This is a genomic window from Cellulomonas cellasea (assembly GCF_006538745.1).
Classification (GTDB): domain Bacteria; phylum Actinomycetota; class Actinomycetes; order Actinomycetales; family Cellulomonadaceae; genus Cellulomonas_A; species Cellulomonas_A cellasea.
This window is the reverse complement of sequence record NZ_BJLR01000030.1, coordinates 55,090-169,227: the sequence shown is the minus strand read 5'-3', so window position 1 is coordinate 169,227 and position 114,138 is coordinate 55,090. Positions and strand designations below refer to the sequence as shown.

100 protein-coding genes, 3 tRNA genes, 1 other RNA gene and 4 riboswitches (2 of these 108 cut by a window edge) are annotated in these 114,138 nt (G+C 74.9%); of the genes, 61 read left to right on the top strand and 43 right to left on the bottom strand.

Annotation, left to right across the window (positions count from 1 at the left end):
• From CCE01nite_RS16070 to CCE01nite_RS16035, 8 genes are all read left to right on the top strand, one after another.
• On the top strand, positions 1–639 hold the 3' portion of the coding sequence (locus tag CCE01nite_RS16070) for an outer membrane protein assembly factor BamB family protein (protein WP_141372668.1). The gene continues 897 nt to the left of window position 1, outside the view; only the last 639 of its 1,536 coding nucleotides appear in the window; its start codon lies off the left edge, out of view; its stop codon occupies positions 637–639.
• A 30-nt stretch (positions 640–669) separates the two neighbouring features.
• Complete coding sequence (locus CCE01nite_RS16065) at positions 670–2,334, top strand: outer membrane protein assembly factor BamB family protein (RefSeq protein WP_141372667.1); 1,665 nt, start codon at positions 670–672, stop codon at positions 2,332–2,334.
• Positions 2,335–2,343: 9 nt separating this feature from the next.
• Positions 2,344–3,816: an outer membrane protein assembly factor BamB family protein gene (locus CCE01nite_RS16060; protein ID WP_034631335.1), complete on the top strand. Its 1,473-nt coding sequence runs from the start codon at positions 2,344–2,346 to the stop codon at positions 3,814–3,816.
• A 160-nt stretch (positions 3,817–3,976) separates the two neighbouring features.
• Positions 3,977–5,719, top strand: a complete 1,743-nt coding sequence (gene leuA, locus CCE01nite_RS16055) for a 2-isopropylmalate synthase (protein WP_034631338.1) — start codon at positions 3,977–3,979, stop codon at positions 5,717–5,719.
• 228 nt (positions 5,720–5,947) lie between these two features.
• Positions 5,948–6,679 carry a DNA repair protein RecO gene (gene recO, locus CCE01nite_RS16050; protein WP_034631342.1) on the top strand — a complete coding sequence of 244 codons (732 nt, stop codon included), beginning with the start codon at positions 5,948–5,950 and terminating at the stop codon, positions 6,677–6,679.
• The gene (locus CCE01nite_RS16045) at positions 6,679–7,470 is read left to right on the top strand and encodes an isoprenyl transferase (protein ID WP_034631345.1); all 792 of its coding nucleotides are present in this window, start codon (positions 6,679–6,681) and stop codon (positions 7,468–7,470) included. Before recO ends, CCE01nite_RS16045 begins: the two co-directional genes overlap by 1 nt.
• A 134-nt stretch (positions 7,471–7,604) precedes the next feature.
• A complete protein-coding gene (locus CCE01nite_RS16040) occupies positions 7,605–7,961 on the top strand; it encodes a VOC family protein (RefSeq protein ID WP_034631349.1) in 357 nt (118 codons plus the stop codon).
• Positions 7,962–8,210: 249 nt separating this feature from the next.
• Entirely contained in the window at positions 8,211–8,912 is a 702-nt protein-coding gene (locus tag CCE01nite_RS16035; protein WP_034631353.1) for a DUF4241 domain-containing protein, read from the top strand.
• Positions 8,913–8,927: 15 nt separating this feature from the next.
• On the opposite strand, the gene CCE01nite_RS16030 is transcribed toward CCE01nite_RS16035, so the two are convergent.
• Genes CCE01nite_RS16030 through CCE01nite_RS16015 form a run of 4 tightly spaced genes read right to left on the bottom strand, consistent with a single transcriptional unit; the run spans position 8,928 to position 12,298 of the window.
• Complete coding sequence (locus tag CCE01nite_RS16030) at positions 8,928–9,539, bottom strand: DedA family protein (protein WP_034631357.1); 612 nt, start codon at positions 9,537–9,539, stop codon at positions 8,928–8,930.
• Between the two features lie 46 nt (positions 9,540–9,585).
• Positions 9,586–10,503 carry a metal ABC transporter permease gene (locus CCE01nite_RS16025; protein WP_052104220.1) on the bottom strand — a complete coding sequence of 306 codons (918 nt, stop codon included), beginning with the start codon at positions 10,501–10,503 and terminating at the stop codon, positions 9,586–9,588.
• 23 nt (positions 10,504–10,526) lie between these two features.
• Positions 10,527–11,303, bottom strand: a complete 777-nt coding sequence (locus CCE01nite_RS16020) for a metal ABC transporter ATP-binding protein (protein WP_052104217.1) — start codon at positions 11,301–11,303, stop codon at positions 10,527–10,529.
• The gene (locus tag CCE01nite_RS16015) at positions 11,300–12,298 is read right to left on the bottom strand and encodes a metal ABC transporter substrate-binding protein (RefSeq protein WP_052104218.1); all 999 of its coding nucleotides are present in this window, start codon (positions 12,296–12,298) and stop codon (positions 11,300–11,302) included. The genes CCE01nite_RS16020 and CCE01nite_RS16015 overlap by 4 nt, the downstream gene beginning before the upstream one ends.
• 147 nt (positions 12,299–12,445) lie before the next feature.
• Between CCE01nite_RS16015 and CCE01nite_RS16010 the strand changes: the two genes are divergently transcribed.
• Positions 12,446–13,831, top strand: coding sequence for a glycine--tRNA ligase (locus CCE01nite_RS16010; RefSeq protein WP_034631364.1), 1,386 nt, complete (start codon positions 12,446–12,448; stop codon positions 13,829–13,831).
• Positions 13,832–13,860: 29 nt separating this feature from the next.
• A complete protein-coding gene (locus CCE01nite_RS16005) occupies positions 13,861–15,207 on the top strand; it encodes a YibE/F family protein (protein ID WP_084142763.1) in 1,347 nt (448 codons plus the stop codon).
• Here CCE01nite_RS16005 and CCE01nite_RS16000 read toward each other — a convergent pair.
• The 3 genes from CCE01nite_RS16000 to CCE01nite_RS15990 all read right to left on the bottom strand — a co-directional run bounded on the left by CCE01nite_RS16000 (position 15,137) and on the right by CCE01nite_RS15990 (position 18,656).
• A complete protein-coding gene (locus tag CCE01nite_RS16000; RefSeq protein ID WP_246056611.1) occupies positions 15,137–16,453 on the bottom strand; it encodes a YibE/F family protein in 1,317 nt (438 codons plus the stop codon). The genes CCE01nite_RS16005 and CCE01nite_RS16000 overlap by 71 nt on opposite strands.
• Before the next feature lie 62 nt (positions 16,454–16,515).
• Complete coding sequence (locus tag CCE01nite_RS15995) at positions 16,516–17,985, bottom strand: hypothetical protein (protein ID WP_034631369.1); 1,470 nt, start codon at positions 17,983–17,985, stop codon at positions 16,516–16,518.
• Complete coding sequence (locus CCE01nite_RS15990; protein WP_084142762.1) at positions 17,982–18,656, bottom strand: SigE family RNA polymerase sigma factor; 675 nt, start codon at positions 18,654–18,656, stop codon at positions 17,982–17,984. Before CCE01nite_RS15990 ends, CCE01nite_RS15995 begins: the two co-directional genes overlap by 4 nt.
• A 193-nt stretch (positions 18,657–18,849) precedes the next feature.
• Here CCE01nite_RS15990 and dusB point away from each other — a divergent pair, with 193 nt between their 5' ends.
• Positions 18,850–20,064, top strand: a complete 1,215-nt coding sequence (gene dusB / locus CCE01nite_RS15985) for a tRNA dihydrouridine synthase DusB (RefSeq protein WP_371861051.1) — start codon at positions 18,850–18,852, stop codon at positions 20,062–20,064.
• A gap of 112 nt (positions 20,065–20,176) precedes the next feature.
• On the top strand, positions 20,177–21,703 hold the full coding sequence (locus tag CCE01nite_RS15980) for an alpha-amylase (RefSeq protein WP_246056609.1): 1,527 nt from the start codon (positions 20,177–20,179) through the stop codon (positions 21,701–21,703).
• 70 nt (positions 21,704–21,773) lie between these two features.
• On the opposite strand, the gene CCE01nite_RS15975 is transcribed toward CCE01nite_RS15980, so the two are convergent.
• On the bottom strand, positions 21,774–23,516 hold the full coding sequence (locus tag CCE01nite_RS15975) for a glycoside hydrolase family 13 protein (RefSeq protein ID WP_034634440.1): 1,743 nt from the start codon (positions 23,514–23,516) through the stop codon (positions 21,774–21,776).
• A 124-nt stretch (positions 23,517–23,640) separates the two neighbouring features.
• On the bottom strand, positions 23,641–24,642 hold the full coding sequence (locus CCE01nite_RS15970) for a LacI family DNA-binding transcriptional regulator (RefSeq protein ID WP_052104431.1): 1,002 nt from the start codon (positions 24,640–24,642) through the stop codon (positions 23,641–23,643).
• A gap of 241 nt (positions 24,643–24,883) precedes the next feature.
• On the opposite strand from CCE01nite_RS15970, the gene CCE01nite_RS15965 reads away from it, so the two are divergent.
• From CCE01nite_RS15965 to dnaG, 6 genes are all read left to right on the top strand, one after another.
• Positions 24,884–26,116 (top strand): sugar ABC transporter substrate-binding protein, encoded by a 1,233-nt coding sequence (locus tag CCE01nite_RS15965; RefSeq protein WP_034634435.1) that lies wholly within the window; start codon positions 24,884–24,886, stop codon positions 26,114–26,116.
• A 141-nt stretch (positions 26,117–26,257) separates the two neighbouring features.
• Positions 26,258–27,877: an ABC transporter permease subunit gene (locus tag CCE01nite_RS15960; RefSeq protein ID WP_034634433.1), complete on the top strand. Its 1,620-nt coding sequence runs from the start codon at positions 26,258–26,260 to the stop codon at positions 27,875–27,877.
• The gene (locus CCE01nite_RS15955) at positions 27,877–28,758 is read left to right on the top strand and encodes a sugar ABC transporter permease (RefSeq protein ID WP_034634431.1); all 882 of its coding nucleotides are present in this window, start codon (positions 27,877–27,879) and stop codon (positions 28,756–28,758) included. Before CCE01nite_RS15960 ends, CCE01nite_RS15955 begins: the two co-directional genes overlap by 1 nt.
• The gene (locus CCE01nite_RS15950) at positions 28,755–30,632 is read left to right on the top strand and encodes a glycoside hydrolase family 13 protein (protein WP_246056608.1); all 1,878 of its coding nucleotides are present in this window, start codon (positions 28,755–28,757) and stop codon (positions 30,630–30,632) included. The genes CCE01nite_RS15955 and CCE01nite_RS15950 overlap by 4 nt, the downstream gene beginning before the upstream one ends.
• A 32-nt stretch (positions 30,633–30,664) precedes the next feature.
• Positions 30,665–31,939: a deoxyguanosinetriphosphate triphosphohydrolase gene (locus tag CCE01nite_RS15945; RefSeq protein ID WP_034634443.1), complete on the top strand. Its 1,275-nt coding sequence runs from the start codon at positions 30,665–30,667 to the stop codon at positions 31,937–31,939.
• 140 nt (positions 31,940–32,079) lie between these two features.
• Positions 32,080–34,419 (top strand): DNA primase, encoded by a 2,340-nt coding sequence (gene dnaG, locus CCE01nite_RS22205; protein ID WP_141372666.1) that lies wholly within the window; start codon positions 32,080–32,082, stop codon positions 34,417–34,419.
• Positions 34,420–34,482: 63 nt separating this feature from the next.
• Here dnaG and CCE01nite_RS15935 read toward each other — a convergent pair whose 3' ends face one another.
• On the bottom strand, positions 34,483–35,280 hold the full coding sequence (locus CCE01nite_RS15935) for a transglutaminase-like domain-containing protein (RefSeq protein ID WP_034633905.1): 798 nt from the start codon (positions 35,278–35,280) through the stop codon (positions 34,483–34,485).
• 148 nt (positions 35,281–35,428) lie between these two features.
• Between CCE01nite_RS15935 and CCE01nite_RS15930 the strand changes: the two genes are divergently transcribed.
• From CCE01nite_RS15930 to CCE01nite_RS15865, 14 genes are all read left to right on the top strand, one after another.
• Positions 35,429–36,439 (top strand): LLM class flavin-dependent oxidoreductase, encoded by a 1,011-nt coding sequence (locus CCE01nite_RS15930; RefSeq protein WP_246056606.1) that lies wholly within the window; start codon positions 35,429–35,431, stop codon positions 36,437–36,439.
• A gap of 286 nt (positions 36,440–36,725) precedes the next feature.
• Entirely contained in the window at positions 36,726–37,604 is an 879-nt protein-coding gene (locus CCE01nite_RS15925) for a hypothetical protein (RefSeq protein ID WP_141372665.1), read from the top strand.
• A 155-nt stretch (positions 37,605–37,759) separates the two neighbouring features.
• Positions 37,760–37,966, top strand: coding sequence for an SOS response-associated peptidase family protein (locus CCE01nite_RS15920; RefSeq protein ID WP_084142897.1), 207 nt, complete (start codon positions 37,760–37,762; stop codon positions 37,964–37,966).
• A gap of 699 nt (positions 37,967–38,665) precedes the next feature.
• Positions 38,666–38,776: riboswitch (SAM riboswitch) on the top strand.
• Between the two features lie 346 nt (positions 38,777–39,122).
• Positions 39,123–40,286, top strand: a complete 1,164-nt coding sequence (locus tag CCE01nite_RS15915; protein ID WP_034633912.1) for an LLM class flavin-dependent oxidoreductase — start codon at positions 39,123–39,125, stop codon at positions 40,284–40,286.
• 5 nt (positions 40,287–40,291) lie between these two features.
• On the top strand, positions 40,292–41,689 hold the full coding sequence (locus CCE01nite_RS15910; RefSeq protein WP_034633914.1) for an NtaA/DmoA family FMN-dependent monooxygenase: 1,398 nt from the start codon (positions 40,292–40,294) through the stop codon (positions 41,687–41,689).
• Positions 41,690–41,717: 28 nt separating this feature from the next.
• Positions 41,718–42,656, top strand: coding sequence for a DUF1684 domain-containing protein (locus CCE01nite_RS15905; protein ID WP_052104387.1), 939 nt, complete (start codon positions 41,718–41,720; stop codon positions 42,654–42,656).
• Positions 42,653–43,297, top strand: coding sequence for a GNAT family N-acetyltransferase (locus CCE01nite_RS15900; RefSeq protein ID WP_084142895.1), 645 nt, complete (start codon positions 42,653–42,655; stop codon positions 43,295–43,297). The genes CCE01nite_RS15905 and CCE01nite_RS15900 overlap by 4 nt, the downstream gene beginning before the upstream one ends.
• Positions 43,294–44,451, top strand: a complete 1,158-nt coding sequence (locus CCE01nite_RS15895) for an amino acid ABC transporter permease (RefSeq protein ID WP_034633917.1) — start codon at positions 43,294–43,296, stop codon at positions 44,449–44,451. The genes CCE01nite_RS15900 and CCE01nite_RS15895 overlap by 4 nt, the downstream gene beginning before the upstream one ends.
• Positions 44,448–45,245 carry an amino acid ABC transporter ATP-binding protein gene (locus CCE01nite_RS15890; protein ID WP_052104388.1) on the top strand — a complete coding sequence of 266 codons (798 nt, stop codon included), beginning with the start codon at positions 44,448–44,450 and terminating at the stop codon, positions 45,243–45,245. The genes CCE01nite_RS15895 and CCE01nite_RS15890 overlap by 4 nt, the downstream gene beginning before the upstream one ends.
• Positions 45,246–45,322: 77 nt before the next feature.
• Positions 45,323–46,327, top strand: a complete 1,005-nt coding sequence (locus tag CCE01nite_RS15885) for an ABC transporter substrate-binding protein (protein ID WP_034633920.1) — start codon at positions 45,323–45,325, stop codon at positions 46,325–46,327.
• An 88-nt stretch (positions 46,328–46,415) separates the two neighbouring features.
• The gene (locus CCE01nite_RS15880) at positions 46,416–47,600 is read left to right on the top strand and encodes an FAD-dependent oxidoreductase (RefSeq protein ID WP_141372664.1); all 1,185 of its coding nucleotides are present in this window, start codon (positions 46,416–46,418) and stop codon (positions 47,598–47,600) included.
• A 94-nt stretch (positions 47,601–47,694) separates the two neighbouring features.
• On the top strand, positions 47,695–48,966 hold the full coding sequence (locus CCE01nite_RS15875; protein WP_084142460.1) for an LLM class flavin-dependent oxidoreductase: 1,272 nt from the start codon (positions 47,695–47,697) through the stop codon (positions 48,964–48,966).
• A gap of 86 nt (positions 48,967–49,052) precedes the next feature.
• Positions 49,053–50,264: an LLM class flavin-dependent oxidoreductase gene (locus CCE01nite_RS15870; RefSeq protein ID WP_084142459.1), complete on the top strand. Its 1,212-nt coding sequence runs from the start codon at positions 49,053–49,055 to the stop codon at positions 50,262–50,264.
• A 25-nt stretch (positions 50,265–50,289) separates the two neighbouring features.
• Complete coding sequence (locus CCE01nite_RS15865; RefSeq protein ID WP_034625164.1) at positions 50,290–51,411, top strand: LLM class flavin-dependent oxidoreductase; 1,122 nt, start codon at positions 50,290–50,292, stop codon at positions 51,409–51,411.
• Between the two features lie 161 nt (positions 51,412–51,572).
• On the opposite strand, the gene CCE01nite_RS15860 is transcribed toward CCE01nite_RS15865, so the two are convergent.
• A complete protein-coding gene (locus CCE01nite_RS15860; RefSeq protein ID WP_034625161.1) occupies positions 51,573–52,115 on the bottom strand; it encodes a flavin reductase family protein in 543 nt (180 codons plus the stop codon).
• 75 nt (positions 52,116–52,190) lie between these two features.
• Positions 52,191–52,301: riboswitch (SAM riboswitch) on the bottom strand.
• Positions 52,302–52,483: 182 nt separating this feature from the next.
• Positions 52,484–52,593: riboswitch (SAM riboswitch) on the top strand.
• Positions 52,594–52,844: 251 nt separating this feature from the next.
• On the opposite strand from CCE01nite_RS15860, the gene CCE01nite_RS15855 reads away from it, so the two are divergent.
• The 5 genes from CCE01nite_RS15855 (at position 52,845) to CCE01nite_RS15835 (ending at position 59,262) form a co-directional block, all read left to right on the top strand.
• Positions 52,845–53,846: an ABC transporter permease gene (locus CCE01nite_RS15855; RefSeq protein ID WP_034625158.1), complete on the top strand. Its 1,002-nt coding sequence runs from the start codon at positions 52,845–52,847 to the stop codon at positions 53,844–53,846.
• 5 nt (positions 53,847–53,851) lie between these two features.
• On the top strand, positions 53,852–54,901 hold the full coding sequence (locus CCE01nite_RS15850) for an ABC transporter permease (RefSeq protein ID WP_084142462.1): 1,050 nt from the start codon (positions 53,852–53,854) through the stop codon (positions 54,899–54,901).
• Positions 54,898–56,694 carry a dipeptide ABC transporter ATP-binding protein gene (locus tag CCE01nite_RS15845; protein ID WP_084142458.1) on the top strand — a complete coding sequence of 599 codons (1,797 nt, stop codon included), beginning with the start codon at positions 54,898–54,900 and terminating at the stop codon, positions 56,692–56,694. The genes CCE01nite_RS15850 and CCE01nite_RS15845 overlap by 4 nt, the downstream gene beginning before the upstream one ends.
• A gap of 130 nt (positions 56,695–56,824) precedes the next feature.
• On the top strand, positions 56,825–58,429 hold the full coding sequence (locus tag CCE01nite_RS15840; protein WP_034625154.1) for an ABC transporter substrate-binding protein: 1,605 nt from the start codon (positions 56,825–56,827) through the stop codon (positions 58,427–58,429).
• A gap of 113 nt (positions 58,430–58,542) precedes the next feature.
• Positions 58,543–59,262, top strand: a complete 720-nt coding sequence (locus tag CCE01nite_RS15835; RefSeq protein WP_034625197.1) for an SOS response-associated peptidase — start codon at positions 58,543–58,545, stop codon at positions 59,260–59,262.
• A gap of 77 nt (positions 59,263–59,339) precedes the next feature.
• Here CCE01nite_RS15835 and CCE01nite_RS15830 read toward each other — a convergent pair whose 3' ends face one another.
• Positions 59,340–60,008, bottom strand: a complete 669-nt coding sequence (locus tag CCE01nite_RS15830; protein WP_034625150.1) for a class I SAM-dependent methyltransferase — start codon at positions 60,006–60,008, stop codon at positions 59,340–59,342.
• A 132-nt stretch (positions 60,009–60,140) separates the two neighbouring features.
• On the opposite strand from CCE01nite_RS15830, the gene CCE01nite_RS15825 reads away from it, so the two are divergent.
• Positions 60,141–61,121, top strand: coding sequence for an AraC family transcriptional regulator (locus CCE01nite_RS15825; protein WP_084142456.1), 981 nt, complete (start codon positions 60,141–60,143; stop codon positions 61,119–61,121).
• A 16-nt stretch (positions 61,122–61,137) separates the two neighbouring features.
• On the opposite strand, the gene CCE01nite_RS15820 is transcribed toward CCE01nite_RS15825, so the two are convergent.
• The 4 genes from CCE01nite_RS15820 to CCE01nite_RS15805 are packed head-to-tail and all read right to left on the bottom strand — an operon-like array spanning position 61,138 to position 63,362.
• Entirely contained in the window at positions 61,138–61,677 is a 540-nt protein-coding gene (locus CCE01nite_RS15820) for a DUF1990 domain-containing protein (protein ID WP_052103475.1), read from the bottom strand.
• A 1-nt stretch (position 61,678) separates the two neighbouring features.
• Positions 61,679–62,302, bottom strand: a complete 624-nt coding sequence (locus tag CCE01nite_RS15815) for an AAA family ATPase (RefSeq protein ID WP_084142455.1) — start codon at positions 62,300–62,302, stop codon at positions 61,679–61,681.
• A 40-nt stretch (positions 62,303–62,342) separates the two neighbouring features.
• Positions 62,343–62,750: a YcxB family protein gene (locus CCE01nite_RS15810; protein ID WP_141372663.1), complete on the bottom strand. Its 408-nt coding sequence runs from the start codon at positions 62,748–62,750 to the stop codon at positions 62,343–62,345.
• A 36-nt stretch (positions 62,751–62,786) separates the two neighbouring features.
• Complete coding sequence (locus CCE01nite_RS15805; RefSeq protein ID WP_052103472.1) at positions 62,787–63,362, bottom strand: AAA family ATPase; 576 nt, start codon at positions 63,360–63,362, stop codon at positions 62,787–62,789.
• A gap of 129 nt (positions 63,363–63,491) precedes the next feature.
• Here CCE01nite_RS15805 and CCE01nite_RS15800 point away from each other — a divergent pair, with 129 nt between their 5' ends.
• Entirely contained in the window at positions 63,492–64,952 is a 1,461-nt protein-coding gene (locus tag CCE01nite_RS15800; protein ID WP_141372662.1) for a glycoside-pentoside-hexuronide (GPH):cation symporter, read from the top strand.
• A 31-nt stretch (positions 64,953–64,983) separates the two neighbouring features.
• Positions 64,984–65,811 carry a sugar phosphate isomerase/epimerase family protein gene (locus CCE01nite_RS15795; RefSeq protein WP_034625144.1) on the top strand — a complete coding sequence of 276 codons (828 nt, stop codon included), beginning with the start codon at positions 64,984–64,986 and terminating at the stop codon, positions 65,809–65,811.
• 65 nt (positions 65,812–65,876) lie between these two features.
• Here the strand turns inward: CCE01nite_RS15795 and CCE01nite_RS15790 are convergent.
• The 3 genes from CCE01nite_RS15790 to CCE01nite_RS15780 all read right to left on the bottom strand — a co-directional run bounded on the left by CCE01nite_RS15790 (position 65,877) and on the right by CCE01nite_RS15780 (position 67,585).
• A tRNA-Asn gene (locus CCE01nite_RS15790) sits at positions 65,877–65,949 on the bottom strand.
• A gap of 69 nt (positions 65,950–66,018) precedes the next feature.
• A complete protein-coding gene (locus tag CCE01nite_RS15785) occupies positions 66,019–66,525 on the bottom strand; it encodes a hypothetical protein (RefSeq protein ID WP_034625141.1) in 507 nt (168 codons plus the stop codon).
• Between the two features lie 163 nt (positions 66,526–66,688).
• A complete protein-coding gene (locus CCE01nite_RS15780; protein WP_034625139.1) occupies positions 66,689–67,585 on the bottom strand; it encodes a carbohydrate kinase family protein in 897 nt (298 codons plus the stop codon).
• A gap of 186 nt (positions 67,586–67,771) precedes the next feature.
• Between CCE01nite_RS15780 and CCE01nite_RS15775 the strand changes: the two genes are divergently transcribed.
• Both CCE01nite_RS15775 and CCE01nite_RS15770 read left to right on the top strand, forming a co-directional pair.
• Positions 67,772–69,664 (top strand): pectate lyase-like domain-containing protein, encoded by a 1,893-nt coding sequence (locus tag CCE01nite_RS15775; protein ID WP_052103468.1) that lies wholly within the window; start codon positions 67,772–67,774, stop codon positions 69,662–69,664.
• A 69-nt stretch (positions 69,665–69,733) separates the two neighbouring features.
• A tRNA-Ile gene (locus tag CCE01nite_RS15770) sits at positions 69,734–69,807 on the top strand.
• A 152-nt stretch (positions 69,808–69,959) separates the two neighbouring features.
• On the opposite strand, the gene CCE01nite_RS15765 is transcribed toward CCE01nite_RS15770, so the two are convergent.
• From CCE01nite_RS15765 to CCE01nite_RS15750, 4 genes are all read right to left on the bottom strand, one after another.
• A complete protein-coding gene (locus tag CCE01nite_RS15765) occupies positions 69,960–70,988 on the bottom strand; it encodes a lytic polysaccharide monooxygenase (protein ID WP_034625137.1) in 1,029 nt (342 codons plus the stop codon).
• Between the two features lie 252 nt (positions 70,989–71,240).
• Complete coding sequence (locus CCE01nite_RS15760; RefSeq protein WP_034625135.1) at positions 71,241–71,762, bottom strand: DUF2231 domain-containing protein; 522 nt, start codon at positions 71,760–71,762, stop codon at positions 71,241–71,243.
• An 89-nt stretch (positions 71,763–71,851) separates the two neighbouring features.
• Complete coding sequence (locus CCE01nite_RS15755) at positions 71,852–72,256, bottom strand: DUF5655 domain-containing protein (RefSeq protein ID WP_034625132.1); 405 nt, start codon at positions 72,254–72,256, stop codon at positions 71,852–71,854.
• A gap of 61 nt (positions 72,257–72,317) precedes the next feature.
• Positions 72,318–75,716 (bottom strand): EAL domain-containing protein, encoded by a 3,399-nt coding sequence (locus CCE01nite_RS15750; RefSeq protein ID WP_052103465.1) that lies wholly within the window; start codon positions 75,714–75,716, stop codon positions 72,318–72,320.
• Positions 75,717–76,259: 543 nt separating this feature from the next.
• Positions 76,260–76,334: riboswitch (cyclic di-GMP riboswitch) on the top strand.
• A 58-nt stretch (positions 76,335–76,392) separates the two neighbouring features.
• Between CCE01nite_RS15750 and CCE01nite_RS15745 the strand changes: the two genes are divergently transcribed.
• From CCE01nite_RS15745 to CCE01nite_RS15735, 3 genes are all read left to right on the top strand, one after another.
• Positions 76,393–76,581: a BldC family transcriptional regulator gene (locus CCE01nite_RS15745; protein ID WP_034625178.1), complete on the top strand. Its 189-nt coding sequence runs from the start codon at positions 76,393–76,395 to the stop codon at positions 76,579–76,581.
• A gap of 319 nt (positions 76,582–76,900) precedes the next feature.
• Complete coding sequence (gene def, locus CCE01nite_RS15740) at positions 76,901–77,386, top strand: peptide deformylase (RefSeq protein ID WP_034625130.1); 486 nt, start codon at positions 76,901–76,903, stop codon at positions 77,384–77,386.
• A 234-nt stretch (positions 77,387–77,620) separates the two neighbouring features.
• A complete protein-coding gene (locus CCE01nite_RS15735; RefSeq protein WP_034625127.1) occupies positions 77,621–78,121 on the top strand; it encodes a DUF3145 domain-containing protein in 501 nt (166 codons plus the stop codon).
• Between the two features lie 148 nt (positions 78,122–78,269).
• On the opposite strand, the gene CCE01nite_RS15730 is transcribed toward CCE01nite_RS15735, so the two are convergent.
• From CCE01nite_RS15730 to CCE01nite_RS15710, 5 genes are all read right to left on the bottom strand, one after another.
• Positions 78,270–79,517: a beta-ketoacyl-[acyl-carrier-protein] synthase family protein gene (locus tag CCE01nite_RS15730; RefSeq protein ID WP_034625125.1), complete on the bottom strand. Its 1,248-nt coding sequence runs from the start codon at positions 79,515–79,517 to the stop codon at positions 78,270–78,272.
• A gap of 249 nt (positions 79,518–79,766) precedes the next feature.
• A complete protein-coding gene (locus CCE01nite_RS15725) occupies positions 79,767–80,015 on the bottom strand; it encodes an acyl carrier protein (protein WP_034625123.1) in 249 nt (82 codons plus the stop codon).
• 123 nt (positions 80,016–80,138) lie between these two features.
• Positions 80,139–81,137 (bottom strand): beta-ketoacyl-ACP synthase III, encoded by a 999-nt coding sequence (locus CCE01nite_RS15720; RefSeq protein WP_034625121.1) that lies wholly within the window; start codon positions 81,135–81,137, stop codon positions 80,139–80,141.
• Positions 81,134–82,150 (bottom strand): ACP S-malonyltransferase, encoded by a 1,017-nt coding sequence (locus tag CCE01nite_RS15715; RefSeq protein WP_034625117.1) that lies wholly within the window; start codon positions 82,148–82,150, stop codon positions 81,134–81,136. Before CCE01nite_RS15715 ends, CCE01nite_RS15720 begins: the two co-directional genes overlap by 4 nt.
• A gap of 88 nt (positions 82,151–82,238) precedes the next feature.
• On the bottom strand, positions 82,239–83,525 hold the full coding sequence (locus CCE01nite_RS15710) for a PucR family transcriptional regulator (protein WP_084142452.1): 1,287 nt from the start codon (positions 83,523–83,525) through the stop codon (positions 82,239–82,241).
• 114 nt (positions 83,526–83,639) lie between these two features.
• Here CCE01nite_RS15710 and CCE01nite_RS15705 point away from each other — a divergent pair, with 114 nt between their 5' ends.
• Positions 83,640–84,326, top strand: coding sequence for a hypothetical protein (locus tag CCE01nite_RS15705; protein ID WP_034625115.1), 687 nt, complete (start codon positions 83,640–83,642; stop codon positions 84,324–84,326).
• A 127-nt stretch (positions 84,327–84,453) separates the two neighbouring features.
• On the opposite strand, the gene aceE is transcribed toward CCE01nite_RS15705, so the two are convergent.
• Positions 84,454–87,198, bottom strand: a complete 2,745-nt coding sequence (gene aceE / locus CCE01nite_RS15700; RefSeq protein WP_034625113.1) for a pyruvate dehydrogenase (acetyl-transferring), homodimeric type — start codon at positions 87,196–87,198, stop codon at positions 84,454–84,456.
• 305 nt (positions 87,199–87,503) lie between these two features.
• Here aceE and CCE01nite_RS15695 point away from each other — a divergent pair, with 305 nt between their 5' ends.
• From CCE01nite_RS15695 to CCE01nite_RS15665, 7 genes are all read left to right on the top strand, one after another.
• Positions 87,504–87,926, top strand: a complete 423-nt coding sequence (locus tag CCE01nite_RS15695; protein ID WP_034625111.1) for a DUF3052 domain-containing protein — start codon at positions 87,504–87,506, stop codon at positions 87,924–87,926.
• On the top strand, positions 87,923–88,414 hold the full coding sequence (locus CCE01nite_RS15690) for a peroxiredoxin (RefSeq protein WP_034625109.1): 492 nt from the start codon (positions 87,923–87,925) through the stop codon (positions 88,412–88,414). The genes CCE01nite_RS15695 and CCE01nite_RS15690 overlap by 4 nt, the downstream gene beginning before the upstream one ends.
• A 35-nt stretch (positions 88,415–88,449) precedes the next feature.
• Positions 88,450–88,523: transfer RNA gene (locus CCE01nite_RS15685), tRNA-Val, on the top strand.
• Between the two features lie 78 nt (positions 88,524–88,601).
• Positions 88,602–89,510: an MOSC domain-containing protein gene (locus CCE01nite_RS15680; protein ID WP_034625104.1), complete on the top strand. Its 909-nt coding sequence runs from the start codon at positions 88,602–88,604 to the stop codon at positions 89,508–89,510.
• A 10-nt stretch (positions 89,511–89,520) separates the two neighbouring features.
• Positions 89,521–90,735: a Nif3-like dinuclear metal center hexameric protein gene (locus CCE01nite_RS15675; RefSeq protein ID WP_052103477.1), complete on the top strand. Its 1,215-nt coding sequence runs from the start codon at positions 89,521–89,523 to the stop codon at positions 90,733–90,735.
• Positions 90,732–91,472, top strand: coding sequence for a zinc ribbon domain-containing protein (locus CCE01nite_RS15670; RefSeq protein WP_034625171.1), 741 nt, complete (start codon positions 90,732–90,734; stop codon positions 91,470–91,472). Before CCE01nite_RS15675 ends, CCE01nite_RS15670 begins: the two co-directional genes overlap by 4 nt.
• On the top strand, positions 91,472–92,695 hold the full coding sequence (locus tag CCE01nite_RS15665) for a bifunctional RNase H/acid phosphatase (protein ID WP_034625101.1): 1,224 nt from the start codon (positions 91,472–91,474) through the stop codon (positions 92,693–92,695). The genes CCE01nite_RS15670 and CCE01nite_RS15665 overlap by 1 nt, the downstream gene beginning before the upstream one ends.
• Before the next feature lie 49 nt (positions 92,696–92,744).
• Here CCE01nite_RS15665 and CCE01nite_RS15660 read toward each other — a convergent pair whose 3' ends face one another.
• The gene (locus CCE01nite_RS15660; RefSeq protein WP_034625097.1) at positions 92,745–93,527 is read right to left on the bottom strand and encodes a YaaA family protein; all 783 of its coding nucleotides are present in this window, start codon (positions 93,525–93,527) and stop codon (positions 92,745–92,747) included.
• Positions 93,528–93,590: 63 nt separating this feature from the next.
• Between CCE01nite_RS15660 and CCE01nite_RS15655 the strand changes: the two genes are divergently transcribed.
• Together CCE01nite_RS15655 and rnpB are read left to right on the top strand one after the other, a co-directional pair.
• On the top strand, positions 93,591–93,974 hold the full coding sequence (locus CCE01nite_RS15655; protein WP_034625093.1) for a tautomerase family protein: 384 nt from the start codon (positions 93,591–93,593) through the stop codon (positions 93,972–93,974).
• A gap of 133 nt (positions 93,975–94,107) precedes the next feature.
• Positions 94,108–94,492: RNase P RNA component class A (rnpB, locus tag CCE01nite_RS15650), an RNA gene on the top strand.
• Between the two features lie 11 nt (positions 94,493–94,503).
• On the opposite strand, the gene CCE01nite_RS15645 is transcribed toward rnpB, so the two are convergent.
• From CCE01nite_RS15645 to map, 4 genes are all read right to left on the bottom strand, one after another.
• Entirely contained in the window at positions 94,504–94,914 is a 411-nt protein-coding gene (locus CCE01nite_RS15645) for a VOC family protein (RefSeq protein ID WP_034625089.1), read from the bottom strand.
• A gap of 123 nt (positions 94,915–95,037) precedes the next feature.
• Positions 95,038–95,835 carry an MBL fold metallo-hydrolase gene (locus CCE01nite_RS15640; RefSeq protein ID WP_034625085.1) on the bottom strand — a complete coding sequence of 266 codons (798 nt, stop codon included), beginning with the start codon at positions 95,833–95,835 and terminating at the stop codon, positions 95,038–95,040.
• Positions 95,836–95,843: 8 nt separating this feature from the next.
• The gene (gene ppgK / locus CCE01nite_RS15635) at positions 95,844–96,683 is read right to left on the bottom strand and encodes a polyphosphate--glucose phosphotransferase (protein WP_084142450.1); all 840 of its coding nucleotides are present in this window, start codon (positions 96,681–96,683) and stop codon (positions 95,844–95,846) included.
• Positions 96,680–97,552, bottom strand: a complete 873-nt coding sequence (gene map, locus CCE01nite_RS15630) for a type I methionyl aminopeptidase (RefSeq protein WP_034625083.1) — start codon at positions 97,550–97,552, stop codon at positions 96,680–96,682. Before map ends, ppgK begins: the two co-directional genes overlap by 4 nt.
• 88 nt (positions 97,553–97,640) lie before the next feature.
• Here map and CCE01nite_RS15625 point away from each other — a divergent pair, with 88 nt between their 5' ends.
• A complete protein-coding gene (locus tag CCE01nite_RS15625; RefSeq protein ID WP_034625081.1) occupies positions 97,641–97,823 on the top strand; it encodes a hypothetical protein in 183 nt (60 codons plus the stop codon).
• Between the two features lie 96 nt (positions 97,824–97,919).
• Here CCE01nite_RS15625 and CCE01nite_RS15620 read toward each other — a convergent pair whose 3' ends face one another.
• The 3 genes from CCE01nite_RS15620 to CCE01nite_RS15610 all read right to left on the bottom strand — a co-directional run bounded on the left by CCE01nite_RS15620 (position 97,920) and on the right by CCE01nite_RS15610 (position 101,547).
• Positions 97,920–98,879 (bottom strand): endonuclease/exonuclease/phosphatase family protein, encoded by a 960-nt coding sequence (locus CCE01nite_RS15620; protein ID WP_141372660.1) that lies wholly within the window; start codon positions 98,877–98,879, stop codon positions 97,920–97,922.
• Between the two features lie 116 nt (positions 98,880–98,995).
• Positions 98,996–99,808 (bottom strand): 3-methyl-2-oxobutanoate hydroxymethyltransferase, encoded by an 813-nt coding sequence (gene panB / locus CCE01nite_RS15615; RefSeq protein WP_034631132.1) that lies wholly within the window; start codon positions 99,806–99,808, stop codon positions 98,996–98,998.
• Positions 99,809–99,888: 80 nt separating this feature from the next.
• Entirely contained in the window at positions 99,889–101,547 is a 1,659-nt protein-coding gene (locus CCE01nite_RS15610; RefSeq protein WP_034631126.1) for an NAD+ synthase, read from the bottom strand.
• A 129-nt stretch (positions 101,548–101,676) separates the two neighbouring features.
• On the opposite strand from CCE01nite_RS15610, the gene glnA (CCE01nite_RS15605) reads away from it, so the two are divergent.
• A complete protein-coding gene (glnA, locus tag CCE01nite_RS15605) occupies positions 101,677–103,014 on the top strand; it encodes a type I glutamate--ammonia ligase (RefSeq protein WP_034631121.1) in 1,338 nt (445 codons plus the stop codon).
• Positions 103,015–103,119: 105 nt separating this feature from the next.
• Positions 103,120–106,170: a bifunctional [glutamine synthetase] adenylyltransferase/[glutamine synthetase]-adenylyl-L-tyrosine phosphorylase gene (locus CCE01nite_RS15600; protein WP_034631120.1), complete on the top strand. Its 3,051-nt coding sequence runs from the start codon at positions 103,120–103,122 to the stop codon at positions 106,168–106,170.
• Here the strand turns inward: CCE01nite_RS15600 and CCE01nite_RS15595 are convergent.
• Positions 106,161–107,441, bottom strand: coding sequence for an AI-2E family transporter (locus CCE01nite_RS15595; protein ID WP_052104207.1), 1,281 nt, complete (start codon positions 107,439–107,441; stop codon positions 106,161–106,163). The genes CCE01nite_RS15600 and CCE01nite_RS15595 overlap by 10 nt on opposite strands.
• 222 nt (positions 107,442–107,663) lie before the next feature.
• Between CCE01nite_RS15595 and CCE01nite_RS15590 the strand changes: the two genes are divergently transcribed.
• Positions 107,664–108,677, top strand: a complete 1,014-nt coding sequence (locus CCE01nite_RS15590; RefSeq protein WP_211254564.1) for a LacI family DNA-binding transcriptional regulator — start codon at positions 107,664–107,666, stop codon at positions 108,675–108,677.
• Positions 108,678–108,782: 105 nt separating this feature from the next.
• Here CCE01nite_RS15590 and glnA (CCE01nite_RS15585) read toward each other — a convergent pair whose 3' ends face one another.
• Entirely contained in the window at positions 108,783–110,207 is a 1,425-nt protein-coding gene (gene glnA, locus CCE01nite_RS15585; protein WP_034631119.1) for a type I glutamate--ammonia ligase, read from the bottom strand.
• Between the two features lie 175 nt (positions 110,208–110,382).
• Here glnA (CCE01nite_RS15585) and CCE01nite_RS15580 point away from each other — a divergent pair, with 175 nt between their 5' ends.
• On the top strand, positions 110,383–110,820 hold the full coding sequence (locus tag CCE01nite_RS15580) for an RDD family protein (protein ID WP_034631117.1): 438 nt from the start codon (positions 110,383–110,385) through the stop codon (positions 110,818–110,820).
• Positions 110,821–110,898: 78 nt separating this feature from the next.
• Here CCE01nite_RS15580 and CCE01nite_RS15575 read toward each other — a convergent pair whose 3' ends face one another.
• The 3 genes from CCE01nite_RS15575 to lipA all read right to left on the bottom strand — a co-directional run bounded on the left by CCE01nite_RS15575 (position 110,899) and on the right by lipA (position 113,406).
• A complete protein-coding gene (locus CCE01nite_RS15575; RefSeq protein ID WP_034631115.1) occupies positions 110,899–111,495 on the bottom strand; it encodes a class I SAM-dependent methyltransferase in 597 nt (198 codons plus the stop codon).
• Between the two features lie 116 nt (positions 111,496–111,611).
• On the bottom strand, positions 111,612–112,319 hold the full coding sequence (locus CCE01nite_RS15570) for a DUF4191 domain-containing protein (protein ID WP_034631114.1): 708 nt from the start codon (positions 112,317–112,319) through the stop codon (positions 111,612–111,614).
• 85 nt (positions 112,320–112,404) lie between these two features.
• Positions 112,405–113,406: a lipoyl synthase gene (lipA, locus tag CCE01nite_RS15565; RefSeq protein ID WP_034631112.1), complete on the bottom strand. Its 1,002-nt coding sequence runs from the start codon at positions 113,404–113,406 to the stop codon at positions 112,405–112,407.
• A 175-nt stretch (positions 113,407–113,581) separates the two neighbouring features.
• Here lipA and CCE01nite_RS15560 point away from each other — a divergent pair, with 175 nt between their 5' ends.
• On the top strand, positions 113,582–114,085 hold the full coding sequence (locus tag CCE01nite_RS15560; RefSeq protein WP_052104206.1) for a flavodoxin domain-containing protein: 504 nt from the start codon (positions 113,582–113,584) through the stop codon (positions 114,083–114,085).
• A gap of 40 nt (positions 114,086–114,125) precedes the next feature.
• Here the strand turns inward: CCE01nite_RS15560 and lipB are convergent, their stop codons facing one another.
• A protein-coding gene (gene lipB, locus CCE01nite_RS15555; protein WP_052104205.1) for a lipoyl(octanoyl) transferase LipB crosses the window boundary here: on the bottom strand, positions 114,126–114,138 show its 3' portion. 707 nt of this gene lie beyond the right edge of the window; only the last 13 of its 720 coding nucleotides appear in the window; the start codon falls outside the window, past its right edge; its stop codon occupies positions 114,126–114,128.

The following is a 114,138-nucleotide window of genomic DNA, read 5'->3' as shown; positions in this document are numbered from 1 at the left end:
GTGACGCGCGACCTCGTCGTCGTGGCGGGGTCCGCGACGCGCGTGCTCGCCGTCGCCGACGGCGCCGAGCTGACGACCGCGCCGGACTTCAGCTTCCTGCGCGTCGAGCCCCTGCGCGCGGGCTTCGGCACCTGGTCCCCGGCGCAGGGCGGCGCGGTGCACGACGCGACGGGGGCCGTCACGGCGACCGTGCCCGGGCTCCCGGCGCCGCTCGCCGTGGACGACGGCTCCGAGCCGCGCCTCGTCGTCCTCGACGCGGGCAACGCCGTCGTCGCGCACGACACCGCGACGGGCGAGGAGCGGTGGCGGGCGACCACGGCGCTCAACCCCGCGCTCGTCGTCGACCACCGCCTCGTGGTCGTCGGCGCGAGCCGCTACGGCGTCGTCGACGCGCGCACCGGTGCCGAGGTGTGGGACGAGGAGCTCGGCGCGCCGCTGCCGTGGCAGCCCGTGACGGACGGCGCGCTCGTGCTCGGCCCCGGGCTCGCCCCGGACGGCGCGACGCACCTCGTCGGGCGCGGCGTGCCCGACGGCGTGCGGTACTGGTCCGTCCCCGTCCCGCCGGACACGCGCCGGGTGCGTGCGGTCGCGGGCCACCTCGTCCTGACGACCGCGGAAGAGCACCGTGCGCTCGGCTGAGCGTCGGGCGCCCGCGTGGTGAGCCGCCGGGTGGGAGGCGCGCGCCGGTCGATGCACGAGGTCGAGCTCGTCGAGCGGTCCGACGCCGACCGGGGCGACGCGCTCGCGGGTGACGCCGCGGGGCCCGGACCCGGCGGGAGCGCGGACCGTGCGCCGGGCGGGACGCGGGCCGGCGCGCGTGCGGGCGGGGCGTTCGTGCGGCGCCACCGCGTGCGGCGCCACCGCGTGCGGCTCGTCGCCGCCGGGCTCGTCGTCGTCGCGGCGCTCGCGGTCGGCACCGTCCGGGACGCCCGGGCGGACCGTGCCCGGGCCGCAGCGCTCGCCCTCGCGCCGGCGGTGCTCGACGCGGTCGACCCGGCCGGCGGTTCCGGGCTCGAGCGGTGGCGGCGCCCGCTGCTCGACGGGCTCGTCACGGGCGACGGGCTCGTCGTCACCTTCGGCGTCACCGCCGCGGGCCGGGGCGGCGTCGCCGCCTACGACGCCGCGACCGGCGAGCCGCGGTGGGACGCCGACGTGGACGCCGTCGGTCCGCAGGGCGAGCTGACGTGCGTGCTCACGTCGGGGGGCGCGGGCGCGCGGCTGGGCGACGGCGGGCCGGGCGCCGCGGCGGCGGACCCGGTGGGTCGTGCCGGCGGGGACGCTGGTGCTGGTGCTGGTGCTGGTGCTGGTGGTCGTGCGGTGGGCGGCGACGCGACCGTGGCGTGCGTCGCGGTGCCCGCGGTCGGCAAGGAGGCGTGGGGCGGGCTCGGCCGGCGCGGCGACGTGCGGGTCGTCGTGCTCGACGCCGCCACGGGGACGCTCGTGCGCGACGACCCGGCGGACCGCAGCGACGTCCACCTGACGGCGCTCGGCCCGGACCTCGTGGTCACGCGCACCGTGCCCGGCGGCGCCGTGCGCGTCACGCGCGAGGACGCCCGGAGCGGCGCCGAGGCGTGGACGTCCGACGTCGACGCCCGCGCCGCCGACGCGCGCGGGCCGCAGCAGGCCGTGGCGCGGGTCGAGCGCGGGCTGCTCGTGGTCGACGCGGGAGCGGTCCGCGTGCTCGACGCCGACGGCGACGCGGTCGACGCGTGGCCTGCCGGTGTGGCGCGACCCGACGTGCCGGTCGTGCTCGCCGCGGACGACGGCTCGGAGCCGGACCTCACGCTGACGGCGCGGCCCGAGGGCGTCGGGGGCGACCCGGCGGAGGGGGACGACGGGTCGAGCATGACGCTGCGCGCGGGCGACGCGGGCGACGCGGGCGACGCGGGCGCGGAGGCGGCGGACGCGCGGGCGGCCGACGCGGGGCCCGAGCAAGCCGACGCAGGCGCGGAACCGGTGGGGGAGCGGTGGACCGCCCGGACCCCGGCCGACTCGGTGCTGGTCGTCGGCGGCCGCGTCGTCACGGCCTCCGCGACGGGCGCGCTGACCGCCCGGGACGCCGAGTCCGGCGACGTCCTGTGGGCGTCCGACGCGACGACGTGGTCCGGGAGCCGCGCGTCCGCTGGCCTCGGTGCGGTGCAGACCGACGGCGTGCACGTCCTGGTGCCGCTCGTGCTCGCCGACGGGTCGCCCGTGCTCGTCGCCGTCGACCCGGTCGACGGTCGCGCGGCGTGGACCGCGGTGCTGCCGCCCGACGTCCGCTCGGTCGAGCGCGCGGGCCGGCGGCTGCTCGGGCGCACCGCAACGGAGGTCGTGGCGCTCGGTCAGGACTAGCGTGCAGGGATGGCCCCGCACGCGGAGCGGCCGTCGATGCAGGACGTCGTCCTCGACGAGGACGACGCCGGGACGCCCGCGCCCGCGCCGGACCTGCGCGCCACCGGAGCCGCGCTCGTCGGCTGGGGCCGCGGGCACGTCCTGCGGGCCCTCGCGGCGACGACCGTCCTCGTCGCGCTCGTGCTCACGGTGCTCGTCGGGCTCCCGCGCTGGTCGCTCGCGCACGAGCGGCGGGTCCTGACCGCGCCCACGGAGCTCCCGGGCGCGATCCGCCCGCTCGAGGGGCCGCCGGCCGTCGCGTGGACGACGCGGGGGCCGTGGTCGCCCCGCGCGGTGCTCGCGGGGGACACGGTCGTGGTCTACGCGTCGGACGTGGAGGACGGCGCGGCCGCCGGTCTCGACCTCGTGACCGGCGCGGTGCGCTGGCGCGCCACGCTCCCGGGGGGTCCCCTCGGCACGCTGCGCCGCTGCCTCGCGGTCGACCCCGCGCCGGCGGAGGCGGCGGCCGTCGTCTGCCTGACCGAGCCCGATCGCTCGGCGGTCCGCACCGAGCCGGTCGCCGGGCCGGTCGTCGTGCTCGACGCGGTCGACGGCCGCGTGCTCGACCAGCGCGACGCGCGCGGCACGGTCGCCGGGGCCGTCGTCGTCGGGCGGGACCTCGTGCTGCCGCTCGCGGACGAGTCCGGGGTCGTCGTCGAGCGCGCCGACGCGCGGACCGGCGCGCCGGTGTGGCGCACCCAGGTGCTCGACCCGCCGGTGACCGTGCCGCCCCAGCGCGTCGTCCTGCGCGAGGCCGACGGCGCCCTGCTCGTCGCGACCGGGGGCACGTCGCTGGTCCTCGCGGAGGCGACGGGCCGGGCGGTGCAGGTCGTGGACCGCGGCAACCGTCCGCGCGACCACGTGGGGCTCCTGCACGACGGGTCGGTGCTCGTGGGTGCGTACGGCACTGCCGGGTCCGCGCTCATGATCCGCACGACCGTGTATGAGCCCGACGGCCGCGAGCGGTTCACGACGCGCGGGACGCTGTCCGAGCCGCGCGTCTCGGACCGGCCCGAGGAGCGGCTCTACGCGTGGAGCTCGCTGCCCGGCAGCCCGTTCGGCGGGCGGGTCCGCGCGGTGTCGCGCCTCACCGGCGAGGAGCAGTGGCAGTCGCCCGGCCCGTCCGCGGGGGTCCTGCTCGAGCTCGACGGGGTCGCGGTCCTGCACGGCGCGGGCTTCGAGGTGGGCGTCGACGTGGACGACGGCGAGCAGCTGTGGCGCCGGCAGGTGACGCTCACGTCGTCGGACCAGCCGTTCACGGACGGCTCGCACGTGATCGTCGCGCGCGTCGAGCCGGGGCGCGGGACGGTGCTCGAGGCGCTCGGCGTCCGGGACGGCCGGACCGCGTGGGAGGTGCTGCTCACGCCCGGTGTGACGCGCGTCGAGCAGCTCGGGACGCACCTCGTCGGCATCGGGCCGCGGCTCGTCGTCGCGCTCCGGTGACACCCGGCTGACCGCGCCACGCACCCCGGGGTAGCATGGCGGCATGCTCTCGCGTGCGCTCCTCCTCCTTCGTCGCCGCGGCGAGGCCTTCTAGGCCGGAACCTCGCCGCGGTGTTCGGTGTGCCGGCTGCTTCCCACCGACCCGAACGAAGGACCCCCGATGAGCTTCCTGAACGCCCCCCAGCAGCCCTCCGGCATGCCGGTGCACCGCTACCGCCCGTTCCACGAGCAGATCCGTGTCGACCTCCCAGACCGCACGTGGCCGGACCGTCGGATCGAGAAGGCCCCCCGCTGGTGCGCGGTCGACCTGCGTGACGGCAACCAGGCCCTGATCGAGCCGATGAACCCGCAGCGCAAGCTGCAGATGTTCGAGCTGCTCGTGCAGATGGGCTTCAAGGAGATCGAGGTCGGCTTCCCGTCGGCGTCGCAGACCGACTTCGACTTCGTGCGGATGCTCATCGAGGAGAACCGCATCCCCGACGACGTCGTCATCCAGGTGCTGACGCAGGCGCGCGAGCACCTGATCGAGCGGACGTACGAGGCGATCGCGGGCGCCAAGCAGGCGATCGTGCACCTGTACAACTCGACGTCGGTGCTGCAGCGCGACGTCGTGTTCCGCTCCGACGAGGACGGCATCGTCGACATCGCGGTCTCCGGTGCGCGGCTGTGCAAGAAGTACGAGGAGCTCGTCCCGGACACCGAGGTGTTCTACGAGTACAGCCCCGAGTCCTACACCGGGACCGAGCTCGAGTTCGCGGTGCGGATCTGCAACGCGGTGCTGGACGTCTTCGAGCCGACGCCCGAGCGCAAGGTCATCATCAACCTGCCCGCGACCGTCGAGATGGCGACCCCGAACGTCTACGCCGACTCGATCGAGTGGATGGGCCGGCACCTGCGCCACCGCGAGAACGTGGTCCTGTCGCTGCACCCGCACAACGACCGCGGCACGGGCGTCGCGGCCGCCGAGCTCGGCTACCTGGCCGGCGCCGACCGCATCGAGGGCTGCCTCTTCGGCAACGGCGAGCGCACCGGCAACGTCTGCCTGGTCACGCTGGGCCTGAACCTGTTCAGCCAGGGCGTCGACCCCGAGATCGACCTGTCCGACATCGACCACGTGCGCCGCACCGTCGAGCACTGCAACCAGCTGCCCGTCGCCGAGCGGCACCCGTACGGCGGCGACCTCGTCTTCACCGCGTTCTCCGGCTCGCACCAGGACGCGATCAAGAAGGGCCTGGACGCCATGGCGGTCACGGCCGAGCGGGAGGGCCGCGGCGTCGACGACCTCGTGTGGGCCGTGCCGTACCTGCCGATCGACCCCAAGGACGTGGGCCGCTCCTACGACGCGATCATCCGCGTCAACTCCCAGTCCGGGAAGGGCGGCATCTCCTATTTGATGAAGTCCGAGCGGGACCTGGACCTGCCGCGCCGGCTGCAGATCGAGTTCTCGCACGTCGTGCAGGCGTACACCGACGAGCACGGCTCCGAGGTCACGGCCGACGAGCTGTGGCGCATCTTCAACGACGAGTACCTGCCGGTCGAGCCCGGCGGCGAGCTCGCGCCGTGGGGCCGGTTCGCGCTGCGCGGGATCCGCACGGTCGGCGGCGGCGACGGGCCCGACACGCTGTCGGTCGACCTCGCGGACCGCGGCGAGGTCCGCACGCTCGAGGGCTCGGGCAACGGGCCGATCGCGGCGTTCGTCGCGGCGCTGCGCTCGATCGACGTCGACGTCGCGGTGCTCGACTACGCGGAGCACGCGCTCTCGGGCGGCGGCGACGCGACGGCCGCGGCGTACGTCGAGTGCGCGGTCGACGGGCAGACGCTGTGGGGCGTCGGGATCGACCCGTCGATCACGACGGCGTCGCTCAAGGCGATCGTCTCCGCGGTCAACCGCCGGCAGCGCTGAGCACCGGGCGACCGCGGTGCCGGCGCCCTCGCACGCGTGCGGGGGCGCCGGCCCGTCCGGGGCCCGCCCGCCCCGGACCGGGACCGGGACGCGGGACGCGGCACCAGCAGCCCCGGTGCGGCGCCTGTGGTCCGCACCGGTGCCGGACGCGTGGCGGGTGCGTGCCGATCGCGTGACCGTGGCCCGTCGCGTGCGCGGGGCGTGGGTGGCGCGGGGGAGGATGGGGGCGTGAGCCTCTACCGCGACGAGGGCATCGTCCTGCGCACCCACAAGCTGGGCGAGGCCGACCGCATCGTGACCCTGCTGACCCGCCAGCACGGCAAGGTCCGCGCGGTCGGCAAGGGCGTGCGCCGCACGACGTCGCGCTTCGGCTCGCGCCTCGAGCCGTTCATGCACGTCGACCTGCAGCTCAGCACGGGCCGCAACCTCGACATCGTCACGCAGGTCGAGACCCTCGGTGCGTACGGCCGGCCGGTGTGCGAGGACTACGCGCTGTACACCGCGGGGACCGTCATGCTCGAGACCGCCGAGCGCCTCGTCGAGGCCGAGCACGAGCCCGCGCTGCAGCAGTACTGGCTGCTCGTCGGCGCGGTCCGCTCGCTCGCGTCGCGCGAGCACGCCCCCGGCCTGGTGCTCGACTCCTACCTCCTGCGCGCGCTCGCGATCGCGGGCTGGGCGCCGAGCTTCACCGACTGCGCCCGCTGCGGCGCGCCCGGCCCGCACACGTCCTTCGCCGTCGCGCAGGGCGGTGCCGTCTGCCGTGCGTGCCGCCCGCCCGGCGCCACCGCGCCCGCCCCGGAGACGTTCGAGCTGCTCGCGTCGCTGCTCGCGGGCGACTGGCCGACCGTCGAGGCCAGCGCCGAGCGGCACCGGCGCGAGGGCAACGGCGTCGTCGCCGCGTACTGCCAGTTCCACCTCGAGCGCACGCTGCGCTCGCTCCCCATGGTCGAGAGGATCTGATGCCCGTCCCGCCGCCGCCGCACCCGAGCGGTGCCCGCCCGCCCGCGATCCCGCTCGAGTTCGTGCCGAAGCACGTGGCCGTCGTCATGGACGGCAACGGCCGCTGGGCCAACGCGCGCGGGCTGCCCCGGACCGCCGGGCACGCCGCGGGGGAGGCGTCGCTGCTCGACGTCGTGGCCGGGGCCATCGAGATCGGCGTGAAGCACGTCTCGGCGTACGCGTTCTCGACCGAGAACTGGTCGCGCTCGCCCGAGGAGGTCCGCTTCCTCATGGGCTTCAACCGCGACGTGCTGCGGCGCCGGCGGGACCTCATGAACTCGTGGGGCGTGCGCGTGCGCTGGGCGGGCCGCCGGCCGCGGCTGTGGCGCTCGGTCATCAAGGAGCTCGAGATCGCCGAGGAGCTCACGCGGGGCAACGACACCGTGACGCTGACGATGTGCGTGAACTACGGCGGCCGGGCGGAGGTCGCGGACGCGGCGAAGGCCATCGCGCACGAGGTCGCCGCGGGCCGGATCAAGCCGGACAAGGTCGACGAGAAGATGATCGCGCGGTTCCTCGACGAGCCGGACCTGCCCGACGTCGACCTGTTCGTGCGCTCGAGCGGCGAGCAGCGCACCTCGAACTTCATGATCTGGCAGGCCGCGTACGCCGAGCTCGTGTTCCTCGACGAGCCGTGGCCCGACGTCGACCGCCGGCACCTGTGGCGCGCGGTCGAGACGTACGCGCGGCGCGACCGCCGGTACGGCGGGGCGGTCGACCGTCCGCAGGCTGGACCCTCGGGCGCGGCCTGACGCGTCGGGCGGCGGCGCCGACGCGCACGGTGCGCCCAGCCGGTGCGGTCGGGAGCGGCCCGGGACCCGGCCGGGGTGGGCCGACGGCGTCGCGGGGCGTCCGGCGTGTGGGTGGTCGCCCCTAGCGTCGGGGCATGACGCTCACACCGGCGATGGTCACGTTCGACACCCTCGACGCCCGGGCGCTGAGCGCCTGGTGGGCCGAGCAGACCGGCGGGCAGGTGCGGGACATCGCCGACGGCTGGTTCGTCATGGTGACGCCCGGCCCCATGGGTGGCCCGGTCCTCGGCTTCCAGAAGGTCGAGGCGCCGACGCCCGGCAAGAACCGCGTGCACATCGACTTCGGCGCGTCCGTGGGCCGCGAGGCGGAGGCCGAGCGCCTGCTCGCGTCGGGCGCGACGCTCGTCGGGCGGCACGAGCACGACGGCTACGCCTGGGTCGTGCTCGCCGACCCGGACGGCAACCAGTTCTGCGTGGGGGACAGCGCCTGACGGCGAACGGGTGACCTGCGGGCGTCCGAGTGTGGCGCCGGCGGGGCCGGCGGGCACGATGGGTGCGTGTGCCGCTCCCGCTGGCTCTCCGCCTCGTGCGTCGTCCTCGTCCTCGCGGGCTGTGCAGCTGTCTCGGCTCCCGCGACCTCACCGTCGCCGACGGGTGAGGCGCGCGGCTCGTCGACGGGTCCCTCCGGAGAGGCGAGCGTCGGACCCGTCGCGCCCCCGGTAGAGCCCGGCCCGGCCCCGGTGGAGGAGCGCGACATCGTCTTCAGCGCGTGCCCGCGGGACCGCGCTCTGCCCGGGGAGTCGTTCCTCCGTCCCGCCGGCCCGGAGGCGGCCGGCTGGCCCGACGAGCTCGCCGACGGGCGGCTCGTCGTCGAGCACGTCGCCGACCTCACGTTGGTGGACGGCTGGCTGGCCTCGGGCAGCGGCTTCGACGCGGCCTACGGCGGCATCGCATCGGTGCGGGTCGCGGACTCGACGGTGGAGGCAGCGATCGCCCTCGGGGTCATGGACTCGCCCAGCAGCGGCAGGCGCGTCGCGTTCGCGGAGCTCCGGCTCGGGGAGGACCCGCCGGTCGCGTGGGACGAGGAGGTCCACCTCGGGTTCGGGACGGACGGGGGCGACGGCGGCTTCGTGGCGTCGGGCACCCCGGTGGTCCCGGCGGTCGCCTGGGACGACGCCGACCCGGCGAGCGTGCCCGCCGACTACCTCGAGGCGTTCTATCCGGAAGGCCGCGACGACTTCTCGACCGTCTGCGTCCTGCGCGGACCGGCCGGGGGCCCTGCCGACGGGTTCCTGTTCTCGTCGGGCTGGGGCGACGGCGGATATCCCACGTTCCTCGGCCGGTCCGCTGACGGGGACGTCGTGAGCGTGGTCTCGTACGGCTATGTGCTCCCGTGGGAGCTCTCGGGGCTTCCCGGGCACCCGCCACGACCGCAGGGGTGAGCCGGGCCGCTCGGGTCAGAGGTGCTCGTCCGCGCCCATCGGTGCGGCTTCGGGGCGGTCCAGCGCGGCGTCCGCCATGTCCGCCGGGTGTCGTCGGGTGCGCCTCCGGCGCGTGACGGCGACCGCCAGGACGAGCAGCGCGACCGCCACCGTCACCAGCAGCCACGGCGAGCGTGCGGCGAGCGCCACCGCACCCCACAGCGCACCGAGCCCCACGGTGGCCCAGACGAACGCCCACGCGAGGCAGCCCGGGACGGACGCGAGGACGAAGCGCGGGTAGCTCATGCGCGCGAGCCCCGCGGCGGCGAAGACCGCGGTCTGCGCACCGACCGTGAGGTAGGCGAGCGTCACCGCGACGGGGCCCACCCGGCGCAGCGCCTCCCCGGCCCGGCGGCCCGACGGGCTCGCACCCCAGGCCAGCAGCCGCGCCCCTGCCGCGCCGAGCCGCGAGGGCCGGTCGGACGCGCGCCGGGCGCCGAGGCCGCTCGCCCCGTGCGCGACGCCCCGCGCGAGCCAGTACGTGCCGTGCGACCGGGCCGCGACGATGACGACGAGCAGGACGACGACGAGCCAGAAGGGCTTGCCGCCGAGCCCGTAGGCCTCCGCGACGTCCGTCTGCTCGAGCACCTCCCGAGTCTATCGGCGAGGTGAGGGCATCCTTACCGACGGGTTGTCAGCACGAGTCGGCGCCGCGTCCCGTCGCGCCCTCGGCGCCGTTGAGCTCGAGGTCGTCGAGCACGTCCGGGTGCGGGTCGTGCACCGGGGTGCCGCGCCGGAGCAGCGGGCGGGTCACGGACGCCGCCGCGTACACCAGCACCGCGAGGACGACGATCGTCGCGCCCGGCGGGTAGTCGTACCAGTAGGTGAACGAGAGCCCGACGACGCTCACGGCGATCCCCGTCGCGGACGCGACGGCCATCGTGCGGCCGAACGACCGCGCGAACAGCTGCGCGATCGCGACCGGGACGATCATGAGCGCGCTCACGAGCAGCAGCCCGACGACGCGCATCGCGACGGTCACGGTCAGCGCGGCGATCGTCGCGACGAGGATGTTGAGCACCCGGACCGGCAGCCCGCTCGCGCGCGCGAACTCCTCGTCGTGGCTCACCGAGAACAGCGCGGCGCGCAGGCCGAGCCCGACCGCGAGCACCACCACGGCGAGCCCCACGGTCCACGCGAGGTCGGCGTTCGAGACGGTCGAGATCGACCCGAACAGGTAGCTGATCAGGTTGGCGTTGGTGCCGCCGGCAACCTTGATGAGCAGCACGCCGCCCGCGATGCCGCCGTAGAACATGAGGGCGAGCGCGAGGTCGCCGCTCGTGCGGCCGCGCTCGCGCACGAGCTCGATCGCGATCGACCCGGCGATGGCCGTGACGACCGCACCGGGCAGCGCGAGGGAGTCCTGCGGCACGACCGACGCCGCGTTGCCGACGAGCCAGCCGAGCGCGACACCGGTCAGGGCGACGTGCCCGATCCCGTCGCCCATGAGCGCGAGCCGGCGCTGGACGAGGAACGTGCCGACGACGGGCGCGGCGGCGCCGACGACGACCGCGGCGATCAGCGCCCGCAGCATGAGGGGCGACGACACCATCGCGACGAGCTGGTCCACGAGGCTCACGGGGTCACCTCCACGGACAGCGACGGTCCCGTGCCGGGCGGCTCCGGGTCGGGATGGGCGTGCAGGTGGTCGTGGTGCGCGCCGGCGTGCTCGTCGCGGGGCCGGGGCGGCGCGCCGTCGTGCACGACGCGACCGTGCCGCAGGACGACCGCCCGGCCGATGAGCGGGGCGAACGCACCGAGCTCGTGCAGGATCACCACGACGGTCGCCCCGCCGGTGCGCAGGCGCTCGACGGTGTCGACGAACGTCTGCTGCGTCGGCAGGTCGATGCCCGAGGTGGGCTCGTCGAGCACGAGCAGGTCCGGGTCGCGCACGAGCGCGCGGGCGATGAGGACGCGCTGCTGCTGCCCGCCCGACAGCTCGTGCACCGGGCGGCGGGCGCGGTCGGCGAGCCCGACCTCGTCGAGCGCCGCGAGCGCGCGGGCGTGCGCACCGCGCGGCAGGCGCAGGCGGCGGCCGTGCAGCAGGCCCGCCAGGACGACCTCGAGGGCGCTGGCGGGCACGCCGGCGCCCGCGGGCAGCCGCTGCGGGACGTAGCCGACGCGGTCGTGCGCACCGCGCGAGCCGAGCGGCGCACCGAACAGGCGCACGTCGCCGGCGCTCACGGGGACGATGCCGAGCAGCGCGCGCACGAGGGTCGACTTCCCGGAGCCGTTGGCGCCGAGCAGCGCCACGACCTCGCCGGGGTGCACCCGCAGGTCGACGCCGCGCAGGATCGGGTGCCCACCGAGGGTCACGTCGACGCCGCGGGCGTCGATCACGGGGGAGCTCACGAGCAGGACAATGCCACCTTCAGCGCCTCGAGGTTGGACTCGGCGATGCTGAAGTAGTCCTGCGAGTCGTCGGCGAGGCCCTCGAGCGGGTCGAGCACGGCCGTCGTCGCGCCGACGTCGGCGGCGAGCGCCTCGGCCACCTTCGGGCTGACGAGGGTCTCGAAGAACACGGTGGTCACGCCCTCGCTGCGGATGACCTCCCCGATCTCCGCGAGGCGCGCCGGCGACGGCTCGCCCTCGGGGTCGATGCCGGCGACCGCGACCTGCTCGAGGTCGTAGCGGTCCGCGAGGTAGCCGAACGCCGCGTGGGAGGTCACGAGCACGCGGCTGCTGCACGTGGCCAGACCGGTCTCGTAGGCCGCGTCGAGCTCGGTGAAGCGCTCGCTGAGCGCGGCGGCGTTCGCGGCGTACTCGTCGGCGCCCTCGGGGTCGAGGTCGCTGAGCTCGTCCGCGACCGCCTCGACGAGCGCGGGCATGCGGCTCGGGTCGAGCCAGAAGTGCGGGTCGTGCTCGCCGTGCTCGGCGTGCTCCTCGGCGGTCTCGCCCTCGTGGGTCTCGTCCGCGTGCGCCTCGCCCTCGTGGGCGCCCTCCTCGGCGGCTGCGTCGAGCAGCTCCACCACGTCGGCGGCGTCGAGCGCGCGCTCCGGCGGGCTGGCCTGCACGGCGTCGTCGACGGCGGCCTGGAACTCGCCGAGGTAGACCACGAGGTCCGCGGCGCCGAGGCGGGCGACCTGGGCGGGGGAGAGCTCGAGGTCGTGCGGCTCGGCTCCCGGCGGGGTGAGCGAGTCGACGCTCACGCGGTCGCCGCCGACGCCCGCCGCCACGACCTGCAGCGGGTAGAAGGAGGCGAGCACGCTGAGCCTGCCGTCGTCCGCGGGGGTGCTCGCGCACCCGCCGAGCACGAGCGCCGCCGCAGCGGTCAGCGCGAGGCCCGTCCGGGCGCGGCGGACCGCGCGTCCGTGGTCGGGGCGCGCCGGGGTGCGGGGGAGATCCATGCGGACGATTCTCACGAGGATGAAAACCGTTGTCAAAACGCGCGACCCGTCCGGAGCACCTCCGCGCACCGCAGCGCCACCCCGGTAGCCTGTGCTGTCATCCCCGCGCCACCCAGTCGCGGGCCCTCGTCCCCTGGAGTGATCGCAGTGGCTGCACCGTCCCGGCTCGACAACGTCGTCTCCCTCGCCAAGCGCCGGGGCTTCGTGTTCCCGAGCGGGGAGATCTACGGAGGCACGCGCTCGGCCTGGGACTACGGCCCGCTCGGGGTCGAGCTCAAGGAGAACATCAAGAAGCAGTGGTGGCGGACCATGGTCACCGCGCGCGAGGACATCGTCGGGCTCGACTCGTCGGTCATCCTGCCGCGCCAGGTCTGGGTCGCCTCGGGCCACGTCGGCGTCTTCACCGACCCGCTCACCGAGTGCCTCAGCTGCCACAAGCGGTTCCGCGAGGACCACATGCTCGAGGAGTTCGAGGAGAAGAAGGGCCGCGTGCCCGAGCACGGCCTCGCCGACATCGCGTGCCCCAACTGCGGCACGCGCGGCCAGTGGACCGAGCCCCGCGACTTCAACATGATGCTCAAGACGTACGTGGGCCCGATCGAGGACGAGTCCGGGCTGCACTACCTGCGCCCCGAGACGGCGCAGGGCATCTTCGTGAACTTCGCGAACGTCGTGACGACGAGCCGCAAGAAGCCGCCGTTCGGCATCGGCCAGATCGGCAAGTCCTTCCGCAACGAGATCACGCCGGGCAACTTCATCTTCCGCACGCGCGAGTTCGAGCAGATGGAGATGGAGTTCTTCGTCGAGCCCGGGACGGACGAGGACTGGCACCAGTACTGGATCGACACGCGCACCGACTGGTACACCGACCTCGGCATCAGCCGCGACAACCTGCGCCACTACGAGCACCCGAAGGAGAAGCTGTCGCACTACTCGAAGCGCACCGTCGACATCGAGTACCGCTTCGGCTTCCAGGGCTCCGAGTGGGGCGAGCTCGAGGGCATCGCGAACCGCACCGACTTCGACCTGTCGACGCACAGCGAGCACTCCGGCCAGGACCTGTCGTACTTCGACCAGGCGAAGAACGAGCGCTTCGTGCCGTACGTCATCGAGCCGGCCGCAGGCCTCACACGCTCGCTCATGGCGTTCCTCGTCGAGTCCTACGTCGAGGACGAGGCGCCCAACACCAAGGGCGGCGTCGACAAGCGCACGGTGCTCCGGCTCGACCCGCGCCTCGCGCCCGTCAAGGCCGCGGTGCTGCCGCTGAGCCGCAACGAGCAGCTCTCGCCCAAGGCGCGGGACCTCGCCGCCGAGCTGCGCCGGTCGTGGAACGTCGAGTTCGACGACGCCGGGGCGATCGGCCGCCGCTACCGCCGCCAGGACGAGATCGGTACGCCGTTCTGCATCACGGTCGACTTCGACACGCTCGACGACCAGGCGGTCACGATCCGGCACCGCGACGACATGTCGCAGGAGCGGGTCGCGCTCGACCAGGTCACCGCGTACCTCGCGACGCGGCTCGTCGGCGCCTGACCGGGCGTGACGCCGTCGTGGGCGCGTCCGTGACCGGGCACGTCCACGGCGGCGGCCCCGAGCCGCGCGCGAGCCGGCGCGTGCGCGTCGTGCTCGCCGCGCTCGTCGTCCCCGCGCTCCTCGTGACCGTGCTCGGCGCGTGGTGGCTGTGGCCCGACCGCGACGCGCTCCCGGTGCTGAAGACCACGGCTCCCGGCACGACGTTCGAGCGCGTGCTCGTGATGTCGATCGACCTGGCCCCGGACGCGCCGCCGGAGACGCAGGTCGTCGGCGAGCTCGCCGACGGCAGCAGCACGCCCGTGCTCGTCCCGCCCGAGTACGTCCCCGAGGTCGAGCCCGGGGACGTCCTGACGGTGCTCTACCTCGCGGAGGCGGTCGGGGAGGGCAGCCCGTACGTGTTCGTCGACTTCGTGCGCGACGCCCCGATCGGGATGCTCGCGGCGGTGTTCGCGGTGCTCGTGCTCGCCGTCGCGCGCTGGCGCGGGCTCGCGGCGCTCGTCGGCCTCGTCGTGTCGTTCGCCGGCATCGCGTGGTTCACGCTGCCCGCGCTGCTCGAGGGGCGGCCCGCGGTGCCGGTCGCGCTCGTGACCGCGTCGGCGCTCATGTTCGTGCTGCTGTACCTCGCGCACGGCGTCACGGCGCGCACCACGACCGCGCTGCTCGGCACGTTCGGGGGCCTCGCGGCGACGGCCCTGCTCGCGGGGTGGGCGAGCGGCGCGGCGCACCTCACCGGTCTCGTCGACGAGAACGCGCTCGACCTGCGCCAGTACGCCCCGGACGTGAGCCTGAGCGGGGTCCTGCTGTGCGGGATCGTCGTCGCGGGGCTCGGAGTGCTCAACGACGTGACGATCACGCAGGCGTCGGCTGTCTGGGAGCTGCGGGCGAGCGCCCCGCACGCGAGCCGGCGGGAGCTGTACGCGCGTGGGATGCGCATCGGGCGCGACCACATCGCCTCGACCGTGTACACCGTGGCCTTCGCGTACGTCGGCGCCGCGCTGCCGCTCGTGCTGCTCGTGAGCCTGTCCGACCGCGCGCTGCTCGGGACGCTCACGAGCGGCGAGATCGCCGAGGAGGTGGTCCGCACGCTCGTCGGCTCGATCGGCCTCGTGCTCGCCATCCCCGTGACGACGGCGGTCGCGGCGCTCGTCGTCGGCGGCCCGGCGCGGGCGGCACGCGACGCGACGGGCGGCGCGGACGAGCAGGACGGCGCGGACGAGCCGGGCGGTGACGACGCGCAGGACGGCGCCGTCGGGCCGGGCGGTGGCGACGGGCAGGGCAGCGGCGACGCGCCGGAGCCCGACGCCGTCAGTGCGCGTGCACGTGCGGGTGCGCCCGATGACCCTGCTGCGCGTGACGCGGCGGCGGGGACGCCGTGACGACGAGCACGGCCAGCGCGGTCGTGAGCGGGATCGCGAGCACGAGCGCGATCGACCCGACGAGCGTGCGCACGATCTCCTCGGCGAACGCCCCGCTCGTGAGCGTCTGCCCGAGCGGCAGCCCGTAGATCTCCAGCAGCAGCAGGACGGGGAGCGCCGCACCGGTGTACGCGAACGCGATCGTGTAGACCGTCGAGGCGATGTGGTCGCGCCCGATGCGCATCGCGTGGCTGAACAGCTCAGCGCGGTCCGCGTCGGGCGACGTCGCGCGCAGCTCCCACACGGCCGACGCCTGCGTGATCGTCACGTCGTTGAGCACGCCGAGGCCCGCGAGCACGACCCCGCACAGGAACAGCCCCCGCAGCGCGGTCGCGCCCTGGTCGCCGAGCAGCCCCGCGAGCCGGTAGGAGTCCTCGGACGTCACGCCCGACAGGTGCGCGGCGCGCGCCCCGAGCACGCCGAGCCCCGCGGTGAGCCCGAGCCCCGCGAGCGTGCCGAGGAGCGCCGTCGACGTGCGCTCGGAGAACCCGTGGGCGAGGTACAGGACGGCGATCATGATGACGGTCGAGCCGCACAGGCCGATCAGCAGCGCGTCCTCTCCGGCCACGAGCCCGGGCAGGATGTAGGTCCCGATCACGGCGAACGCGAGGACGAGCCCGATCAGCGCGCGCAGCCCGCGCATGCCCGCGACGAGCACGGTGACGACCGCGAACACGAGCGCGAGGGTCCCGAGCGGGACGGTCCGCTCGAAGTCGTGCCACGCCCACAGCTCGCCGTCCGTCGCGGTCGCCGGGTAGCGCTGGACGACGATCGCCGCGCCGTCGCGGACGTCCTCGGGCTGGAGCGTCGCGGTCGCCCAGAGGTCGATGTCGCGGCCCTCCTCGGACCCGCTCGTGACCGTCGCGAAGACCCGGAGGCACTGGACCTGCTCGGGGACGGTGCCGTCGGCGAGCCGGTCCTCGCTCGTCCCCTCGCACGACTCGACCGACGTGCCCGTGACGCGGGCGGTCGGGTACTGCACCTCGACGTCGACGAGCTCGCCGGTCGTCGGCTGCGGCTCGCCGGGCCACGTGAGCGCCATGCCGAGCAGCGCGGCGAGGCCGAGCGGGACGAGGACGGCCGTGAGGAGCAGCCGCGTGCGGGTCGCGGCGGTGCGCCGCGGGTGGTCGACGTGCCCGGCGGGCGGCGCGGCGGCGGGCGCGGGCGCCTCGGGGGCCCGTTCCGGGGCGGCAGGGGAGTCGGGCACGGTGCGATTGTGCAGCACCGTGCCCGACGACGCCCTCGCGGGCCACGGGACGCGCGGGTGCGTCAGAGGCGATCCGGGACGAACGTGGTCGGGACGGGCGCGAGCGGCGACTCCCCGCTCGCGGGATCGGGCAGGCCGGCGTCCGGACCGACGACGACGACGTAGGTCCGCCGCCCGTCGCCCGACAGCGGGTCGAACGTGGGCACGTCGATCGTCGTCCCGCGGGTGCCGTCGGCGCGGACGACCGGGGCCGCGAGCTCGATGCGGGCCAGCGCGCCCGGGTCGACCGAGCCGGGCACCGTCCCCGTGAGGACCCACGCGCCGTCGAGCGCGGCGTACGCGGTGGTGGTGCTGACCAGGTCGGTCGTCGCCTCCTCGCGCGAGCCGCCGAGGGCCGTCCGCCAGGCGGAGTCGGGCAGCGGTCCCGCGTCCGCGATCCCGATCGACGCGGGGACGGTCGTCGTCGCGGGCGGCGCGTCCGGGCCGTGCACGATCGCGAGCCGACCGGGCGCGGCGCCGGCGGGCAGGTCGAGACCGAGGTCGAGCCGGGGGGTCGTGACCGGTGAGCCCCCGACCTGTCCCAGGTCGACGCCGAGCCGCGCGGTCGCGGTGATCCCGTCGGCGACCTCGACGGTCGCGGCGTCGACCTCCTCGAGGAGCCCCTGGACGGTGTCGAGCACGCAGGCGGGCTCCTCGCCGCGGCACTCCCCGCCGAGCACCTGCGCGCCGCCGGCCCCCGTGACGACGGGCACGAGCCGCAGGTCGTCGATGCGCAGCCAGCCCCGCGACGCGGCCGAGTCCGCCGAGAGCACCGCGGCGTAGACCCGGCCGGTGCCGTCGCCCGGGGCGTCGAACGTCGGCACCTGCACGCGGTCGACCGCGTCCCCGCCGCCGGTCGGCACGAACCCGGGCTCCTCCTCGCCGACGAGCTCGACGACCGGGTCGTCGACCCACTGCGGCACGGTCCCCACGACGAGCATCTCGCGGCCGTCGGTGCTCGCGACCGTGCGGAACGTCGTCGCGGTCGCCTCCTCGTCGACCCACGGGTCGAGCCGCACGGTGTGCACGCTCGCGCCCGTCGCGGTCGACCCCGGGTCGAGCGGCAGGTCGACGTACAGGGTCCCGGCGTCCTCGCTGAGCGTGATCGCGCGGCTGACGGGCACATCGGGGAAGCGCAGGCCGAGGTCCACGGCGTTCGCCTCGCCGCGCACGCGAGCCGGGAAGGACGCGGCCGTCACGCCCTCGGCGACGGTCACGACCCGCACGTCCCCGGCGACGGCGGGGGTGTCGTCGGGGACGTGGTCGAGGCCCGCGAGGTAGGTGCCGCCGAGCGCGAGGGCGGCGACGGTCAGGGTGCTCACGGCGGCGCCGCGCGCGCGCCGGGCGGTCGTGCGGCGGTGCGCGGCGCGGATCACGTCGTCCGCGGCGAGCTGCATGGGCGGTGCGCCGGCGGTCGCGTAGCGGTGCAGGCGGGCCACGACCTCGTCCTCGCGGGGGTCGAGGAGCCGGGTCGGGGGCGGGGTGCGGGTCATCGGGGGCTCCTCGCACGGGCGATGGGGGCGGAGGGGTCGGCGGCGAGCACACCGCGCAGCGTGGCGAGCGCGCGGGACGCCGTGGACTTCACGGTGCCCACGCTCACGCCGAGGTCGGCGGCGACCTCGGCCTCCGGCATCCCGACGAGGTGGCGCAGGACGACGATGCGGCGCTGGCGGGGGGACAGGGTCGCCAGGGCGCGCACGAGCAGGTCGCGGTCGGCGGCGGCGACCTGGTGGTCGCGGCCCGCCGCCGGGGTCGAGCCGGCGCGGGAGGACGTGCCGTCGGGCAGGTCCTCGGGCGCGGTCAGCACCTCGCGGCGCCGACGCCGCCAGGAGTCGACGCGGAGGTTCGCCAGCACGCGGCGGGTGTACGCCAGCGGGTCGCCGGTGCGGACGCGGGACCACGCGGCGTACGTGCGCACGAGCGCCTGCTGGGTCAGCTCCTCGGCACGGTGGGCGTCGCTGCACAGCAGCCACGCGGTGCGCAGGAGGTCGTCGCCGTGCTCGGACATGAAGGCGGCGAACTCCGCGTCGCGGCCCGCGGCGTCGACCTCGCGGGTCTGGGCGCGCTGCGCGGCCCCGCGCCGGGCGACGCGCTCGACCAGGACGACCTCCTCGGAGGGCAGGTCCGGGGGGTCACCGGGGAACGCGAGGGTGCCGCTCGTCATGGTGGTCACACCGTAGAAGACGCACGACGTGCCCCGAAGGTTGAGTCGCGACGTCACCCGGGTGCTCCTGTCCCGGTCGCCGCCGGGCACGCCCCCACGTGCCCGGCGCCGCCGGCGTCACCCGGGTGCTCCGCGACCCGCCCCGGGGGCCCGCCGGCGCGTGGGGGACAATCGAGGGGTGACGCCTGCGACCGTGACCCCCACCGTGCCCGCCCCCACGCCGGGCGGCGCCCCGGCCGACGCCGCGCCGGGGACCGGCACGCGCGTGCTCCCGCCCCTGCGCATCGGGCCCCTGACGATCGACACGCCCGTCGTGCTCGCCCCGATGGCGGGCGTGACCAACGCGGCCTTCCGCCGGCTGTGCCGCGAGTCGGGCGCCGGGCTCTACGTCGCCGAGATGGTGACGTCGCGCGCGCTCGTCGAGCGGGGCGAGGAGTCGATGCGGATCATCTCGCACGAGCCCGACGAGAAGCCGCGCTCCGTGCAGGTCTACGGCGTCGACCCGGCGACGGTCGCCGCCGCGGTGCGCCTCATCGCGTCCGAGGACCGCGCCGACCACGTCGACCTCAACTTCGGGTGCCCGGTCCCCAAGGTCACGCGGCGCGGCGGGGGAGCGGTGCTGCCCTGGAAGCGGGACCTGTTCCGCTCGATCATCAGCGCCGCGGTCGACGCCGCGAGCCCCTACGGCGTCCCGGTGACGGTCAAGATGCGCAAGGGCATCGACGACGACCACCTGACCTACCTGGAGGCGGGGCTCGTCGCACAGGAGGTCGGCGTCGCGGCGGTCGCGCTGCACGCCCGGACCGCGGCCGACTACTACTCCGGCACGGCCGACTGGGAGTCGATCGCCCGCCTCAAGGAGGCCGTGACCGACATCCCGGTGCTCGGCAACGGCGACATCTGGTCAGCCGAGGACGCGCTCGCCATGGTCGCGCAGACCGGGTGCGACGGCGTCGTCGTCGGGCGTGGCTGCCAGGGCCGGCCCTGGCTCTTCGCGGACCTCGCGGCGGCGTTCGCCGGGTCGGACGAGCGACGCAGGCCCGGGCTCGGCGAGGTCACTGCGGTGGTGCGCCGGCACGCGGAGCTGATGATCGAGCACTTCGGCGAGGAGTCGAAGGCGCTGCGCGAGATGCGCAAGCACATGGCCTGGTACCTCAAGGGCTACGTCGTGGGCGGCGAGCTGCGCGCGAAGCTCGGGCTGGTGTCGACGCTGACCGAGCTCGACGAGCGGCTCGGGGCGCTCGACCTGGACCAGCCGTACCCCGGCGAGGCGGCCGAGGGGCAGCGGGGACGCGCGGGCTCGCCCAAGCGCCCGACGCTGCCCGAGGGGTGGCTCGCGTCGCGCGAGCTGAGCGAGGACTTCCGGCGCGCGCTGCACGAGGCCGAGCTGAGCGTCTCGGGCGGCTGAGTGGCGCCGGCGCTCGCGGTCCCCGGAGCGCCCGACGGGCAGGTCGGTTCCCGCCCGGGTCGGCTGCAAGTTTCTGTACGCTTGCAGCCGTCCCGACGACGGCAGGAGCCCCGTGCAGCGCAGCACACCTCGACCCACCCCACGGCTGCGCCGGCGCGCGTCCGCCGTGCTCGTCGCCCTCGGGCTCGCCGTCGGCGCCGCCGCGTGCGCGCCCGCCGAGGACGACACCCCCGAGCCGGCCGCGTCCCGCGACGTCGGCGTCCAGCTCTTCCAGTGGACGTGGGACGCGATCGGGCGGGAGTGCACCGACCGCCTCGGCCCCGCCGGCTACGGCTGGGTGCTGACGTCGCCGCCGCAGGAGCACGTCCGGGGTGAGGAGTGGTGGACCGCCTACCAGCCGGTCTCCTACCGGCTCGAGTCCCGGCTCGGGACGCGCGCGGAGCTCGCCGCGATGGTCGGGACGTGCCACGACGCGGGCGTCGACGTCGTGGTCGACGCGGTGATCAACCACATGACCGGTCAGGACGAGCCCGGGACCGGGTGGGCCGGGTCGCCGTACTCGCACTACGACTACCCGGGCACCTGGTCCGACGCCGCCGGGGACTTCCACCACTGCGGCGTGCCGCCGGCCGACGACATCGCCGACTACCGCGACGCCTACGAGGTCCAGCACTGCGAGCTCGTCAACCTCGCGGACCTCGCGACCGGGCGCCCCGCGGTGCAGGACCGGCTCGTCGCCTACCTCGAGGACGTGCTGAGCCTCGGCGTCGACGGCTTCCGCCTCGACGCCGCGAAGCACATGCCCGCCGAGGACGTCGCCGCCGTCGTCGAGCGGCTCCCCGCGGGCACGCGGATCGTCTCCGAGGTCATCCGGGGCGGCGGCGAGCCCGTGGTGCCCGAGCAGTACACCCCGTTCGGCGACGTGTTCGAGTTCGCCTGGGGCCGCGAGGCGACGGGGATGATCCGCGGCGGGTCGCTGCGCCTGGTCACCGAGCTCGGCGCTGGGTCGTCGTACCTGCCGTCCGAGAAGGCGTGGATCTTCGTCGAGAACCACGACACCGAGCGGGGCGGCAGCACGCTCGCGTACCCGGACGGCGCGCCGTACGTGCTGGCCAACGTGCTGATGCTCGCCACGGGCTACGGCCGCCCGGTCGTGTACTCGGGCTACGCGTTCAGCGACCGCGACGCCGGGCCCGAGCAGGACGGCGACGGCGCGGTGCTCGACGCCGCGTGCCCCGACGACGCGGGCCCCGAGCGGGCCTACGCCGACGGTGAGTGGGTGTGCCAGCACCGGTGGCGCGCGGTCGAGGGCATGGTCGGCTGGCGCTCGGCGGTCGGCGACGACCCGGTCGGGGCGCGGTGGGAGGACGGCGACGCGCTCGCGCTCAGCCGCGGCGAGCGGGGGACCGTCGTCGTCAACGGCGGCGACGCGACGCTCGAGGCGCGCGTGCCGACGACGCTGCGGGACGGGGCGTACTGCGACGTGCTCGCGGGGCCGACGGCGGCGGCCGGCCCGGCCGGCCCGGACGGTCCGCGGTGCGCGGGCGAGGCGCTGCGGGTCGAGGACGGCGAGGTCGCCGTGCGCGTGCCCGCCGGGAGCGCGGTGGCGCTGCACGTCGGGGCGCTCGCGGAGGGCTGAGCCGCGCGCACGAGAACGGCGCCGGCCCCGGGGTCGTCCCGGGACCGGCGCCGTCGTCGTGCAGCGGCGGTCAGGCCAGGCGGGCCCACACGGTCGTGTCGGCCGGGACGACGACGCGCCCGTCCTCGACCGCGACGTCGCCGCTCGCGAGCAGCACCTCGGCGCCCTCGGGCAGCGCGACCGGCGCGCCGCCGAAGACCGTCAGCACGAGCACGTCGCGGTTGAGGAACGCGAGCACCTCGCCGCCCAGGAGGTCCGGTGCGTCGACCCACGCGAGCGAGCCCGAGCCGAGGTCGTTCTCCCGGCGCACGCGCAGCGCAGCCCGGTAGGTCTCGTACGTCGAGCCCTCGACGCCCTGCTGCGCGTCGAGCGCGAAGCGGCTCCACGACGCGGGCTGCGGGAGCCAGGTCGCGCCGGTCGGCGAGAAGCCGAGCCCGGGCGCGTCGGCCGACCAGGGGAGCGGCACGCGGCAGCCGTCGCGGCCGCGCTCGGTGTGGCCCGAGCGCCACCAGGCCGGGTCCTGGCGCAGGTCGTCGTCGAGGGACGTGTGCTCGGGCAGCCCGAGCTCCTCGCCCTGGTACAGGTACGCCGAGCCGGGCAGGCCCAGCATGAGCAGCGACGCGGCGCGGGCGCGGCGCAGACCGAGCTCCTCGTCGGGCTGCTCGTCGCCCACGCCGATGCCGTTGGGCCGGGCGCCGGGCGTGCTCAGGCCGAGGCGCGACGCGTGCCGCACGACGTCGTGGTTCGAGAGCACCCAGGTCGTCGGCGCACCGACGCCGTCGCTCGCGACCAGCGAGGCCGTGACCACCGAGCGGAGCGCGGCGGCGTCCCAGGGGGTCGTGAGGAACGAGAAGTTGAACGCCTGGTGCATCTCGTCCGGGCGGACGTAGCGCGCGAGGCGGGTCAGCGGCTCGACCCACGCCTCGGCGACGAGCGCACGGTCGCCGTCGTACTCGGCGAGGATGCGGTGCCACGCGCGGTAGATGTCGTGGACGCCCTCCTGGTCGAACATCGGGCCCTGGTTGCCGGCGCCCGTCGAGCCGTCGTCGGCCGGGCTCGCGCCGTCGACCATCGTGACCTCGCCGTCCCAGTCGGGCAGGCCCGGGGCCTTGACCATGCCGTGCGCGACGTCGATGCGGAACCCGTCGACGCCCTTGTCCAGCCAGAAGCGCAGCACGTCCTCGAACTCGCTGCGGACCTCAGGGTGCTCCCAGTTCAGGTCGGGCTGGCGGGTGTCGAACATGTGCAGGTACCACTGGCCGGGCGTGCCGTCAGGGTTCGTCGTCCGGGTCCACGCGGGGCCGCCGAAGATCGAGTGCCAGTTGTTCGGCGGCTCGGCGCCGTCGACGCCGCGGCCCTCGCGGAACAGGTAGCGCTCGCGCTCGGCGCTGCCCGGTCCGGCGGCCAGGGCGGCCTGGAACCAGACGTGCTCGTCCGAGGTGTGGTTCGGGACGAGGTCGACGATCACGCGCATGCCGAGCCCGTGCGCGCGCTCGAGCAGCACGTCGAAGTCGGCGAGCGTGCCGAACAGCGGGTCGACGTCGCGGTAGTCGGCGACGTCGTAGCCCGCGTCGGCCTGGGGCGAGCGGTAGAACGGCGAGAGCCACACGGCGTCGACCCCGAGGGTCGCGAGGTGGTCGAGCCGGGAGGTGATGCCGGGCAGGTCGCCGATGCCGTCGCCGGAGCCGTCCGCGAACGAGCGCGGGTAGACCTGGTAGATGACGGCGTGGCGCCACCACTCCTCGGCGGGGGAGCCCTCGGCGTGCACGAGGGTCGTGTCGAGCGTGCGGGTCTGGGGGTCGGTGGTCGTCACAGAGCGGTGCCTCGTTTCGGGGTGGGGATGGGCTGCTGCGCCCGGTGCAGGTGCGCGGGGTCGCGCCCGTGGGGACGCGCCGACGCCGGTCGCTACCGGCTGCGCGGGGTCGTGCTGCTGGGATTCAGCGTACGGCGGGCGCTGCGCCCGTCGATGCCCGCACGATGAGCTCCGGGTGGAACAGGAGCTCGCTGCGGGGGGCCTTGGTGCCGCTGATCTCGGCGACCAGCGCGCTGACCGCCGCGTGGCCCATGGCCTGCACGGGCTGGCGCACGGTCGTGAGCGGCGGGTCGGTGAACGCGATCAGCGGGGAGTCGTCGTAGCCGACGACGGACAGGTCGGTGGGGACGTCGAGGCCGCGCTGGCGGGCGGCCCGGATCGCGCCGAGGGCCATGAGGTCGGAGCCGCAGATGATCGCGGTGTGGCCCGACTCGATGAGCTCGCCGGCGGCGGCCTGGCCGCCCTCGACCGTGAACAGGGTGGTGACGACGTGCGCGGCGGCGTCCTCCTCGCCGAGCTGGCGGCGGAGCTGCTCGGCGAACGAGACGACCTTGCGCTGCGCGGGCACGAAGCGGTCGGGGCCGATCGCGAGCCCGATCCGCCGGTGCCCGAGCGAGACGAGGTGACGCACGGACAGCTCCATCGACGACGGGTCGTCGTTGGAGATCGAGGGGGCGTCGACGCCCTCGGCGTGGCCGTTGACCAGCACGATCGGGATGCCCCGGCTGCGCAGGCGGTGGTACCGCTCCTTGCTGGCCGTCGTGTCGGCGTGCAGGCCCGAGACGAACAGGATCCCGTCGACCTCGTGCTCGAGGAGCATCTCGACGTACTGGTCCTCGGTCGTGCCGCCGGGGGACTGCGTGCACAGCAGCGGGGTGTACCCGCGCTCCGAGAGCATCGACTCGATGACCTGGGCGAACGCCGGGAAGACCGGGTTGGACAGCTCGGGGACGACGAGCCCGACGAGCCCCGCCGAGCGCGTGCGCAGCTTCTCGGGGCGCTCGTAGCCGAGCACGTCGAGCGCGGCGAGCACGGCCTGGCGGGTCTGCGCCGAGACGCCCTGCTTGCCGTTGAGCACGCGCGAGACCGTGGCCGTGCTGACGCCTGCCTGCTCGGCCAGGTCCATCAGTCGCGTGCGCACGTGGGGCAGCGTAAGGGACACGGGACCTCCTCGTCCGGGATGTGGGGCGTAGCGGGACGCAGTCCGGTTCTGAGGCCCTGGAGGACACGCCGTGAAAGCGTTGCCTGAAAGTTACCGTAACGAGTTGCAACAACCAAGACAAGCGGGTTAGCGTCCGTCACACCAGGCCGGCGTCGGTGGGACACCCCCGACGGAGGCAGTCCCACAGATCCTTGGAGACACGAAGATGCGACGGAGCATCCCCCTCGTTGCGGCGGCCCTCGGCGTGACCCTCACGCTCGCGGCCTGCAGCGGCTCGTCGGACGAGCCCACCGGCGACGCGAGCTCGGCGGCCCCCGAGCTCACCGGAACCCTCACGGTCTGGGTCGACGAGACCCGCATCGACTCGTTCAAGCCGGTCGCCGAGTCCTACCAGGAGGAGACGGGCGTCCAGCTCGACCTCGTGCAGAAGGCCTCGGGCGACATCCGCACCGACTTCGTGACCCAGGTCCCCACCGGCGAGGGCCCCGACGTCGTCATCGGCGCGCACGACTGGACCGGCGAGTTCGTCAACAACGGCGTCGTCGCCCCCGTCGAGCTCGGCGACAAGGCCGGCGACTTCGCCGAGTCCGCGATCACCGCGTTCGCCTACGACGGCAAGCAGTACGGCGTGCCGTACGCGATCGAGAACATCGCGCTCGTGCGCAACGACGCGCTCCTCACCGAGACGCCCGCGACCTTCGACGAGCTCGTCGCGCAGGGCAAGACGGCCGGCACGCCGTTCCCCGTGGTCATCCAGCAGGGCGACCAGGGCGACGCGTACCACCTGTACCCGCTGCAGACGTCCTTCGGCGCCCCCGTCTTCGCGCAGGCGGCCGACGGCTCCTACACCCCCGAGCTCGCGCTCGGCGGCGAGGCCGGCACCGCGTTCGCCGCGTACCTCGCCAAGCTCGGCGCCGAGAAGGTCCTCGACCCCGCGATCGACGGCGACAAGGCCAAGCAGGCGTTCCTCGACGGCCAGACCCCGTACATCGTCACGGGCCCCTGGTACGCCGAGGCGTTCGTCGAGGCCGGCATGGACATCACCGTGCTCCCCGTCCCCAGCGCGGGCGGCGAGGAGGCCCAGCCGTTCGTCGGCGTCCAGGGCGCGTTCATCAGCGCCAAGACCGAGAACTCGGTGCTCGCGAACGACTTCGTCACGAACTACCTCACGACCGAGGAGATCCAGGACGAGCTGTACGCGACCGGCGGCCGCGTCCCGGCGCTGACCGCGTCGGCCGACAAGATCGACGACGAGGTCCTCGCGGGCTTCAACGAGGCCGGCGCGACCGGCGCCCCGATGCCGTCGCTGCCCGAGATGGGCTCCGTCTGGAGCTTCTGGGGCACGACCGAGGTCCAGCTCATCGGCGGTCAGGCGACCGACCCCGCCGGTGCGTGGACCGCGATGGTCACCAACATCCAGGGCGCGATCGACGGCTGACCTCGCGGGCGCACAAACCCGAGGTCAGCACACCCGAGGGGGTTCCGGCGGCGCACGCCGGGACCCCCTCGGCCCAGGCCCACCCCCGCACCCCACCGCTCGCTCGGTCCGGGGGCAGCAGGATCGCGCGTTGGAGGACGCATGAGCACCCAGCAGACGGAGCCGGCGAAGGCCGGCCCCGAGCCGAGGACCCCGGCCCCCGAGCCCCGCCGCAGGTCGGTCACCTCGCACGCCCGGGACGTCAAGCCCGGCTTCGTCGTCAAGCTCGTGCTCGTCGCCCTCGTCGACGCGCTCGGCCTCTACGGCATCCTCGCGGCGGCCGCCGTCCAGTCGTGGGGCATCGTCGTGTTCCTGGTGCTCGCGCTCGTCGCGGTCAACTGGGTCTACTTCTCCCGCCGCATGCTCCCCGGCAAGTACCTCGTGCCGGGCCTGCTGTTCCTGCTCGTGTACCAGCTCTTCGTGATGGCCTACACCGGCTACGTCTCCTTCACGAACTACGGCGACGGCCACAACTCGACCAAGGCCGACGCGATCCAGGCCATCCAGGTCCAGACCGAGCGCCGGGTCGAGGGCTCCCCGACGTACCCCGTCACGGTGCTCGCGCGCGGCGACGAGCTCGCGCTCGGGATCGTCGACGAGGACGGCCACGTGCGCGTCGGGACCTCCGCCGAGCCGCTCGAGACCCTCGACGGCGCGCAGGCCGACGGCGACCGCATCACGGGCGCCGACGGCTTCGAGGTCCTCGGGCTCGCGCAGATCGCGCAGCGGCAGGGCGAGATCACCGAGCTGCGCGTGCCGGTGTCCGACGACGCGTCGGAGGGCAGCCTGCGCACGCAGGACGGCTCGACGGGCTACGTCTACACGCCGAGCGTCGCGTACGACGAGGCGGCCGACACGTTCACGGACCTCGAGTCCGGGACGGTGTACACCCCGTCCCGCTACGGCACGTTCACCGCGGAGGACGGCTCGCGCCTGACGCCGGGCTGGCGCGTGGGCGTCGGGCTCGAGAACTACACCGCGATGTTCAGCGACTCGCGTCTGTCCGGGCCGTTCTTCACGATCCTCGCGTGGACGTTCGCCTTCGCGATCCTCTCGGTCGTCACGACCTTCGGGCTCGGGCTGTTCCTCGCGATCGTGTTCAACGACCCGCGGGTGCGCGGCCGCCGGTTCTACCGCTCGCTGCTGATCCTCCCGTACGCCTTCCCGGGCTTCCTCGCGGCGCTCGTGTGGCGCGGCATGCTCAACCCGCGGTTCGGGTTCGTCAACGAGGTGCTGCTCGGCGGCGCCGACGTCCCGTGGCTCACGGACCCGTGGCTCGCGAAGCTCTCGATCCTGCTGGTCAACCTCTGGCTCGGCTTCCCGTACATGTTCCTGGTCTGCACGGGTGCGCTGCAGGCGATCCCGTCCGACGTGATCGAGTCGGCGCGCATGGACGGCGCGGGCGCGTTCCGGGTGTTCCGCTCGATGACGCTGCCGCTCCTGATGATCTCGGTCGCACCCCTGCTGATCTCGAGCTTCGCCTTCAACTTCAACAACTTCACGCTGATCTACATGCTCACGGGCGGCGGGCCGAACTTCGAGAGCTCGCCGGTCCTGGTCGGGCACACGGACATCCTCATCTCGATGGTCTACGCCGTGGCCTTCGAGAGCGGCGTCAAGCAGTACGGCCTCGCCAGCGCGGTGTCGATCCTGATCTTCGTCATCGTCGGCGCGATCTCCTACGCCGCCTTCCGGCGCACCAAGACCCTCGAGGAGCTGTGATGGCCCGCGCGTCTCTCGAACTGCACGCGCCCGTGACGGGCGTCCGGTGGTGGCGCGAGGTCGGCTGGCGCCACGTCGTCGGCGTCGTGATGGTCGTCGTGTGCGTGACCCCGCTGCTCTACGTGGTGTCCGCCTCGCTCAACGCCGGCGGCACGCTCACGGGCTCGAACAAGCTCTTCAGCCAGGTCAGCGGGGCGAACTACGCCGAGCTCGCGCGCACCGACTTCCCGCTGTGGGCCGTCAACTCGCTCGTCGTGTGCACGGCCACGGCGCTCGGCACGGTGCTCATGGGCGCGGCTGCCGCGTATGCGTTCTCCCGCTTCCGGTTCCAGGGGCGGCGCGCGTCGCTCACCGCGCTGCTGCTGGTCCAGATGTTCCCGCAGATGCTCGCGTTCGTCGCGATCTTCCTGCTGCTGCTCACGCTCGGCGACGTGTTCCCCGCGCTCGGCCTCAACAGCCGGCTCGCGCTCATCGCCGTGTACCTCGGCGGCGCGCTCGGCGTGAACGCGTTCCTCATGTACGGGTTCTTCAACACGATCCCGCGCGAGCTCGACGAGGCCGCGAAGATCGACGGCGCGAGCCACGCGCAGATCTTCTTCACGATCATCCTGCGCCTCGTCTCGCCGATCCTCGCGGTCGTCGGCCTGCTGTCGTTCGTCTCGGCGTTCGGCGAGTTCATCCTCGCGAAGATCGTGCTGAGCCGCGTCGAGAACTACACGCTCGCCGTCGGGCTGTACGTGTGGGCCTCCGACGAGCGCAACGCGCCGTGGGGCCTGTTCGCGGCGGCGGCCGTGCTCGCGGCGATCCCGGTGCTCCTGCTGTTCCAGTTCCTGCAGCGCTACATCGTCTCGGGCCTGACCGCCGGTTCGGTGAAGGGGTGACGGCGCTCGACGCCACCACCCGCGTGCGCCACCTGCTCGACGAGCCGCACCACGACGGCTCGGAGGTCTACGTCCCGGCCGGCACCCCGGCGCTGGGCGACGTCGTCCCGGTCCGGTTCCGCGTCCCGGCGTCGGGCGCCGAGCGGGCGGTCTGGGTGCGCACGGTCCGCGACGGCGAGCCGCGCATCGAGCCCGCGCGCCTGGACCGGTCCGACGAGCACGAGCGCTGGTACGTCGCGGACGTCCCGGTGCACAACCCGGTCACGGGCTACCGGGCGCTGCTCGACGAGCCGGGCGGCTACCGCTGGCTCAACGGCCGCGGCGTGCACGCGCGCGAGGTGCCGGACGTCGCGGACTTCCGGCTCACGGTGCACGCGCCCGCGCCGGCGTGGCTCTCGTCGGCCGTCGTCTACCAGGTGTTCCCCGACCGTTTCGCGCGCGCCGGCTCGCACGACGGTCTCCCCGGGGGCGAGCTGCCCGACTGGGCGGTGCCGGCGCGCTGGGACGACGAGCCGATCCCGGCCGGACCGGGCGTCTCGCAGCAGCTCTTCGGCGGGCACCTCGCGGGCGTCGAGGCCCACCTCGACCACCTCGAGCGCCTCGGCGTCGACACCCTGTACCTCACGCCGATCTTCCCGAGCCGCTCCAACCACCGGTACGACGCGCGCTCGTTCGACCACGTCGACCCCCTGCTCGGCGGCGACGCGGCGTTCGCGTCGCTGTCCGCCGCGGTGCACGCGCGCGGGCTGCGGCTCGTCGGGGACCTCACGACGAACCACACGGGCGCCGGCCACGAGTGGTTCGAGCGCGCCCGCGCGGACCGCACGAGCGAGGAGGCGTCGTTCTACTACTGGACGGACGCCGACCCCGGCTACGTCGGCTGGCTCGAGCACGCGTCGCTGCCCAAGCTCAACTACGCGGCGGGCGCGCTCGCGCAGCGCATGATCGACGGCCCCGACTCCGTCATCGCCCGCTGGCTGCGCCCGCCGTACGCGCTCGACGGCTGGCGGATCGACGTGGCCAACATGACGGGGCGCTACGCGAGCGAGGACCGCACGCACGAGGTCGCCCGGACGATCCGGCGCACGATGCAGGCCGTCAACCCCGACTCGGTGCTCGTCAGCGAGCACTTCCACGACGCCGGCCCCGACCTCGCGGGCGACGGCTGGCACGCGAACATGAATTACTCGGCGTTCACCCGCCCGGTGTGGACATGGCTGGCGGAGCCCGGCTCGGGGCTCGGCTTCCTCGGGATGCCCGTGCCCGTGCCGAGCCGCGACGGCCACGCGATGGTCGGCTCGATGCGCGAGTTCGACGCCGCCGTCCCGTGGGCCGTGACGCGGCACCAGTGGAACATGCTCGGCTCGCACGACACGGCACGCCTGCGGACGGTCGTGGGCTCCCGCGAGCGCGTCGAGGTCGCCGCCGGGCTGCTGTTCACCTACCCCGGGACGCCCGCGATGTTCGCGGGCGACGAGGGCGGGCTGCGCGGGACCAACGGCGAGCATGCGCGCGTGCCGATGCCGTGGGACGCGATCGCCGGGGGCGACGGCGCGCGGTGGGACGCCGCGACATTCGAGGTCTACCGCACGCTGATCGCGGTCCGGCGGGGGAGCCGTGCGCTGCGCGAGGGCGGCCTGCGCTGGGCCGTCGTCGGGCCCGACGCGGTCGCGTTCCTGCGCGAGACGGCCGACGAGCGCGTGCTCGTGCTCGCCGCCCGCGCGCCGTGGTCCGGGGCGGACCTCCCGCGGCACCTGCTCGCGCCCGGTCACGACGCCGAGAACCTCTACGGCGGCGCGGCCCTCGACGTGACGCCCGAGGCCCTGCGCCTGCCCGGCGACGGCCCGGGCGTCCAGGTGTGGAGGCTCGCCTGACCCGCCCGCGAGCAGCGAACTAGGGTGTGCGCGTGAGCGCGCAGACCCTGACCGACGGCTACACCGAGGTCGACCGCGCCCGCTGGGTCACGGAGGCACCGAAGTCCCGCGCCCGGACCCCGTTCGAGCGGGACCGGGCCCGGCTCGTGCACTCCTCGGCGCTGCGCCGGCTCGGCGCCAAGACCCAGGTGCTCGGCCCGGCGTCCGACGACTTCGTCCGCACCCGCCTGACGCACACCCTCGAGGTCGCGCAGGTCGGCCGGGAGATCGGCAAGGCGCTCGGCTGCGACCCCGACGTCGTCGACACCGCGTGCCTCGCGCACGACCTGGGGCACCCGCCGTTCGGGCACAACGGCGAGCGCGCGCTCGCGGAGCTCGCCCGGAACATCGGCGGCTTCGAGGGCAACGCGCAGACCCTGCGCCTGCTGACCCGGCTCGAGCCGAAGGTCGTCGGGCCGGACGGCACCGCGGTCGGCCTCAACCTCACGCGCGCGAGCCTCGACGCGTCGGTCAAGTACCCGTGGGCGTTCGGCGAGGGGCCGCTGCTGAGCGACGGCCGCCCGACGCACAAGTTCGGGGTCTACCAGGACGACCTGCCGGTGTTCGCCTGGCTGCGCGCCGACGCCCCCGGCGCCCGCAAGTGCCTCGAGGCGCAGGTCATGGACCTCGCGGACGACATCTCCTACTCGGTGCACGACGTCGAGGACGCCGTCGTGGGCGGCCGCCTCGACCTCCGGGTGCTGACGGACGACGACGAGCGGGCCCGCGTCCTGCAGGCCGTCGACGCCTGGTACGGCGACGCGATCGGGCCCGACGAGCTCGCCGACGCGATGGACCGGCTCAACGAGGCGGACCTGTGGGCGCAGGGCTTCGACGGGTCCCGCGGCGCGCTCGCGCACCTCAAGGACGCCACGAGCCAGCTCATCGGGCGGTTCGCCGGCGCCGCGCACGCCGCGACGCGCGCCCAGTACGGCCCCGGGCCGCTGACCCGCTACGCCGCCGACCTCGTCGTCCCCGTCGAGACGCAGGCCGAGATCCTCGTGCTCAAGGGCCTCGCGGTCGCCTACGTGATGGCCCCGCGCGAGCTCGAGCCGCTCTACCACCGCCAGCGCGAGATCCTCGTCGACCTCGTGCGCGTGCTCTCCGACCGCGCGCCGCTCGCGCTCGAGCCGCCCTTCGCCGCCGACTGGGCCGCGGCCGCCGACGACGCCGCCCGGCTGCGGGTCGTGATCGACCAGGTCGCCTCGCTGACCGACGTCTCGGCCGCCGAGGTGCACGCGCGCCTGGTCCACCCGCCGCGGCACTGAGCGCGCGCCGGGGTCCCGGCCGCCGTCGCCACCGGGCGCCGGCCACGGGCGTGCTGCGGCTCGGTGGGGGCTCTCGCGGAGGCCGGGTGACGTCCCGCGCGCGGGCCGGCTGCGCCCTGCGCCGGACCTAGGATTGCCCCGTGGCGGGACGCATCAAGCGGGAGGACGTGCAGGCCGTCCGCGAGCGTGCCCGGATCGAGGACGTCGTCGGCGAGCACGTCACGCTCAAGTCCGCGGGCGTCGGCTCGATGAAGGGCCTGTGCCCGTTCCACGACGAGCGCTCGCCGTCCTTCCACGTGCGCCCCCAGGTCGGCCTGTGGCACTGCTTCGGGTGCTCCGAGGGCGGCGACGTCATCTCGTTCGTGCAGAAGATCGACGGGCTGCCGTTCGCCGAGGCCGTCGAGTACCTCGCGGGGCGCGTCGGGATCCAGCTGCGCTACGAGGACGGTGGCGCGCCGCGACCCGGCGAGGAGCCCGGCCGCCGCCAGCGGCTGCTCGAGGCCCACCGGGTCGCCGCGACCTACTTCTCCGAGCAGCTCGCGACGCCCGGCGCCGCGGCCGCGCGCACGTTCCTCGCCGAGCGCGGGTTCGACCGCGCCGCCGCCGAGCAGTTCGGCGTCGGGTACGCCCCGCAGGGCTGGGACGCGCTGCTGCGCCACCTGCGCGGACGCGGGTTCACCGAGGCCGAGCTCAAGGCCACCGGCCTGATGAGCGAGGGCAACCGCGGGCTGTACGACCGGTTCCGCGGGCGGCTCGTGTGGCCCATCCGCGAGGTCACCGGCGACACCGTGGGCTTCGGGGCGCGCAAGCTCTACGAGGACGACCAGGGGCCCAAGTACCTCAACACCCCCGAGACCGCGCTCTACAAGAAGTCGCAGGTCCTCTACGGCATCGACCTCGCCAAGCGCGAGATCGCCAAGACCAAGCGCGTCGTGGTCGTCGAGGGCTACACCGACGTCATGGCGATGCACCTGTCCGGCGAGGGGACCGCCGTCGCCACGTGCGGCACGGCGTTCGGCAGCGACCACGCGCGCGTCGTCCGGCGGCTCGTCGGCGACACCGGGGCCGGCGGCGGCGTGCAGCTCGCGTCCGGGGCCTCGGTCGGCGGCGAGATCATCTTCACGTTCGACGGCGACGCGGCGGGGCAGAAGGCCGCGATGCGCGCGTTCGGGGAGGACCAGACGTTCTCCGCGCAGACGTTCGTGGCGGTCGAGCCGAGCGGCATGGACCCGTGCGAGCTGCGTCAGGCGCAGGGACCCGACGCGGTGCGGGGGCTCGTCGAGGCGCGCCAGCCGCTGTTCGAGTTCGTCATCCGCACGACTCTGCGCTCGTTCGACCTCGAGCGCGCCGAGGGGCGGGTCAACGCGCTGCGCGCCGCCGTCCCCGTCGTCGCCGGGATCCGCGACCGCGGGCTGCGCCTGGAGTACGCGCGCCTGCTCGCCGGCTGGCTCGGGATGGACGAGGACACGGTGCGCCACGCGGTCGGCTCGGCCGTCCGGTCGGGGCCCGCCGCGCGCCCGGGCAGCGGCGGCGCACCCCGGCGCGAGGGGGACGGGCGCGCGCCCGGCGGTGACGACCGTGGCTCGGCGCGCGACGGCGGGCGGCCCGGTGGCGCGGGCGGCCCCGGTGGACCGCGCTGGGCCGGCAACGGTGACGGACCCCGCTGGCAGGGCGGGGCGGGCGGTCAGGGTGGGGGAGCACGACGGGACGGCGCACGGCCCGGTGGGGGCGGGCGCGACGACCGCGGCGGCTGGTCGGGGCGGTCCGACGGCCCGCGCCGGCCCGGGCAGGACCGCGGCGGGCGCCCGGGCGGACGGTCCGACCGGTTCGGGGACGACCGGTACAAGAACGACCGGTACAGCAACGACCGGTACGGCGACGACCCCTACCGCGACGACCCGGGACCGGCCGAGCCGTGGGACGACGGCGGCGCGGGCGGCGACGCCGGAGCGCCGCAGGCCACCGGTGCGCGGCTCTCGCGCCCGGACCCGCGCGACCCCGTGGTCCGCACCGAGCGCACCGCGCTCGAGGTCGTGCTGCAGTACCCGCACCTCGTCCCGCCGGACTTCGACGACCTCGGCGCCGACGCGTTCAGCGTGCCCGCGTACCGGGCGGTGCACGAGGCGGTCCGCGCGGCGGGCGGGATGGTGTCCGCGCGCGAGCTCGTCGCGGCGAGCGCGAGCGGCTCGTCGAGCTCGTGGGTCGAGGCGGTGAGCGAGCAGGCGTCGTCGATGGTCGTCCCGCTCGTCACCGAGCTCGCCGTCGCGCCGCTGCCCGAGGACCGGCCCGACGCGCTCGCGTCCTACGTCCGCGACGTCGTCGGCAAGGTCGTCGAGCTCGGGGTGACGCGCGCGATCGCCGACCTCAAGGGCCGGCTCCAGCGGATGGACTCCGCGAGCGACCCCGAGGGCTACCAGCGGGTCTTCGCCGAGCTCATCGCGCTCGAGAGCCGGCGGCGGATGCTGCGCGAGAGCGCCTGACGCCGGTCCGGCGATGGGTGCCGGGCGGTCGGTGCCGCGGCGGCCCGAGCCCCCGCGCCCGGGTCAGCGCAGGACGGTCAGGGTGTGCCCGTCGTCCGTCGGCAGGTCGCCCTGCGACGTCGCGGTGACGGTCAGCGCCCGCAGGTTCACCGCCCCGTGGTAGTTCGACAGGAACGCGGTGTCCGTCGCGTCGCGTCCCGTCGCGATCCGGAGCATCGTCGACCGCGGTGCCAGCCCGGTCGCGTCGACGAGCAGCCACGCGCCGTCCACGTACGCCTCGACGACCGCGTGGAAGTCCATCGGCCGCAGGCCCGGGGCGTACACCGACGCGAGACGCGCCGGGACGTCCTTGGCGCGCAGCAGCGCCGCCGTCACGTGGGCGAAGTCGCGGCAGACCCCGCGCCGCTTGAGCAGCGTGTCCGTCGCGCCGTCGGTCGGTGAGCTCGACCCCGAGACGTACGACAGGTTGCCGCGCACCCAGGTGACCACCGCGTCGAGCAGGTCCACGCCCGCCAGCCCGCGGAACTGGTCGCGGGAGAACGCGAGCAGGCGGTCCGACTCGGCGTACCGGCTCGGCCGCACGTACTCGACGAGGTCCGCGTCGACGACCGTGGGCGGCTCGGCGTGGCCCGCGACGGTCGCCCGGTAGTCGATCGCGACGCGGCCCACGGGGGCGTGCACGCGGTGCAGGCGCGCGCCCTGGTGCGACTTGATCTCGAGCGCGTCGAGCGGCCCGTCGTCGTGCGTCACCGTGAGGTGCTCGGTGCGGTCGTAGGCGCCGTCCGCGACGGCGACGGCGAGGTAGAGCTCGGCGGGTCCGCGCACGTCGAGGGACAGGTGCGAGGTGACGGTGCGCAGCACGGACGTGGGTCCTCTCGGGGGGTCTCGGGGGGTGTGCCGAGCGGAGATCGGGGGCGGTGCACGTGAAGTGTGAGGCCGCGCGGACGTTTGCGCCAGTGCCCTCCCCGGGGTCGCCGGACGGGCCCGCCGGCGTGCCAGGATCACCCCTGTGACCTCCTCCGACGAGACCGCCCGCGACGCCGCGGCGAGCACCCCGGCGCGTGCGCGGGACGACGCCCGCGCGGTCGGCGTGATGCTGCCCCGCGACCTTCCCGCCGAGGGCTTCGTGCGCTTTGCCCGGCGCGCCGAGGAGCTCGGCTTCGACGAGCTCTGGGTCGTCGAGGACCTCGAGTTCCGCGGTGGGATCGCCCAGGCCGGGGTCGCGCTCGCGGTCACGGAGAGCATCCGCGTCGGCATCGGGATCCTGCCGGCCGCGGCCCGCAACGTCGCGTTCGCCGCGATGGAGGTCGGCACGCTCGCCGAGCTCTTCCCCGGGCGCCTCGACGTGGGGGTCGGGCACGGGATGCCCGGGTGGATGCGCCAGGTGGGGGCGTGGCCCGCGAGCCCGCTCACGCTGCTCGACGAGCACCTCGTCGCGCTGCGCGCGCTCCTGCGCGGTGAGCGGCTCGACGCCCACGGGCGCCACGTCGACGTCGCGGGCGTGCGGCTGTCCTCGCCGCCGCCCGTCGTCCCGCGGCTGCTCGCCGGCGTGCGCGGACCGCGCTCGCTCGCCCTCGCGGGCCGGGTCGCCGACGGCACCGTGCTGGCCGAGCCGGTGACGCCCGAGTATGTCGCCGAGGCCCGGGCGCACATCGGGCCCACGGGGGAGCACCGGATCGTCGGCTACGCGGTCGCGGCCGTCGACGCCGACGGGGGTGCGGCACGGGCGGCCGTGCGTCCTGGGCTCGCGGCGATCGGCGGGGCGGACTGGGTGCCGCACCTCGCGCCGCTGCCGTTCGCGGCCGACTTCGCTGCGCTGCGGGACGCCTGCGCGTCCGGTGCGGAGCTCGCGCAGCGGATGCCCGACGCGTGGGTCGACCAGCTCGCGGTGACCGGGACCCCGGAGCAGGCGCGGGCCCGGGTCGCCGCGCTGCACGACGCGGGCGTGGCGTCGATGGTGCTGATCCCCGTGGGCGAGGACCCGTTCGCGGCGCTCGACTCGCTCGCGCGGGTGCTGTGACGGGTGGGCGCGGGCGGCGACGGCCTGCGTCGTGCGGGTCGGGCGCACCACCCCGAGGTCGCCTGCTCCCCTGAAGCTCGAGCGCGTCGGGCGCTCGCGACGATCGTCCGCGACGTCGACCCCGAGAGGTCCGCGCGAAGATCTCAAGTCTCACCCTGACGCACCGATGGACGGGTGACAAGCGTGACGGCGACGCCGACCACGTGCGACCCGTCGGCCCCGTCGAGGACGTGTGTGGCGCACCGGGGGTGCGACGGTGGTCACGGCACCGAGAGACGGGGACGCCATGAGCACTGACGACACCACCACGCAGGACGTGAGCCGCCGCAGGCTGCTCCGGATGGGTGGCTTCGCGGTCGCAGGGGCAGCCGCGGCGACGGCACTGGGATCGGCGCCCGCCTCCGCGGCGGCCGGTGACCCGGTTCTCGCCGGACGCGCGACCGACGCCGGCACCGCCGGGACGCGGCTCACGACGGCGAGCACCGAGCCGACCCTCTCGCTCGCGAACTCCGCGGGCGCCCACCTGCGCCTCGAGCCGTCGGACCCCGCCGGGTGGACCCCCCAGGTCGGTGAGATCAAGAACACCGCCGCGGGGCCGCTCATCGGCCTGGACCGCGACGGCACGGGGGTCGAGCAGGGCTACCTCGTGACGAACCTCGACCTCCAGGACCTCGTCTCGTACCTGCCGATGATCTACGCGCCTGCGCCCAAGCGTGTGCTCGACACCCGGCATGCTGTGCGGCGGGTGTCGATCGTCGCGCAGACGCCGGGGGCGGTCGACTCGCTCGGTCGACTCGTCGCCGGCGGAGTCATCGACGTCGCACTCGACTCAGCGACGGGTGACCTCGACGTGGCGAGCGTCTTCCTCAACGTGACGGTGACCGGGCCCGTCGGCGCGGGCCACATCACCCTGTTCCCCTACGGGGTCGCGCGGCCCACGACCTCGACGCTCAACTACGTCACCAACCAGACCGTCGCGAACTCCGCCGTCACGGCCGTCGGGCTCTTCGAGGGCCGGCCGACGCTCCGGGTCTTCTCGCCCACCACGACGCACGTCATCATCGACGTGACCGCCGTCTACGGTTCGTTCCCGGTGACGTCGGCCGACGGCTCGACGACCGCGCAAAGCCCCCTGCTGCCGGACCTGCGCACCAGCGGGACCTGACGCCTCGACGGCTCACAGCTGCGCTGCGGGGACCACGACGACATCTGCGTCGCGATGCTGGGCCCGTCGGTCACCCCGTGCTCGCCGCCGGCGGTCGCGCGGAACGCCGGCGTGCGCGACGCGCGGAGCGCCGCCCCGTGCGCGAGGGTGGTCGCATGTGTGGCAGGTACGCGAGCGCGCGCCGGGACGCCGACATCGCGGGCGCCCTGGCCGTGCAGGAGATCGTCGACGAGGAGACCGCGCCGTCGTGGAACGTCGCGCCGCAGCAGGACATCTGTGTCGTGCTCGAGCGCACCCCGCGTGGTGCGCCCGAGGACGCCGAGCCGGTCCGCCAGCTGCGGCGCGTGCGCTGGGGGTGTTGACCGGACTGAGCAGCGACACGCGGCCGCAGCAGCGCCGACGCGAACTCCCTGGCACTAGACCGTTCTCGACAGGTCAGGCTGCTCGAGGAGGACTCCGGTGCACGGTTCGGCTGCACGAGACCTTCGAACGCTGACGCTCCCGTGTTGGGGCGCAGTCATCAACGTGGCCGGCCCGTCGCCGTGGCTCGTCGTTGATGCTGTAGGCCGTCCCGTAGAACCCGTTGAGCATTTCCTCATCGAGTTCACTTCCCGAGGGAACCGCCCCGGGAGCGTGCGCAGCTGCGCCTACGACCTCCTGCGGTGGTGGCGCTGGCTCAGCGCCGTACGTGTCGAGTGGGACAAGGCGACTCCCGACGACGGGCGCGAGTACTCGCTGTGGCTCCGGTCGGCCGTCAAGCCCGGTGCGGACGGACGCACGTCGTCCGTCGCCACGGCTGGAACGGTCAACCCCGTCACCCCGAAGCAGTACCTGGACGACCGGTACCAACCGCGGACCGTGCGGCACGCGAACGCCGTGCTCCGAGCCTTCTACGAGCACTGGGACGACCCCGCGACCCCGGACGCCACGACGCGCCCGGGGTCGCGTCGCCGTGCCCGCGGCCGTGGACACGACGTCCAGCATCTGAGCATTTCCGCGAAACAGTTGACCGCTCACGTGACGGTGCTAGTTTCCCCGCACCGCAGTCCCCGGACCGCGGTGGTCATGAGCTCCAGCGCGTAGCCCCGGCTGGCTGGACGGCAACCCTCCGCACGGCGGGGTGCCCCGGGTGAGGACCTGGTCGTGAGCGGCGACGCCCACGGCAACGATGCGCGACCGGACCGGCACGGTGCCGGTCGGATGAAGGAGACGACGAGATGAGCGGGCGACCCACCGCCGCCGGACCGGACGTGCGACCGCGCACGTCCTGTTGTCCGCCGGGTGGCAGCCGCGCGCTCACCTGCTGTCGCAGCGCGCTCGTCTGAGCACGGCTCTCCTCGTGACCGGGCGGCACTGACCGCCCGCACCCCTCCCGCTGACACGTCACGGGCACCTCGCTGCCCGTCGCGACGTGCCACCGCGCGCCCTCGCGTGCTCAGCGGTCGACCCGTACGCCCCTCGGTCCGCGCCCCACCGGCGTGCCCGCCGGCGTGCCCGCACCCGCAGAACGGAACGCCCATGCCTCGCCCCGACCCCACCGCGAACCCGCCCGTGCACCTGGGGCTCGACCTGTCCGACGCCGGCGCGCACCCCGCCGCGTGGCGCACGGTCGGCTCCGAGGCCCGCCGGCTGTTCGACCCCGAGCGGCTCGTCGAGCTCGTCGAGACCGCCCAGCGTGGTGCGCTCGACTTCGTCCTGCTCGACGACGCGTTCGCGCTCCAGCCGAGCCGCGACACGACGCTGCGCGGACGCCTCGACGCGGTGCTCGTGGCCGCGCGACTCGCACCGCGCTCGCGCGGCATCGGGCTCGTCGCGACCGTCGACACGACGCACACCGAGCCGTTCCACGTCTCGAAGGCGATCCAGACGGTCGACCACGCGAGCGGCGGCCGGGCGGCGTGGCAGGTCGGCTGGTCCACGACCGACGAGGTCGCGGCGGCGTTCGGACGCAAGCCCGCGCAGAGCGAGGCCGACGCGGTCGCGGAGGCAGACGAGGCGGTCGAGATCGTGCGCCGGCTCTGGGACAGCTGGGAGGACGACGCCGAGATCCGCGACGTCGCGACGCACCGGTTCGTGGACCGCTCCAAGCTGCACTACGTCGACCACGACGGCATCCACTTCGCCGTGAAGGGCCCGTCGATCACGCCGCGCTCGCCGCAGGGGCAGCCGCCGGTCGTCGTGCGCGCGCAGTCGCCCGCCTCCCTCGCGCTGGCCGCCCGGCACGCCGACGTCGTGCGCATCCGGGCCACGAGCCAGTCCGACGCGGCCGCCCGGCGCGCCGAGGTCCGCGCGGCCGCCGCCGAGGCCGGGCGCGACCCCGGGTCCCTGCGCGTGCTCGTCGACGCGCTCGTGGTCCTCGGCCCCGACGAGGCGAGCGCCCAGGCGCGCCTCGACCTGCTCCAGTCGCTCGAGGGCACGCGCTGGGAGACCGGCTCGTTCGCGCACGTCGGCACGGCCCGCGGGCTCGCCCAGCTCGTGCAGGACTGGACCGAGACCGGGGCGGCCGACGGCTTCACGCTGCGCCCCGCGTCGCTGCACACCGACGTCGCCCAGATCGTCGACGAGGTCGTCCCGCGGCTGCGCGCCGGCGGGCTCTTCCGCTCCGCGTACCCCGGCACGACGTTCCGCGACACGCTGAACCTGCGCCGGCCCGCGAACCGCTTCTCCGCTGCGATCGCGTGACCGCGATGACGAAGGGGCCCCGCAAGCAGATCCACCTCGGCATCCACTTCCCGGGCGTCAACAGCACGACCGTCTGGACCGACCCCCGCTCGGGCAGCCAGATCGACTTCGCGTCGTTCGAGCACCTCGCGCGGCGGGCCGAGGCGGCGAAGCTCGACTTCTTCTTCCTCGCGGAGGGCCTGCGGCTGCGCGAGCACAAGGGGCTCATCCACGACCTCGACGTCGTCGGGCGACCCGACACGCTGCCGGTGCTGGCCGCGCTCGCGGCGGTGACCGAGCGGCTCGGGCTCGCGGGGACGATCAGCACGACCTTCAACGAGCCGTGGGAGCTCGCGCGGCAGTTCGCCACGCTCGACATCCTCTCGGGCGGCCGTGCGGCGTGGAACCTCGTGACGTCGCCGGACGCGTTCACGGGCGCCAACTTCCGGCGCGGCGGGTTCCTGCCCTACGCCGAGCGCTACGAGCGTGCCGCGGAGCTCGTCGAGGTCGCGCGGGCCCTGTGGGACTCGTGGGACGACGACGCGGTGGTCGCGGACACCGAGGCCGGCGTGTTCCTGCGCCCGGGCGCGGTGCACCCCGTCGAGCACCACGGGCGCCACTTCGACGTGCGCGGAGAGTTCACGACGCCGCGCGGGCCGCAGGGCCACCCGGTGCTGTTCCAGGCGGGCGACTCGCCCGAGGGCCGGGACTTCGCGGCCCGGACCGCCGACGTCATCTTCTCGATGCACTCGACGTTCGAGGCGGGACAGGCGTTCTACCGGGACGTCGCCACGCGCCTCGAGGCCGCGGGACGCCCCGCGGGTTCCCTCAAGATCCTGCCCGCGACGACCGTCGTGCTCGGGGACACCGACGCCGAGGCCCGCGAGCGCGCGCGGGAGATCCGGCTCCAGCAGGTGCCGGGGCCGACCGCGATCGCCTTCCTCGAGCAGGTCTGGGGCACGGACCTCACCGCGTACGACCCCGAGGGCCCGCTGCCGGACGTCGAGCCGGACCCGCAGGCCGACGGCATCACGCGGGGGCGGGTCCGGCACGTCAAGGACCCCCGCCCCGTCGTGGCCGAGTGGCGCGCGCGGGCGGCGGCGAACGGCTGGTCCATCCGCGAGCTCGTCATCGAGGTCACGTCGCGCGGGTCGTTCGTCGGGACCGCGCAGCACGTGGCGGACGAGCTCGACCGCTTCGTGCAGGCCGACGCGAGCGACGGCTTCATCCTCGTGCCGCACCTGACGCCCGGCGGGCTCGACGACGTGCTCGACCGGGTCGTCCCGCTGCTGCAGGAGCGCGGCTCGTTCCGCACCGAGTACGCCGGCCCGACGCTGCGCGACCACCTCGGCCTCGCCCGCCCGGCCACGACCCGCCCGCGCGCGACCGACCCGGAGCGCGCCGCCGCGGCGCTCGTCGGCTGACCACCACCGCACCCCGAGAGGACCTCCCATGACGAGCACCACGACGCGACCCGGCACGACGACGGGCACGCCCCCCGACCCCGACGACCCGCGCCCCGGCGCCCCGCTCGCGTGGACCCGGTGGCGTGCTGAGCGCGAGCGGGCGCTCGCGGAGCCGCACGGCTGGCTGACCCCGGTCGCCCTGCGCTGGCTCGCGTCGCGGCCGTCGGCCGTCGAGGGGGTCCCCGGCACGTGGTGGACCGACCCGGCCGGCCACGTGCACCTGCTCGCGCAGCGCGCGGACGGGCTGGTCCTGACGGGCGCCGCCGACGCGCTCGACGGGACCGCCGACTTCGCGGTCCAGGAGGGGGGCTCGCAGGTCGTCGCGCGCTTCCGCCCGGCCGGCCGCGCGGCCGACGACCCGCGGGGCGAGCCCGCCGAGGTCGCGGTCGAGCTCGTGCGCCGGACGGGGCGCGACGCGCTGCGGCTGCGGGACGCCTGGGCGCCCGCGCGGCTCGGCTTCGACGGCGTCGCGACGTTCCCGTACGACGCCTCCTGGATCCTCGACGCCCCCGTGCGCTGGTACGACGAGCCGCAGCCGGTGACCGTCGGCGCCGCGCAGCCGCGGCTCGTGCACCACGTGACGCTCGTCGGCGAGGTGGACCTCGTGCGCGGCGGCACCGTGACGACCCTGCGGCTCACGGGCGCGCCCGGCGGCACCGACGCGACGCTGCTGCTCACCGACGAGGCGCCCGGCACCGCGCCGTGGCGCGTGCTGCACGTCGAGCGCCCGGCCGACGCGGCGACCACCGTGCGGCTCGACCTGAACCGGCTGCTCAACCTGCCGTTCGCGTTCAGCGACCACGGCACGTGCCCGGCGCCCGTCGCCGGCAACCACGTGCCGTACGCGGTCGAGGTCGGGGAGCGTGCGCCGCACCGGGTGGTCGCCGGGGCCGTGGGCGCCGCGCACGCCGAGGCCGCCCGGTGACCGCGACCACGACCCGCCCGGCGCGCGTCCCCGGCGAACCGGCAGCCGGCCGGCCCACCGGGGCGACCGGCGGGGCGAGCGCCGGAGCGGTGCGCGAGGTGCGGTCGGTGCTCCTCGACGACCCGCTCGTGCGCCCCCTCCTCGACGAGCTCGCGCACGAGTACGCGACGCGGTACGCCGAGCACTTCGGGGTCGACGCGCTGCGCGCCGAGATGGCCCGCTACCCGGCGCACGAGTTCGCGGCGCCGGACGGCGAGCTCGTCCTCGTGCTCGAGGACGGACTCCCGGTCGCCGGCGGCGCGTTCCGCCGCCGCGTCGAGCCCGAGCTCGGGGACGCCGGCCGGCTGGCCCGGGCGGACGCCCGCGCGGCGGACGCCACGCCCGTGGTCGCGACGGCCGAGCTCAAGCGCATCTGGACCGCGAGCGCGCACCGCCGCCGGGGGCTCGCGCGCGTCGTCCTCGCCGAGCTCGAGGAGCGTGCCGCGCGCGCCGGTTACGCGCGGGTCTACCTCACGACAGGACCGCGGCAGCCCGAGGCCGCCGCGCTGTACCTGCACACCGGCTACACGCCCCTGTTCGACCCGGCCGTCCAGCCGGCCGGACCGTTGCCCTTCGAGAAGTGGCTGGGAGTCACCTCATGAGCACCGTCTCGCTGCCCCAGGACGAGTCGCGCCAGCTCGCGCCGCCGCCCCCGCTGCGCCCCGACGGACCGGCGCAGGCAGGCGACGCCGCGCCCCCGACGGGCGGCGCGGCCGTCGGTCGGGCGCGCGCGGCCGCACCGGGGGCGACGTCGTTCGCGGACCTGCGCGTCGTGCCCGCCCGGCACCCCGCGCGGTGGGTCGCCACCGCCGTCGTCGCCGTGCTCGTCGCGATGGTCGTGAGCTCGCTCGTGACGAACGAGCACTGGGAGTGGGACGTCGTCGCGCAGTACCTCACGTGGCCGTCGGTGCTCGGCGGGCTGTGGGGGACCGTGCGCCTCACGGCCGCCGCGGCGGTCGTCGGCTTCGGGCTCGGCACGGTCCTCGCCCTCATGCGGCTCTCGCGCTCGCCGCTCCTGCAGTCGGTCGCGTGGTCCTACGTCTGGGTGTTCCGCTCGGTGCCGCTGATCCTGCAGCTGCTGCTCTGGTACAACCTGGCCTACCTGTACCCGACGCTGTCGTTCGGCATCCCGTTCGGGCCGGCGTTCGCCGAGGTCGGGACGCTCGACGTGATCGACAAGTTCGGCGCTGCGGTGCTCGGGCTCGGGCTCTCCCAGGCGGCGTACTCGGCCGAGATCGTCCGCGCGGGGATCCTCGGCGTCGACCAGGGCCAGCACGAGGCCGCGGCGTCGCTCGGCATCCCGCGGGCGCGCCAGCAGTGGCGCATCGTGCTCCCGCAGGCCATGCGCACGGTGGTGCCGACCTCGATCAACGAGATCATCGGCCTGGTCAAGGGCACCTCGGTGGTCTACGTGCTCGCGTACGGGGAGCTGTTCTACACCGTCGGCGTCATCTACGGCCGCAACCAGCGCGTCGTCCCGCTGCTGCTCGTCGCGGCGATCTGGTACCTCGTGCTCACGACGGTGCTGACGGTCGCGCAGTTCTACCTCGAGCGGTACTACGCCCGCGGCGCGCTGCGGACCCTGCCCCCGACGCCGCTGCAGCGCGTGCGCTGGACGTTCGCGGTGCTCGGCGCCCGCGCGACCGGCCGCCCGGTGCCGGCGAGCGTCCCGCCCGGGTTCGCCCGGGGCACCGGCACCCGTGGCCACCTCACGCGCACCACCCCGACCGCACCGACGCACGGAGACCACGGATGACCGCCGCACCCGCCCTGCCCGCGACCCGCACCGGCGTCGGGCGCATCGAGGTCCACGACGTGCACAAGAGCTACGGCACGCTCGAGGTGCTCGCGGGCATCGACCTCGACCTCGCGCCGGGCACCGTGACCGTCGTCCTGGGCCCGTCGGGCTCAGGCAAGTCGACCCTGCTGCGCGTGATCAACCACCTCGAGCGCGTCGACCGCGGGTTCGTGGCGATCGACGGCGACATCATCGGCTACCGGCGCCGGGGCGACGCGCTGCGCGAGCTCAAGGAGAAGGACGTCCTGCGCCAGCGCACGGGCATCGGCTTCGTGTTCCAGTCGTTCAACCTCTTCCCGCACCTCACGGTGCTCGAGAACCTCGTCGAGGCGCCCGTCTCCGCGCAGGGCCGCCCGCGCGCCGAGGTCGAGGTCGAGGCGCGCGCCCTGCTCGCCCGCGTCGGGCTCGCCGACAAGGCCGACGCCCGCCCGCGCCAGCTCTCGGGCGGTCAGCAGCAGCGCGTCGCGATCGCCCGGGCGCTCGCGACCCGGCCCCGCGTGCTGCTCTTCGACGAACCGACCTCCGCGCTGGACCCCGAGCTCGTCGGCGAGGTCCTCGACGTCATCGCGGACCTCGCGCGCACCGGCACGACGATGCTCGTCGTCACGCACGAGATCGGCTTCGCGCGCGGGATCGCCGACCACGTCGTGTTCATGGACGCCGGCCGCGTCGTCGAGCAGGGCCCGCCCGCGCAGGTGCTCGACGCCCCGACGCACCCCCGTACGCGCGCGTTCCTCGACAAGGTCCTCTGACCCGCGCCGCCGACACTCCACCCCCGCACCGCCCGACGCACCCCCCGCGTCACCCCACCCCCACGGAAGGCACTGCCATGACCCGCACCACCCCGGCCCGCCGCACGCGGCTCGCCGCCGCCGCGCTCACGCTCCCGCTCGTCGCCCTGCTCGCGGCGTGCGCGTCGGGCGCCGAGGCCGACGCCGAGGCAGGCAGCGACCTGGAGGCCGCGGCCGAGGCGGCAGGCCTCGAGGTCGACACGAGCCCCGAGCAGGACCGCATCCGCACGACCGAGTCCGCCGAGGCGACCGCGCTGCTGCCCGCGGCGTACCGCGACACCGAGACCCTCACGGTCGCGGTCAGTGCGTACGTCGCGCCGCTCGCGTTCCTCGCCGACGACGAGAAGACGCCGATCGGCAACGAGACCGACATCGCCCAGCTCGTCGCGGACGCGCTCGGCAAGGAGCTCGAGCTCGAGGTCAAGGCGTGGGCCGACTGGCCGCTCGCCCTGCAGTCGGGCGACGTCGACGCGGTCATCTCCAACGTGACCGTGACCGAGGAGCGCAAGGAGCTGTACGACTTCTCGTCCTACCGCACCGACGAGCTCGGCTGGCTCGTCAAGACCGGCAACGAGGAGATCACCGAGATCGACGAGCCGGCGGACGTCGCCGGCCTGACGGTCGCCGTCGGCTCGGGCACCAACCAGGAGAAGATCCTGCTCGCGTGGGACGAGGAGAACCAGGCCGCGGGCCTCGACCCGGCGACGATCGAGTACTTCGAGAACGACGGCGACACGATCCTCGCGCTGCAGAGCGGGCGCATCGACGTGTCGTTCGGCCCGAACGCCACCGCGGCGTACAAGGCGAAGGTCTCGCCGCAGGACTTCACGGTGGTCGGCACGCTCAACGGCGGCTGGCCCGCGACCGCGCAGATCGCCGCCGCGACGCTCAAGGGCAACGACCTGGCGCCCGCGTTCACCGCGGCGCTCAACCACGCGATCGAGGACGGCACCTACACCGAGGTCCTCGAGCGCTGGGGTCTCGAGGGCGAGGCCATCGCGACGTCGGAGACCAACCCGGCCGGCCTGCCGAAGACGTCATGACCCGGGCGGGCGCGACCTCGCGGCGGGGTGCGGCGGTCCTCGCCGCGGGCGCGGGCTCCGGCGCCGGCCTCAGCGGACGGGCGGCGCGATGACGACCCGCGTCGACCACGTGGTCGTCGGCGGCGGCGTGATGGGCGCCGCGGCCGCGTGGCAGCTCGCCCGCCGCGGTCGCGAGGTCGTGCTCGTCGAGCGCTTCGAGCCGGGCCACGCCCGCGGGGCGTCGCACGGCACGTCGCGCATCTACCGCACGACGTACGCGGCCGCCGAGTACCTCGACCTCGCGCGGGAGGCTCTCGGCCTCTGGCGCGAGCTCGAGGACGAGGCCGGCGTCCCCGGCGAGGTGCTGACTCTCACGGGCGGCGTGAGCCAGGGCGGACCGGAGCTGCGGGCGGTGGCCGACGCGTTCACCGCCCGCGGCGTGCCGCACGCGTGGGTCCCCGCGGCCGAGGCGGCCGAGCGCTGGCCGGGCCTGCGGTTCGAGGGCGACGTGCTGCACGAGCCCGCGACCGCCGGCCGGCTGCACGCCGACCGGGCCGTCGCGGCGCTCCTCGGCGCGGCGACGGCCCGGGGTGCGGTGGCCCGCCACCGCACCCCGGTGCACCGCGTCGAGGAGCACGGGGACGGCGTCGACGTGCACACCGCCGACGGGGTGCTGCGGGCCCGGTCGGTGGTCCTCGCGGCCGGGGCGTGGACGTCCGCGCTCGCGCCCGGTGCCGTCACGGGCGGGCTGCCGCCGCTCGTCGTCACGCAGGAGCAGCCCGCGCACTTCGGGCTGCGACCCGACGCGGCCGACGCCGCGTCGTGGCCGGTGTTCACGCACCAGCCCGCCCTCCCGCACGCGTGGCCGAGCGGGACCTACGGGCTCGTCAGCCCGCAGGACGGCGTCAAGGTCGGCTTCCACGGCGTCGGCCCGGTGACCGACCCCGACCGACGGACGTTCACCCCCGAGCCGCGGCAGCTCGCGCAGCTGCAGGAGTACGTGCGGCGGTGGGTCCCCGGGGCCGACCCCGAGCGGCTCGACCCGATCTCCTGCACGTACACCACGACCCCGGACCACGACTTCGTGCTCGACCGCCGCGGGCGCGTCGTGGTCGCCGCGGGGTTCTCGGGGCACGGGTTCAAGTTCGCACCCGCGGTCGGCCGCGTCCTCGCCGACCTCGCGAGCGAGGACCCGGGCTCGGCACCCGGAGCAGCGCCGGCCCGCTTCGCGCTCGGGCGGCTCGCCGCGGGACCCGCACCGGCCGGGCAGCCCGCAGCGGCGGCGCGCACGTGACCCGCCCACCGGGTGCCCGCGGCGCACCCCCCAGCGGCCGGCGCCCGCGCGCCGCGGCCCGCGCACCCCTGCACCAGCGACGACAGGACCACCGATGACCAGCACGACCGCCGCCCCGACGGCACCCACGGCCACCCCGACGGCACCCACGGCCGCACCCGCCGGTGCACCGGGGGGCACCCGCACGTCGTCCGGCGCGCGGCGGGTGCCGCTGTCGATCCTCGACCTCGCGACCGTGAGCGAGGGCTCGACCGGCCAGCACGCGATCCGCGCGAGCATCGACCTCGCGGTCGCCGCGGACGCGCTCGGCTACCACCGGCTCTGGTTCGCCGAGCACCACCTGGCGCCGGGCGTCGCGTCCGCCGCCCCCGCGGTGCTGGCCGCGCTCGCCGCGGACCGCACACGTCGGCTGCGCGTCGGCTCGGGCGCCATCCTGCTCAGCACCACCAGCCCGCTCGTCGCGGCCGAGCAGTTCGGCTCCGTCGCCGCGCTGCACCCGGGACGGGTCGACCTCGGCGTCGGGCGCGCGTTCAGCCCGCCGCCCGCGGACGGCACCGCGCCGCCCCCGCCGCCGCGTCCGCCCGTCGAGGCGCGCGTCGTCGACGGCCTGCCCGTCCCCGCGCCGCCGCCGGTCGACCTGAACGACTCCGCGTTCCGCGAGCGCCTCCTCGCGCAGAAGCGCGTGATCGGCGCGAGCCGGGCGCCCGCCTCGCTGCGCGACGAGCTCGAGCTCGTGCTCGGGCTGCGCGCCGGGACGTACCGCGACGCCGACGGCACCCCCTACGTGAGCCCGCCCGCCGAGGGTGCCGCGTTCGACCTGTGGGTCCTCGCATCGAGCCCCGGGGAGAGCGCGCGCGTCGCGGGCGAGCTCGGGCTGCCGCTCGCCGCCAACTACCACGTGAGCCCGTCCTCGACGCTCGAGACCGTCGCGGCGTACCGGGCGGCGTTCCGGCCCGGGGTGCTCCCCGCGCCGTACGTCCTCGTCTCCGCCGACGTGCTCGTGGCGGCCGACGACGCGCACGCGCAGCGGCTCGCGGAGCCGTTCCCGGCCTGGGTGCGCTCGATCCGCACGAGCGGCTCCGGGGCGGTCGCCTACCCGCGCCCGGGCACGACGGCGCCGTGGCACGAGCTCGACGACGCGACGCGCGCGCTCGTGCGGGACCGGGTCGACACGCGCGTCGTCGGCGGCCCGGACACCGTCGTCGAGCGGCTCGACACGCTCCAGCGCGTCACCGGCGCCGACGAGCTGCTCGTCACCACCGTCACGCACGACAAGCGCGACACCGTGCGGTCCTTCGAGCTGCTCGCGGGTGCGTGGGGGCTCTCGGCCGGTGCGCCCGCGGTCGCGGACGCGTTCGCGCGCTGAGCCCCGACCGTCCCGCACACCCCCCACGCCCCAACCCTCCAGCCCGCATCCCCGCCCGTCCCCGCCCGACCCGTCAGGAGACCCCCATGCCCGTCGAGTTCCTCGGCATCGCCACGACCAGCGACGCCTCCGAGGCCGCCGCCCGCACGACCGCACCCTTCGACACCGACTACCTCGAGCGCCTCGTGCGCGCGCACGAGGACAACGGCTGGACCCGCGTGCTCTTCGCCTACGGGTCCAGCGGACCGGAGCCCGCCGCGCTCGCGGCCTACGTCGCGGCCCGGACCGAGTCGATCGAGCTGCTGCTCGCGCACCGCCCGAACGTCTCCTACCCCACGTACGCCGCCAAGTCGTTCGCGACGCTCGACCAGCTCTCGCACGGCCGGTTCTCGGTGCACTTCATCACCGGCGGCTCCGACCACGAGCAGCAGCGCGAGGGCGACACGCTCACCAAGGACGAGCGGTACGCCCGCACCCGCGAGTACATCCGGGTCGTGAAGAAGGCGTGGGCGAGCCGCGAGCCGTTCGACCACGACGGCGAGTTCTACACGTTCCGCGACTTCGCGCTCGACGTCACCCCGTTCGATGGCCGCACGCCGACGATCTCGTTCGGCGGATCGTCGGACGCGGCCTACCGGGTCGGCGCCGCGGAGGCGGACATCTTCGCGGTCTGGGGCGAGCCGCTCGACCGCACGGCTGAGCAGATCGCGCGCATCCACCGGGAGTCCGCCGCCGCGGGCCGCGCGACCCCGCCGCGCATCCACGCGGCGTTCCGGCCGATCATCGCGCCGACCGAGGAGCAGGCGTGGGAGAAGGCGGAGCAGATCCTCGGCCGCATCGAGGCGCGCCTCGACAGCGGCGGTCTGCCCGGCCGGCGGACGCCCGGCGCCGCGCCCGAGAACGCCGGGTCGCAGCGGCTCCTCGAGATCGCCGCGCAGGGCGACCGGTTCGACACCGCGCTGTGGACGGCGACCGCGCGGGTCACCGGGGGAGCCGGCAACTCCAACGCGCTCGTCGGGACGCCCGAGACCGTCGCGCAGGCGCTGCTCGCCTACTACGACCTGGGCGTGCGCGTGATCTCGGCGCGCGGCTACGACCTGCTCGACGACGCCGCCGACTTCGGCGCGCACGTCATCCCGCTCGTGCGCGAGGGGGTCGCCGCCCGGGACGCCGCCGCGGCCGCGGCCACCCCGGACCCGCGGACCTCCGACGACGGCGCTGCCGGCGACGCCGACGGCGAGCCCGCCGGCCGCACCGACGGGTCCGACGACGGCGTGCTCGCGTCGGCGACCCGCTGACCCGGCCGCCGGCGAAGGAGGCCCCGTGCGTTTCCAGCTGCTCGACATCGTCTTCAACCCCCCGCACCCCGTGACCGGCGAGGCGGTGCCGCCCGCGGACCGCCTCGCGCGCGTCGTCGAGACCGCCGTGCTCGCCGAGGAGGTCGGGCTCGACTCGTTCGCCGTCGGCGAGCGGCACGCGGGCGACGTGCTGTCCTCGGCGCCGACCGTGATCCTCGGCGCGATCGCCGCCCGGACGTCGCGGATCCTGCTCAGCACCGGCGTCACGGTGCTCTCGCTCCTCGACCCCGTGCGCGTCGCGGAGGACCTCGCGACCGTCGACCAGCTCAGCCGGGGACGCCTCGAGATCGTCATCGGCAAGGGCAACGAGACGCTCCAGTACCCGTTGCTCGGCCTCGACATCACCAAGCAGTACGAGTACCTCGAGGAGAACTACGAGCTCCTGCGCCTGCTGCTGAGCCAGGAGGAGGTCAGCTGGTCCGGGCGCCACCGCCCCGACCTCGAGCGCGCGACGACGCTCCCGCGGCCGTTCGCCGGTCCGTTCCGGATCTGGCACGGCTCGGCGACGTCGCAGTTCGCCGTGGACCTCGCGGCGCGGTGGGGCGACCCGATCGTGAGCGCGAACGCCCTCCAGCCGCGCGAGAACTACGGCGTGCTCATCGACCGGTACCGCGAGCAGTACGCCGCGCGCGGCCACGACCCCGCGCACGCGTACGTCGGCTCGGGCTCGGGCGGGCTGTTCCTCGCCGACACGACCGAGCAGGCCATCGAGCAGTTCCGCCCGATCTACGAGGGCATGGTCGCGCGTGCCGACCTGCGCCGGCACGAGCCCGGGGCCGTCGGGAAGGTCACGAGCTTCCGCACGATCGAGGAGGCCGTCGAGCGGGGGCCCGCGCTCGTCGGGTCGCCCGAGCGCGTCGTCGAGAAGATCCTCGACTACCACGCGAGCTTCGGGCACGACCTGCAGTCGGTGTCGATCAACCACCTCCTGGAGCCCCACCACCAGGAGGACGTCCTGCGGCGCTTCGCCGAGGAGGTCGTCCCGGTCGTGCAGGCCGAGGTGTCGACCGACCTGTGGACCGAGCGCGACGACCGGCGCGCGGCGGGCTTCACCGCCGTGACCCGCACGCCCGTCGGGGCCGCCTGAGGCGGGCGGCCGGCACGTCGACGACGCCGGGTGCCGTCCTCGGGCGGCACCCGGCGTCGTCGTCCCCGCCAGCGCGAGAGCCGGGCCGGCCGGGGCGCGGGCGCACGCGTCGGCCCTGCCCTCGTCCCGGACGGGAAACGCGGGCAGGGCCGGTGCGGGGCTCAGATCGCGGTGTGGTCCCCGAGCCGGTGGTACGCGCGGTCGTGGTAGACGAGCGCCGACGCGTCGGCGTCCGTCCCGTGCTCGAGCGCCCGCAGCGCGACGAGGTAGCTGTCGCCGACCGGGGTCCGCTGGAGCACGCGCCCACGGACCCAGGAGACCGCGCCGTCGATCACCGGCTCGCCGGTCGCGAGCGCGCGCCAGCCGCCGTCGGCGAACCGGTCGACCCCGCTCGTCGCGAACCGCGCGGACACGTCGTCCTGGGCGTCCGAGAGGAAGCTCACGGCGAGAGTCGTGGCGTCGCGCAGGGCGGGCCACGAGGACGACGTCGAGGCGAGGGAGAACGCGAGCAGCGGCGGCGCGGCCGAGACCGAGATCACCGACGTCGCGGTGAAGCCCACCGGCCCGGCGGGGCCCTGGAAGGCGATCACGGCGACGCCGGCGGGGTGCCGGCGGAACACGGCCTTGTACTGCTCGGGCGAGAGCTGCGGCTCGTCCTGCTGCACGAGCAGGCGCTCGAGCTGGTCGAGCGAGCGCCCGCTCACGGAGCGACCGCCACGAGCGGGTGAGCGGCCGGCGGGGTCGGGGACGTCAGGCACATCGGGGGCTCCTCGTTCGGTGGATCACGCTTGCTCTGCCCCGCGGGGTGAGCCAGGTCTGTCCCGGGGCACCCCGCCGTGACTGGGGGTTGCCGACCAGCGAGCCGGGCCTGCGTGCTGGTGCTCGTGACCTCGGCGGAGGTATAGCAACCCGTTCGCGGCAAGCCAGCGGGTCGTGCGGAAGTTCTCACTGAGTGAGACGAGCGGCGCGGCGCGCCGTCGCGGCACGCGAGATGGCGCGTGCCGCGTCTCATTGGGTGAGAAGTTCGGCCGAAGCCATAGCGCCGGGGCGCCGGCCTGGTATTTCTCTCCCCGGTCACGAGATCCGGTTCACGAGCCCTGGCTTGCCGGACAGCAACCCTCCGTGCGGCGGGGTGCTCCAGGTGACGACCCGGCGCCGGTCCCTCCGGCGCAAGCACGGTCCCCGGCTGCGGCCGGGCACGAGCGGGAGGCGTGGCATGCGGGCACTGCACGACGCGACGCGTCGACCCGTCGTCCACCACGCCGCCCCCTGTTGTCGCTGACGTCCTGACGTCGGCGCGCGACCCCGCGCGCCCCGCGCCGCTCGCGCGCACCCGGCCCGGCCGTCCCCGCCTGCACCCAGGGAGCCCTCATGTCCTCGCGTCCTGCCCACCCGCGCCCGACCTCGGGCGCCCGCGTCCCCCGGGCCGACCGGTGACGCGGTACCTCGCCGTGCGCGTCGCGCAGGCGCTCGGCGTGCTGTGGGCCGCCTACACCGTGTCGTTCCTCGTGCTCTTCGCGCTGCCGGGCGACCCCGTCTCGGCGCTCGTCGGCGGCGACAGCTCGGACGTCACACCGGAGCAGCTCGACGCGGTGCGCGCCGAGTACGGCTTCGACCGACCGCTGCCCGCCCAGTACGTGCACCGCCTCGGGCAGGTGCTGACCGGCGACCTCGGGCGGTCGGTCGCGACCGGGCGGCCGGTCACCGAGCTGCTCGGCGAGGCCGTCGGGCCGACCGTCCAGATCGCCGCCGCGGGGCTCCTCGTCGCGCTCGTCGTCGGCGGCGGGCTGGCCGTCGGGGCGCACGCGACCCGCCACCGCGTGCTCGCGGGTCTGCTGCTCGCCCTGCCGCCCCTCGGCGTCGCGGTCCCGTCGTTCTGGTTCGGGCTCGCGCTCGTGCAGCTCTTCTCGTTCACGTTCCCCCTGTTCCCGGCCGTGGGGCAGAAGGGACCGGCCTCGCTCGTGCTGCCGGCGCTGACGCTCGCGCTACCGACCGGTGCCGTCGTCGCCCAGGTGCTGTCCGCGAGCCTGCGCCGGACGCTGCGCGAGCCGTTCGTCGACACCGCGTGGGCCAAGGGCGCCGGACCGACGCGCGTGCACCTCGGGCACGTGCTGCGCAACGCCGCGCTGCCCGCGCTGACCATGACCGGGCTCGTCGTCGGCGGGCTGCTCTCGGGCGCCGTCGTGACCGAGACCGTGTTCTCGCGCGCCGGGCTCGGGCGGCTCACCGCGACGTCGGTCGGTGCGCAGGACCTCCCCGTGGTGCAGGGCATCGTGCTGCTCGCCGCGGTCGTCTTCGTCGCCGTCAACCTCGTCGTCGACCTCGTCCACCCGGTCCTCGACCCCCGGCTGCCTACGACCGCGCGCCGCGCGGCCCGCGTGCCCGCCCCCGACCGACCGGCCGAGCTCCTCTCCGCCGCACCCGCAGGAGCGTGACCGCCATGACCTGGACCCAGACCCGCCCGCCGGGGGCACCCGTCGCCGCCGACGCGACGGCCGCCGCCGCCGACCCGAGCCCGGCGGACCCGAGAGTGCCGGGCCTCGCCGCGTCCGACCCGACAGCGTCCGGTGCCGCCGTGCCCGGCCAGTCCGCGTCCGACCGGACCGAGTCCACCCAGACCGCAGCCACCCGCGCCCGCCGGGCGCTCCGCGCGCTCGTCGTGCCCCTGGGCGCAGCGTCGCTGGCGCCCCTGCGCCGCCCGGGCCTCGTGCTCGCGGTGCTCTGGCTCGTCGTCCTCGCCGTCGCGGCGTTCGCTCCCGCGGTGCTCGCCCCGGGGGACCCGCTCGACGGCGTCCCGGCCGAGAAGCTCACGGGCCCGTCCGGCGCGCACTGGTTCGGCACCGACCAGCTCGGCCGCGACCTGTTCACCCGCGTCGTGCACGGCACCGGGCTGACGCTGCGCGGCGCGGTCGTCGCCGTCGCGCTGGCGCTCGTGCTCGGCTCGCTGCTCGGGCTCGTCGCGGGGACCGCCGGCCGCGTCGTCGACGACGTGCTCATGCGCGGGGTCGACGTCCTGCTCGCGATCCCGAGCCTGCTGCTGTCGCTCTCGGTCGTCGCGGCGCTCGGGTTCGGGACGGTCAACGTCGCGATCGCCGTCGGGCTCGCGAGCGTCGCGTCGATCGCCCGGGTGATGCGCTCCGAGGTGCTGCGCGTGCGCGGCTCCGCGTACGTCGAGGCGGCGTACTCCTACGGCGCGCGCCCGGCCGGGGTGCTGCTGCGGCACGTGCTGCCGAACGCGTCCGGACCGGTCGTCGCGCTCGCGGCGCTCGAGCTCGGGGGAGCGGTGCTCGCGATCTCCGCGCTCAGCTTCCTCGGCTTCGGGGAGCCGCCGCCGGCGCCCGAGTGGGGTGCGCTCGTCGCGGGCGGGCGCGACTACCTGCGCACCGCGTGGTGGCTGACGACGCTCCCGGGCCTGACGATCGCGCTCAGCGTCCTGTCGGCGAACACGCTCTCGCGCGCGCTCGACGCACGGTTCGGGGCGCACCGGTGAGCGGCCAGGCGTCCGCCCCGGTGAGCCCGCCGCTGCTGCGCGTCGTCGACCTCGCGGTCGAGTACCGGACGCGCCGGGGCCCCGTGCACGCCGTCCGGGGCGTCTCGCTCACGGTCGAGGCGGGCCAGACCGTCGCGCTCGTCGGCGAGTCCGGCTCGGGGAAGTCGACCACCGCGCACGCGGTCGTGGGGCTGCTCGCACCTGCGGCGCACGTCACCGCGGGCCGTGTCGAGCTCGACGGCCGGGACCTGCTCACGGCACCGCGCCGCGAGCTGCGTGCGCTGCGGGGGCTCCGCGTGGGCTTCGTCCCGCAGGACCCGACGGTCTCGCTCAACCCGGTCGTGCGCGTGGGCGAGCAGGTCGCCGAGGTGCTGCGCGTGCACGGGCTCGCCGACCGCCGCACCGCGCGCGTCGAGGCGGTCGAGGCCCTGCGCCGCGCCGGCCTTCCGGACCCCGAGGTGCGCGCGCAGCAGTACCCGCACGAGCTCTCGGGCGGGATGCGGCAGCGGGTGCTCATCGCGATCGCGATGGTCGCCGGCCCCGGTCTCCTCGTCGCCGACGAGCCGACGAGCGCGCTCGACGTGACCGTGCAGCGCCAGATCCTCGACCACCTCGAGCACGTCACGACCGAGACGGGGACCGGCGTGCTGCTCGTCACGCACGACCTCGGCGTCGCGGCCGACCGTGCCCAGCAGATCGTCGTGATGTCGCAGGGGGTCGTCGTCGAGGCGGGGACGCCCGACGAGGTGCTGGGCCGGCCGCGGCACCCGTACACGCAGGCGCTGCTCGCCGCGGCGCCGAGCCTGCGGACGTCGCGCGCGCACGCGCTGCGACCCGCCCCGGGCGAGGCCGCACCGGCCGACGCGCGCCTCGCTGACGCGTCGTCCGCCGACGGTCCGCCGGTCGGGTCGTCCCGCACCGACGCCCGACCGGCCCGGGCCGCGTCGGACACCGCCACCTCCGCCTCCGTCCCGGTCCTCGAGGTCCGCGACCTCGTCAAGGACTTCGCCCTCTCCCGCGCCGCGGGCGGCGGGACGCTGCGGGCGGTCGACGGCCTCGGCTTCCGCGTGCTGCCGGGCCAGACCGTCGCGCTCGTCGGCGAGTCAGGGTCCGGGAAGTCGACGACCGCGCGCCTCGCCGTGCGCCTCGCCGATCCCACGTCCGGCCAGGTGCTCGTGGACGGCGCCGACGTGACGCGCGCCCGGGGCCGCGCGCTGCGCGAGGCCCGGCGCCGGGTCCAGGTCGTCTACCAGAACCCGTACGCGTCGCTGAACCCGGGCTGGTCGGTCGAGCAGCTCGTCACGGACCCGCTGCGGGTCGCGCGCGAGGGCACGCGGCGCACCCGGCGGGACCGCGCCGCCGAGCTGCTCGACCTCGTCGCGCTGCCCGCGTCCGCCCTCGGCCGCCGCGCCGCGGAGCTCTCGGGCGGCCAGCGCCAGCGCGTGGCGATCGCCCGGGCGCTCGCGCTCGAGCCCGCCGCGATGGTGCTCGACGAGCCCGTCTCGGCGCTCGACGTCTCGGTGCAGGCCCAGGTCCTCGACCTGCTGACCGACCTCCAGACCCGGCTCGGGGTCAGCTACCTGTTCATCTCCCACGACCTCGCGGTCGTGCGGCAGGTCGCGCACGACGTCGTGGTGATGCGGCGCGGCGTGGCCGTCGAGCAGGGGCCGGTCGAGCGGGTGCTCACCGCACCCGAGCACCCGTACACGGCCGAGCTGCTCGGTGCGGTCCCGGGCCGGCGCGCGCTCGCCGCGGCCGCCGCCGCCTCGGCCTCCGTGGGGAGCGCCCCGTGACGTGTCCGTGCGGCCCGGTGCCCCCCGCGTTGGGCCGCTGACCCGAACTCCGAACCCCCACCCCCACCCCCACCCCTCGCACCGTTGGAGCCCCCTGATGCACGCACCGTCCTTCTCTACCCGCCCCCGGGTGCTCGCCGCCTTTGCCGTCCCCGCGCTCGCCCTCGCGCTCGCGGCGTGCGGCTCGCAGGCCGCCGACCCGGCCACGACCCCGAGCTCGTCCGGTGAGCCCGTCGCGGGCGGCGAGCTGACCTTCGCGATCGGCAACGACCCCATCTCCCTCAACCCGTCCGGCACCGGCTCGGGCAACGACACCTGGTACGTCACGCGTCAGCTCGTCGACTCGCTGCTCTGGCAGGACCCCGCGGACGGCACGCTGCACCCGTGGCTCGCGACGGGGTGGACCGCGAACGCCGACGCGACGTCGTTCACGTTCACGTTGCGCGACGACGTGACGTTCTCCGACGGCACCCCGCTGACGGCCCAGAGCGTCAAGAGCACGTTCGACGACGCGATCGCGGCGGGCGCGCTGAGCCAGGCCGCACCGCTGCTCGCCGGCTACGACCAGTCCGTCGCGGTCGACGAGCACACCGTGGAGGTGCGCTTCAGCCGCCCCAACGCGGCGTTCCCGCAGGCCGCGTCGTCGGTCACGCTCGGCATCCTCGGGGAGGCGACGTTCGCGGTGCCGTTCGCCGACCGCGCGTCGGGCGAGGCCGTCGTCGCGTCCGGGCCGTTCGTGCTCGACCACTACGCCAAGGACGTCGAGACGGTGCTGACCGCGCGCGAGGACTACGCGTGGGGCCCGGACGGCCGGGAGAACACCGGCGCGGCCCACCTCGAGGGCGTGACGTTCCAGGTCCTGCCCGAGGCCGGCGTCCGCACGGGCAGCCTCACCTCGGAGCAGGTCGACGTGGCGGGCGGCATCGCGCCGTCGGACGTCCCCGGGGTGCGGGACGCCGGGCTCGGGCTCGTCACGCGCGCCAACCCGGGGATCGTCTTCGGGCTGTCCTTCAACGGCGCGAGCACGCTGGGCGCCGACCCGGCGGTGCGCGAGGCGGTCTCGCTCGCGATCGACCGTGACGTGGTGCGCGACACCGCGCTCACCGAGGACTTCGCCGTCGCGACGAGCGTGCTCTCGCACACCACGCCCGGCGCGGTCGACCTGAGCGAGGACATCACCACGGATGCGGACGCGGCCGTCGAGGTGCTCGAGGACGCCGGCTGGGCGCGCGAGGGCGACGGGCTCTTCGCGAAGGACGGCGCGCCGCTCGAGCTCGAGGTCGTCTGGATCTCCAACTTCGGGCCCAACCAGACGTCGCTCGAGCTGATCCAGCAGCAGCTCAAGGACGTCGGCATCGGCGTGAACCTGTGGAGCGGCACGGTGCCGGAGTTCACCGAACGCCTCAAGGCCGGGCAGTTCGACGCGGCGTGGGGCAACCTCAGCCGCGCGGACGGCGACGTGCTGCGGACGCAGTACTCCTCGGCGGCGACGAACTACTACCGCGTCGACGACCCCGAGCTCGAGGCGCTCCTGCAGGAGCAGCTCACCGTGGCCGACCCGGCGGCCCGCACCGAGGTCGTCGCGCAGGTCCAGGAGCGGCTGCTCGCGACCCACGCGCAGGTGCCGGTCCACGAGCTGACGACGGTCGTCGGGACGCTCACGGACGTGCACGGCGTGGAGCTCGGCGCGGACTCCCGGCTCGACCAGCTCACGTCGGCCTGGCTCGACCGCTGAGGGACGCGTGACCGGGGGCCACGGTGCCCCCGGTCACGCGTGCGTCCGTCACGCGGTGGCGTGCGGGCGTCCTCGGCGCGCAGGTGCGGCGAGGCTGCGGGAGGGTGGGCTTCATGTGTGGGAGGTATGCGAGCGCACGCCGGGACGCCGACATCGCGGGCGCCCTCGCGGTGCAGGAGATCGTCGACGAGGAGACCCCGCCGTCGTGGAACGTCGCACCGCAGCAGGACATCCGCGTCGTGCTCGAGCGCACCCCGCGTGGTGCCCCCGAGGACGCCGAGCCCGTCCGCCAGCTGCGGCGGGTGCGGTGGGGCCTGGTGCCGGCGTGGGCGAAGGACGACGAGGTGACCAAGGTCGGGGCGCGCATGATCAACGCGCGCTCCGAGTCGCTCACCGAGAAGCCCGCGTTCAAGCGGGCCGCGGCGAAGCGGCGGTGCCTGATCCCGATGGACGGGTTCTACGAGTGGCGCAAGAACGCCGACGGGACCAAGACCCCGTTCTTCCTGCACGCCGGCGGTGACCTGATCGCCGCCGCCGGCCTCTACGAGCTGCGGCCGGACCCCGAGCGCGAGGGCGAGTGGTTGTGGACCGCCACCGTCGCGACCCGCGCCGCGACCGACACGCTCGGGGAGATCCACGAGCGCTGCCCGGTCCTCGTGACCCCGGACCAGGTCGACGCGTGGCTCGACCCGCACCTGACCGACCTCGACGACGTCGCCGCGATCCTCGCCGCGCTGCCCGAGCCGCACCTCGAACCGCGCGAGGTCGGCAAGGCCGTGGGCAACGTCCGCAACGACGGCCCGCACCTCGTGGAGCCGGCCGCCGCCGGGTAGCGCGCCGCCCGGCAGTGCGCGGCTCAGCGGCGCGCCGCGCCGCAGTGCGCCACGCGGCGGTGCGCCGCGCGGCCGCGTCAGCGCACCGCGTCCACCAGCAGGAACGACCCCAGCCGGGTCTCGACCCGCGTCGGCGGTGCCACGTCGAAGCCGCACCCGCGCACCAGGGCCGGAACCGCGTCGGGGTCGAGGTTGCCCTGCAGGTGCTCGTCGCGGTGCGCGCGACGACCGAGGAGCCCGTGACCGTGCTGGTCGCCGCCGATGTCGAGCAGGTGCAGCCGCCCGCCCGGGCGGAGCACGCGGCGCACCTCGCGGAACGCCGGCGCCTTCTGCTCCTCCGGGAGGTGGTGGAGCATGAGCGACGAGAGCACGACGTCGAGGCTCGCGTCCGGGTGCGGCAGGGCGTCGGCGTACCCGAGGTCGAGCCGGACGTCGACCCCGCGGCGGCGGGCCTTGCGCCCGGCCCGGGCGAGAGCGGCCCGGTCCGGGTCGATCCCTGAGGTGACGACCCCCGGGGTGACCCGGTGCGCGAGCAGCAGCAGGTTGCCGGTCCCGCAGCCGATCTCCAGCACCCGCGTGCCGGGACGCAGGGCGGCCCGGTCGAGCAGCCTCCGGTGCAGCCGCTCGACCCCCATGAGCCGGGTCATCGGGTCGTAGACGGGCAGCAGCCACGTCCGGCCCATCGGCGGGAGGTACGCGCGCGGCGCGGGGCGCCCCGGCTCGGCCGTCGTGCTTCGTGCGGACATCGCTGTCTCCTCCGGTCGGCGCGGGTCGAGGGGTGGCGCCGCGGGCCCGCGCACCTGCCCGCACCTCGAGCGTGGACCGCGCGCGAGGGCCGGGCCAGTGACTCCGGGACGCTCGAGTAGGACGATGTTCGGATGTCTCCTCAGCACGGCGTCGCGTCCTCCGAGGTTGCCTCGACGCGCCTGCGACGGCACCGGCCCGACGGTGTCCCGGTGTACTCCTGGGTGACCCGGCCGGGTCGTCCCCCGATCGGCACGCTCCGCCTCCAGGGCGCCGACGTCGCCCCGTCCACCCGCGTGCACCAGCACGCGCACGACTTCCTCGTGCTCGCGTACGTCGAGGAGGGCGGCGGCCGCCTGCGGCTCGGCGAGACGGAGCACGAGGTGCGGGCGGGCGAGGTGCTCGTCGTGCCGCCGGGCCTCGTCCTCGGCGCGGGGCGCGAGGGTTTCCGCGACGCAGCGGCGTGGGCCGTCTTCTTCACGCCCGACGCGGTCGAGGGCCGCAGCCCGGGCGCCCTGAGCTCGTGGCGCAGCCACCCGCTGCTGCTGCCGTTCGTCGGTCCCGGGTCGCCCACGGTCCGCCGGCTCACCGTGCCGCCGGCCGACCGGTCGCGCTTCGCCCGGCGGTTCACCGACCTCGAGGCCGAGCTGCGCGACGAGCCGGGTGCGCGACGGCAGGGGGCCACGGAGGCGGCGCTCGCGCTCCTGACGCTCCTGCTGGTCGACGTCGCCCGCCTCGCCGACGACCCGTCGGGCCGCGCCGGCTGGGACGATCCGATGCTCGCGGCGGTCTTCGAGGTGCTCGCGCGCCGCTACGCCGAGCCCCTCGCGCTGCGCGACGTCGCCGCCGAGGTCGGGCTGACCCCGGGGCACGTCACGACCGCGGTCCGCCGGCGCACCGGTCGCACGGTCCAGCAGTGGCTCGTCGAGCACCGGATGGCCGAGGCCCGGCGGCTGCTCGAGGGCAGCGACCTGCTCGTCGGCACGGTCGGGGCGCGGGTCGGCTACCCGGACCCGGCGTACTTCGCCCGGGTCTTCCGCCGGGCACACGGGATGTCCCCGGACGCGTGGCGGCGCTCGGGACGGAGCGGGGCCCAGGAGCGGCGACCGGGGTGACGGGCCGCGGACGACGTCAGGGGAGCGGCGCCGCGGGAAGCTCGACGAGCGCACGCAGGTAGCGGCGGGTCGCGGCGCGCTGCGCGTCGCGGGCGAGCGGTCCGCCGAGCCGGGTGTACCAGCGCCCGGGGCGGGAGAACGCGACGACCTCGAGCCAGACGGCGTCGTCCGCGTCGCGGTGGACGACGAACGCCTCCTCGCCGCGCTCAGGGTGCCCGGTCAGCGTGCCGTAGGCGAACCCCCGGCGGTCCGGCTCGTCGACGACCGCGACCACCCGGCAGGACATACGCAGGGCGAGCGGGCCGAGCGCCGCCGTGAGGTCCACGTCCGAGCCGGCCACCGCGGGCGGGGTGCCGAGGGCCGGTCGGACGCCGGCGCGCCGGTGCAGCTCCCACCCCGTCACGGCGGCCGCCGAGCGCTCGAACAGCGCGCGCCCGGTCCCGAGCCGCACGCGATGACGCTGGTGCCGGTACCCCGGGGGCAGCTCCCCCGTGAGGGAGGCGCCGACCTCGGGATAGGTCAGTGCACGACCGCTGCGACCCGGTGCGCGACGCACGTCAGGCACGTCCGGCGGGCGGTGCGCCGAGCCGCTCGGCCGGTGGGCCGGGCCGCCCTGCCGCCGGCCCGGCTCCGTGCGACCCCCGCACGTCGACCCGGGCCAGCACCGCGTCCGCCAGCTCCGCCGGTGTAAGCCGGTCCGAGCGCAGCAGCAGCGTCCCGGCCGGCTGGCGGCCCGCGGCGGCGACGGCCTCCGCGAGCGGGGGCAGCCCGAGCGCGACGGCCCCCTCCTCCCACCCGGGGCTGTCAGGGTGCAGCGCACGGGCCCGCGCGTCGAGCCGCTCGCGCAGCACCGCGGCGTCGGCCTCGAGGAAGACGTGCAGCACGTCCTCGCCTGCGTCCGCGAGGCCGCCCAGGACCTCGTCGCGGTAGGCGTCACGGACGAGCGACATCGGGACGACGAGCGTCGACGTGTGGTGCCGGCGCAGCGACACGGCCGTCGCCACGACGAGCTCGCGCCAGCTCGGCAGGTGCTGGAAGTCGCCGCCGGGCGGCAGCCACTTCCACAGCATCAGGCCGACGTCCTCGGGGTCGTACACCAGCGAGCCCGGGAGCCGTCCGTGCAGCTCGGCGGCGAGCGTCGTCTTGCCGGCACCGAAACCGCCGTTGAGCCAGATGATCACCGGCCCACGGTAGCGGGGGAGCCTCGGGCCGAGCCGTCGGTCAGGACGTCAGCAGCAGGACGGTCCCCGACCGCGAGCCGACCTCGACCGACAGCACGGTGCGCAGCACGGCGAGGTCGTGGGGCGAGGGGAGCCCGCGCTTGGCCAGCACGAAGAACGGGCCGCCGCGGTTCTCGTCGATCTGGAGCACGAAGACCCGCGGCGTCTCCTGGACGCGCGCGATCCGCGACCAGTCGTACCAGGAGGACATCCCCGGCGACGTCGTCGTGATCCCGTGGCCGGGTGCGACGTGCGCCTCGACCGGGAGGCGGAACATCGAGTTGTTCTTCCAGATCCCGCGGGCCGTGCCGCGCTGCCCGTAGCCGGCGAGCTGCCACAGCAGGATCGCGATGGTCAGGCGCGGGCCGGCGGGGCCCGGTCCTGCCCGGGCGGCGCTCGATCCTGCCACCTGCTGCACCGGCGCCACGAGCGCCGGGGGACCGTGTCATCCGACCGGCGGCGTCGGTCGGGCGCCGCGCGGGCGCGGGACCGTGCAGCGCCCGGACGCCACTGCGCGGGCCACGCGCTCCGTCGTCGTCGCGGCGTCCTCGCCGGACGTGTCGAGCACGTGGGCCTCGAACGCGCCGAGGTCCGCGAACGCGTCCCACATCTGCCGCACCGGGCCCTCCTCCACGAGCGCGCCCGGGCCCCGGGCGGTCGCGCGCGCGAGCGTGACCTCCCGCTGCGGGCGGAGCACGACATAGTCCACCGGGACGTCCCGTCCGGGCGGGGCCGCCGCCAGGAAGCGGTCGAGCATCCACGGCCCGACGACCCCGTCGACCACGGTCACGAAGCCGCCGCCGGCGTAGGTGAAGGCCGCGCCCGCGAGGACGTCGACCACCGTCTCGTTCTGGGCGCGGGCCGACGGCTCGTAGGGCGGAACGCCGCCGCTGACGATCGCCGACCAGAAGTCGTCGGTGTGCAGGTGGACCGCACGGGTGAAGCGCCGTGCGAGCTGCGCCGCGACCGTCGACTTGCCGGCGCCGGGCGGACCGGTGAGCACGACCACCTTCTCTGCCACGGGAGCCAACCTAGCCAGGGACCCGTACCGACCGCACCGTGGCGGCAACTACCGGCAACTGATTGCCCGCCCCCTCGCCCCAGGATCTGATGTGCGGGCCGCGCGTCCCTTCGACGAGGAGAGAAAGTGATGACCACAGCAATCGCCCAGCAGCAGGAGGCGGCCCGCCGTCCGCTGAGATGGAGGGCGTTGGTCGGCTACAGCCTCGGCGACTTCGGCTGCAACCTGGCGTTCTCCCTCGGTTCGACGTTCCTGCTCTACTACTACACCGACGTCGCCGGCCTGACCGCGGCGTCCGTCGGGACGATGTTCTTCGTCGTCCGGCTCTGGGACGCCTTCGCGGACGTGCTCGCCGGCCGCGCGGTCGACCGGACGATGACGCGCTGGGGCAAGTTCCGCCCGTTCATCCTCTTCTTCGCCGTGCCGCTGCTGTTCATGAGCTTCCTGACGTTCCGGGTGCCGACCGGACTGGGGGACGCCGCCACGCTGCTGTACGTGTACGTCTCGTACGCCGTCCTCGGGCTGCTGTACTCGCTCGTGAACATCCCGTACGGCTCGCTCGCCTCGGCCATGACGCAGTCGGTCCACCAGCGCGCGAAGCTCGTCGCGAGCCGCACCCTCGGGGCAGCGGCGGGCGGCGTGCTGATCAGCTACATCATCGCCCCGCAGATCTCGGACCTGCGCGCGCAGAAGGACACCCTGCCCCCGGACGTCTACCTCGAGCAGGCGCAGGCGATCTTCACGAACATCACGCTGCTGTTCCTGCTGCTCGGCTCGATCGCGTTCGGCCTGACGTTCCTGTGGTGCCACGAGACGGTCGTCCGCCGCTCGGCCACCGTGACCGTGAAGGAGACGTTCGCGACGCTGCGCCAGAACCGCCCGCTCGCCATCCTGTGCGGCGCGAGCTTCTTCTACCTGCTGGGCTACTACACGGTCACGGGCGCCACGCTCTACTACGCGACGTACATCCTCGGCGACCCCGGCCTCGCGTTCCAGGTCGCCCTGCTCAGCACCGGCGTGCAGATCCTCATCACGCCGTTCTGCCCGAAGCTGATCGCCCGGTTCGGCAAGAAGACGCTGTTCCAGTACGCGGGCGTCCTGACCGTGATCGGCGGTGTCGGGCTCTTCCTGACCCCCGACGGCATGGTCTGGTTCGCGCTGGTCTGCCTCGGCATCAAGGGCGTCGGGTTCTCCCTGATCAACACCATGATGTTCGCCCTCGAGCCCGACACCGTCGAGTACGGCGAGTGGAAGACCGGGGTGCGGTCGGAGGGCGCGACGTACGCGATCTTCTCCTTCACGCGCAAGGTCACCCAGTCGATCGGTGGGGCCGCGACGGCGTGGGCGCTGGCGCTGGGCGGCTACGTCTCGGCGACGGCCGAGGTCGCCACCCCGGACCAGCCGGGGTCGGCCCTCCTGGCGATCAAGGTGGTCTTCGGTCTCGTGCCCGCCGTGGCGGCGGTGCTCGCCATGATCGTGTTCGTCACCTACCCGCTCACCGACGAGCGCTTCCGCGAGGTCCGCGACGAGTCCGAGGCCCGCAAGGCGGCGCTCGACCACGCCGTGCTCGGCGACCGCGGCGCGGTCTGACCCCGCACCCCGAAGAAGGAGACGACACACCATGTGGACCCTGTCCGGCTTCGCCGACGAGATCGACCCCGACCTCGAGACCCAGTGCGCCACGCTCGACGAGCTCGGCATCACGCACATCGAGCTCCGCAGCGCCTGGGACACCAACGTGCTGGACCTGAGCGACGAGCAGGTGGAGGAGGTCGCCGGGATCCTGGCGGCGCACGGGATCGCGGTCTCGTCGATCGGCTCACCGATCGGCAAGATCAACATCGAGGACGACTTCGACGCCCACCTGGTGCGGGCCGACCGGGCGCTCGCCGTCGCGCAGCGCCTCGGCGCCCCCTACGTGCGGATCTTCTCGTTCTTCCTCCGCCCGGACCAGGCGCCGGCCGACCACCGCGACGAGGTGCTGCGGCGGATGACGGCGCTCACCGAGCGGGCCGCGCCGACCGGGATCGTGCTGCTGCACGAGAACGAGAAGGACATCTACGGCGACGTCCCGGACCGCGTCCTCGACATCGTGGAGTCGGTGGGCTCACCCGCGCTCCGGCTGGCGTGGGACGCCGCCAACTACGTCCAGGTCGGTGTCACCCCGTTCACCGACGGGTACGCGCGGCTGCGCCCGTACACCGACTATGTCCAGATCAAGGACGCGGTGCTCGCGACCGGTGACGTGGTGCCGGCCGGCGAGGGCGACGGACAGCTCCGGGAGACGGTCCGCGCGCTCGCCGCCGACGGCTTCGACGGCTTCTTCTCGATGGAGCCGCACCTCGGCGCGTACAACGAGTGGGGAGCGCTGTCTGGCCCCGCCAACTTCGTCCGGGCCACCCGGGCGTTCACCGCGATCCTCGACGCGGAGGGCATCCCGTACAGGTGACGCTCACGGGGCAGAGCGAAGGCCCCCGCCCGGCGTCTCCGCCGGTCAGGGGCCTTTCGTGGTTGCTCCCTCGACTGGACTCGAACCAGTAACCGTCCGATTAACAGTCGGATGCTCTGCCAATTGAGCTACGAGGGATCGCGCGGGGAAAACTCTAGCAGCCCTCCGGGAGTGCTCCGTCGCACCCCGCCGACGTCACGGGCGACCTCACCCGGCGAGGCCCGCCGCCGCCCGGACGCGTCGCTCGGCGGCGTCGACGAGCGCGGCGACCGTCGGGTCCGTCAGGTCGACGGTGCCGTCGCCGATGACCTGGGACATCAGCTCGCCGTCCTCGTCGCGGCGCAGCGCGACCCGGACGGTGCCGGCGCCCTTCACCGGCACCTTCTCGCTGTGCACGACCGACGACTGCACGCGCTCGCGGAGCACCTGCGCGAACGCCGGCGCGCCGCTGCCCGTCAGCGCGAGCTCCTGGGACGTCCCCGTGACCCAGTGGACGGTGAGCACGGACGTGTCGGCGTCGAGCGTCGCCCGGTCGACGTCGGCCCAGGGGCGCCGGTCGACCGTCGGGTCGACGACGTACAGCGCGCGTCGGGTCGCGGCGGCCCAGCCGCCCCCGGTCAGCTCCGTCGCGACGAGCACGCGGTCGCGTGGCGGCAGCGCGAGCTGCTCCCGGATCGGTGCGGGCAGGGACGGTCGACGCGAGAACAGGGGCACCCCTCCACCGTAGTGGCGGGCGGGCGGGCAGGACCGCGACACCGTTCCTGCCGGGGCGCCACGACCCGGCACGACGGGGGCAGCGCGGCGCCGTCGGCCGACGCGGACACCCACGAGCGCGGCGCCGCGCCGTCCGGCCACCGCCGCGACCACGAGGCGCAGGTCAGACCCGCTGCGTCACCACAGCCGCGCGCGCGAGCTCTTCGACCGCCCCGAGCGAGATCCCCGGCGCGGAGAGCTCGGCGCTCGCGACGGTGAGGGCTCCGGCGGCGGCGGCGTGGCGCAGGGCGTCGGGCAGGGGGAGCCCGCGCAGCGCCGCCGCGAGCAGCCCCGCGGTGAACCCGTCGCCCGCGCCGTTGGAGTCGACGGCGGTCACGGGCACCGCGGAGACCGTCCACCAGCCCTCGTCGCGGCCGAGCGCGAGAGCGCCGTCGCGCCCGCGCGTGCAGACGGCCCAGCGGGCGCCCCGCGCCACGTGCCGGTCGAGGTAGCCCTCGACGTCGTCGAGCCGGTCGGCGCTCACGACGAGAACGTCGGCGGCCTCGGCGAACTCCCGTTGGAAGGGCGCGCGGCCGTCGTCGTCGTGCACGTCGCACCACAGCGGGACGCCCGCGGCGCGCACGACCGGGAGCAGCTCGCGGCTGTGCCCGGCGAGGTCGAGGACGACGGCGTCGGCGCGGGCGAGCGCGGCCTGCACGCTCGCCGGGGCGGGTCCGGGCTCGGGCGGCAGGTCGAGGTAGACCGAGAGGCGGCCGCCGTCGTCCGCCATGAGGTTGAGGTGCCGCTCGCTCGCGCCGGGCAGAGGGTCGGCGACCAGGTCGAGCCCCGGCTGCGACAGCGCGGCGCGGATGCGGTCGCCGGCGTCGTCGTCGCCGAGCGCGGTGCGCAGCGTGACGTCGACGCCGAGCCGGGCAAGGGTCAGCGCCTTGCCGGCGGACGTCCCGCCGAGCGCGTCGCGGTGCCCGGAGGCGAAGAGCGTCTGGGGGCGGGCGTCGGGCAGGGCGGCGACCCGGACGAGCGTGTTCCAGCTCGCGGGGCCGTTGACGAGGACGTGGGGCACGGGCTGAACGCTATCCAGCCGAGGGCCCGCCCGCCGCCCCCGCGATCCCTTGACCTGGGGTGACACGTGCCGCTAGCGTCCGCGGGTCGGACATCTCGGTCACGCGTCCAGCCCCTGCTGCTCATCGTCGAGCGGCCAAGGACGCGCCGTGGACCGCCGACCCGTCCTCAGAAAGCAGGTCCCTCCATGACGCTGCCTCGGTCAGAGAGCGCTCTCTCGTCCTCCCGACGGCCCGATCGTCGACGGCTCCGCACGCGGCTCGCCGTCGGGATCGTCACCCTCGCGACCCTCGCGTCCGCGGTCGGTGTCGCGGGAGGTGCCGCCGCCGGCCCGCTGCCCGCCCACCGCGGTGGCGGGTCCGGGCTCCCGGACCTCGGCGTCAACGTCAAGGTCTTCGACCCGAGCATGCCGACGAGCGAGATCCAGGCGACCGTCGACGCCATCGCCGCCCAGCAGGTCGACGACGAGATGGGCGACGGGCGCTACGCGCTGCTGTTCAAGCCCGGCACGTACGGCACCCCGGAGGAGCCGCTCGTCTTCCAGGTCGGCTACTACACCGAGGTCGCAGGGCTCGGCCAGTCACCCACCGACGTCACGATCAACGGGCACGTCGACGTCTACAACCGCTGCCTCACGGCCGACAACTGCATCGCGCTCGTCAACTTCTGGCGGTCGATGTCCAACCTCACGATCAACGTCGCGGGCGGGAAGGACTGCCGCGCCGCGGGCAACTTCTGGGCCGTCTCGCAGGCGTCCCCGATGCGCCGCGTCAACATCACGGGCGGCAGCCTCACGCTGATGGACTTCTGCACCGCCGGGCCGCAGTACGCGAGCGGCGGGTTCATCGCCGACTCGAAGACCGGTCCGGTGACCAACGGCTCGCAGCAGCAGTTCCTCGTGCGCGACAGCGCGATCGGCGAGTGGTCGAACGCGGTTTGGAACCAGGTGTTCGCGGGCGTCGAGGGCGCACCGGAGCAGACGTTCCCCGACCCGCCGTACACGACGCTCGCGACCAACCCGGTCAGCGTCGAGAAGCCGTACCTGTACCTCGACGCCCGCAAGGGCTACCAGGTGTTCGTCCCGAAGGCGCGCACCGAGTCCTCGGGCACCACGTGGGAGGACGGCCCGACGCCGGGCCGCGCGATCCCGCTGCGTGACTTCTACGTCGCCACGCCCGCGGACAGCGCCCGCACGATCAACGCCCAGCTCGCCCGCGGCAAGCACCTGCTGCTCACGCCCGGCGTCTACGCGATCGACCGGACGCTCGAGATCAGGCGCGCGAACACCGTCGTGCTGGGCCTGGGCATCGCGACGCTCACGGCGATGAACGGCGTCGTCCCCGTGCGGGTCGCGGACGTCCGCGGCGTCGATGTCGCGGGCATCATGATCGACGCGGGCGAGGTCAGCTCCCCGGTCCTGCTCCAGGTCGGGCCGAAGAACGGCTCGCACCGCGGCGGCCACGGCTACGCCGACCGCCGGTCGAACCCCACCACGCTGCACGACGTGTTCTTCCGCATCGGCGGACCCCACGTCGGCCGCGCCGAGGTCAGCCTCGAGGTCAACAGCGACGACGTCGTGCTCGACAACATCTGGGCGTGGCGCGCCGACCACGGCGAGGGCGTCGGCTGGGACCTCAACACCGGGGCGACCGGCGTGGTCGTCAACGGCGACGACGTCACGGCGACCGCGCTGTTCGTCGAGCACTACCAGAAGTACAGCGTCATCTGGAACGGCGAGCGCGGCCGCACGATCATGTTCCAGAACGAGCTGCCCTACGACCCGCCGAACCAGGCGGCGTGGCAGCACGACGGCGTCCTCGGCTGGGCGGCCTACAAGGTGTCCGACCGCGTGCGGGAGCACGAGCTGTGGGGCGGCGGGGCGTACGTCTACACGAACGTCGACCCGACGATCCACGCGACCCGTGGCTTCGAGGTGCCCGACCGTCCGGGGGTGCGCCTGCACAACATCATGAGCGTGCAGCTCGGGGCGGGGACGATCGACCACGTCGTCAACGACACCGGCGCGCCCGTCAACGGCGACGCGATCGGCGTGCCGAGCTTCGTGGTCAGCTACCCCTGACCGGCGGCGCCCGGCCGGTCCGCACGCTGCGGCCGGCCGGGCGCGACCGCCCGGTAGCCTGGCGCACGCGGGCCAGTAGCTCAGCCGGTCAGAGCAGCGGACTCATAATCCGTCGGTCGTGGGTTCAAGCCCCACCTGGCCCACCGCTCTCCCCGCTCGTGCGCGGCCCACGCACCGCCTCACCGGGGATCGACTGCGGACACGGGCGCGGCCCCGCCCCTCGGCAGAGGGACGGGGCCGTGGCCGTGCCGTCAGGACTCGTCGCCCGACGTCGTGCGGGTGCGTCCCGGGGCCCTCAGGACGCCGTGCAGGTGGCGGTGGCGTTGGTCGGTGCCGGGCCGCTGCCGAGGAACCCGGCGGTGGTCGTGGCGCCCGCAGCGAGCTTGCCGTTGTAGGCCTCGCTGGTGACCGTGCTGCCCGACAGCTTGCCGTTCCAGGCCTGCGTGATCGTCGCGCCGCTCACGGTGGCCTTCCAGCCGTTGACCGCGGCCGAGCCGGCCTTGATCGTGATCGTGCCCTGGTAGCCGTTGCCCCAGCTGCTCGCGACCGAGACCGTGGCCGTGCAGGCGCCCGTGGGCTGCTGCGTGGGCTGCGGCGTCGGGCCCGGGGTGACCGTCGGCGTCGGCGTGGGCGTCGGGTTGGGCGTCGGCGTCGTGGTGCCGCCGCCGATGTTGATGTCGCTGCACAGGTAGTACGGCTGGTCGAGGTGGCTGGCCTGCCAGACCGTGAACAGCACCGCGCGGCCGGTGTGGTTCCCGAGGTTCACGTCCGCCTGGTACTTGCCCGCCGGCGCGTACCGACCGGTCTGCGTGACGAGGTCGAGGTCGTCCCAGCCGAGGCGCTCCGTCGTCGGGTCGAAGCCCGCCTTGGAGACGTAGATGCGCAGGTAGTCGGCGCCGTGCTGCGCGCCGTCGGTCAGCGTGAGCGTGAAGCTCTGCGGGACGCCCTTGGCGACCCACTTGCCCGGCGTGTCCATGTAGTCGTACCGCGGCGAGAAGGTCCGGCCGCCGCTGCAGAGCTGGCCGTCGGGGATCGTCGCCTCGTGGCGGCCGCCGACGCCCTCACGGTAGAGGCCGTTCCAGTTCCACATCGCGTTGGGGTCGTGCTGCCACGCGCCCCAGCACATCGGGTCCTTCTGCTGCATCGTCGGGTCGAGGTGGTTGTCGCCCCAGCGCTCGAGACAGCTGTAGTTGCGGGTGGGCGGGTCCGTCACGGAGCCGTGGGCCGCGGCGGGCGGGGCCAGGACCGCGACCGCGACGAACGGCGCGACCAGGGCGAGGGGGAGTGCGAGGGCGAGCCTGCGCAGACGGGGGCGAACGGACATGCATCCTCCAGGTGCTCGACGAGCGGACCGGAGCCGGGACGACGAGGGTGTCGCGCCTCGCGCGGGACGTCGCACGACGATGTGCGGACGTGACCGTCGCGACAGGCGCTTCCCGGGCTACGGGGCCGGTTCGTGCTCGACCGTCACACGCAGCCCGGGGGAGGGGAAGCGTCCGAAGCGTTTATGCAACGGAGCCGGAAGCGGGCAGCACCGGCACGCGGGCCGGTGCCGCCCGGTTCGGCGTCAGCGGCGTCAGCTCTTCGGCGCCTGCACGTGGAAGCCCTCGGCCTGCGTGCCCTCGTCGGCGACGCGGACCCCGTACCGGTAGGACAGCTTGCCGCCGAGCCAGCCCGACGCACCGAGCACGCCCAGCGCGACGAGCGACAGGACGAGCGGCACGGTGCTGATCGCGTCGCCCTCCTCGCCCTGGCGCAGCCCGAGGTTCACGGCGTAGAGCACGACGACGACGAGGTTGAGCGTCATGTGCGTGAGCGCGGTGCGGTACGCCTTGGTCCGCTGCGGGATCGTCATGAGGTCGAGGAACCCGAACACGGCGGCGAGCAGCGCGCCGACGATCCCGATGCCGATCAGCCACGTCGCGCCGGTGACGAACGCCGAGCCGTCGGTCGTGATGCGCGAGACGAGGTCGAACACGAGGCTCGCGACCCAGGAGCCGATCGGCACGGTGATGAGGATCGGGTGGAACGGGTGGCCGTACGGCCCGGCGACGGCGTTGCGCGGGTGCTTGGCGCGGGAGGGCGAGCTGGTCGTCACGAGCGTCTCCTTCGGGTCCCGGTGTGCGTCACGCCGAGTATCGCCCGGGGGGACGCGGACCGCAGGGGGAGCGGCGGCGTCGCGGCAGGTCAGGGCCGCGCACCCGGGTCCGCCGGGCGGCGCAGGTGCGCGCCCTGCCCGACGGCGTGCGCCTCGCGCAGCCACCCGACGAACGTGTCGTCGAGGTCGGTCTCGTCGCGCAGGAGGTACTGGTGCACGAACAGCCGGGCGGTGTACGGGCTCACGTTCGTGACGCGCGGGTCGTCGGGCAGCGTGCGCGTGAGGTCCAGGTAGCCGCGGACCCCGCGCGAGGTGGGTCGCGCACCGGCGAACCCACGCCGCGTCCCGACGAACGTGATCGTGGTCCGCGAGACGCTGCGGTGCACGTCGCCCATCCCGAGGAGGAGCTCCTCGACCCGGCGGCACAGCGCGACGTGCTCCGGCGCTGCGCCCGTCAGGTGGTCCTCGACCGTCCACTCGCGCGCGTCCGACATCCCGCCACGGTAGGACGGTGCACCGACACGACGGGTCGGCGCCGACGTCTGCGGGCCGCGGTCAGCGCCCCGGGCCCGCGGCCTCGACGGCCTCCGACGCGAGGGAGTGCCCGAGCAGCGCACCGGCCTCCGCGCCGGGCAGCGCGCGTGCGTAGAGCCAGCCCTGCGCGTTCGCGCAGCCCATGGACCGGAGGCGGTCCGCCTGCGACGGCGTCTCGACGCACTCGGCGACGACCTCGATGCCGAGCACCCGGCCCATCTCGACGATGATCCGCACGAGCTCGGTGGTCTGCTCGACGACCTCGAGCTCGCGGATGAACGCGCCGTCGATCTTCAGCGCGTCGACCGGGAACGTCCGCAGCGCGTTCAGCGAGGACTGCCCGGTCCCGAAGTCGTCGATGTGCAGCCGCACGCCGAGCTCCCGCAGGTCGGCCATGACCTTCCGCGCGACGGTCGGGTCGGCCATGATCACCGACTCGGTGATCTCGAGGATCAGGCTGCGCGCGGGCACGCCGTGGCGCGCGAGCGAGTCGGTCACGGTCCGCAGCAGCGCGGGCGCCCAGAACTCGCGGTGGGAGAGGTTGACGGACACCGCGACCGCCCCCGGGTAGTCCAGCGACCAGGCGGCGATCTGCCGACACACCTCGTCGACGACCCAGCTCCCGAGCGTCACGATCGTCGCGTTGTCCTCCATCGCGGGCAGGAAGTCCCCGGGCAGGAGCAGCCCGCGCTCGGGGTGCTCCCAGCGCACGAGCGCCTCGAAGTGCTCGAGCCCCGAGCCGTCGAGCGCCACGATGGGCTGGTAGTGCACGACGAACTCGCTGCGCGCGAGCGCCGTGCGCAGCTCGCCGCGGGCCCGCAGCCGCACCGTCGCGCGCACGTGCATCGTCGGGTCGAACACGGACGCGGAGCCGCGCTCGCTGCCCTTGGCGTCGTACATCGCGATGTCGGCGTCGCGCAGCACGTCCTCGGGGTCGGTGTACTCCCCGGACGACGTCGCGACCCCGACGCTCGCCGTGACCTCGACCTCGTGCCCGGCGAGCTCGACGGGTGCGGAGATCCGCTCCTGGATGCGCTGGGCGATCGCGAGCAGCTCGTCGGGCTCCGGCTCGGACAGCAGGACCGCGAACTCGTCGCCGCCGAAGCGCGCGGCCGTGTCGACGCCGCGGACCTGGGCGCGCAGGCGCTCGGCGACGGCGAGCAGCAGCTGGTCGCCCATGAGGTGCCCGAGCGAGTCGTTGACCAGCTTGAAGCCGTCGAGGTCGAAGAACAGGACCGCGAACCGCGACCCGGGCTCGCGGCGGTGCTGCTCGACCGCGGCCGTGAGCCGCTCGAGGAACAGCCGGCGGTTCGGCAGGCCGGTCAGGTGGTCGTAGAGCGCCGCCGCGCGCAGCTGCTCCTCGAGCTCCTTGCGCGGGTGGATGTCGCTGAGCGAGCCGACGAGCCGCGCCGCCTGCCCCGACGGGCCGGTGGCGACGCCGAGCCCGCGGCTGAGCACCCACCGGTAGTCCCCGTCGGGCCTGCGCAGCCGGTACTCGACCTCGACGGGGACCTCCGGGTCGGCGAGCGCCTGGGCGAAGGCGGCGCGCACCCGCCCCTGGTCGTCGGGGTGGGTCACCTCCGTCCAGCGCTCCATGCGGGCGGGCGCGTCGGGGTCCAGGCCGAGGATCTCGCGGCCGCGCGGCGACACGTGCATGGCGCGCGTCGCGACGTCGAGCTCCCAGAGGCCGTCGTTCGCGGCTCGTGCCGCGTGCGCGTAGCGGGCCTCGCTCGCGCGCGCGCTCAGCGCGAGCTCCTCGCCCTCGAGCACCGAGGCCAGCAGCGTCGCCCAGTGGTGGTACGCCTCGTGGCTCGACCGGGAGTTCACGACGCCGAGCACGGCGAGCAGCCCCCAGCGCCGGGTCGCGGTCCGGACCGGCACGACGAGGCACACCTCGCCCTGCGCGCCGTCGGCCGCCCCCACGAGGTCGGACGGCGGGAACCGGCGCCGGTCGAGATCCTCGCCGACGTGGTGGTCGAGCAGTCCGGCGGGGTCGTGCACGCCCGCGAGCCGCAGCGGCGCGCCGGGTGCGGCGTCGTCCCACAGCGCGAGCAGCCCCGCGCGGGAGTGCGTGTGCGTGAGCCAGCCGAGACCGCGCGCGGCGTCCGCGTCCGCGCGCAGCAGCGCCGCCGCGACGTCCGAGCCCTCGAGCACATGGTGCGCGAGGGCGTGCGAGCGCTGCACGGAGCCGTGGTTCTGCAGCCGCCAGAGCGCTGCGGCCACGCGGCTCAGCGCGGCGGCGTGCGGGCTCGCGCCCGTCGACGTGCCCGCGCTCATGAGGCGCTGCACGTGCTCGGTGAGCACGGAGGTGACCCGGTGCAGCGCGTCGGCGTCCAGCGCCGCCTCGTGCATGCGGGACAGCAGGCCGTCGAGGTCCGCCTCGGTCAGGCCGTCGCCGAGCTGCAGGAGGCGGTCGAGCTCCGTCGCGAGCGCGGCGGTCGCGTCGGGGGCGACGGTGCCGGGGTGCCGCCCGGCCAGCAGGGTCGACAGGGTGCGGTGGAGGTCCTCGGGCTGCACGGGCACCCCGGCGACGCGCGACGCCGGGGTCGAGCGAGCGGTGAGCAGGTCGTCGCGGCACCCGCACGAGCCGCGCGGCACGACGACGGTGGCGGCGGCCACGTGGCCGCCGGTCGGCACGTGCTCGCCGCGCAGCGCCCGCATCACGAGCGAGCCGGCGAGCGCGCCGACCTCGTCGAACCGCTGGTGCACGCTCGACAGGCTCGGCGTCGCGTAGGCACCGTGCTCGACGTTGTCGAACGCGACGACCGCGACGTCCTCGGGCACGCGCACGCCGGCGGCGGTGAGCGTGCGGATGAGGCCGATGGCGTTGTGCCCGGACGCGGTGACGACCGCGTCGGGCCGCTCGGGGCGGGCGAGCAGCTCCCGGGCGGCGTCCTCGCCCGCGGCCTCCGACCAGTCACGGGCCACGACCAGGAGCTCGTCGCGCGGGGTCAGTCCGTGCGCGGCGAGCGCGTCACGGTACGCCGCGTGGCGCTCGCGGTAGTCGTACTGGCGCAGGTCGCCCACGAAGCCGATGCGGGTGTGCCCGTGCGCGCGCAGGTGGTCGACGGCGGCGCGGGTCCCGCCGTGGTTGTCGGGGAGCGCGACCGGCGCCTCGACCCCGTCGACCTGCTGGCTCGTGAGCACGACGGGCTTGCCGAGCTCGAGCATCCGCGCGAGGAACGGCGCGCTCGCGCTCAGCGCGATCGTGACGACGGCGTCGGCCTGGTCCCAGGCGACCGACAGGGCGGTCTCGCCGACGACCGTCTCGTCGAGCTCGGGCGCCTCGGGTGCGGTCTGCGCGACGACGACGCGGCCCCCCTGAGCGGTGACCTCCCGCACCAGCCCCGCCAGCAGCTCACCGTGGTAGAACCCGCCGATGTGGCGCGCGAGCGCGAGGACGGTCCAGGTGTGCGGCACGTGACTCCTCCAGCTGCGAGCCACGTGTGGGCTCCTCCGTGGCACCATCGGCACGCGCGCGATCTTCTTGAGGGAGAGGTGCAGGTCAGGTGCCCTGGAGGTGGCCCCGGTCCGGTGCCGGCCGCCGGTGCACCGCTCCGTGCGCGGGTCCTGGCCGGGTCTGCGGCGGACCGGACGTGGCGCCGGTGTGGCGCAGGTCTCGATCGGGCGGAAGGAGGGTGCCGCGGACAGCGTTCGGGCGCCTCACCCGCACAAGATGAGGCGCCCGTCACCCGCCGTGGTCACCTGGCGACCCGCCCCGCTCGCGCCTGGGCGTTGGGCCAAGGGTAGGACGAATCGCGCCGGAGGGCGAGAGATCGTCATGGGCACGTCTGCTCCGGCCCATCCGCGCCTCCCGCGGCGGTCAGGATGCGCGGTCGCGGAAGCCGTGTTATGTACGGCGTCGAAGCGCATCGATTCACCCGAACGGCCCCCTGGTCCGGACGTTTCACCCTCGGGGGGTTGTTGCGAAGTTGTCCGGGTTCATGCATAGTTGAGGACGTCAGCGAGAAACGGCAAACCCGCCGCAAGGTGGGGACGCAAAGCCACGGGGCCTCAGGGGTCAGCCGAGCTACCGAACGACAGGAGAGTTGCCATCATGGCCATCACCACCCCCAACCGTTCCGAGTCCACCTCGATGCCGGGCGCTCTGCTCACGCCGGGTGAGGTCGCAGCGATGTTCCGCGTCGACCCGAAGACCGTCACGCGCTGGGCGCAGGCGGGCAAGCTCTCGGCGGTCCGCACGCTCGGCGGGCACCGCCGCTTCCACGAGAACGAGGTGCGTCAGCTCCTCACGGGCGTCCCGCAGCAGCGTTCGGACGTCTGAGCACAGCAGCTCACCAAAAGGCCCGGGGACATTCCCCGGGCCTTTTGTCGTGCACGCGTCCAATTCACGTGACCTGGGTCACCCGAATGGCCGTGCGTTCTTGGCTCGCCGCGGGGACGTGCGCGACCCTGCGCGCAGGGGACGAGGTGGCCGACGGCGTCGCGCTCTCGAAGGCCGGCGTGGGACGAGCCGCTCGTGCGCCGCACCCGCGGGCGCCGAGCCCCGGAGGGCGGCGTCGTGCGGTGCCCGGCCTCGCGGTTCACGCCCTCGACCTCCGGAGTGCCCGAGCCGGACAGCGCCGCATGAAACAATCGTGGGCATGGCGATGAGAGAGATCCGCACGGTCGGCGACCCGGTCCTGCGCACCCCCTGCGACCCGATCACGACCGTGGACGACCGGGTCCGCTCCCTGGTGACGGACCTGCTCGAGACCGTCGACCACGAGGGCCGGGCCGGCCTCGCCGCCAACCAGATCGGCGTCGGGCTGCGCGCCTTCTCGTGGAACATCGACGACGAGATCGGCTACGTGCTGAACCCGCGCATCGTCGAGCTGTCCGAGGACTACCAGGACGGCGACGAGGGCTGCCTCTCGGTGCCCGGCCTCTGGTACCCGACCAAGCGGGCCTGGTACGCGCGCGTCGTGGGGGAGGACCTCGACGGTCACGAGGTCGTCGTCGAGGGCACCGAGCTCATGGCGCGGTGCCTCCAGCACGAGGTCGACCACCTCGACGGGTACCTCTACCTCGACCGGCTCGAGCGCTCGGTCCGCAAGAAGGCGATGCGCGCGATCCGCGACCAGCTCTGAGCGGTCGTCCGCCGCGTCGGAACCCTGACCGGGACGGACCGGGACGGATCGGGGCGAGACCGGCGCGGCCGGGTGCCGAACCCGTGCACGTCCGGGTGGCGGAACCGGATTCGCTGGCGTCCGGCCCCGGGCATCGTGCATGCTGTCACCAGCACGCCGCGAGGCCGTGGTGCACTCCCGTCTGCGGGACGAGGTCGTTGGGGAAGACGAACCTCGAGCCGTCAGGAGGGCGACATGGCAGGTGCGATCACCCGCGGTGTACTTTTCGTGCACTCAGCGCCACGTGCGCTCTGCCCCCACATGGAGTGGGCGGCAGGCAACGTGCTGGGCACACGCGTGTCCCTGGACTGGACGCCGCAGCCCGCGGCCCCGGGGATGTACCGGGCAGAGCTGTCGTGGCAGGGTGCCCAGGGGACGGGCGCCCGCCTGGCCTCGGCCCTGCGCGGGTGGACCCACCTGCGCTACGAGGTCACCGAGGAGTCGAGCCACGGGACCGACGGCTCGCGGTGGAGCCACACGCCCGAGCTCGGCATCTTCCACGCGCAGACGGACGTGCACGGCAACGTCGTCGTCCCCGAGGACCGCATCCGCGCGGCGCTCGTGCACGCCGCCGACCCGGCACGCCTGCGCGCCGAGCTCGACCTCGCGCTGGGTCAGGCGTGGGACGACGAGCTCGAGCCGTTCCGCTACGCCGGCGCCGGGGCACCCGTGCGCTGGCTGCACCGGGTCGGCTGACGCCGCCGGCCAGGCAGGACGCCCGCCGGGCACGACGCCCGCCAGGCACGACGCCGACCGCACCGCACACGACGACGCCCGGCCACCGCACACCCTCACGGGTCGCGGCGGCCGGGCGTCGTCGTGCTCGGCCGTGCTCGAGGGTGCCTCAGGCCGTCGTGACCACCAGGGCCACGTTGTGCCCGCCGAAGCCGAACGAGTTGTTGATGGCCGCGAGCTGACCGTCGGCCGGCAGCGCGCGGGGGGTGTCGCGGACCAGGTCGAGCACGAGCTCGGGGTCCGGGTCGGAGACGTTGATCGTCGGGGGAGCCGTGCGCTCGTGCAGCGCGAGCACCGTGAAGATCGTCTCGAGCGCCCCGGCGCCGCCGAGCAGGTGACCCGTCATCGACTTCGTCGCGGACAGCGCGACCTGGTCGGCGGCGGCGCCGAGCACGTCCCGGACGCCGCGCGCCTCGATGAGGTCCCCGACGACCGTCGACGTGGCGTGCGCGTTGACGTGCCGCACGTCGCCCGCGTCGACGCCGGCGTCCGCGAGAGCCGCGCGCATCGCCGAGATCTGACCGCGGCCCGACGGCTCGGGGGACGTCAGGTGGTAGCCGTCGGCGGACAGGCCGACGCCGGCGATCCTCGCGTACACGCGTGCGCCGCGGGCGGCGGCGTGCTCGGCGCTCTCGAGGACCACGATGCCGGCGCCCTCGCCCAGCACGAAGCCGTCGCGCCCGGTGTCGTACGGGCGCGACGCCGCGGCGGGGTCGTCGTTGCGGGTCGACAGCGTGCGCGACGCCGCGAACGCCGCGAGCGGCATGGGGTGGATCGCCGCCTCGGTGCCGCCGGCGACGACCACGTCGGCGCGGCCGGAGCGGATCATCTCGACCGCGTACCCGATCGCCTCCGCGCCGGACGCGCACGCCGAGACCAGCGCGTGCGCACCGGCGCGCGCCCCCAGCTCGAGCTCGACGTAGGCCGCGGGCGAGTTGGGCATGAGCATCGGGACGGTCATGGGCAGGACGCGGCGCCCGCCCTTCTCGCGCAGCGTGTCCCACGCGTCGAGCGTCGTCCAGATCCCGCCGATGCCCGACGAGACGACCGCGCCGAGGCGCTCGGGGTCGACCTCGGGGCTGCCGGCGTCGGCCCACGCCTCGCGCGAGGCGATGATCGCGTACTGCGCCGAGGGGTCCATCCGCTTGATCTCGGGGCGCGTGAGCACCTCGTCGGGGCCGACCTTGAGCTGCGCGGCGAAGCTCACGGCGATCTCGTACCGCTCGGCCCAGTCGTTGGGGAGCGGGCGGGCGCCGGACTCGCCCGCGAGGGCGGCCTGCCAGGTGCTCGGGACGTCACCACCGAGGGGCGTGGTGGCGCCGAGGCCGGTGACGACGACGTCGGTGACGGGGCTCATGGGTGCTCCAGTTCGGGGCGGTGGCGGGAGGGCGTCCGGGCGCCCGGCCCGGGCGTGTGGTGCGCCGTGGGCGGGCCGGGCGGCCGGCTGCGTCGTGCTGCGTCCTCGGGGGAGCGCGGACCGGAGGCGCTCACTTGAGCGGGTCCGGTCGGGCTGTGCTCGGTCCGGTGGTGCTGATCGAGCGGTGCTCGGCCGGGAAGCGTCCCGGCCGAGCGGCGTGCTCGGCCGGGGTACGGCCGAGCGGTGTCCTCAGGCCTGGGCGCCCGAGATGAACGAGACAGCGTCGCCGACCGTGACGAGGTTCTTGACCTCGTCGTCGGGGATGCGCACGTCGAACTTCTCCTCGGCGAGGGTGACGATCGTCATCATCGACAGCGAGTCGATGTCGAGGTCGTCGGTGAAGGACTTCTCGGGCAGGACGGAGTCGGTGGGAAGGCCCGTCTCCTCGCTGACGATCTCGGCCAGTCCGGCCAGGATCTCCTGCTCGCTGTGCGCCATCGGTATCTCCTTGGTTGGGGTGCTGCTGGGACGTGCTGCTGGGACGTGCACGGTACCGCCGGGTGGCGGACGAGCGGTCGGGCCGGTCGCGTGTCGGGAGGTCCGGCGCCGGCCCCGTCGGGGTCAGGGCAGGACGACGACCTGCGCGGCGTACACGAGGCCCGCGCCGAAGCCGATCTGCAGCGCGATGTCCCCGCTCTTCGCCTGGCCCTCGCGGAGCAGGCGCTCGGTGGCGAGCGGGATCGACGCCGCCGACGTGTTGCCCATGTCGGCGATGTCGCGGCCGACCGCGACCGTGTCGGGGAGCTTGAGCTGCTTGATCATCTGGTCGATGATCCGCATGTTCGCCTGGTGCGGGATGAAGGCGTCGAGGTCGTCGATCGTCAGCCCCGCGGCCGCGACGGCCTTCTGCGCGACGGGCGCCATCTGCCAGACGGCCCACTTGAAGACGCTCGCACCCTCCTGGCGGAGCGTGGGCCAACCCTGCTCGCCGGCCTCCTGCCACGAGTGCGTCTGGCGGATGAGCTGCGCCTGGCCGCCGTCCGAGCCCCAGACCGTGGGGCCGATCCCCGGGGTGTCGGACGGGCCGATGACGACCGCGCCCGCGCCGTCGCCGAGCAGGAACGAGATGCTCCGGTCGGTCGGGTCGATGAAGTCGCTCATCTTCTCGGCGCCGATCACGAGCACGTTGCGCGCCGCACCTGAGCGCACGAGCGCGTCGGCCTGGCCCACGCCGTAGCAGTAGCCGGCGCACGCGGCCGAGATGTCGTAGGCGGCGGCGGGCGTCGCCCCGACCCGGTCGGCGACGATCGCGGCGCCCGCGGGCGTCTGGTGGAAGTAGGTGACGGTCGACAGGATGACCGCGTCGATGTCCGCGCCCGTCAGCCCGGCGTTCTTGATCGCCTCGCGGGCCGCCTCCTCGGCGAGGTCGAGCACGTCGGTGTCCGCCTCGGCGCGGCGGCGCGTGACGATGCCGGTCCGCTGCCGGATCCACTCGTCCGAGGACTCGATGGGGCCGACGATGTCGTCGTTCGGCACGACCTTCGAGCCGCGCGCGGCGCCCAGCCCGAGGATCCGCGTGTGCGCGGGGCCGGTCGCCTGCGTGAGGGTCGGACGGGTCACGAGGCGTTCTCCTGGGTGCTCGGGGACTCAGCCGCGCTGCTCGCGGGAGAGGAGGTGTGGCGCCGGACGAGCTCGCGCGCCGCGTCCAGGTCGGCCGGGGACTTCACCGCGACCGTCTCGACCCCGGGCAGCGTACGTCGCGCGAGCCCGGTGAGCACACCACCGGGCGCGAGCTCGAGGAGCCCCGTCACGCCGAGCCCGACGAGCGTCTCCTGACACAGGTCCCAGCGCACCGGGGCGACGATCTGCTGCGCGAGGCGGGCCAGCACCTCGGTCCCCGAGCCGCGCGGGCCGGTCGCACCGGGCAGGTCGCCATACGCGCGGCCGTCGGCGTTGGACAGCAGCACCGTGCGCGGGTCGTGCGCCGCCTGGGCCGCGGCGGCGGGCGCGAACGCGTCGAGCGCGGGGCGCATGAACTCGGTGTGGAACGCGCCGGCCACCTGGAGCGGGATGACGCGCGCTTTCGCCGGCGGGTTCGCCGCGAGCGCCGCGAGGGCATCGAGGTCGCCGGCGGCGACGACCTGGCCGCCCCCGTTGACGTTGGCGGGCGTGAGGCCGGCGGCGGCGATCGCGGCGAGGACCTCCGCGGGGTCGCCGCCGACGACCGCGCTCATGCCCGTCGGGGTCGCGGCGGCGGCGCGGGCCATCGCGGTCGCGCGCTGCGCCACGAGACCGACCGCGTCGGCGTCGTCGAGCACCCCCGCGACGGCGGCGGCCGCGAACTCGCCCACGGAGTGGCCTGCGGTGACGTCCGCGATCTCGGCGGGGGTATGCCCGCCGAGGCCGTCGACCACCGCGTGCACCGCGAGCAGCGACGTCGAGACGATCAGGGGCTGCGCGACGGCGGTGTCCCGGATCGTGTCGGCGTCCGAGGTCGTGCCGTGCGCGGCGAGGTCGAGCCCGGCGGCACGCGAGAACCCGTCGAGGCGCGCAGCGGCCCCGTCGAGCTCGAGCCACGGGCCGAGCATTCCGGGGGACTGGGAGCCCTGGCCAGGGCAGACGATGGCGAGCACCTGTCCACTGTGCCCTGCTTGTCCCGCGGGCACGGCACACGACGCGCACCAACCTCGTCGAACGACGTTGTGCTGATCCTACAAAGGCTCAGGTGCCGGCGGCGGACTCACCCAGACGGCCGAGCGCGAGCGCGGTCTGCAGCACGTACGCCTCGCGCGGGTTCAGCGGGTCCCAGCCCGTGACGTCCGCGACCCGGCGCAGGCGGTAGCGCACGGTGTTGGGGTGCACGTACAGCACCCGTGCGGCGGCCTCGAGCGACCGGCCCGCGCCCAGGTAGGCCGAGAGCGTCTCGAGCAGCGAGCCCGTCGCGGCGACGAGCGGGTCGTAGGCCTGCGCGACGAGCGTGCGCCGCGCGATCACGTCCCCGGTGAGCACCCGCTCGGGCAGCAGGTCGTCGGCCGGCACCGGCCGCGGGGCCTGCTCCCACGCGGGTGCCGCGACGAGACCCGCGAGCGCCGCGCGCGCCGAGCGGGCCGCGTCGGCGAGGTCCCGCACGAGCGGGCCGATCACGACCGGACCGGGCCCGAAGCGCGGGAGCAGCGAGGTGGCGGCGGCGCGCAGGTCGCGCTCGCCGCCCAGGATCACCACGAGGCGGTCGCCCTGGATCCCGACCAGGGCGTCGTCCGCGGCGCGGCGGGTCTGGCGGCGCAGGTCCGCGGCGCGCACGTCGTCGAGCACCGAGGACGTCGTGCCGACCATGACCAGCGTCGACCCGCGGCCGCTCCAGCCCAGCGCGGCGAGCCGCGAGCGGAGCGCGTCGTCGACCTCGCCGCGGACCAGGGCGTCCACCACGAGCGCCTCGAGGCGGGCGTCCCACGCGCCGCGCACCTCGGCGGCCCGCGCGTAGACCTCGGCGGCCGAGAAGGCGACCTCGCGCGAGTACCGGAGCACGGCCTCGCGCAGGTCCCGCTCGCCGCCGGGCGCCGCGAGCTCGTCGCTGTGCGTCTCGACGACGTCGACGACGACCCGCACGAGCTGCAGCGTGTGCTGCAGGGAGATGGAGCGGGTCAGCTCCGGGGGAGCGGCGGCGAAGATCTCGCCGACGCCGTGCGGCGGAGTCGACCGGTCGCCGAACCACGTGACGAACGCGGTGATGCCCGCCTGCGCGACGAGGCCGACCCACGAGCGGTCCTCGGCGGGCAGCGTGCGGTACCAGTCCAGGTCCTCGTCGAGGCGGCGCATCGCGGCGGCCGCGAGCAGCCCGTTGCCGTCCCGGACGCGGCGCAGCGTCTCCGTGCCGGTGGGGCACGGTGCGTCGCCGGCCCCGGCTCCAGCCCCGGTCGACGCGGGCGCCGGCGACGGCGCGAGGGCCGGTGCCGTGCGGGTCGACGTCCCGGGCTCGCTCGCGGCGGTGCGGGTGCGGGGCGGGGCCATCCGGCGAGCATACGGTCCGCCGTTGTGGGAAGTCGACAAAGACCCGGGCCGTCACGACCCCCGATCCGGCCCTCCGCCCGGGTGCGCGGGCGTGCCAGCGGATATTGTCGCCTCATGGCCCTTCTGCCCCGGCTCCGCCAGCTCATGCGACGACCGACGTCGGCATCGAGAGTGGGCGCACGGCGCCCGACCACGGCCACGCGCCGCGGGGACACCCTGCACGAGGACGCCCTCCGCTCGATGCTGAGCGACGACCCGAACAACGAGCGGGCCTTCAGCGCGCTCGCGGAGATCGTCCGCCGCCGCGCCGCCGAGACCTCGCACGACGGCGACCCGCTGAGCGCGCCGACCGACGAGAGCGAGCGCCAGCGCGCCGCCGACCTCGCGGTGTGGTCGCTCGGCGAGGAGCTCGCCGGCAACCCCCGCGCCTGGTACCCGCTGATCGAGGTCGCCCGGCTGTCCGTGCGCGACGACCACGAGGGGACGCTGCGCCGGCTCACGACCGCCGCGGAGCGCGACCCGAGCGGCCAGGCGCTCGCCGCTGGCCTCGGTGTCCTGCGCGACGCCGGGCTGCCCGTCGACGCGCTGTCGCTCGGGGTCGGTCACTGGCGTCCCCGCGAGCACGACCCCGAGATCGCCCGGCAGCTCGTGCTCGCCGCGCTCGAGGCCGACCGCCCGTTCGAGGCGAAGCAGCACCTCGCGTCGCTCGACCTCTACCCGGACGCGCGTGCGGTCGCGGACCTGCGCGCCGAGCTGGGCCGGGCCATCACGCAGGCCCAGCAGCACACGCCCGGCGCCTGACGCGCCGGCAGGGCGGTCCCGTCGCGACACGCTCGGCGCGCCGCACGCAGCAGGACGTACGACGAGGGGCCCGGCGGATCACCGCCGGGCCCCTCGTCGTACCAGTCAGCGCCTCACGGCACGCGCGTCAGGACTCCCCGCCCGCGTTGCCCGAGGTCCCGGCCGTGACGTCGTGCAGCCGGTACCGCTCGATCGCCTGGGCCGGGGCGTCGTGCGCCACGTGCCCCTCGCGGGCGAGCTGCTGCAGCACCCGGACGACGACCGAGGGGCCGTCGATCTTGAAGTGCCGCCGCGTCGCCGGCCGGGTGTCCGAGAAGCCGAAGCCGTCGGCGCCCAGCGTCGCGTAGGTGCCGGGGACCCACTGGCGGATCTGGTCGGGCACCAGGTGGTCGAAGTCGCTGACCGCGACGAACGGACCCTCGGACCCGCGCAGCTTCGTCGTCACGTACGCCTCGTGCTGCTCCTCGCCGGGGTGCAGGAACGCCCGCTCGTCGGCCCGCAGGCCGTCGCGCCGCAGCTCGTTCCAGCTCGTGACCGACCACACCGCGGCGCGCACGCCCCAGTCGTTCGCGAGCAGCTCCCGCGCCTCGAGCGCCCACGGCACCGCGACGCCGGACGCGAGGAGCTGGGCGCGCGGCCCGTCGCCCTCGGCCTCGGCCACGCGGTGGATGCCGCGCAGGATGCCCTCGACGTCGACGCCCTCGGGCTCGGCCGGCTGGAGCATCGGCTCGTTGTACACCGTGAGGTAGTACATGACGTCCCGGTCGCGGCCCGAGTCGGGGCCGTACATGCGGTCGATGCCGTCGCGCACGATGTGCCGGATCTCGTACCCGTACGCCGGGTCGTAGTGCACGACGTGCGGCATGGTCGCCGCGATCACGGGCGAGTGCCCGTCGGCGTGCTGCAGGCCCTCGCCGGTCAGCGTGGTCCGGCCCGCGGTCGCCCCGATGAGGAAGCCGCGGGTCATCTGGTCGCCGGCCGCCCAGAACTGGTCGCCGGTGCGCTGGAACCCGAACATCGAGTAGTAGAAGTAGAACGGCACGAGCGGCTCGCCGTGCGTCGCGTAGGACGTGCCGACCGCCTGGAACGCCGCCGCGGAGCCCGCCTCGTTGATGCCGGTGTGCATGATCTGGCCGGCCTCGGACTCCTTGTAGGAGAGCATGAGGTCGCGGTCGACCGCGAGGTAGTGCTGGCCCTGCGTGTTGAAGATCTTGGCGCTCGGGAAGATCGCGTCGAGACCGAAGGTGCGGGCCTCGTCCGGGATGATCGGGACGATCCGGTGGCCGAACTCCTTGTCGCGGACGAGGTCCTTGAACAGGCGCACGAGCGCCATCGTCGTGGCGACCTCCTGCGTCCCCGAGCCCTTGGCGAGCCCCTCGTAGACCTTGTCGCCCGGGACCTGCACCGGGACGTGCTTCTCCCGGCGCTCGGGCACGAACCCGCCGAGCTGGCGGCGCCGGTCGAGCATGTACTGGATCGCCGGGTCGTCCGCGCCGGGGTGGAAGTACGGCGGCAGGTACGGGTCCGCGTCGATCTGCTCGTCCGTGATCGGGATGTGCAGCGAGTCGCGCAGCGCCTTGAGGTCGTCGCCCTTGAGCTTCTTCATCTGGTGCGTCGCGTTGCGTCCCGCGAAGCCCGAGCCCAGGCCGTAGCCCTTGATGGTGTGCGCGAGGATCACGGTCGGCTGCCCCGTGTGGGCGCGCGCCGCCGAGTAGGCCGCGTAGAGCTTGCGGTAGTCGTGCCCGCCACGCTTGAGCGCCCAGATCTCGTCGTCGGTCATCTTCTCGACGAGCTGCTTGGTGCGGGGGTCACGGCCGAAGAAGTGCTCGCGGACGAACGCGCCGTCGTTGGCCTTGTAGGTCTGGTAGTCGCCGTCGCGCGTCTCGTTCATGAGGTTGACGAGCGCGCGGTCCTTGTCGGCGTTGAGCAGGACGTCCCACTCGCGGCCCCAGATGACCTTGATGACGTTCCAGCCGGCGCCGCGGAACTGCGCCTCGAGCTCCTGGATGATCTTGCCGTTGCCGCGGACCGGGCCGTCGAGGCGCTGCAGGTTGCAGTTGACGACGAACGTCAGGTTGTCGAGACCCTGCTGCGCCGCGAGCTGCAGCATGCCGCGGCTCTCGGGCTCGTCCATCTCGCCGTCGCCGAGGAACGCCCAGACGTCCTGCTGACTCGTGTCCTTGATGCCGCGCAGGTGCAGGTACCGGTTGGTCCACGCCTGGTAGATCGCCGACGCCGGGCCGAGGCCCATCGAGACGGTCGGGAACTCCCACAGCGTCGGCGCGAGCCGCGGGTGCGGGTAGGACGGCAGGCCGCCGCCGGGGTGCGAGAGCTCCTGGCGGAACCCGTCGAGCTGGTGCTCGGACAGGCGACCCTCGAGGAACCCGCGCGCGTAGACGCCGGGGGAGGCGTGGCCCTGGAAGTAGACCTGGTCGCCGCCGCCCTCGTGGTCCTTGCCGCGGAAGAAGTGGTTGAGCCCCACCTCGTACAGCGTCGCGACGGACGCGTACGACGAGATGTGCCCGCCGACCGCGACGCCGGGTCGCTGGGCGCGCGTGACCATGACGGCCGCGTTCCAGCGGATCCACGAGCGGTAGCGCCGCTCCATGACCTCGTCGCCGGGGAAGTACGGCTCCTCGTGCACGCCGATCGTGTTGACGTACGGCGTGTTCACGGACGTGGGCACCGCGATGTTCCGCTCACGTGCCCGCTTGAGCAGGCTCAGCAGGACGTAGCGTGCCCGCGGCCCGCCGCGGTCGTCGATCAGGCCGTCGAGCGACTCGACCCACTCACCGGTCTCCTCCGGGTCGAAGTCGGGTACCTGGCTCAGCAGGCCGTTGATGAGCGGCCCTCTCTCGTCGGTCGAAGCCACCAGCGCTCCTCGCCTCTCGTTCGCGGCGGCGCCTGGTCGGCCCCTGCGCGCACCTGGGCCCGGTCCCGACGTTCGTGCGCGGCAGTGCGCGCCGTCGGGCGCGGGGTAGTTCACCCATTGTCCTGCCCTGCAGCCCGGAAAGTCACACCGAGGGTCCCCGGGCGGACGTGACGCTCGCGACACCCGCGCCACGCCGGTTCTCCCCGGGGCCTTGCCACGGCGTCACCCGGTGCGGTGGGCTACGGTTTGCGGAATCGAAAGGTCGCCACCTCTGGGCGGCCTCGACGGAAGGGAACGGTCAGCACGTGGCAAGCACCGCGGGCGACGCGGCCACGCAGGCAGCGGTTCGTCTGGGCTTCACCTCCGGTCAGGTGATCCAGGAGTTCGGGTACGACGACGACGTCGACGACGACCTGCGCGCAGCGATCGAGGCTGCCACCGGCACCGAGCTCGTCGACGAGGACTACGACGACGTCACGGACGCCGTCGTGATCTGGTGGCGCGAGGAGGACGGCGACCTCACGGACTCGCTCGTCGACGCGCAGACCGTGCTGGACGACGGGGGCTCGATCTGGGTGTTCACGCCCAAGCCCGGCCGCACCGGCCACGTCGACCACGGCGACATCGAGGAGGCCGCGACCACCGCGGGCCTCCACGCGACGAGCACCTTCGCGATCGCCTCGGACTGGTCCGCGACGCGGCTCGGGACGCGCGGCCGCGGCAAGTGAACCCGTCGGTCCCCGGCGCCCCGGTCGGCGTCGGTGACCCGGCGCCGGACTTCACGCTCGACGACACCCACGGGACCCCGGTTCGCCTCGGCGCGCTGCGCGGGGCACCCGTGCTCGTCGTCTTCGTGCCGTTCGCGTTCTCGGGCCGGTGCACGCAGGAGCTGTGCGAGCTCCGCGACAACCTCGGCGAGCTCGAGGACTCCGGCGCGCGGCTCCTCGTGGTGTCGTGCGACGCGACCTTCTCGCTGCGCGCGTGGGCGGAGCAGGAGGGCTACACCTTCGCGCTCCTCTCCGACTTCTGGCCGCACGGCGAGGTCGCGCGCGCGTACGGCGTGTTCGACGAGGTGCACGGGCTCGCGCTGCGGTGCAGCTTCCTGGTCGACGCCGAGGGCGTGGTCCGGTGGTGCGTGCGCAACCCGCGCGGCGTCGTGCGCGACCTCGCGGACTACCGGGCGGCCGTCGCCGCGCTCCCCGGAGCCCCCGCCTGAGGTCCTCCGGCGGGTAGGCTGTGCCCCCGTCGCAGGGGCCTGTAGCTCAGCTGGTCAGAGCGCCGCGCTTACACCGCGGAGGTCGCCGGTTCGAAACCGGCCGGGCCCACCCATGTGCACGCCGGTCCCGGCGCCCGCCCGGTCTGCGGGGCGGTCCGCCGCGCGGGCTGCCTGCTAGCGTCGCGCGGTGCACCTCGCGGCCCTGACGATCCACCCGGTGAAGTCCTTGCGCGGCGAGCCCGTCGCCGCGGCGGAGCTCGAGCGTGCGGGGCTGCGCGGGGACCGTCGGTGGATGCTCGTCGGTCCCGACGGCGCGGCCGTGACGGCGCGACGCAACCCCGGCCTGCTCGGGGTGGGCGCCCGCACGACCGCCGGGGGCGGTGTCGTGCTCAGCCACCCTGGCCACGACGACCTCCGCGTCGAGCCGCCGGTGGACGGGCCGCCCGTCGCCGTGACGCTCTCGCGCGTCGACCGGGCGCTGGCCGCCGGGCCTGCGGCGGACGCGTGGCTGCGCGCGGTGCTCGGGCTCGACGTGCGTCTCGTGTGGCAGGACGACCCGGCGCGCCGTCCGGTCGACGAGGCCCACGGCGGCCGGCCGGGCGACCCGCTCAGCCTCGCGGACGACGGCCCGGTGCTCGTGACCGTGGTGGCGTCGCTGCGCCGGCTCGACGAGTGGGTCGCGGCGGCTCCCGCGCGGACGTTGCCCGGGCGCGCGGACCGCGGGGAAGCGGGGCTCGGCGGCGTCGCCGGTGCGGCCGGTGCGGCCGGTGCGCGCCCCGCGCCGCTCGCGATGGAGCGGTTCCGGCCCAACCTCGTCGTCGACGGCGACGTCGAGCCGTTCGCCGAGGACGCGTGGCCGGGCATCCGGGTCGGCGAGGTCGAGCTGCGGTTCGCCGAGCACTGCGACCGCTGCGCCATGACGACGGTCGACCCGGTGACCCTGGCGCGCGGGCAGGAGCCGCTGCGCACGCTCGCGAAGCACCGGCGCTGGGACGGCAAGGTGTGGTTCGGCGTGCGGATGGTCCCCGTGACCACGGGCCGGGTCGCGGTGGGCGACCCCGTCACGGTGCTCGGTGGCGGGCGTCCCGGCGGGTAGCGTTCCGTCCGTGACCCGCGACGACGCCCTGCCCCTCGCCGAGGTCGTGCGGCTCCTGGAGCGCCGCTACCCGCCCGCGACCGCCGAGTCGTGGGACGCCGTCGGGCTCGTCACGGGCGACCCGCGCCAGCCCGTCCGCAAGGTCCTGCTGGCCGTCGACCCGGTCGCCGCGGTGGTCGACGAGGCGGTCGCGTGGGGCGCCGACCTCGTGCTCGTGCACCACCCGCTGCTGCTGCGCCCCGTGACCTCCGTCGCCGCGACGACCTTCAAGGGGGCGCTGGTCCACCGGCTCGTGCGGTCCGGGGTCGCGCTGCACGTCGCGCACACCAACGCCGACGCCGCGCCCGGCGGGGTCGCCGAGGCGCTCGCCGGCGCCGTCGGGCTCGTCGACCAGGTGCCGCTCGTCGCCCAGCCCGTCGAGGCGCTCGACAAGCACGTCGTGTTCGTCCCCGTCGCCGACGCCGAGCGGCTCGTCGACGCGCTGGCCGCCGCGGGGGCCGGGGCGATCGGGGAGTACAGCCGCTGCGCGTGGCGGACGACGGGGGAGGGCACGTTCACGCCGTCCGAGCATGCCGATCCCGCGATCGGCCGCCGCGGCGAGGTCACGACGGTCGTCGAGGCGCGCGTCGAGATGGTCGCGCCGCGCCGCCTGCGCCGCGCCGTGACCGCGGCGATGCGTGCCGCCCACCCGTACGAGGAGGTCGCGTTCGACGTCCTCGAGCTCGCGCGGGAGGACGGGCCGACCGGCCTCGGGCGGGTCGGGCGCCTGCCGGCCCCGACGACGCTGCGGGGCCTCGCGGAGCTCGTGGCGCAGGTGCTGCCGGCGACCGCGCAGGGCGTGCGGTTCGCGGGCGACCCCGACGGTCGCGTCGAGCGCGTCGCGGTGCTCGGGGGCTCGGGCGACTCCCTGTTCGACGCCGTGCGCGCGGCCGGGGTCGACGCCTACCTCACCGCCGACCTGCGTCACCACCCCGCGTCCGAGCTGCGCGAGCGGGCGGAGTTCGAGGCCGCGCCGGGCACGCCCGCGACGCCGTACCTCGTCGACGTCGCGCACTTCGCCTCCGAGTGGCCGTGGCTCGAGCACGCCGCCGCCGACCTGCGCGCGGACGCCCTCGCCGCCGGCGCTACGGTGGAGACCAGGGTCAGCACGCTGCGCACCGATCCGTGGTCCGGCCGGGTCCCGAGCCCGGACCGCCCCCCGTCGTCGGAAGGAACCGCCCCGTGACCACCGCACCCCCCGAGGACCAGCGCAGGCTCCTCGACCTGCAGCAGCTCGACACCCGGCTCGACCAGATCGCCCACCGCAAGCGCACCCACCCGGTGCTCGCGCGGCTCGCGGAGGTCGACGGCCGCCTCGCCGACCTCGACACCGCGCTCGTCGCGTCCCGCACCGCCGCGAACGACCTGCGCCGCGAGGTCACCAAGGCCGAGACCGACGTCGAGCAGGTCCGCACCCGCGCGGCGCGCGACCAGGCCCGCCTTGACTCCGGGTCCGGCAGCCCCAAGGACCTGCAGGCGCTGCAGAGCGAGCTCGCGTCGCTCGCGCGGCGGCAGGACGAGCTCGAGGAGGTCGAGCTCGAGGTCATGGAGCGGCTCGAGGCGCACGAGTCCGCCCTCGCCGGGCTGACGTCGGCGCACGCCGAGGTCCTCGCGCAGAAGTCCGAGCTCGTCGCGGAGCGCGACGCGGCGTTCGCCGAGCTCGACGCCGAGGCCGAGAAGGTCGCCGGCCAGCGGGCCGAGCTCGCGGCCCCGCTCGACGAGAAGCTCCTCGCGCTCTACGAGCGCCTGCGCGGGCGGCTCGGCGGCGTCGCCGTCGCTGCGCTGCGCAGGGGCCGGTCCGAGGGCAGCGGGCTGCAGGTGCCCGGCACCGAGCTCGCGCGCATCAAGGCGCTCCCGCCCGAGGAGGTCGTGTACTGCGAGGACTCCGGGCGCATCCTCGTGCGCGGTGAGGACGCCTTCTGATGACGTCGACGGGCGGCGCCGCGGGCTCGCCGCGCCGGCTCGTCGTCGAGGCCGACGGTGGCTCGCGCGGGAACCCGGGGCCCGCCGGTTACGGCGCCCTCGTCCGTGACGCGGCCACCGGGCAGGTCCTCGCCGAGCGCGCCGACCACCTCGGGGTCACGACGAACAACGTCGCCGAGTACTCGGGGCTCGTCGCCGGGCTCGAGGCGGCCGCGCAGATCGACCCCGCGGCGCTCGTCGAGGTGCGGATGGACTCGCGGCTCGTCGTCGAGCAGATGTCCGGCCGGTGGCAGATCAAGCACGAGGACATGCGCCGGCTCGCCCGGCGCGCCGCCGAGGTGCTCCCGCGCGCGCAGGTGACGTACACGTGGGTGCCGCGCGCGGAGAACTCCGCGGCCGACGCGCTCGCGAACGAGGCGATGGACACGCGCGGCCCGGTGTCGCGCGACCCCGGGCCGACGCCCGACGCGCCGTCGCCGGGCCTGCCGCCCGCGCCGGCGCCCGTCGGCGAGGGTGCACGCGCGCGGCTCCCGCGCCCGTCCGGCGCGGCGGTCCGGTTCGACGACGAGCAGCCCGTGACCGTCGTGCTCGTGCGCCACGGCGAGACGACGATGACCGTCTCGCGCGGCTACTCCGGCTCCTCGGAGCCGGGGCCGTCCCTGAACGACCACGGGCGCGCGCAGGCGGCCGCGGCCGCGGAGCTCGTGCGGCGCGTGGGCCGCGACCTGTGGGGCGACATCCCGTACCCGACCGAGCTGCTCGCGTCGCCGATGGTGCGCACGCAGGAGACGGCGGCGGTCGTGGCGCGACGGCTCGGGCTGCCCGTGGGCACCGAGCCGGCGTTCCGGGAGGCCGACTTCGGCGCGTGGCAGGGGCTCACCGCCGAGCAGATCGAGGAGCGCTGGCCCGGGATGCTCGTGCCGTGGCACACCGAGGCGGACGTCCGCCCGCCCGGCGGCGAGTCGATCGAGGACGTCGGCCGGCGCATCCGGGGCGGTCTCGACGCGCTGCTCGCGGGCGGCGTGGACCGGACGGTCGTGGTGGTCAGCCACGCGGTCGCGATCCGCGCGGCGCTCGGCGTGGCGATGCGCGCGCAGCCGTCGGCGTGGAGCCAGCTGCGGGTCGCGCCCGCGTCCGTGAGCATCGTCCGGCTGTTCGAGGACGGGCGGACCGAGGTCGCGGTCGCCGGCGCGCCGAGCGAGGGCTGGGCACCGGCGCGCTGAGCGGGGACGCAGCGGCGCGCCGGGTGCGGGCGTTCGGGCGGAGGTGCGGTCAGCGCACGACGAGCGAGAGCACCCGGGCGCCGGTGCGCGGGCGCGCGCCGAGCTCCACGTCGAGCAGCGTCCCGTCGGCCAGGAGCTCGGCGGCCGCCGCGGTGAGCTGCTCGGCGGTGCGCGGCTCACGCCCGGGGCGCACGAGCAGGTGGCGGGTGAGCACGCCGCGCGTGTGCTTCGCGTTGTGGGACACCACGGAGCGCACGCCGTCGAGCTCGCGCAGCACGCGTACCTGGACCCAGTCGGCGCCGGTGGGCGGGCGCCACGCCGCGAGGTACGCCGCCGATCGGCAGTCCACGACGAGCTCCCCGCGGGCGGTGTCGTCGAGCGCGGCGGCGAGCGGGTCCCGCCACGCCGAGGCGAGCGGGCCGACGCCCGGGAGGTCCGTGCCCATCGAGAGGCGGTACGCCGGGATCCGGTCGGCGGGGGACACCAGCCCCCAGAGCGCGGAGACGGTGCGGACGGCCCGCGCCGACCGCTCGCGGGCGCGGCGCGGCAGGTCGTCGAGCCCTGCGGCGGCGTACAGGACGCCGGTGTAGACGCGGGAGGCGCGCGCGGTCGGCGCCTCGCGCAGCGTCGTGTTGCGTGCGACCTCTCCGGCGAGCGAGGCGCCGGCGCCGAGGACGGCCACCGCGTCCGGGCGGGCGCTCGCCTCGACGAGCGCGTCGAGCACCGTGCGGCGCACCGGCCCGAGGTCGGGCGACGTCAGGGCGTCGAGGTCGAGGGCGGGGCCGCGCGCCGGCGCGGTCTTGCCCTCCGAGGGCGGCAGGAGCACGAGCACCCGAAGACTCTAGGCTGCCCGCACCGCGGTCGACGACGCCGCGGCCGCGACCCGGAGGTGGGCATGGCGCAGGTCAAGATCTACGGACGGCGGGATGTCTGGGCTCCCCGGCGGCGCGAGCTGTCCGACGCGGTGCACGCGGCGCTCGTCGGGGCGTGGCAGCTGCCCGAGGACAAGCGCTTCCACCGGTTCCTGCTGCTCGACGCCGAGGACCTGGTCGCCCCACGCTCGCCGGAGTACCTCGTGATCGAGATCGTGTGCTTCACCGGGCGCAGCCCTGCCGCCCGCCGCGCGCTCATCGCCGCGTTCTTCGAGGACGTCGCGCCCGCGCTGGGCCTCGCGGCCGAGGACCTCGAGGTCGTGATCCTCGAGAGCCCGCCGGCGAGCTGGGGCATCCGCGGTGTGGCGGGCGACGAGCTCACGCTCGGGTACCGCGTCGACGTCTGACCCGGGCGACGGGTCCGCGGACCCGCGACACGGCGGCGCGCGGGAGCCCGGAGCCCGGCGTCTCCGTCCACGGCGTACGGGTCGCCACCGCGGTGCCCCGAGCGGCCCGGCGGCGCACTAGGCTGGTCCCGGATGAGCTGGCCAGACGGCCGCGTCGAGCCCTCGGGCTCGCCGAGGAACGTCCGGGCTCCACAGGGCAGGGTGGTGGGTAACACCCACCCGGGGCGACCCGCGGGACAGTGCCACAGAGAGAAGACCGCCACGCCCGCCCTCCGGGGCAGGCGGGGTAAGGGTGAAAGGGTGGTGTAAGAGACCACCAGCGTGCCGGGTGACCGGTGCGGCTAGGTAAACCCCACCCGGAGCAAGGCCAGACAGGGAGCGTCCGAGGGCTGCCCGCCCGAGCTCCCGGGTAGGCCGCTGGAGGCGTGCGGCAACGTACGTCGTAGATGGATGGCCGTCACCCGCGCGGGGGCAACCGCGCGCGGGCACAGAACCCGGCGTACCGGCCAGCTCATCCGCTCCGGTCGCGTCAGCCGGCGCTCCGCCCGGCCGCCTCCGCAGCGAGCTCGCTCGGTGTGGACTGCAGGAGACAGAACTCGTTGCCCTCGGGGTCGGCGAGCACGAGCCAGCTCACGCTCGCCTCCTGCCCGACGTCGACCCGCCGGGCACCGAGCCCGAGCAGGCGACCGAGCTCCGTCTGCTGGTCGGAGCCGTCCGGCGGGCGTAGGTCGAGGTGCAGGCGGTTCTTGGTCGTCTTCGCCTCGGGGACCTGGAGGAACAGGAGCGTCAGCGGCGACGCCGACGGGTCGCCGATCGCGACTTCGTCGTCGTCCGGGTCCTCGTCCTGGAGCACCTGCCACCCCAGCACCTGAGCCCACCACTCCGCGAGCCTGCGCGGCGCCGCGCAGTCCACCGACAGGGTGTCGACGACCAGTCCCATGGGCCGACGCTAGACCGCGCGAGCCTGCGTGGCGACACGACCACCGGGCGTCGGCGCACGCTCGGCCGGTCCGGGGTGGCGACCACGCCGACGACACCCGGCCCTGGGCGGTTGGCGCCCTCCTCAGCCGCCCCCGCGGCGCAGCCGCTCGACGTGCCGCTCGTGCTCCTGCGCGAGCCACGGCGTGCCGAGCCGGGCGTCGTCGGGCTCGCGCCCGCGGACCAGCGCGTCGAGGTACGCCCGGTCCGCGGCCAGCCGGCGTGCGAGCTCGGCGCGGTCCCCGATGTGCCCGTGGCCCGGGACGAGCACCCGGACGCCGTCGGCCTCGGCGGCCTCCTCGAGCAGGTCGAGCGCCGCGACGTAGTCCCCGACGGGGTCCGTGGCGTCGACGTCGAGCAGCGGGATCTCGAGGTCGGAGAGCATGTCGCCCGCGAGCAGCACGCCGGCGTCGGGCAGCACGAGCGCCGCGTGCCCCGGGCAGTGTGCGCGGTGGGGAAGCACCCGCACGGGTGGGCCGTTCCAGGGGACGGTCGGCGCGTCCGCGTCGAGCGCGGTCAGCACCCCGAACAGGTCGGGGTCGTGGCCCGGCGCGGCGTCGTCGGCCTTCACGAGGTCCGACGCCCGCGTGCGGTGCAGCGCGTCGACCGCCGTCCGGGTCGCCCACCGCGGCGCGCCGGGCCAGCGGGGGGACCACAGGACGTGGTCCCAGTGCGGGTGCGTCGAGAACCCCGCGACGACGCTCCGGCCCGTCGCGTCGAGCGCGTCGGCGAGCGCGTCGACCTCGGCCGGCGTGATCGCGGGGTCGACGACGAGGCACGTCCCGTCGGGCCCGTCGACGACCGTGCTGAGCGTCGTCCAGATCTCCGCGGTGGCGATGTGCACGCCCGGCGCGACCCGCGTGAGCCGCGCCGGGGGTGTCACCGCCGTCGTCAGCGCTGGGCCTGGGCCGCGAGGGCCGCCGCGCCGACGATCCCGGCGGCGTTGCGCAGCTCGGCCGGCACGATGCGGGTGCGCAGGTCGAGCAGCGGCAGGAACTTCGCGTGGTGCTTGCTCACGCCGCCGCCGACCACGATCAGGTCGGGCCAGAACAGGTCCTCGACGACGCGGAAGTAGCGCTGCAGGCGCGCCGACCACTGCGCGTAGTCGAGGTCCTCGCGCTCGCGCGCGCTGTCCGCCGCACGTAACTCGGCGTCGTGCCCGTCGATCTCGAGGTGCCCGAGCTCGGTGTTCGGCACGAGGTGCCCGTCGACGATGAGCGCCGAGCCGATACCGGTGCCGAGCGTCACGACGAGCACGACGCCCTTCTGGCCGTGCGCCGCGCCGTAGACGGTCTCGGCGTACCCGGCGGCGTCGGCGTCGTTGACCGCGACGACGCGGCGGCCGGTCGCCTGAGCGACGACCTCCTCGACGTTCGTGCCGATCCACGACTTGTCGACGTTGGCGGCGGACTGCGCGACGCCGTGCAGGATCACCGCGGGGAACGTCACGCCGACGGGGAGCTCGGGCGGGAGCTGGAACGCGTCGACGACCTCGGCGACCGTCCGTGCGACCGCGTCGGGCGTCGCGGGCTGCGGCGTCGGGATCCGGACGCGGTCGGCGCTGAACTCGCCGGTGCTCAGGTCGACGGGCGCGCCCTTGATGCCGCTGCCGCCGATGTCGATGCCGAACGCCGTCCCGGCCTGGCCGCGCGGCGCCGTGGCCCCGGCGTCGCCGGCCGTGCGGTGCTTGTCGTGGTCCTTGTCGTGCGACTTGTCATGGTGCTTGCTCATGGCAGCGTCAGGATCTCCGTCCCGGTCTCGGTGACGAGCAGGGTGTGCTCGAACTGTGCACTGCGGCGGCCGTCCGCGGTCACGACGGTCCAGCCGTCGTCCCACAGGACCCAGTCGGGCGTCCCGAGGTTGAGCATCGGCTCGATCGTGAAGACCATGCCGGGCTCGATCACGGTCGCGTAGGCGGGCGCGGCGTCGTAGTGCGGCACGACGAGCCCGGTGTGGAAGGCCTCCCCGACCCCGTGGCCGGTGTAGTCGCGCACGACGCCGTAGCCGAAGCGCTGCGCGTACTTCTCGATGACCCGCCCGATGACGTTGATCTCGCGACCGGGCACGACCGCCTTGATCGCCCGGGCGAGCGCCTCCCGCGTCCGCTCGACGAGCAGCGCCGACTCCTCGTCGAGCTCCCCGACGCCGAACGTCGCGTTGTTGTCGCCGTGCACGCCGCCGACGTACGCCGTGATGTCGACGTTCACGAGGTCGCCCTCGACGAGGACCGTCGAGTCGGGGATGCCGTGGCAGATCACCTCGTTGACGGACGTGCACAGCGACTTGGGGAAGCCGCGGTAGCCGAGCGTCGACGGGTAGGCGTGATGGTCGAGCAGGAACTCGTGGCCGATGCGGTCGAGCTCGTCGGTGGTCACGCCGGGCGCCACGTGCCGTCCGACCTCCTCGAGCGCCTGCGCGGCGATCCGGGCGGCGACGCGGATGCGCTCGACCGTCCCGGGCTCGACGACGTCGCTCCCCGTGTGCGGCGCGGGACCGGGGCGGCCCACGTACTCGGGCCGGGCGATCGAGGGGGGCACGTCGCGGCGCGGGCTCACGGTCCCGGGGACCAGCGCCGGTCTCGACGCGTGCAGGGTCGACATGAGTGGCAGTCTACGGAGAGGTGCCGCGGAACGGCGGCTGAGCAGCACGAAGGCACTCCCGAGGTGCCGCGAGACCGGCGGAGGAACCATGACCGGCACGGACCGCGAGTTCTACTACAACACCGAGACCGGCCAGGTCGAGGAGGGCAAGGTCTCCGACTGGACGGGGCGGATGGGCCCGTACCCGACGCGCGAAGCCGCCGAGCACGCGCTCGACCAGGCGAAGGCGCGCACGCGCGCGTGGGACGAGGAGGACGAGCGCCACCGCTGACCACGTCCGACCTGCCGGCTGGTCGCGGCGGGCCGACCTGAGGTCGACCGCGGCCGCGGCCTGGGCGGGCCGACCGGGACCGCGGCGCGCGCGGGTCTACCGCGGGCGCAGGTGCGCGACGACGGGCCGGTGGTCGCTGCCGCCCACGGCGCCGAGCACGTCGAACCCGACGACCGCCCACACCTCCGCGTCGACGAGCACGTGGTCGATGGGCGCGGACAGCCAGCTCGGCAGCGCCGCCGGCCACGTCCCGAGCGCCGCGGCTCCCGCGGCCTCGGCCGCGTCGACGCACGTCCCGAGGTCGCGCAGCCCCGGGTGGTCCAGCGTCGCGTTGAGGTCGCCGGCGACGACCACGCCCCCGCCGTCGCACGTCCCGGCGACGAGGCGGGACTCCCGCAGCCAGTCGTCCATCGCGGCGACCGAGAAGGGAGCCGTCGGGTGGGCGGCGACGACGCGCGGGGGCGGCACCGCGGCGGCCCGTGCGCCGCGGGCGGACGCCGCGTCGGGCGGGACCGGGGCGGCGCGGAACCCGCCGAGCATCGTCGGCAGCTGGGACGTCACCTCGTAGCGCCCCAGGTCGGTCGAGACGAGCAGTGCGGTGGAGGCCACGGGGTCGTCTTCCGTGCGCCGGGAGAAGACCCACACCGGGCGCCCCGCGTCCTCGAGGACCGCCGCGGTGGCCCGGGCCGTGGCCGGCTCGGTCTCCGGGAGGACGACCACGTCGGCGCCGTGCTGCAGGACGAGGGGCGCGAGCTCGTCGGACGTGACGACGCCGAGCGTGTTGAACGCGAGCACGACGAGGTCGCCGTCCCGCCGCTCGGCCGTGACGTCCCCGTCCCAGCCGCGGGCCCCCAGGACGCCGAGCTGCGCGGCCGCCCCGAGCACGAGCACCGCCGCGGAGGCCGCACCGGCGGGGGAGCGCCGCGCGCGGCGCACGAGCAGCACGGCGGCGCTGGCCGCGAGCAGGCCGAGCGCGACGGGCACCCGGAACGCCACGAGGTGAGCGCCGACCGCGCGCCCGGCGATCGCGGGCGGCGCGAGCGCCAGCGCCAGCACCGTCGCGAGCAGCGCTCCCGGGACGAGCCACGGGGCGAGCCGGCGCGCACGTGCCCGGCGCGGACCGCCCGGGGCCGCCGGTGCCGCACCCGCCGGGGGTGCGGCCGTCGAGCCCGTCAGCTCTCGAAGGAGTGCGCCGCGTCGGGGAACCCGCCCGAGCGCACGTCGTCGGCGTAGGCGCGGGCGGCCTCCCCGAGGAGCCGGCCGACCTGCGCGTACTGCTTGGCGAACCGCGGCGACCAGTCGCCCATCCCGGCCATGTCGAGCCAGACGAGCACCTGGCCGTCGCACTCGGGGCCGGCGCCGATGCCGATCGTCGGGATCTCGAGGATCTCGGTCACGCGCGCCGCGACGTGCGAGGGCACCATCTCGAGGACGACCGCGACGGCGCCGGCCTCCTGGATCGCGAGCGCGTCCTCGCTGAGCGTCGCGGCGGCGGCGTCCCCGCGGCCCTGGACCCGCTTGCCGCCGAGCATGTTCTCGGACTGCGGCGTGAAGCCCAGGTGCCCGACGACGGGGATGCCCGCGTCGCTCAGCGCCCGGATCTGCGCGGCGCACCGCTTGCCGCCCTCGAGCTTGACCGCGTGCGCGTTCGCCTCCTTGAAGAACCGGACGCCCGTCTCGAGCGCCTGCTGCGGGCCGGCCTCGTAGGAGCCGAACGGCAGGTCGGCGACCACGAGCGAGCGGCGCACCGAGCGCGTGACCGCGCGCACGGCGGGGATGAGCTCGTCGACCGTGACCGGGATCGTCGTCTCGTGGCCCAGCATCGTGTTGCCGATCGAGTCGCCCACCAGCAGCAGGTCGATGCCGGCCTCGTCGAAGATGCGCGCGGTCGGGGCGTCGTACGCGGTGAGCATCGTGATCTTCTGCCCGCGCTCCTTCGCCTCGCGCAGGTGGTGCACGCGCACGCGCTTGGGGGTCTCGCTCATCGCCGCTGCTCCTGGTCGTCCGGGGTGGGTCGGGCGCACGCCGGTGTGCGCCCCGGGGTAGTGCGGGGTCGGGGCGCCGGTCAGGGCTCGCGCCACCGCGTCGTGATGGGCAGCCGGCGGTCGCGGCCGAACGCGAGCGCCGTGACCTTGGGGCCGAGGGGGTACTGCCGCCGCTTCCACTCGGCGCGGTCGACGAGCTGCAGCACCTTGTCGACGACCTCGGGGTCGAACCCGCGCGCGAGCAGCTCGGCGCGGCCCTCGGCGTGCTCGACGTACGCGTCGAGCACCTCGTCGAGCAGGTCGTACGGCGGCAGCGAGTCCTGGTCGACCTGGCCCGGTCGCAGCTCGGCCGACGGCGGCTTGGTGATCGAGCTCTCGGGGATCGGCGGGATCGACCCGGCGTCGATCGCGGCGTCGTTGCGCCACCGCGCGAGCGCCCAGACGCGCGACTTGTCGACGTCCTTGAGCGGGGCGTAGCCGCCGACGGCGTCGCCGTAGATCGTCGAGTAGCCCACCGCGAGCTCGGACTTGTTGCCCGTCGCGAGCACGAGGTGACCCTCGGCGTTCGACAGTCCCATGAGGATCACGCCGCGCACGCGCGCCTGCAGGTTCTCCGCGGCGATCCCTTCGAGGTGCATCTGCCCCTCGAACGCGTCGACCATCGGGCCGATCGGCTGCACGCGGTAGTCGGCGCCGATGCGCTTCGCGAGGTCGGCCGCGTCGTCCTTCGAGTGCTCGGAGGAGTGCCGCGAGGGCATCGAGACGCCGACGACGTTCCCGCCGCCGACCGCGTCCGCGCTGAGCGCCGCGACGAGCGCCGAGTCGATGCCGCCGGACAGCCCGAGCACGACCGAGCGGAAGCCGTTCTTGCGGACGTAGCCGACCAGTCCGGCGACGAGCGCCTGGTAGATCTCCTGGTCGGGGTGCAGCGGCGGAGCGATCTCGCCGGTCGCGGGCTCCTCGTCGTCCTCGACGAGGTCCCACACCAGCAGGTGCTCGTGGAACTGCGGCGCCCGCGCGAGCAGCCGCCCGTCCGCGCCGACGACGAACGACCCGCCGTCGAACACGAGGTCGTCCTGCCCGCCGACCATGTTGCAGTACGCCACCGGGGCCTGGACCTCGCGGGCCCGGCGCGCGGCGAGCTCGGTGCGCACGTGCCCCTTGCCCTCCTCGAACGGCGAGCCGTTGAGCACGACGAGCAGGGACACCTCGTTCTCGTCCATCTGCGAGACGGGGCCGCCGTCCTGCCAGATGTCCTCGCAGATCACGACGCCGACGCGCCGCCCGCGCACGTCGAGCACGCACACGCCGTCGCCGGGGGCGAAGATCCGGAACTCGTCGAACACGCCGTAGTTCGGCAGGTGGTGCTTGTCGTAGCGCGTCTGCACGGCGCCGTGCTGCAGGAGCACCGCCTGGTTCGTCGGGCGCGCCGGGGCGCCGTCGTGCTCACGCGTCGTCTTCTCGCCGACCGAGCCGACCAGCACCGCGAGGTGCCCCAGGCCCGCGGCGTCGAGCTCGCGCGCGACCCGGTGCAGCGCCGCCTCGGCGCCGCGCCGGAACGACGCCCGCAGCGCGAGGTCCTCGATGGGGTAGCCCGTGATCGTCATCTCGGGGAAGACCACGAGGTCGGCGCCCGCCTCCGCGGCCTCGCGGGACCGGTCGAGCACCGCACCGCTGTTCGCGTCGAGGTCGCCGACACAGGTGTCGATCTGGGCCAGGGCGATGCGCAGGTGGGCCATGCGCCGAGCCTAGAGGGTGCCGCCGCGGTGCACGGCGCCGACCCCGGGCCGGGGACGCGCCGCGTCGATCGGGTGCACCCGGCGCGGTCTGTCGCCGGAACGCCTCGTCCATCAGGCAGGATGTACCGCATGGACAGGCAGCAGGAGTTCGTGCTCCGCACGGTCGAGGAACGGGACATCCGCTTCATCCGACTCTGGTTCACCGACGTGCTCGGGATCCTCAAGTCGGTCGCGATCGCGCCGGCCGAGCTCGAGGCCGCCTTCGCGGAGGGCATCGGCTTCGACGGGAGCTCGATCCAGGGGCTCACGCGCGTGTACGAGGCCGACATGATCGCCAAGCCGGACCCGAGCACGTTCCAGGTGCTCCCGTGGCGCGGCGAGCGGCACGGCACCGCGCGCATGTTCTGCGACATCCTCACGCCCGACGGCGAGCCCTCGCTCGCGGACTCGCGCAACGTCCTCAAGCGCGCGCTCGCGAAGGGCAGCGCGCAGGGGTTCACCTTCTACACGCACCCCGAGGTCGAGTTCTACCTGTTCGAGGCGCCCGCGGACCCGCTGGTCCCGCTCGTGCCCGTCGACTCGGGCGGCTACTTCGACCACGTCCCGCGCGGCACGGCGCACGACTTCCGGCGCGCGGCGATCACGATGCTCGAGTCGATGGGCATCTCGGTCGAGTTCTCCCACCACGAGGCCGGCCCGGGCCAGAACGAGATCGACCTGCGCTACGCGGACGCGCTCACGACGGCCGACAACATCATGACGTTCCGCACGGTCGTCAAGGAGGTCGCGCTCGAGCAGGGCGTCTTCGCGTCGTTCATGCCGAAGCCGCTCGCCGACCAGCCCGGCTCGGGTATGCACACGCACCTGTCGCTGTTCGAGGGCGACCGCAACGCGTTCCACGAGCCCGGCGCGCACCTCGAGCTGTCGAAGGTCGCCCGCAGCTTCATCGCGGGCCTGCTGCGCCACGCCGCCGAGATCACCGCGGTGACGAACCAGTTCGTCAACTCCTACAAGCGGCTCTGGGGCGGCTCCGAGGCCCCGAGCTTCATCTGCTGGGGCCACAACAACCGCTCGGCGCTCGTGCGCGTGCCGATGTACAAGCCCGGCAAGGGCAACTCGAGCCGCATCGAGTACCGCGCGGTCGACGCCGCCACGAACCCGTACCTCGCGTTCGCCGTCATGCTCGCGGCCGGCCTCAAGGGCATCGAGGAGGGCTACGAGCTGCCCGAGGGCGCCGAGGACGACGTGTGGGAGCTCACCGACGCGGAGCGCCGCGCGCTCGGCATCGAGCCGCTGCCGACGTCGCTCGTCGACGCGATCGCGGTCATGGAGAAGTCCGAGCTCGTCGCGGAGACCCTCGGCGAGCACGTCTTCGACTACGTGCTGCGCAACAAGCGCCGCGAGTGGGAGGAGTACCGCTCGCAGGTCACGCCGTACGAGCTGCAGCGGTTCCTGCCGGTCCTCTGAGGTCCTCGTGCACGACGGCTGCCCCCGCGTCGCCGCCCGTCCCGGCCCGGGTCAGCCGCCGGACCCGGTGCGCGGTCCCGCGCGCAGCGTGGGTAGCGTGACGGCGTGAGCACCCTGGGCGCCGGCGGGCGCGGCAGCACCCTGGCCGGACGGCTGACCCGGTCCGGGTTCGCCGACGCCGCGCGCGCGGAGCGGCTGCTCGCCGACGGCGCGCTCGCGGCCGTCGCGGACGAGCCCGAGGCGCTCCTGGGCCCGCTGTCCGAGGTCGCCGACCCCGACCACGCGCTGCTCGCGCTCGCCAAGATCGCGGGCGCGTGCGTCTCGTCGGCCGACCCGGCGCACGCCGCGGTGCTGCGCGGGCTGCTCGGGTCGCCCAGCGACGGCCGGGACCGGCTGCTCGCCGTCGTCGGGTCGTCGGTGGCCCTCGCGGACAACCTCGCGGCGCACCCGGGGAACCTCGCGCTCCTCGTGGAGGACGCCCCGGGGACGGGCGTGAGCGCCGCGGAGGTGCGCGCCGAGCTGCTCGACGCCGTCGGGGCCGACCCGGCCGCGGACGTGCCGGTCGCCGGCGTCGTCGGCTCGCCCGGCGTGGACGCGATGCGCCGCGCCTACCGCGCCCGGCTGCTGCGGATCGCCGCGACGGACCTCACCGCGACCGACCCGCTCAGCCGGCTCCCCGGCGTCGCCGCCGCGCTCGCCGACCTCGCCGCGGCCGCGCTCGAGGCGTCGCTCGCCATCGCGCGCGCCGACCTCGACGACCACGGCCGGGGCGTGCGCCTCGCGGTCGTCGGGATGGGCAAGGCCGGGGGACGGGAGCTCAACTACGTGAGCGACGTCGACGTCATCTACGTCGCCGAGCCGGTCGACGGGGTCAGCGAGGACGAGGCGCTCGCGGTCGGTGCGCGGCTCGCGACCGGGCTCGCGCGCGCGTGCTCGACGGCGTCGGCCGAGCCCGCGCTCTGGCCCGTCGACGCGGCCCTGCGCCCCGAGGGCAAGAACGGGCCGCTGGTCCGCACGGTCGCGAGCCACCGCGCGTACTACGAGCGCTGGGCCAAGACCTGGGAGTTCCAGGCGCTGCTCAAGGCCCGGCCGCTCGCCGGGGACCCCGAGCTCGGCCGGGAGTACGTCGAGCTCGTCAACCCGCTCGTGTGGTCGGCCGTGCAGCGCGAGAACTTCGTCGAGGACTCGCAGGCCATGCGCCGCCGGGTCGAGCACCACGTGCCCGCGGCCGAGGCGGACCGGCAGCTCAAACTCGGGGTCGGCGGGCTACGCGACGTCGAGTTCACCGTGCAGCTCCTGCAGCTCGTGCACGGGCGGGCCGACGAGACGATCCGCAGCCCCAACACCCTCACGGCGCTCGCCGCGCTGGCCGCCGGCGGGTACGTCGGGCGCGAGCACGCCGCGCAGCTCGCGGTCTGCTACCGGCTGCTGCGCGCGCTCGAGCACCGCATCCAGCTGCACCGGCTCCAGCGCACGCACCTCATGCCCACCGCCGAGGCCGACCTGCGCCGCCTCGCGCGGTCCGTGGGGATGCGCACGGAGGGCGCCGCGGGGCTCGACGAGCGGTGGCGGACGGTGCGCCGCGAGGTCCGGCGCCTGCACGAGGAGCTCTTCTACCGTCCGCTGCTGCCGGCGACCGCGCAGCTCTCGACCGAGGAGGCCCGGCTGGCCCCCGAGGCCGCGCGCGCCCGGCTCGCCGCGATCGGCTACAAGGACCCCGCGGGCGCGCTGCGGCACATCGCCGCGCTGACGGAGGGCATCTCGCGCCGCGCGGCGATCCAGCGCCAGCTGCTGCCGGTCATGATCGGGTGGTTCGCGGACGGCGCCGACCCCGACGCCGGGCTGCTCGCGTTCCGCCGGCTGTCCGACGAGCTCGGCACCACGCACTGGTACCTCAAGCTCCTGCGGGACTCCGGGACGGCGGCGCAGCGGCTCGCGCGCGTGCTGTCGACGTCCCGGTACGTCGCCGACGCGCTCTCGCGCTCGCCCGAGTCGGTGACGTGGCTCGCGGGCGACGCCGAGCTCGAGCCCCGCACGCACGAGCGCCTGACCGCCGAGGCGGACGCGGTGCTCACGCGCGCGCACGAGCCGGCACCCGCGGCGACGGCGCTGCGGGCCCTGCGCCGGCGCGAGCTCGCGCGCACCGCCGCGGCCGACGTGCTCGGCGTCGTGATCAGCACGCGCGCGTCCCAGAGCCTGACGACGGCGGCCGACGTCGTGCTCGCGGGCGCGCTGCGCGTCGCGCTGGCGGAGGCGCGCCGGGAGCACGGTCTCGACGTCGACCCGACGCGGCTCCTCGTGGTCGCGATGGGCCGGCTCGGCGGGCGCGAGATGGGGTACTCCTCGGACGCCGACGTGCTGTTCGTGCACGACCCCGTGCCCGGCGCGGACCCCACGGGCGCGCAGCAGTTCGCGCTCACGGTCGCGACCCGCATCCGGCAGATGCTCGGCGAGGTCGGTCCCGAGCCCGCGCTCGAGGTCGACGCCGACCTGCGCCCCGAGGGCCGCAACGGGCCGCTGACGCGCTCGTTCGACGCGTACGCGGAGTACTACGGCCGCTGGTCCTCGCCGTGGGAGAGCCAGGCCCTGCTGCGCGCGCGACCCGTCGCGGGGGACGAGGAGCTCGGGCGGCGCTTCGTCGACCTCGTCGCGCCCCTGCGCTACCCGGACGGCGGGCTCGACGCCGCGACGGTGCGCGAGGTCCGGCGCGTCAAGGCGCGCGTCGAGGCCGAGCGCCTGCCGCGCGGGGTCGACCCGGCGCGGCACCTCAAGCTCGGCCGCGGCGGGATCTCCGACGTGGAGTGGACCGCGCAGCTCCTCCAGCTCGAGCACGCCCACCACGTCCCGGGCCTGCGCACGACCGCGACGCTCGAGGCGCTCGACGCCGCGGCCGGCGCGGGCCTGCTCGACCCCGCGGACTGTCGTGAGCTGACCGACGCCTGGGAGCTCGCCTCCCGCCTGCGCGACGCGCTCGTGCTGTGGAGCGGGCGCACCGGGGGAGCGCACGCCGACGTCCTGCCGCACGACCGCCAGGCCCTCGCGGGGCTCGCGCGCGTCCTGGGCTTCCCGCCGGGGTCCGGCGGCGAGCTCGAGGAGGTCTACCTGCGCACCGCGCGCCGGGCCCGGGCCGTCGTCGAGCGGGTCTTCTACGCCTGAGGCTCGCTGCGCGTCGGCTCGGTGCGCGTCCGCTCGCTGCCCGGGGCCTCCGCCGGCGTGAGGCCGGCACCCGGGTCGGAGGCGGTGCCGTGTGCCGCGTCCGCGTGACCCGCGCCCACGTGCCCGGCGTCGTCCGGGGCCCGCGTCGCCTCGGGGTCCTTCGGCTCGAGCGTCTGGCCGGGCTCGGCGCGCAGGAGCTCGGAGTCGACGAGCTCGTGCCGGCGCACGTACGTCCCCGAGACGGCCTGGATCGTCGCGGCGACCGGCAGCGCGAGGAACGCCCCGAGCGCCCCGAACACCGCACCGAACGCCAGCACCGCGAGGAACGACATCGCGGGGTTGAGCTCGAGCGACCGCGCCGAGACCTTCGGCGCGAAGATCAGGTTCTCGACCTGCTGGTAGGCGAGGATGAAGATGAGCACCCCGACGGCCGTGAGCGGGCTGACCGCGAACGCGACGGCGACCGGGAGGATGCCGCCGAGGTACGTGCCGATCGTCGGGACGAACTGCGAGACGACCCCGGTGAACGCCGCGAGGGGCAGCGCGTACGGCACGTCCACGATCGTGAGGAACACGAACGTGAACGCCGTCGACAGCGCCGCGAGGACGAGCCGGGAGTTGATGAAGTCCGCGACCTTCGCCTGCGAGACCTCCCAGATGTTCAGCACCTCGCGCTGGCGGCGCGGCGCGAGCAGCCGGCAGATGGCGGCGCGGAACCGCGGCCCGGCCGCGACCATGTAGTAGACGACCAGGAGCACCGCGGACGCGACGAAGAAGAACCCGACGATCGAGCCGCCGACGCCGAGGATGCCGAACGCGACGTCGTCGCCCCAGTCGTTCGCGAGCCGCTCGAGCACCTCGTCGGTCCCGGGCAGCGCGATCCCGAAGCTCTCGTCGAGCATCGCCGTGAGGTCCGCGTAGAGCCGCGGGACGTCCTGGACGAGGTCGACCAGCTGGGCGACGAACAGCCCGCCGAACAGGGCCAGGACGACGACGACCGCGACGATCGAGCCGATCATGACGAGCCCCGTCGCGAGCCCGCGCTTGAGCCGGTGCTGCACGAGCCACTTGACCGCGGGCTCCATCGCGAGCGAGATGAACCACGAGATCACGACGATCGTCAGGACGGTGCCGAGCTTGCCCAGCGCGCGCCACGTCAGCACGGCGAGGAACACCGCCACGACGGCCATGACGAGCGCGCGGGGGAGCCATGCGGGCGGGCGGCGGTCCGCGGGGGTGGCGCGCGGGGGGAGGGCGGACGGCACGCTCATGCAGGGCTCCAACGACTCGGGGTGCGCCGGGGCCGCTCGGGGCCGGTGCGGGTGGGTCTCGGGGGAAACCTAGTGGACGCCGCAGACCCGCACCCGCCGGCGCCGCGGTGCGCCGGGCTCCAGCGCAGTGGCGCCAGGGGTCCGCGCGGCGATTCGCGGCCGTCGCAGCACGGCAATCGTTTTCGATAACGTTTTACACACGCTAGAGTGTCGGCCGTGGAGATCCAGCGCAGGCTCACCATCAGTGACGTCGCCCGGCAGGCCGGTGTCTCGGTGGCGACCGTCTCGAAGGTGATCAACGAGCGCTACGGCGTCTCGGCCGAGACGGCGAGCCGGGTCCAGGCGGTGATCGCCGAGCTCGGCTACGAGTCGAGCCTCGTCGCGCGCAGCCTGCGCAGCCACCAGAAGAACGTCATCGGGATTCTCGTCGCCGACTTCGAGCCGTTCAGCACCGAGCTGCTCAAGGGCGCCGCGCACGCGATCCGGGGGAGCGGCTACGAGATCGTCGCGTACTCCGCGAGCGGCGCGGCCGAGGAGCTCGTCGGCTGGGAGCGCCGCTACCTGTCGCGCCTCTCGGGGACGCTGATCGACGGCGCGGTCCTCGTGACCCCCACGGTCGTCGACGCGCGCTACGGCACCCCGGTCGTCGCGGTCGACCCGCACACCGGCCGCTCGGGCATGCCGACCGTCGACTCCGACAACCTCAAGGGCGCGATGCTCGCGACCGAGCACCTGCTCGGGCTCGGGCACCGGCGCATCGGCTTCCTCGGCGGACGCCTCGACCTCGAGTCGGCGCGGCTGCGTGAGGAGGGCTACCGCAACGCGCTCGTCGCCGCGGGCGTCGAGATCGACCCCCAGCTCATCCGCGTCGGCGGGTACCGCCCCGAGTCGGCCGAGCAGCCGGCCCGCGAGCTGCTCGCGCTCGACGACCCGCCGACCGCGATCTTCGCCGCCAACGACCTCTCGGCCATCCGCACGATGCAGGTCGCCCAGGACCTCGGCCTGCGCGTCCCCGAGGACCTGTCCGTGATCGGCTTCGACAACGTGCCGGAGTCGGCGCTCGCCGTCCCGCAGCTCACGACGGTCGCCCAGCCGATCCAGGAGATGGGCTACCAGGCGGTGCGCATGCTCATCGACCTCGTCGAGGGCCGGTCCCCGGGGCAGACGCACGTCTCGCTGCCCACCGAGCTCGTCGAGCGCCAGTCCTGCGCCCCGGTACGCACGCGCGAGTCCTGAGGCCCCGCAGGCGCGACGCCGCGTGCCGTGCCCCGACAACGGCCGAGGGGCGCCCCTGGCAGCTGCCAGGAACGCCCCTCGCCCGCACTGATCGGGAGCAGCCGATCAGACGTCGTAGTAGAGCTCGAACTCGTGGGGGTGCGGGCGCAGACGGATCGGGTCCACCTCGTGCGAGCGCTTGTAGTCGATCCACGTCGAGATCAGGTCGGGCGTGAACACGCCGCCCGCCGTGAGGAAGTCGTGGTCGGCCTCGAGGTTGTCGAGCACCTCGGCGAGCGAGCCCGGGACCTGCTGGATCAGGGCGTGCTCCTCGGGGGGCAGCTCGTAGAGGTCCTTGTCGACCGGCTCCGGCGGCTCGATGCGGTTCTGGATGCCGTCGAGGCCGGCCATGAGCATCGCGGCGAACGCGAGGTACGGGTTGCTCGACGGGTCGGGCACGCGGAACTCGATGCGCTTGGCCTTCGGGTTCGAGCCCGTGACCGGGATGCGGATGCACGCGGAGCGGTTGCGCGCCGAGTAGACGAGGTTGACCGGCGCCTCGAAGCCCGGGACCAGGCGGTGGTAGGAGTTCACCGTCGGGTTCGTGAACGCGAGCAGCGAGGGCGCGTGCTTGAGCAGGCCGCCGATGTACCAGCGGGCGAGGTCGGACAGGCCGCCGTAGCCCTTCTCGTCGAAGAACAGCGGCTTGCCGTCCTTCCAGAGGGACTGGTGCACGTGCATGCCCGAGCCGTTGTCACCGAAGAGCGGCTTCGGCATGAAGGTCGCGGTCTTGCCGGCCTCGTGCGCGACGTTCTTCACGACGTACTTGAAGAGCTGGACCTTGTCGGCGGACTTGCCGAGCTCGTCGAAGCGGTAGTTGATCTCCGCCTGGCCGGCGGTGCCGACCTCGTGGTGCGCGCGCTCCACGCCGAGACCCAGCGCGTCGAGCTGCAGCGAGATCTTGTCGCGCAGGTCGGCGAACATGTCGACCGGCGGGACGGGGAAGTAGCCGCCCTTGTAGGGGGTCTTGTGGCCGAGGTTGCCACCCTCCTCGACGCGGCCCGTGTTCCAGGCGGCCTCGATGGAGTCGATGTAGTAGTACGACGCGTTCTGCTTCGTCTCGAAGCGCACGTCGTCGAAGATGTAGAACTCGGCCTCGGGCGCGAAGAACGCGGTGTCCGCGATGCCCGTCGAGCGCAGGTACGCCTCGGCCTTGGCGGCGACCTGACGCGGGTCGCGGCTGTAGGGCTCGTCGGTGTACGGGTCGACGATGTGGAAGTTGATGTTCAGCGTCTTCTCGGTCCGGAACGGGTCGAGGTAGGCCGTCGAGAGGTCGGGGATGAGCTTCATGTCCGACTCGTGGATCGCCTGGAAGCCACGGATCGACGAGCCGTCGAACATCTGGCCGTCCGTGAAGAAGTCCAGGTCGAGCGAGTACGCCGGGACGTTGAAGTGCTGCATCACGCCGGGCAGGTCACAGAACCGGACGTCGACGAACTTCACGTCCTCGCTCTTGATGAACGCCAGGACTTCCTCCGGCTTGCTGAACATCCGCTGCTCCTCGGGTTGCGAAACGCCCGCTGTCCGGGCGCCTCGAGGCTAGGTGGGGGGCGTTACCCGGCCGTGTACCTCATGTTTCCGCGCTGTTACGCGGGGGCTCCGCACGTAACGATCGGTCGCACGCGCGGGCGACGGCTGCGCCCGGTCCGCTGGTTAGGCTAGCCGCATGGAGCAGCGCTCGGGGATGGGTTCGTGGCTCGAGGGTGGCCCCTCCGACGAGCGGGGACCGGGCTCGCGCCTGGGTCTGCCCGCGACGGGCGCGGGCTCGCAGGCGCCGGTCGGGCGCCGCCTCGTCGCGCTCGCGATCGACTGGGCGGTGTGCCTGGTCATCTCGACGGCGTTCTTCGACGGTGACCCGATGGCGACCCTCGGGGTCTTCGCGCTCGACAACGTGCTGCTCGTGAGCACGCTCGGCACGACCCTGGGGCACCGTGCGCTCGGTCTGCGGGTCCAGCGGCTGGCCCGGCCCGGGGTCGCGCCCGGGGCGCTGCTCGCGGTCGTCCGGACCGTGCTGCTGTGCCTCGTCGTGCCCGCGGTCGTGTGGGACGCCGACGGCCGCGGGCTGCACGACCGTGCGGCCGGGACGGTCATCGTCCGGCGCTGAGGTCGCGTCGCACCGGGCCGCGGCGGCCGCGCGCCGTGGTGCGCCGCCCGGACGGAGCGGGTCGCACGGCCGCGGGGCTCAGCTCGGTGCCTGCCACGTGAGGCTGTAGCGCCAGTAGAGGTGGCGGCGCCACCGCGCACCCGGCAGGTGCCGACGGGCCGCGTCGCGCACGCCGGCGTACGTCGTGGCCGGCTCGGCGATGGGGGAGCCGTGCTCCCACTCGCCGCGCACCCTCCGCGCGAGGACCGCCGCCGGGACGCCCGCGAGGGACAGCGCCAGGTCGGCGGGCGAGCCCACGCGGGCGAGCCCGACGACGACGACGTGTCCTCCTGGTGCCGTGAGCGCACGCAGCCGGCGCAGGCCCGCGTCCAGGTCGAGGTGGTGCAGCGTCGCGACGCACGTGACGAGGTCGTAGGCGTGCTCGTCGAGGGGCGCCGTCAGCACGTCGCCCGTCACGTAGCGCAGGCGCTCGTCGCCCCCGGCTGCCTGCGTCGCCCGTGCCGTCTCGGCCGGGTCGGTGTCGAGGCCCGTCGCCTCGGCCGCGCCCGCGGCGACGACCCGGCGCGTGAGGAGCCCCTCGCCGCTGCCCACGTCGAGCGCGCGCGTGTCGGGCCGCACGTGCCGCAGCGCGAGCGGGTGGTAGTGCGTGTTGTGGTTCCAGTACGGCGGGGGCACGACCGAGACCGTAGCGCGCGGGACCCGCTGCCCCGGCAACGTGCTGCCTCGGGGGGCGTCTCCGACAACGAGGCGGCGGACGCCTTCAGGCCGAGGCTGCGCGGGGAGAGGGCCGGTCAGCGGCCGCGCATGCCCTTGCGGTCCGGGCGCGCGCGCATCGGGTCGATGCCCTTGGGCAGCGGCAGGCGGGCGGCGCCCAGGGCCGTGAGGCGCTTGAGCACCTCGCCGGTCTCCTGCTTGGTGAGCGTCGGCTTGAGACGCGTCACGGCGCGGGGGAGCTTGCGCAGCGGCACCTGGCCCTCGCCGTTGCCGGCCTGGATCAGCGTGATCGGCACGCCCGACAGGACGCGCGCGGTGCGCTTGCGCTCGGCCTCGAGCAGCTTGGCGACGCGCGGTGCGGGGCCCTCGCCGACGAGCACGACACCGGCCCGGCCGACGCCGCGGAAGACGAGGTCCTGGGTGCGCGGGTCGACCGCGACGGGCTCCTCGGCGAACGTCCAGCCGCGTCGGATCGTGCCGAGCGCCGCCCGGGACGCGCCCGGCTGGCCCTCGATCTGGGTGTAGGCGGCCGTCTCGGCGCGCCGCGCGAGGATGAACATCGCGGCGAGCAGCGCGAACGGGAGGCTCACGAACAGCGCGTAGTACGGGTGACCCGTGAGCAGGCCGATGACCAGGCCGACCGCGATGATGCCGACGAACGCGCCGAGCACGTACCACGTGACCGCCGGGTCGTTCCGGCGGGTCATCTGGTACGCCTGCCAGACCTGGTGGTACCACCGGGTCTTCTTCACCTTGGGCGGCTTGACGGTCTTCTCGCGGGCCATGGTGGGAAAGTCTAGTCGCCGCCCGACCCGCCCGGTGCCCGCCCGGGGCTCCTCGGCCGGCGGCTGGCCGCCCGCGCGGCAGGCGTCAGCGGGCGAGCAGGCTCGACGCCTCCTGGCGCGACGAGCGCTCCTCGCCGAGGTGGGCGAGCGCGGCGGGGATCTCCTGGCCGCGACGGCGCATGGCCTGACCCCACAGGCGCCCCGCACGGTACGACGAGCGCACGAGCGGACCGGCCATGACGCCGAGGAAGCCGATGCGCTCGGCCTCGTCGGACAGCGCCACGAACTCCTCGGGGCGCACCCAGCGCGCGACGGGGTGGTGGCGGACCGAGGGGCGCAGGTACTGGGTGATCGTGATGAGGTCGCAGCCCGCGTCGTGCAGGTCCTGGAGGGCCTCGGCGGCCTCCTCCATCGTCTCGCCCATCCCGAGGATGAGGTTCGACTTGGTGACCAGCCCGGCCTCGCGCGCCGCCGTCAGCACCGACAGCGAGCGGTCGTAGCGGAAGCCCGGGCGGATCTCCTTGAAGATGCGCGGGACGGTCTCGAGGTTGTGGGCGAGCACCTCGGGCCGCGACGAGAAGACCTCGCCGATGAGCTCGGGCACCGCGTTGAAGTCCGGGACGAGCAGCTCGACGCCGGTGCCCGCGTTGAGCGCGTGGATCCGGCGGACCGTCTCGGCGTAGAGCCAGGCGCCGCCGTCGGGCAGGTCGTCGCGCGCGACACCGGTCACGGTCGCGTACTTCAGGCCCATGGCCTGGACGGACTCGGCGACGCGGCGGGGCTCGTCCGCGTCGAAGTCCGCGGGCTTGCCCGTGTCGATCTGGCAGAAGTCGCAGCGGCGCGTGCACTGGTCGCCGCCGATGAGGAACGTGGCCTCGCGGTCCTCCCAGCACTCGAAGATGTTGGGGCAGCCCGCCTCCTCGCACACCGTGTGCAGGCCCTCGCGCTTCACGAGGCCCTTGAGCTCGCTGTACTCCGGGCCCATCGTCGCGCGCGTCTTGATCCAGTCGGGCTTCTTCTCGATCGGCGTCTGCGCGTTGCGTGCCTCGACGCGGAGCATGCGCCGGCCCTCGGGTGCGATCGTCACGTTCCTCACCCTACGTCAGCAGGTGCGGGCGCTCGCCGTGCGCAGCGGGAGGCACGCATCACAGGCCGCCGCGGGAATAACGGGACCTCCGGCCCACGCCGTGGGGCCCCGCGATGGCGACGCTGGAGGGAGGAGCCGGACAGAAGCGGACGGCACGGACGACGAGGGGGTCGACATGCGCATCCTGGTGACGGTGGCCTCGCGCCACGGCGCGACGCGGGAGATCGGGACGGTCGTGGCCGACGTGCTGCGGTCCTCGGGCCACGACGTCGACGAGCTCGAGCCGGAGGACGTGGGCACGGTCGAGCCCTACGCCGCGGTCGTGCTGGGCTCCGCGGTGTACGCCGGGCGGCTCGGTGCCGGGCTGCGGAAGCTCGTCGAGCGCCAGGGCGGGCAGCTGCGGGCGCGACCCGTCTGGCTGTTCTGGTCCGGTCCGGTCGGCAACCCGCTGAGCCCGCCCACGGTGCCCGACGACGTCGGCGTGCTGGCCTCGCAGAGCGGCGCGCGCGATCCGCAGGTGTTCGGGGGGCGGCTGGACCGGCGCACCCTCGGGCTCGCCGAGCGGGCGCTCGTCGCGATGATCGACGCCGAGCAGGGCGACTTCCGCGACCTCGACGAGGTGCGTGCCTGGGCCGGCCGCGTCGCCGACGCGCTCGCGCCGCACGCCGCGAGGCGCTGACCCCACGACGTCCCGCGCAGCCCGGCCGCGGGGAAGGCGGTCAGGGCAGCGCG

Excerpts from the sequence above, each read along its gene's own strand:
- CCE01nite_RS16060 (WP_034631335.1), top strand. The coding sequence starts at position 2,344 with ATGGCCCCGCACGCGGAGCGGCCGTCGATGCAGGACGTCGTCCTCGAC.
- leuA (WP_034631338.1), top strand. The coding sequence starts at position 3,977 with ATGAGCTTCCTGAACGCCCCCCAGCAGCCCTCCGGCATGCCGGTGCAC.
- CCE01nite_RS16045 (WP_034631345.1), top strand. The coding sequence starts at position 6,679 with ATGCCCGTCCCGCCGCCGCCGCACCCGAGCGGTGCCCGCCCGCCCGCG.
- CCE01nite_RS16040 (WP_034631349.1), top strand. The coding sequence starts at position 7,605 with ATGACGCTCACACCGGCGATGGTCACGTTCGACACCCTCGACGCCCGG.
- CCE01nite_RS16025 (WP_052104220.1), bottom strand. The coding sequence starts at position 10,503 with ATGGTGTCGTCGCCCCTCATGCTGCGGGCGCTGATCGCCGCGGTCGTC.
- CCE01nite_RS16015 (WP_052104218.1), bottom strand. The coding sequence starts at position 12,298 with ATGGATCTCCCCCGCACCCCGGCGCGCCCCGACCACGGACGCGCGGTC.
- CCE01nite_RS15995 (WP_034631369.1), bottom strand. The coding sequence starts at position 17,985 with ATGACCCGCACCCCGCCCCCGACCCGGCTCCTCGACCCCCGCGAGGAC.
- CCE01nite_RS15990 (WP_084142762.1), bottom strand. The coding sequence starts at position 18,656 with ATGACGAGCGGCACCCTCGCGTTCCCCGGTGACCCCCCGGACCTGCCC.
- CCE01nite_RS15970 (WP_052104431.1), bottom strand. The coding sequence starts at position 24,642 with ATGGACCTGGCCGAGCAGGCAGGCGTCAGCACGGCCACGGTCTCGCGC.
- CCE01nite_RS15965 (WP_034634435.1), top strand. The coding sequence starts at position 24,884 with ATGCGACGGAGCATCCCCCTCGTTGCGGCGGCCCTCGGCGTGACCCTC.
- CCE01nite_RS15960 (WP_034634433.1), top strand. The coding sequence starts at position 26,258 with ATGAGCACCCAGCAGACGGAGCCGGCGAAGGCCGGCCCCGAGCCGAGG.
- CCE01nite_RS15955 (WP_034634431.1), top strand. The coding sequence starts at position 27,877 with ATGGCCCGCGCGTCTCTCGAACTGCACGCGCCCGTGACGGGCGTCCGG.
- CCE01nite_RS15925 (WP_141372665.1), top strand. The coding sequence starts at position 36,726 with ATGAGCACTGACGACACCACCACGCAGGACGTGAGCCGCCGCAGGCTG.
- CCE01nite_RS15920 (WP_084142897.1), top strand. The coding sequence starts at position 37,760 with ATGTGTGGCAGGTACGCGAGCGCGCGCCGGGACGCCGACATCGCGGGC.
- CCE01nite_RS15915 (WP_034633912.1), top strand. The coding sequence starts at position 39,123 with ATGCCTCGCCCCGACCCCACCGCGAACCCGCCCGTGCACCTGGGGCTC.
- CCE01nite_RS15910 (WP_034633914.1), top strand. The coding sequence starts at position 40,292 with ATGACGAAGGGGCCCCGCAAGCAGATCCACCTCGGCATCCACTTCCCG.
- CCE01nite_RS15905 (WP_052104387.1), top strand. The coding sequence starts at position 41,718 with ATGACGAGCACCACGACGCGACCCGGCACGACGACGGGCACGCCCCCC.
- CCE01nite_RS15895 (WP_034633917.1), top strand. The coding sequence starts at position 43,294 with ATGAGCACCGTCTCGCTGCCCCAGGACGAGTCGCGCCAGCTCGCGCCG.
- CCE01nite_RS15890 (WP_052104388.1), top strand. The coding sequence starts at position 44,448 with ATGACCGCCGCACCCGCCCTGCCCGCGACCCGCACCGGCGTCGGGCGC.
- CCE01nite_RS15885 (WP_034633920.1), top strand. The coding sequence starts at position 45,323 with ATGACCCGCACCACCCCGGCCCGCCGCACGCGGCTCGCCGCCGCCGCG.
- CCE01nite_RS15880 (WP_141372664.1), top strand. The coding sequence starts at position 46,416 with ATGACGACCCGCGTCGACCACGTGGTCGTCGGCGGCGGCGTGATGGGC.
- CCE01nite_RS15875 (WP_084142460.1), top strand. The coding sequence starts at position 47,695 with ATGACCAGCACGACCGCCGCCCCGACGGCACCCACGGCCACCCCGACG.
- CCE01nite_RS15870 (WP_084142459.1), top strand. The coding sequence starts at position 49,053 with ATGCCCGTCGAGTTCCTCGGCATCGCCACGACCAGCGACGCCTCCGAG.
- CCE01nite_RS15850 (WP_084142462.1), top strand. The coding sequence starts at position 53,852 with ATGACCTGGACCCAGACCCGCCCGCCGGGGGCACCCGTCGCCGCCGAC.
- CCE01nite_RS15835 (WP_034625197.1), top strand. The coding sequence starts at position 58,543 with ATGTGTGGGAGGTATGCGAGCGCACGCCGGGACGCCGACATCGCGGGC.
- CCE01nite_RS15830 (WP_034625150.1), bottom strand. The coding sequence starts at position 60,008 with ATGTCCGCACGAAGCACGACGGCCGAGCCGGGGCGCCCCGCGCCGCGC.
- CCE01nite_RS15825 (WP_084142456.1), top strand. The coding sequence starts at position 60,141 with ATGTCTCCTCAGCACGGCGTCGCGTCCTCCGAGGTTGCCTCGACGCGC.
- CCE01nite_RS15800 (WP_141372662.1), top strand. The coding sequence starts at position 63,492 with ATGACCACAGCAATCGCCCAGCAGCAGGAGGCGGCCCGCCGTCCGCTG.
- CCE01nite_RS15795 (WP_034625144.1), top strand. The coding sequence starts at position 64,984 with ATGTGGACCCTGTCCGGCTTCGCCGACGAGATCGACCCCGACCTCGAG.
- CCE01nite_RS15775 (WP_052103468.1), top strand. The coding sequence starts at position 67,772 with ATGACGCTGCCTCGGTCAGAGAGCGCTCTCTCGTCCTCCCGACGGCCC.
- CCE01nite_RS15765 (WP_034625137.1), bottom strand. The coding sequence starts at position 70,988 with ATGTCCGTTCGCCCCCGTCTGCGCAGGCTCGCCCTCGCACTCCCCCTC.
- CCE01nite_RS15755 (WP_034625132.1), bottom strand. The coding sequence starts at position 72,256 with ATGTCGGACGCGCGCGAGTGGACGGTCGAGGACCACCTGACGGGCGCA.
- CCE01nite_RS15745 (WP_034625178.1), top strand. The coding sequence starts at position 76,393 with ATGCCGGGCGCTCTGCTCACGCCGGGTGAGGTCGCAGCGATGTTCCGC.
- def (WP_034625130.1), top strand. The coding sequence starts at position 76,901 with ATGGCGATGAGAGAGATCCGCACGGTCGGCGACCCGGTCCTGCGCACC.
- CCE01nite_RS15735 (WP_034625127.1), top strand. The coding sequence starts at position 77,621 with ATGGCAGGTGCGATCACCCGCGGTGTACTTTTCGTGCACTCAGCGCCA.
- CCE01nite_RS15730 (WP_034625125.1), bottom strand. The coding sequence starts at position 79,517 with ATGAGCCCCGTCACCGACGTCGTCGTCACCGGCCTCGGCGCCACCACG.
- CCE01nite_RS15725 (WP_034625123.1), bottom strand. The coding sequence starts at position 80,015 with ATGGCGCACAGCGAGCAGGAGATCCTGGCCGGACTGGCCGAGATCGTC.
- CCE01nite_RS15710 (WP_084142452.1), bottom strand. The coding sequence starts at position 83,525 with ATGGCCCCGCCCCGCACCCGCACCGCCGCGAGCGAGCCCGGGACGTCG.
- CCE01nite_RS15705 (WP_034625115.1), top strand. The coding sequence starts at position 83,640 with ATGGCCCTTCTGCCCCGGCTCCGCCAGCTCATGCGACGACCGACGTCG.
- CCE01nite_RS15665 (WP_034625101.1), top strand. The coding sequence starts at position 91,472 with ATGACGTCGACGGGCGGCGCCGCGGGCTCGCCGCGCCGGCTCGTCGTC.
- CCE01nite_RS15655 (WP_034625093.1), top strand. The coding sequence starts at position 93,591 with ATGGCGCAGGTCAAGATCTACGGACGGCGGGATGTCTGGGCTCCCCGG.
- CCE01nite_RS15645 (WP_034625089.1), bottom strand. The coding sequence starts at position 94,914 with ATGGGACTGGTCGTCGACACCCTGTCGGTGGACTGCGCGGCGCCGCGC.
- ppgK (WP_084142450.1), bottom strand. The coding sequence starts at position 96,683 with ATGAGCAAGCACCATGACAAGTCGCACGACAAGGACCACGACAAGCAC.
- map (WP_034625083.1), bottom strand. The coding sequence starts at position 97,552 with ATGTCGACCCTGCACGCGTCGAGACCGGCGCTGGTCCCCGGGACCGTG.
- CCE01nite_RS15625 (WP_034625081.1), top strand. The coding sequence starts at position 97,641 with ATGACCGGCACGGACCGCGAGTTCTACTACAACACCGAGACCGGCCAG.
- panB (WP_034631132.1), bottom strand. The coding sequence starts at position 99,808 with ATGAGCGAGACCCCCAAGCGCGTGCGCGTGCACCACCTGCGCGAGGCG.
- CCE01nite_RS15610 (WP_034631126.1), bottom strand. The coding sequence starts at position 101,547 with ATGGCCCACCTGCGCATCGCCCTGGCCCAGATCGACACCTGTGTCGGC.
- glnA (WP_034631121.1), top strand. The coding sequence starts at position 101,677 with ATGGACAGGCAGCAGGAGTTCGTGCTCCGCACGGTCGAGGAACGGGAC.
- CCE01nite_RS15595 (WP_052104207.1), bottom strand. The coding sequence starts at position 107,441 with ATGAGCGTGCCGTCCGCCCTCCCCCCGCGCGCCACCCCCGCGGACCGC.
- glnA (WP_034631119.1), bottom strand. The coding sequence starts at position 110,207 with ATGTTCAGCAAGCCGGAGGAAGTCCTGGCGTTCATCAAGAGCGAGGAC.
- CCE01nite_RS15580 (WP_034631117.1), top strand. The coding sequence starts at position 110,383 with ATGGAGCAGCGCTCGGGGATGGGTTCGTGGCTCGAGGGTGGCCCCTCC.
- CCE01nite_RS15570 (WP_034631114.1), bottom strand. The coding sequence starts at position 112,319 with ATGGCCCGCGAGAAGACCGTCAAGCCGCCCAAGGTGAAGAAGACCCGG.
- CCE01nite_RS15560 (WP_052104206.1), top strand. The coding sequence starts at position 113,582 with ATGCGCATCCTGGTGACGGTGGCCTCGCGCCACGGCGCGACGCGGGAG.